Here is a 111,707-nt window from a genome sequence, read left to right as displayed (position 1 = left end):
GGCGGCCAAGGACGACGCTGTGGCCGTGCCGCTGGTCGAGGGCAACGAGATCCGGGCCGTGCTGGCGCTGGCCCTGAACCCGTGGCCCACCGGCGACGGGGGCGGGGGCGGGGGCGGGGTGGCCCGGCGGGAGCCGGCGGGGCCGGCGGCCGTTCAGCTGCGCGGCGGACTGGACATGTTGCAGGACGTCGAGATGGAGGTCTCGGCCGAGCTGGGCCGCACCCGGATGAGCGTGCGCGAGCTGCTCTCGCTCACCCCGGGCGCGATCGTCGAGCTCGACCGGGCCGCCGGCAGCCCGGCCGACCTGCTGGTCAACGGCCGGCTGATCGCCCGGGGCGAGGTCGTCGTGGTCGACGAGAACTTCGGCATCCGGATCACCGACATCGTCGCGCCCGGCGCCGAGCGGGAGTAACGGCCTTGTTCGAGCTCGTGCTGCGGGTCGGCTTCTCGCTCTTCGTCATCCTCGGCATGATGTGGGGGCTGGCCAGGCTGGTACGCCGTCCGCTGCTCGGGCGCGGACACGGGGATCTGGTCGTGCTCAACCGTCAACAGCTCTCCCGGGGCGCCGCGCTGGCCGTGGTCAAGGTGGCCGACCGGGCGATGATCCTGGGCGTCACCGATCAGCAGGTGAGCCTGCTGGGCGAGGCCGAGGTCGAGCTGTTCGAGCACCACCCGAACGAACACCGCGACCATCTGCCGGTGGACGCCGACCTGGCCGTGGAACTGGCGAACGGCTCGGGCGATCTGCCCGGGCGGCATCCGGCGGCGCCGAAGCACAGCCGGTTGGACGGGTCACTGCTGTCGCCGCGCACGTGGCGCTCGGCCATGGAGTTTCTCCGCGATCGGACCAGCCACAAATGATCAAGCGCGCGCTGTTCCTCCTGCTGGCGAGTTGCGGATTCGCACTCGCGCTGTTGCCCGGACCGGCAGCGGCCGAGCCTTCCCGTATGCCCGCGACCCCGGACCGCGCGCCGGCGACCGTCGTGGTCGCCCTTCCCGAGCGGGCCCCCGCGCCCCCGAGCCCGCCGGCCCGGCCCCGTGGGCCCAACCTCAACGTCAACATCCAGGGCACGAACCCGGACGGCAGTCGCCCGGCCACGTCGCTGATCATCATGCTCGGCCTGACCGTGCTCTCGGTCGCGCCGGCCCTGCTGTTGCTCTGCACCTGCTTCACCAAGATCTTCATGGTCCTGGGGATCACCCGCAACGCGCTCGGCCTGACCTCGATGCCGCCCAACCAGGTGCTGGCCGGCCTGGCCCTGTTCATCAGCCTGTTCATCATGGGGCCGACCGTCTCGGCCATGAACGAGCAGGGGGTCCAGCCCTATCTGAAGGGCGACAAGACCCAGTCGCAGGCGTTCGAGGACGGCGTCAAGCCGCTGCAGGACTTCATGTGGCGCACCACCCGCGACGACGAGGTGGCGCTGATGATCCGGCTCTCCGGTGAGGAGCGGCCGCAGAACCGCAACGACGTCGAGCTGACCACCCTGATCCCGGCCTTCGTGCTCTCCGAGCTGCGCGCCGCCATGATCATCGGGTTCGTCATCTTCATCCCGTTCCTGCTGATCGACATGGTGGTCTCGGCGTCCCTGATGTCGCTGGGCATGATGATGCTGCCACCGGTGACTGTTGCTTTACCCTTCAAGCTTTTACTGTTCGTGCTGGTCAACGGGTGGGGGTTGATCCTCACGGCGCTGGTGGCGTCGTACCGATGAACCTGTCCGTGCCGACCGCCGAGCTGCTCGCGCTGATGCTCGGCGCGGCCCGCACCGGGGCCTGGATGATGGTCTGCCCGCCGTTCAACTCGCGGCTCATCCCGGGCCCGGTCAAGGCGCTGCTGTCGATCGGCCTGACGTTGCCGGTCGCTCCGCAGCTGCGCGGCGCGCTGCCGTCGCTGCAGACCTCCGACATCATCTTCAGCGTCGCCCTCCAGGTGTTCGTGGGCGCGGCGCTGGGCTTCGTCACCGCCATCCTCTTCGCGGCCCTGCAGGCGGCCGGTGATCTCATCGACCTGTTCGGCGGTTTCACGCTGGCCATGGGGTACGACCCGTTGTCGCAGAACCAGAGCTCGATCTTCGGCCGGTTCTACAACCTCGTGGCCGTCACCCTGCTGTTCGCCACCGACGGCCACCAGCTGGTGCTGCGCGGCTTCCTTCAGTCGTTCAAGACCGTGCCCCTGAACTGGACGTTCTCCCCCAATACGTTCAGTGAGCTGCTGATCAAGGGGATCGGCGAGATGTTCGTGGCCGCCGTGCAGATCGCCGGCCCGCTGATCGCCGTGCTGTTCCTCACCGACGTGGCCTTCGGCCTGCTCAATCGGGTCGCCCCCGCGCTGAACGCGTTCCAGCTCGGCTTCCCAGCCAAGATCTTCATGGTCCTGCTCATCTCCGGCATCGCCATCACGGCCCTGCCCGGGATCCTCGACGTGATCGTGGAGCGCGCGGTCAACGCCGTCCTCCAGCTCAGCGGCGGATAGGGGGTGACATGTCGGGCGAGAAGACCGAACAACCGACACCCCAGAAGCTCAAGAAGGCCAAACGCGAAGGGCAGATCGGCCGCAGCCAGGACATCGGCGCCTGGTTCGGCATGCTGGCCGCGAGCGTGATGCTGCCGCGCACCCTCGAGTCCGCCATGGAACATGCGGAGAAGCTGGTGGCCCAGCTGCCCGACGTGATCGCCGACCCGCAGCCGGCCCAGGCCATGGCCCTGCTCAAGCAGGCCATGATGGGCACGATGTGGGCCGTGCTGCCGCTGGCCCTGACGATGATGGTCGTCGGCATCGCAGCCGCCGGGTCGCAGGGCGGCATCCGGGTCGCCACCAAGCTGTTCATCCCCAAGTTCAACCGGCTCAACCCGTGGCCCGGCCTCAAGCGGATGCTCGGCCCACAGGCCCTCTGGGAGGGCACCAAGGCGCTCGTCAAGACGGGTGTGCTGGCCGGTGTGCTCTATTCGACGACCAGGGACGTGTTCCCGGCGCTGATGAGTGCCGGGCAGCTGCCTCTGCCCGCGCTGCTCGGCACCGTCGTGGACGCGTCCCTCAACCTGATCCGTGCCGCCTCGGTGGCCGGCATCGCGATGGCCGCCGCCGACTACTTCGTGGTGCGCCGCCGCACCAACAAGCAACTGCGCATGACCAAGGAAGAGGTCAAGCAGGAGTACAAGAACACCGAGGGTGATCCGCTCATCAAGGCGCAGATCCGCGCCCGGCAGATGGCGATGGCGCGGAACCGGCAGATGGCCGACGTGCCGACCGCGGATGTCGTGATGGTCAACCCGACCCACGTGGCGGTGGCGCTGCGCTACGAGCCGCAGAAGGGCGCGCCCCGGGTGGTGGCCAAGGGCCAGGGCCCGCTGGCCACCAAGATCCGCGAACTCGCGGCCGAGCACCGGGTTCCCATGGTCGAGGACAAGCCCCTGGCCCGGGCCCTGTACGGCAGCGTCGAGGTGGGCCACGAGATCCCGGCCGAGTTCTTCGGCACGGTGGCCAAGGTGCTGGCGTTCGTCATGAGCCTGAAGGCGAAGGGATCGGCGGCCGGGCTGCACCGCAACCCTCATTCCGCCTCAGAAGCCGCATAACTGAAAAGTTAGGAGATTTCCTCACATCGGTACCTCGAACGAGGGAAGATCGCTCTGTGGGTCAGCATGCCCTGCTCAGTGAAGGCGACGGATCGCCGAACAGAGAAACGCCAGGATGGCGACCACCGCGCAGGGCTGGCTCCAACGTCCACGCCTGGAAGGTGCCGTGAAGAACCGCAGCATCAGCAAGCTTGCCGTGCCCGTCGGGGTCATCGGCATCATCCTCATGATGGTCGTGCCCATGCCGACCTTCCTGCTGGACACGCTGATCGCGGTCAACATCACCGGGGCCCTGCTGATCCTGCTGGTCAGCATGTTCGTCCAGAAACCGCTCGACTTCGCTGTCTTCCCGGCCCTGCTGCTGGTGGCCACCCTGTTCCGGCTGGCCCTGAACATCAGCGCGACCCGGCTGGTGCTGCGCGACGGTGACGCCGGCAAGGTCATCCACGCGTTCGGCAGCTTCGTCGTCGGTGGCAACCTGGTCATCGGTCTGGTCATCTTCCTGATCCTGGTCATCGTCCAGATGATCGTGGTCACCAAGGGCGCCGAGCGGGTCGCCGAGGTCGGCGCCCGGTTCACCCTCGACGCCATGCCCGGCAAGCAGATGGCGATCGACGCCGACCTGAACGCCGGTCTGATCGACGAGGACCAGGCCAAGGCCCGCCGGGCCGAGGTGGGCGCGGAGGCCGAGTTCTACGGCGCGATGGACGGTGGTTCCAAGTTCGTCAAGGGCGACGCCATCGCCGCCGTCATCATCACGCTGATCAACCTCGTCGGCGGCTTCGCGATCGGCGTGGCCCAGCAGGGCATGGCCGCCAGCGACGCGATGAACCACTACAGCCTGCTGAGCATCGGCGACGGCCTGGTCTCGCAGATCCCCGCGCTGCTGCTCTCGGTGGCCACCGGTCTGATCGTGACCCGCTCGGCCACCTCGGGCGACATGGGTTCGACGGTGACCGCCCAGCTCAGCCAGAACAAGCTCGCGATGCGCATCGCCGGCAGCGCCTCGCTCGCCCTGTGCGTGATCCCCGGCCTGCCCAAGGTTCCCTTCCTGATCGTCGGCGTGGCCGTGCTGGCGGCGGCCCAACGGATCAAGGACCCGGTGCCGGAGGAAGAGGCGGCCGCCGCGGCCGCAGCCTCGGAAGCGGTCGACCTGCCACCGGCCGACTCGCCCGAGCAACTGCTGGGCGAGATGCGGGTCGACCCACTGGAACTCGCTCTCTCGCCCGACCTGGTCGATCTCGTCGACGCCAGCAGCGGCGACCTGCTCGACCGGGTCCGGGCCCTGCGCCGCAAGATGGCCATGGAGCTCGGCGTGATCATGCCGCCGGTGCGTACCCGGGACGACCTCGATCTGCCCCTCTCGTCGTACGCGATCCGCATCTCCGGGGTCGACGCCGGCACCGGGGAGGCTCCGCCCGGCACGGTGCTGGCGATCGGCGACGGCCTGCAGGGGCTGCCCGGCAAGGCGGGCGTCGAGCCGGTCTTCGGCCTGCCCGGCAAGTGGGTGCCGTCCGAGCTGCACTATCAGGCCGAGCTCTCCGGGGCGACGGTCGTCGACCGGGCCAGCGTGATCATCACGCACCTGGCCGAGGTGGTGCGCACCAACGCCAGCCGCCTGCTCGGCCGCGAGGACGTGCGGGCGCTGACCGAGATGGTCAAGCGGACCCATCCCGTCGTGGTCGAGGAGCTCACCCCCGCGGTGCTCAGCCTGGGCCAGATCCAGAAGGTCCTCCAGGCGCTGCTCGACGAGGGCGTGCCGGTGCGGGACCTGGTGCGCATCTTCGAAGCTCTCTCTCTGCGAGCGAAGGTCACCATCGACCAGGACAGCCTGGTCGAGGCGGCCCGCGCGGCACTGGGCCCGGCCATCGCCGCCCAGTACACGACCGCCGGCCGGCTCACGGTGATCACGCTCGACCCCATGCTCGAGCAGCAACTGCTCGAATCTCTGCGGCCCAGCGAGACCGGGGCCTTCATGGCGATCGACGGCATCCGTGCCGAGTCCATCGTCAGTGAGGCCGCCCGGCTCGCCGAGACCGCGGAACAGCAGGGCCTGGCCCCGGTGCTGGCCTGCTCGCCACAGCTGCGGCTGCCACTGATGCGACTCCTGCGCGCTGGGTCGCGCCGGGTGCATGTGCTGTCGTACGGCGAAATCTCTGGTTCAACAGCACAGATCGAGACGATTGGGGTGGTGAACGGTGCCTACGCGGGTGCTGCTTGAGGGGCCGGCCATCGAGCCGTTGCTGGCTCAGGTACGCGATGAGTACGGCTCCCGTGTCCGGATCATCTCTGCCGACAAGGTCCGCAGTGGCGGGGTCGGTGGCTTCTTCGCGAAACAGCATTACGAGCTGTCCGTGGAGGTTCCGGACCCGAACGAGGACAGGAGTGACATGGCACAGCGCACGAAGACGGCCGACAGCGGCCAGCACAGCCTGGAACGGCTCCTGGAACGGGCCGAGTCGCAGGACCGGATCGACGATCCGGGCCGGGGGACGGCCCGTCCCTTCGGCACGTCCTCGCCGCGCTCGGTGACGCCGGCTTCGTTCGGCATCTCCCGGACGGCCGAGACGCCGGCGCCCGAGAACAACTTCGGGGCCGACGAGGGTCGCAGCGCGGCGCTCGGCGACACCGGGGCCGCGTTCGCCGAGCTGATGGCCGGTCTGGACGCGGGCAACGACCGGTTCGCCTCGCGTCCCAAGCCGGCGCCGCGGGAGGACACCCCGACGGTACGGCCGTTCCGTCCGGCCGCCGCCGCGGAAACGCCGGTCAACGCCGCTCCGCGGATCCCCACCCCGCCGACGGTGGCGCCCCAGTCACCCGCGCCGCCGCCGATGGCCGCGACCGCGCCGATGACCGCGACCGCGCCGATGGCTCCGCCGCCGATGACCGCTCCGCCGCCGATGGCCGCTGCGCCGATGGCTCCGCCGCCGATGGCTCCGCCGGCGCCGATGGCCGCCACAGCGCCAGTGGCCGCGGCAGCGCCGGTTGTCACGCCGCCGCCGGTGGCGCCGGCCGTTTCCGAGCCGGTCGCCCCGGTCTCGCCCGCGCCCAGCCTGGCCGATCGGATCGGTGGGCTGGCCGCCAGCGAGGTCGAGGTGGACCCGGCGCCGGAGCCGATCGCCGAGCCGCACGGCTTCCAGCCGGCCGCGTCCGTGTCGCCGGCCCCGGCCGTCCAGCCCGTCGCGTCACCCGAGCCTGCGGTGGCCGACAACGAGCCGGTCATCCGCAACCTCATGTCGGTGGGCATGCCGGAGTCCATGGCCCGCCAGATCACCGGCAGCGACACGTACGCCGGTGTGCTGAGCGTGCTGGCCGCCCGCCCCGCCGCGGCCGGCGTCCCGGACGGCCCGGGCGAGATCCTGGTGCTCGCCGGCGACCTCAACCTGGGCGTCACGATCGGTCGCCAGCTGCTCGACGAGATCGGGGTGCCGGAGAACCACCTTCTGCTGGCCGCCCAGTCGACGGCCGGCACCGGGCTGCACTCGTCCCGGCTGATCTCGACCCCGGACGCGGCCGAGCAGCGGGCCGAGAAGCTGCACAGCGCCGAGGAGCCGTGGGTCGTGGTGCTCGAGGCCCCGGTCGGCGGCACCGATCCGATCTGGATCAACGAGATGTGCGACGCGATCGGGGCCACCGCGGTCTGGGCGGTCGTCGACGCCACCCGCAAGACCGCCGACACGGCCCGCCACCTGCGGTCGCTGGGCGAGGTCGAATCGCTGGTGGTGCACGGCGTCGAGCTCACCGCCGACCCGGCCTCGGTGCTCGGCCTCGACCTGCCGATCCACTCGCTGGACGGCAAGCCGGCCACCCCGCACGCCTGGGCCGCCATGCTCTGCGCGCGGATCGCCACCGACGTCATGCCGGTGGCCGCGCCGCCGCGGCGGGTCACCCGCTCGGTCCGGCCGTGATCCGTCCGTCGGTCCTGCTGTTCGCGCTCCTGATGAGCGCGCCGGCGTTGTATCGCTACGTTCTCGACCAGGTCGACGTCACCGAGGTACTGATCCGGTTCGTGATCGCGGTGCCGATCGCCGCTCTGCTGCTGGCAGGGTTGCGGTTCGTCACGGCAGGTTACGGCCGGCCGGAGGGGAAGCCGGAAGGCACCCCGGTGACGCCGACTTCCATGGAAGAGGCCGAGAGGCCGGTCTGACGGGCACAAGTCGAAGAGGGGTGATCGCGAAAGCGATCACCCCTCTTGCGTTCGGAGTCTACCGGCGAATCAGGTTCAGGCGTGTGTGTCGAGACGGCTCGAGCCCGGTGCGGCCGGACGGATCGTCGGCGTGTTGGGCTCGGTGGGCGCGGCCGGGTCGGCGTCCCGGCGGCCACCACCCGGCAGGCCCCCGCCCGCGAACTGCTGACGTGCCTGCTCCTGCTGGGCGCTGCCCTGCCGCAGGTCGAGCGACGTGTTGCGGAAACCGGCCTCGTCGAGTTGTCGCCGCAGGTCGTCGAGCGCGTTGCGCAGCGCGTCGTGGCCGGCGTCGGTGCTGCCGGTCAGCTGCACGTTGATGTCGCCGTTGCGGATCTCGGCCACCACCTGCACCGGGCCGAGGTCGACCGGGTGCAGATGCACGGTCAGGCGGTGCACACCGTCGGCGTCCAGCTTGAGCGGCACGATCCGCATGGCCAGTTGGGCGGCTGGCGGCGAGAAGGGCTGCGCGGCCGGAGCCGGAGCCTGAGCGCCGGCCGCGGGTGCGGTTGGCGCGGGGGCCTGAGGTCCGGTCACACCGGCCAGGCCGGCCTGGCCGAGCGCGCTGGTGGCAGCGCCGTCGGGGGCCACGCCGGGGGCAGCCGACGGGTTGACCGGATTCGCGGTGACGGTGCCCGCCGTGGCGTCGGGCGCCGCCTGGTCGGGAAGCGGGACCGGCGGGGCCGCGGCAGCGTCGTCCGGCGGTGCCGGGGCGGCGTTCGCGTCGGCCGGGCCGGGCGCGGTCGACGCCGGAGCGGTCGCAGCATCGGCCGGTGGGGCGAGAACCGCGGGCCGGGGACCCACCAACACCGGATCGCCGGTGCCGGCCGGTGCCGTGAGTGCGGTGGCGGCCGCGGCAGCCGCAGCCGGTCCGGCGGGCGTCGCGGTGCCGGTCGGGTCGGTGCCGACGGTGTGTCCGGCCGGTGCGGCCGGGCCGGCGCCGCTCTGGGCGAGCTGGGCGGCCAGGGCCGGCGAGAGCGGCGTGGCCGGGGTGCCCGGCGGCGTCGCGCCGGCGGGGTTCGAACCTCCGGTCGGCACGCCGGGCGTGGGCGGCCCACCGGCTGGCGAGACTCCGGCGGCGGCCGGGCCGCCCGGCGGGACGGCCGGTGCCGCTGTTGTTGTCGTGGTGCTGGCCGTGTCGGCCGCGGTGGGCTGAGCGGCTGACGGCGGGACCGCCTGGGCCAGAACGGCGGCGGTGGCCGGAGTGGTGGTGGCTTCGGCTCCGGCGGGGGCGGACGTCTCGGCGTCCGTCGAATCCGAGCCGGTCGAACCGGCCGCGTCGGCATCGGTCCGGACCTCGCGGGGGCCGGTGGGCCCGTCGCTGCTGGGGGACTCGGTGTTGCCCTGGTCGGCGCGGCGGTTGTCGGCCCGGTCGGTGCGGGTTCGGTCGGTATCGGTCCGGTCGGTATCGGTCCGGGCGGTGTCCGTCCGGGCTGTGGGCTCACGGTCGTCGGTGCGGCGGTTGCCGGCCCGGTCGGTGTCGGTCCGGCGCTGCCCGGCCCGGTTGGCGGCCGCGCGGTCGGCCGCCTCCCGCTGCAGGGCGCTGCGCCCGGCGGCGTCGGCCCGGCGGTCCGCCGCGCGGTCGGCGACGCGCTGGTTCGCGGCCTGGTCGTTGGCCCGGTCGGCGGCACGCTGGTCGGCCGCGCGGTCCGCCGTACGCCGGTCGTCGGTCTTCGCCTGGCCCGGCCGGTCGAGCTCGGCCGAGAGCGCGGAGCCGAACTCCTCCGCACCCTCGCCCTTCCTGGGGGGCCGGCGGCCGGCGTCGTGCACCGACGCGCGGTCGGCCCCGCTGACGGAATTCGGCATCTTCATGCGGATCTCCTGCTCGCGTTGGGGATCGGATCCCGGTCAGCCGCCGAGCGCGGCCAGGGCCTTCTGGACCTTCGGGACGTACGCCTGGGTCTCCCGGAACGGCGGGATGCCGCCGTATCTGTGCACCGCGCCGCCGCCCGCGTTGTACGCGGCCAGCGCCAGCGGCAGAGACTTGAACTCGCGCAGGTTGCGGGCCAGCAGCTTGGCGCCGCCGTTGATCGCCTGCTCGGGGTCGAAGGAGTTCTTGACGCCCAGGCCGCGTGCGGTGGACGGCATGAGCTGCATGAGGCCCTGCGCGCCGGCCTTGCTGACCGCCTGGGGGTCGTACCCGGACTCGACCTTGGCCACCGCGGCGAGCAGCTTGGGTGAGACGCCGTAGCGGTTACCGGCCTTCACGAACAGATCGCCGTAGGGAACGCCGCTCAGCGAGCCCGTGCCCTGCAGGCTGGCCGGGCGCATTGCCGCGGCCGCGTTCGATCCGGCCACGGCGGAGAAGTCGGAGACGACACGGCGGATGTGCGTCGGCTTCTCGTACACGCTCTGGATCTTGACGTGGTCGCCCGGCTTGGGCGCCGCGATCATCTTGTTGTTGCCGAGGTAGATGGCGACGTGGTCGACGGGGGAGTCGAAGGCCAGGATGTCGCCCGGCTTGGCCTGGGCCAGGTTGGCCACCGGCTCGCCCGCCTTGGCCTGCTGGTGGGACAGCCGCGGCAGCTTGATACCCAGGTCCGAGTACGCGCGCTGGACCAGCGACGAGCAGTCGAGGCCCCGGTCGGGGTCGGTGCTGCCGAAGACGTACGGGGTGCCGAGGTACTTCTTGGCCGCGTCGGCCACATCCTGGCCGGTGGCCTGGCTGTTCAGCCGCATCGCCGTCCCGGCCCGGCCGGTGGCGCTGGCCAGCGCCGACGCGAAGGTCGAGCCGCCGGCCGCCGCGGTTCCGGTGGCGGTGGCGCCGGTCGTGCCCGGGGCCGGGTTGACCGGTGTGAGTCCGAGGTGCCCTTGAAGCTCCTGGATGCGGTTGAGCACCCCGGAAACACCCATCATTCGGCGGCTCCCCGAGCCTCGTTGCGGGCCTTGCTGGTCATCGCCAGCTCGTCCAGGTTGGCCTGGTCCTTGCGCAGGTCGTTGGCGCGCACCATCTCGGCATGCCGCTCGGCCATCATCTCGACCGCGCGGCGGCGCTTGGCCGCGTCGGCCAGCACGGCCATCCGGTCGCGCTCGACCTCCTCGGCCTCGGTGACCATCTTCTGGGCGCTCATCAGCGCGCCGGCCAGCGACTGGCGGGCGACCAGCGAGGCCACCATGGCCCGGGCCGTGGCCTCGGTCGGAGCCTCCGCGCCGACCAGGTCGAGCTGCTTGCGGCGGACGAGAGCCTGGGCCTCCCGGACGTCCGCGCGGGACTGGATCACGGCGCCCTTGGCCGCGTCCTCCTGGGCCTTGCGGGCACGAAGCACGGGCGAGAGTCGAAAAAACCGGTTCACTGTCAGCCTCCTAGCGCGGCCAGCGGGCGGCCCTCACTTGTCCGGTCGGCCCGCGCACCGTTTGGCTGAGTCCCTGCACCCGAGCTGCAACTGTGTTCGCTGTGCTTATGGCTCCGCTTCGCTTCGCGGGCGATCGCCTTTTAGCTGGTGAACGGGCACGCGATTTTCCGCCGTCCGCAAGCTGTGCTTATGGCTCCGCTTCGCTCCGCGGGGCAGCTCACTTGTGGTGGTCGCGGGGCAGCTCATTGGTGGTGGCGGGGCAGCTCATTGGTAGTGGTGGTGGTGGGTAGCTCGCTGGGGGTGAATGGGGGTTGGCTTGGTGGGGGTGGTTGGTGGCTAGGCTGCGGCTACCAGGGCGTGTAGTTGGGCCCAGGCTTCTTCGGCGGTTACGCGTTCGTCTAGGCCCTGGCGTAGGAAAGCGTTGATGTGGGACCAGACGGCGGTGGCCCGGTCGGCGTCCGGGTTGGTGCCGGCGACGTACGCGCCGATCTCGACCAGCTCGCGCACCTCGCGGTGGGCGGCCATCAGGCGGCGCAGTTCGGTGGCGTCGGAGCGCTGCTGCGGGGTGGTGATCTTGTTGGCGACCCGGGAGATCGAGTCGAGCGCCTGGATGCTCGGGAAGTGGCCGGCGGTGGCGAGCTTGCGGTCGAGCACGATGTGGCCGTCGAGGATCGAGCGGGCCGCGTCCGCGATCGGCTCGTTGTGGTCGTCGCCCTCGACCAGCACGGTGTAGAGGCCGGTGATGCTGCCCCGCGCGCCCGGCCCGGCCCGTTCGAGCAACGAGGCCAGCATCGCGAAGACCGACGGCGGGTAACCCCGGGTGGCCGGCGGCTCGCCGACCGAGAGCCCGACCTCGCGCTGGGCCATCGCCGCACGCGTCACGCTGTCCATCATCAGCAGCACGTCGGCGCCCTCGTCGCGGTAGTACTCGGCGATCCGGGTGGCGACCGCGCCCGCCCGCAGGCGCACCAGCGGCGGCGTGTCCGAGGTCGCGATCACCACCACCGAGCGCGCCAGCCCCTCCTCGCCCAGGTCGTGCTCGATGAACTCGCGCACCTCGCGGCCGCGCTCGCCGACCAGTGCGACGACGTTCAGCTCGGCCGAGGTGCCCCGGGTGATCATGGACATCAGGGTCGACTTGCCGACGCCGGAGCCGGCGAAGATGCCGATGCGCTGTCCGCGTCCGCACGGCACGAGCGTGTCCAGCACCCGGACGCCGAGCGGCATCGGCTTGTCGACCAGCTGGCGTTCCATCGCCGACGGGGGCGCGGCGTCGATGCTCACCAGGTGCCCCTGCAGCGGCGGGCCGCCGTCCATCGGCCGGCCCAGCCCGTCCAGGATGCGTCCCTGCAGGTCGGGGCCGACCGCGACCCGCAGCGGACCGCCGGTGCTGACCACCGGGGTGCCCGCGCCCAGTCCGGCGATCGGTCCCAGTGGCAAGCAGGACAGCTTGTCGCCGTCGATGGCGGCCACCTCGGCGAAGATCGCGTCCGGGCCGTCGCCCATCTGCACCAGGTCACCGACCCGGGCGTCGACCCCGCTGACCGTCACCCGCAGGCCGACCGCGCCGGTCACCTTGCCGCGGGTGAGCGGGCGGGCCGCTTCGAGCGCCGCCGACATGCGGTGGCGGAACACGTCCGTCATATTGCGCCTCTTTCGATACAGGCCGCTACAACAGCCGCAGCGCCTCCCGGGCGCGGGCCGTCGCGGCGGCGATGGTGGCGTCCACCGTCGCCATGCCGGTCTCCGCGACCGCGTCGCCGGGGCGCAGCGCACCGTCCGGGCGCAGGCGCACCCGGCGTCCCTCGTACTCGAAATCCGTCTCGCCGGCCTCGCCGACCAGGGTGTGGTAGTCGTCCGGGTGCAGGCTGACGACCAGCGAGCCCGCTTCGGGGGTGGCCGCCATCGCCCGGCGCAGCGCGGCCACCGTGCGGCCCTGCGGGTCGTCCAGGCTGCGGCCGACGATCGCCTCGGCCAGCTCGAAGGCGTGCGCCAGCAGCACCTCCTGCAGCTCGGCGAAGGTCGGCATGAGCTGGTTCTCGTGCTCGGTGACGGCCCGGCCGAGCGCGTTGACGGCCTGCGCCAGCGCGGTCGCCCGGCGCTGTTCGTGGGCCTGCTCGGACGCGGCCGCCCGGGCCTGCGCGTTCTGGGCCGCGGCGGCCGCCTCCCGCTGGCCCTGGGCCCAGCCCTCGGCGTAGCCGGCGGTACGGGCCTGCTGCCGGGCCCGGTCGAGCGAGTCGCTGTCGGTCGGCAGGCCGGTACGCAGGTCGGTCCCGAACCGGGCGGCCGCAGCGGACTCGGCGACCGTGCCTCGCAACACGGGGCTGGTGCTCTCAGGCGATGAGCTCATCGGCCTCGCCACCGCGCTGGACCTCGATCTGGCCGGAGTCCTCGAGCGAGCGGATCACCGAGACGATCTTGGCCTGGGCCTCCTCGACCATCTTGACCTTGACCGGGCCGAGCAGGTCGATTTCCTCGAGCAGGTTCTCGCGGCCGCGCTCGGAGAGGTTCTTGGTGACCTTGTCGCGGACGGTGTCGGGCACGCCCTTGAGCGCGGTGGCCAGGTCGGCCGGCTCCACCTGGCGCAGCACCAGCTGGATGGCGCGGTCCTCGAGGTTGATGATGTCCTCGAACATGAACATCCGGCGCCGGATCTCCTCGGCCAGTTCGGGGCTGCGGGCGTCCAGGGCCTCCAGGATGAGCCGCTCGGTGGTGCGGTCGGCGCGGTTGATGATCTCGACCAGCGGCTGGAGGCCGCCGACGGTCGAGAGCTCGTCCGGCTGGAGCACGGTCGAGAGCTTGCGCTGGAGCGCCTGCTCGACCTGGCGGATCACCTCGGGGGAGGTCCGGTCCATGACCGCGATGCGGTGCGCGACGTCGGTCTGCACCTCGATCGGGAGGCCGGCCAGGATCGACGAGGCGAGCGCCGAGGGGATGTGCGCCAGCACCAGGGCGATCGTCTGCGGGTGTTCGTACTGCACGTACGAGAGCAGCTGCCGGGGGTCGGCGTGGCTGAGGAAGTTGAACGGGATGTCGTTCATCGAGGCTTCGAGCCGGTCCAGGATCAGCGCCGCCCGGTCCTTGCCCAGCGAGGCCTCGAGCAGCTCGCGGGCGTAGTCCATGCCGCCCGAACCCGCGTAGCGGGTCGTGGCCATGGCGTAGAACTCGTCCATCACGTCGTCGACCTGGGTCGGCTCCAGCTTGCCGAGCCGGGCGATCTCAGCCGAGATCATCTCGACTTCCTTCTCCGACATCTGCGACATGATGTGGGCGGATTGTTCCTTGCCGAACTGGACGAGCATGATGGCGGCCTTGCGCACGCCCGTCATCGACATGGTGGTGAGCGCCGGTGTGGTCAACGCGTACTCCTCGGACCGTCAGCAGGAAATCAGCCAGCGGCGACCGGCTCCAGCCGGTCGCCGCCGAAAGGGTCAGCGCGTCGCGTCGGCGGCCAGCCAGCCGCGCAGAAGCACCGCCATCTCGTCAGGTTGATCCTTGACCATCTGCTCGATCTCCCGCTGGCGTTCCTCGCGAGCCTGCACGTTCGTGTCGTCCATGGCCATTCCGGCCTCCAGCATCTGAGCGGGAATGGCCTGATTGAGCTCGGCCAGCCGCTGAGCCTCGAGAGCGGCCTGCATGTCCTCGAGGTGCTTGCGCTCCTCGGGGCTCAGGCCCCGCCGCTTCTTGCCCTTCCGGCTGAACCGCCAGGCAAGGAACATCAACAGCAGCACGAGCGCGCCGAGCGCTCCCGTCTTGATCAGCGACATCTGCTTGGCCTGGGTGGCGGCGGCCGACGACGCGGCCAAAGCCTCCTGGGCGGCCTTGGCGGCGCTCTCGTCGAACGGCATCGCCGAGACCGCGATCGTGTCGCCGCGGGTGGCGTCGATGCCGGCCGCGGCCGAGACGAGCTGCTGCACCTGGGCCGGGTCGATGGTGCCGGCCACGTTGCTGTTCAGCAGGACGGCCACGTTGAGCTTCTTGATGCCGCCCGGGGCGTTCTTCCGGGTCTCGTTGATCTCGTTGAGCGCGTTGTTCCGTACGCTCGAACTGTTCTCGTACTGCCCGGGGCCGGCGTTCGTGCCGCCCGGGGCACAACCGGGCCCGGCGATGTTGTCGGGGCCGAGCACGCCACCGGCGCAGTTGTCCGCGGCGTTGTAGGCCTCGCGGGTGTTCTGCTCCGAGAGGGCGGGCACCGACGGGTCCGCGTTGTAGGTGCGGCTCTGCGTGGTGGCCTGGTCGAAGTCGAGCGTGGCGCTGGTCTGCACCACTGCGTTGCCGGGCCCGACGAGGCTCTCGACGATCTTCTGCAGCGACGAGTTCATGCGGTTCTGGAAGGCGACTGTCTGCGCTTCCGTCCCGCCGGTCCCGATGGCCGCGCCGCCACCGGTCGAGAGGATCTTGCCGTCGGCGCCGGCCACGGTGATCTCGGTGGGGTCGAGGCCCTCGACGCTGGAGGCAACCAGGTGCACGATGGCCTGCACCTGATCGCCACTCAGGGGCTGGGTGGAGGTCGAGGCCACCAGCACCGAGGCGGTCGGCTTGTCCTGCTCGTCGGCGAAGACGTCCTTCTTGGGGATCACGAGGTGCACGGTGGCCGCCTCGACACCCTCGATCGACTTGATGGTGTTGGAGAGCTCGCCCTCGAGCGCGCGCTGGTAGTTCGTCTGCTGCATGAAGTCGCTGGTGGTGATGCCCTGCTGGTCGAGCAGCGAGTAGCCGGTGCCGGCGTCGCCGGGCAGCCCCTCGCCGCTCAGCGACAGGCGCAAGTCGTTCACCTGGTCCTGCGGCACGAGCACAGTCTGGCCGTCGTTGGCCAGCTCGTAGCTCGTGCCGGTCTTCTTCAGCGACTCGACGATCGCGCTGGCGTCCTTGGACGACAGATTGTTGAACAGGATGGAGTAGGACGGCTTGGAGGCCCAGGTGGCGAAGAAGTAGGCGCCGATGACGAGGGCGACCACCGCCGCGATCGTGACGGCCTTCTGTCCCGGTGTGAAGGACCGGAACGTGTCCGTGACGCGGCGGACCGGAGCGGGAAGGCGGTCGGTCATCTCAGGCCTGCATCCTCATGATTTCCTGGAAAGCTTCCACGGCCTTGTTGCGCACGGCGAGGGTGAGCTGCAGGCCGAGCTGAGCTTCGTTGGCCGCCATCGTGTACTGCGCCGGGTCCTGGAGCGTGCCTTGAGCGACCTGGACAGCCAGGTCGCTGGCCTTGGCCTGCGACGCCGAGACACTCTCGAGGCCACGCGAGAGCATGCTGGCGAAGCTCTCGTGCTCGCCCTGGGCTGCGGTGACCTTCTCGGAACCGGCCAGGGCGCCGGCGCCGCCGATGCCGCTGACCGCGTCGAGGCCGGAGACCGGTGAGAAACCGCTGATGGGACTGATCGGGGAAGTCATCGCCTACCTCACTTTCCGAGGTTGATCGCGGCGGTGTAGGAGTCCTTGGCCCGGTCCACGACCGCCAGGTTGGCCTGGTAGGCGCGCTGGGCCATCATCATCTGGGACATCTGCGAGCTCAGGTCGATGTCGGCCTTGCGCACGTAACCCTGGTTGTCTGCGAGCGGGTTGTCCGGCTCGTGCACCAGGACGCCCTCGGCGCTGCCGAACGCCACTCCGCCGACCTGGGCGCCGTTGCCGTCCTGGGCCTCCTGGGCGAGGACGTACCGGGCCTGGAAGGCCTTCTCGGACGTGCGCACGGTGTTGTCCATGTTGGCGATGTTGTCGGAGACGGCGTCGAGCCATTTGCGGTAGACCGTCACACCGGTGCCGGCGACCCCGATCGCGTTGAAAGTGCTCATGCTCAGGCTCCCTTGATCGCGTCGCGCAGCATCGAGTACTTGGTGTCCATCGCCCGCAGGGTCAGCTGATAGCGCATCGTGGTGTCGATGTGGGAGAGCGTCTCCTCGTCGAGGTTGACGTTGTTGCCGTTCAGTCGCGTGGGCTCCAGCGACGAACGGGTCTGCGGTGCGACCCCGAGCGGTGACATGCCCTTGGCGACGGCACCGCGCAACGCTTCCTCGAATTCGACCTTACGGGCCCGGTAGCCGGGGGTCTCGATGTTGGCGATGTTGTTGGCGATGGCGCTCTGCCGAGCCGACAGGCCGGCCACCGCGACGCGGAGGGAGGACGATGAGACGTCGTCGAACACAGCAGCTCCTTGTGTCGTTCCAAGGTGCCGATCCGTGGCTTTCCAGTGAGCGTTCCGTCGCTCGTACCATGCAGTTCGGCGCGTTCGGGAATCCGCTGAGTGTCAGACGGTTGCCAGCCGGTTGCACGAAAAGGTCCCGGCGCCCCCGCAACGGGACTCCGGGACCTTTTCGATGCCCATTACATGGCCCGGTCGACGTACACGGGCCGTTTGACTGCTTCGCCGGTCTCGATCTTTCTCGTCATCGTCATCTGCTGACGGGTGGCGGTCATCCGCCGCGCGATCTCCTCGGCCGCCTTGAGCTGGCGGGTGAGGATCTCGTCGGCGCGCGGCTTGAGCTCCAGCGGCAGCGCGCCCAGTTCGGTCGGCGCCTTCCACAGGCTGGCCGGCGGCGTCTCGGCGTTCCGGTGCTCGTCGTCGAGCATCGCCTCGATCGTGGCCACGTCGAGTTCCAGCTCGTCGAGGGCCTCGCTCCAAGCGTTGCGCCAGTCACCGCCGCTCATGTCGCTCCTCCGCTCGTCAGTGGGCGACCGCCGAGGCGGCGGCCTCTCGCCAGGCGTCGCGAAGCGGCTCGACGAAGCCCCGGCAGACGGCCACCCGGCCGGCGTCCTTGGCGACGTTGGCCCCGATCAGCTCGGTGATCAGGTAGCCGTACAGGTTGGCCAGACCGGGCGCGCCCGACCAGGCCTCGACGTCCAGGCTGACCTGGAGCTCGATGAGAATCTCCTGAGCGTGGGAGATCTTCTCGTGCGCGTTCTCGATCTCGCCGGCGCGGATCGCCTCCTCACCCTGCACGAGGTCGAGGACGAGACGGTCGTAGAGCATGGTCAGCAGCTTGGCCGGCGAGGCGGTCTGGATCGAGTCCTGCAGGTAGCGGTTGCGGAGGTTCGGGGCGGTCACGGTCATCGGTCTCCTAGGTCAGGGCCCTGCGATGGCTGGTCGGGGCGGTGGATCAGAGGCCGGAGAGCTGGCCGGCGAGCCAGGTGGACTGGTTCTTCAGCTTGCCCAGAGAGGTCTCCAGGTCGGCGTACTGCCTTTGGAGAGCCAGCTTCCTGGCCGCCAGCCGGATGTCCCAGTTCTCGATCTGTTCGGTGACCCGGTCGATTTCGCTGTTCCGGCCTGTGATGACCGACTTGACGTTGGTCGTCATGCCGATCGCCATGTTCTCCATGTTGTCGGCGAAACCGATGCCGGCAGCCTGGATCGCGTCCGCATTCTCGGCGTAACCGTTCTGGAACTTCGTGGTGTCGAAGGTGAGCCGGCCGGTGCTGGACAAGCTGATTCCCATTTTGGACAGCGACCCGAAGTCGATCATGTCGGGCTTGGCGTCCGGGTCGTTGTCCGGCTTCACCCAGTTCGGATCCTGATAGCTCAGACCCTGGCTGATGGCGCCGAGAATGGTCTGGCTCATGTTGCGTACCGCGAAGTCACCGGTGAGCGGAGAACCCCGCTTGGTCGACGCGTCGTAGGCAGTCTGCGAACTGATCTCGGACAGCGTCGCGTTCGCAGCGTCAACGAGAGCCTGGAATTTGTCGGCGATGCCGGTCACGTCTGCGGCGGCGGTGACCGTCACGTTGTCCTCGACCTTGGAAACCGTGATCGAGACGCCCGGCATGAGGCCGGTAAAGGTGTTGTTGGTGCTGGTGACGTCGTAGCCGGCGCCGCTGGGGTCGCTGTCTCCGCCACCGATCTGAAGCAGCGCGTTGCCGGCGGTAGCCACGTCGCGCAGTTCCACAGTCGTACTCGACGTGCCGAGCCCCGACACGTCGAACTTGTTGTCGGCACCGGTCTTCACGCCGCTGAGCTGCAGGATCTTGTCCGACGTTCCGGTCGATACCAGGGCCGCCTTGACGCCAAGACCGGCGGCGTTGATGGCACTTGCTACGCCGGCGGCCGTCTTGTCCTTGCTGACGTCGATCGTGACGGTCTTGTCCTTGGGCGTCGTGCCGTCCGCCTCCATGCTGCCGTCGAGCGGCCCGACCGTGATGGTGATCGTGTCGGCGTCGACGATATCGCCGGTGCCGGGCACTCGCGCGGTGCTGATCTGGCTGGTGGCGAGATTCTTCACGTTGAACGTGGTGGTGCCGGCCGCGCCGTTCGTGCCGGTCACCGCAGTCGCGGTCACCGCGGTCGAACTGGACGTCGCCTTGATTCCGCGCCAGGTGCTCAGCTGACCCAGGTTGTCGGCGGCAGTCTTGAAGGCGGCGAGCTTCGAGTTCACCGACTGGTATGCGGCGACCGCCGTCTGCGCGGTGCTGACCTTGGACTTGAGGCGGGTCTGAGGCGCCGCCTCAACCTGCATCAGCGAAGTGATCATGGAGGAGGTACTGAGGCCGCTGACGAGGCCGTCAACCGAAGTAGACACCAGTGCCTGCCTTTCGCTGCGGAATAGAAGCGGGGTAGCCGGCGCGGTCTGCCGGCTACCCCTACCTATTCGGTCGTGCGAGCGCGTTCTTCAGTGCCAAACGGTGGCAGTTCGGTTAGCGCAGCAGCGAGAGTACGTTCTGCGCAGACTGGTTCGCCTGCGACAGCATCGAGGTGCCGGCCTGAGTCAGGATCTGCGCGCGGGTGAACGACACCATCTCCTGGGCCATGTCGGTGTCACGGATGCGGGACTCCGAGGCAGACAGATTCTCGACCGCCACGTTGAGGTTGTTGATGGTGTGCTCGAAGCGGTTCTGGACCGCACCGAGCGTGGCGCGACCGTCGGAAACCGACTGGAGCGCCTTGTCGAGGATCGTGATGGCGGCGTCCGGGTCCTTGGTCAGGTCCAGGGCCGCGGTGCCGAGCGACTCGGAGTCGACGGCGGCGACCGTGATGGCGATCTTCTGGTTGGCGTTCGAGCCGACCTGGAACCGGCCGGTGTTGCCGCCGGTGTCGTCGCGGGCAACGGTGAAGTCAAAACCGGCGCCACCGGTGTTCTCGCCGGTGGTGGGGTCGACCACGGCAGCGCCAGTGAGAACCGTGTCGCCGGTGATCGAGAAGTCGCCGGAGCCTGACATCTTGTACGTGGTGGAGTTCTGACCGTCGACCTTCGCCGACATGGTGATCTCATTGCCCTGGAAACCGTGCTGCTTGAGGGCGTCCGAGAGTCCGTCGTTGACCGCCTTGGCCAGGTCCTGCGCGGTGGCATCGGCACCGAGCTGCTTGATCGTGACCGTGATCGGCGTGCCGGTGGCCGAGATGTCGTTGCCCCTGGGATCCTTGGTCGCTCCGCCCACCTGCTCCAGTGTGAACGAATACGTTCCGGTGCCGATGGCGCCTGCGGGGATCTGGGCCGCAGCGCCGGCGGTGGTGGCGCCGACTGCCGTGCCCGTCGTCGCCTTGGTGGCGCCGAAGGAGCCGTCGAGCAGCTTCTGCTTACCGAACGAGGTGGTCTCCCCGATCCGGTTGAGCTCAGCGTTCAACTGCTCCATTTCCTTGTTGGCCGCGCCGGAGGCCGCCGTGTCGGTGGCTCCCGAGTTGGCCGCCTGCACCGAAAGATCACGCATGCGCTGCAGGATCGAGGTGACCTCGTTCAGCGCGCCTTCAGCGGTCTGCGCGACGCTGACGCCGTCCTGGGTGTTGCGCACGGCGACCTTGAGACCGCCGACCTGCGAACGCAGGCCCTCGGAGATGGACAGACCGGCCGCGTCGTCGGCCGCCCGGTTGATGCGGAAACCACTGGACAACTTCTCCAGCGACTTCGACATCTGGTTGTCGGTGACCGACAGGTTCCGGTAGGCGTTCTGCGCGGCGATGTTCTGATTGATGCGGAGACCCATGGGGTGCTTCCTCCTTGAGAGGGGTCTGGAACCGGCCCATCCATGGGGCCGTGGCGTTACGCCAGCCGATCGGCGCGGTGCCGACGGTTCACTGAGCAGTCTGCGAGATTTCCGCGCTCATTTCCGGCGAACCCGAAGAAACCCGAGCCAAACTCACATGAACCCGGAATGCACCGGATCGGGGGAAATCCCTCAGCGGAGTCGCACCCGTGCCGACGTGTCCGAATGAGCGGGTTCGTCGAGAGGGCGGACCCGACCAGAGGCGAGACGGAGGACCAGGGTGAGCCTTACCGACCTGGCCAGCGTCCTGTGGCGTTCACGTGAGCTGCTCGAGATGCTGTTGTTCAAGCTGGAGGAGGAGCAGCTGCTCCTCGCGGCCGGCCGCTCGCGCTGGCTCAGCCACGCCACCCGCGAGGTCGAGGTGGTGCTCGAGCAGATCCGGCAGACCGAGGTGATCCGCGCGGCCTACGCTCAGGACGTCGCGGTCGAGCTCGGCCTCGCGCCAGAAGCGTCGCTCGGGGAACTGGCTGACGCCGCTCCCGCGCCCTGGCAGGACCTTCTGCATCAGCACCGCAAGGCGTTCCTGCTGCTGACTTCCGAGATCAGCGCGCTCGCCGACGTCAACCGAGACCTGCTCACGGCCGGTCAACGCGCAGCCCGCGAAACCATGCTCGCGTTCGCCGAAACTGTGGAAACCTACGGACCACAGGGGCAGACCGTTTCCGGCGGCATCCGCCGCTCCAGCCTGGTGGATGAGGCGATCTGAGATGGCTAGCAGCTTCAGTGGAATCAACACGGCGCTCACCTCGCTCTACGCGCAGCGCCGCGGCCTGGACGTCACGGGCCAGAACATCGCCAACGCGAACACCGAGGGCTACACCAAGCAGCGGGTGCGGATGGCGTCGCAGACCGGCAGCCTGAATCCCGGTGTCTACGCGACGACCACGCAGGTCGGCAACGGCGTGACTGTCGCCGGCGTCGAGCGCGGCCGCAACGCGTACCTGGAGGAACGGGGTCGCACCGAGCACGCCAACTCGGCGTACCTGGCTTCGCAGGCGGCGGCGTACGACCAGATCGAAAGCGTCCTGGCCGAGCCGAGCGACACCGCGCTGCAGGCCCGTCTGCACGACATGTGGGACGGCTGGAACGACGTCGCCAACAACTGGCAGGACCCGTCGACCCGCTCCTCCCTGCTCGAGAAGAGCCGGACCGTCGCGATCACGCTGAACGACACCCGCGCCTCGCTCGCGAATCAGTTCGGCGCGAACCGCAACGAGATGAGCGCGTTCGTCGACCAGGTCAACACCATGGCCGACAACATCGCGAAGATGAACAACCAGGTCGTCGTGGCCCGGGCGGCCGGCCTCGAGACCAACGAGCTGCAGGACCAGCGGGACGTGGCCGTCATGAGGCTCTCCGAGCTGGTCGGCGCCACCACCGAAGCCAAGACCAACGGCTCCATCAATGTCTACGTGGGAACGTCGCCGCTCGTCAGCGACTTCTCCACCCGCAAGCTGGAGCTCACCGGGCCGCCCAACCTCGATTCCTGGGACGCGAACTCCCAGGTCGCGCTCAAGTGGCAGGGCACCGACACGACGGCCAACGCCGGCGGCACGATGGGCTCGATGCTCGACACCATGAACACCGTCATCCCGGGCATCGCCAAGCAGCTCGACGACGTCGCCAGGTCATTGGCCAACGGCGTCAACGATCTGACGACCACGGCGTACGACGTCAACGGCGATCCCGGCACAGCCTTCTTCTCCGGCACGACCGCGCGGGACATCAAGGTCGCGATCGACGACCCCGACATGGTGGCCTTCTCGGCCGGCAACCCGAAGGCCGTGCCACCCGACGTCGCCGCGATCGACAACGACAAGGCCGACGAGTTGGCTGCTCTCGGCGCCTCACCGGGCGGCCCGGACGCGACGTACCAGCAGATGATCGGTCAGCTCGGCGTGGCCTCGCAGGCCTCGGCCCGGCGCAGCGAGATCCAGGACGCCGTCCGCGATCAGGTCGACACCTCGCGCGAGGCCGAGTCCGGGGTCAACCTCGACGAGGAGATGGTCAACCTGCTGACCTATCAGCGGGGTTACGAGGCCGCTTCGCGCGTGCTGACGACGATCGACTCGATGCTCGATCAGCTGATCAACCGCACCGGCCTCGTCGGCCGATGACCGGGCGACGGCGTAGGGGAATCGCATGACCATTCCGAGCAGGGTCACCGACAGCAGCATGCGGCACCGCATGCTGGGCGATCTCAATCGCGCCATGGCCCGCGGCCAGAAACTGCAGGAACAGATCTCCAGCGGCAAGCAGCTGAGCCGGCCCTCCGACTCTCCGACCGGGACAGTGACGTCGCTGCAGCTGCGCGGCGAGTTGCGTTCCACCCAGCAGTTCGCTCGCAACGCGGACGACGGGCTCGGCTGGCTGGGCACCATTCAGGACAAGCTCGGCGACGCGTCGGGCCGGATCATCCGCGTACGCGATCTGACCGTGCAGGGTCTCAGCTCGGCCAACAACGCGTCGGCGCGGAATGCGATCGCGGTGGAGATCGACAACATCCGCCAGTCGATGATCGGCGAGGCGAACACCCAGTACCTGGGCCGGCCGGTTTTCGGCGGCACCACGCCGGGCGCAGTGGCGTTCGACGAAACCGGTAAGTACCTCGGCAACGACGGACAGACCACTCGGACCGTCGGACCGAACGCCAAGGTCCGGATCGACACGACCGGTGCTGAGGCGTTCGGCGCCGACGGGAGCGACACGCAGCTCTTCAAGGTGCTGAGCGACATTTCCACGGCACTTCGTGGCAATGACGACACTGCTCTGAACGCCGCACTGGGCAACCTCGATACTGCCCACGATTTACTAAAGTCCACCCTTTCGGACGTTGGCGCCCGATATAATCGGATTACGCAGATGAAGCAGTCCGCTGATGACCATTTGCTCTCCGTGACGTCGCAGCTGTCCGACATCGAGGATGTGGACCTGCCCAAGGCGATCATGGAATTGCAGATCCAGCAGACGTCTTATCAGGCCGCCCTGGCCGCCTCGGCCAAGGTGATCCAGCCCTCGCTCATCGATTTCCTGAGGTGACCATGACTACTCGCACCGCGTCCCGAACGATTGAGGACACCATGATCGACCCGTCGCTGGGCCTGCCGACCATCACGATGGCGGTGCCCATGCCCGGTTTCCCGGCCCACCGGGAATTCGTTCTGGTGCGGCTCAACGAAGACGGCCTGCTCTACGCTTTCACGTCCACCGAGGACCCCGACCTGCGCTTCCTCGTCGCGCCGCCGGAGCCGTTCTTCCCGGACTACGCGCCCGAGATCGAGGCCGACGTCTTCGCCGCGCTGAACACCAAGGACGCCGACCGGCTCCTGCTGCTGACCGTCATCACGGCCGGCACCAACGAGACCACGGCCAACCTGATGGCGCCGATCGTGGTCGACCGCGACAGCATGCGCGCCATCCAGGTTGTGCTGAGCGGATCGGGCTTCCCCGTCCGCGCGGTTCTGAACCCGGTCTACTGACGTCCAGCGGGCGCGGCCGCCGGGCGGCGACCGCGCCCGGTTCGCGATGCTGTCCGTCCACGGATGGAGGAGGGCACCGACGATGCTCGTACTGACCCGGCGCTCCGGAGAGAGTGTGATGATCGGCGACACCGTCGTCATCACCGTGCTCGAGGCGCGTGGCGACGTGATCCGGCTGGGCATCCAGGCTCCGCGTGACGTTCAGGTGCATCGCGAGGAGGTGTACCGGGAGCTGCAGGCATCCAACCGAGAGGCCGCTTCGCCCACACAGGACGAGGTGCGGGCGGTCAGCAAGATGCTGCATTCACCGACCACATCGGACTGAAAGCTGTGCCGAACGCCCCGTCGCCGGTCGACGGGGCGTTCGTCCTATCCGATTTGGCGGAAAACGCACCCCTCGCGCCGGAAGAGCTGAAAGATGTTCTTAACCGCACAGGCGGCCCAGCTCCGGCCTTTCAGGGGGATCGATGTCGCGACTGGCGCAACTCGGAATTGCCAAACGGCTCGGCCTGATCGTGCTCGTCGGCGCCCTGATGCTGGGCGCGCTGGCTGCCGTCACGTTGGTCGGTCAGAGTCGGCTCAACGAGCAGGCCGACCACGTCTCCCGGCTCCAGTCCGGCCAGGCCGCGCTCAACCACCTCGACACCCGGCAGAGCGAGCTCAAGGTGGACGCCTACCGGGCGGCCCTCGGCATGGACGTCAGTCAGGACGTGATCGACGACGTGCAGTCGGCCACCGAAGCGGCCGACGCCGTGGTCGGCGCCGGGCTGCCGGACGACATGACCGCCACGTTCCTCGAGGACCGCTCGGACTTCGTCGCCTTCGGCGCGTTCATCTCCGACTTCGTCGCCGCGGCGGGCCGGAACCCGGCGTCGGCCCGGGGCCGGCTGGACGAGATCGCCGAGCGCAACAACGTCACCGACGACAAGCTCGGCGCCCTGGTCGACCGGGTCGGCGCCGCGGTCGACATCGAGCACGCGGACATGGCCAGCACGGTCAGCCGCACCCGTACGCTGTCGATCGGCATCGCCCTGGCCGGCCTCGCCCTGCTGGTCGGCCTGGCGATCCCGCTGGCCCGCTCGATCCTGGTGCCGGTGCGCCAGCTCGGCGCTGTCATCGACGCGCTTGCCCGGGGCGACCTGACCAACCGCAGCGGCATCACGAGCCGCGACGAACTGGGCCGGATGGCGGCCGGACTCGACGGTGCGCTGGAGTCGATCCGCGGCTCCCTCACCACGATCGGCCACGATGCCGACGCGCTGGCCGGGGCGGCCGGCGAGTTGTCCTCGGTCGCGGCCCAGATCGCCGAGGCGGCCCAGCGCACCGACCGGCAGTCCGCGTCGGCGGCCACCGAGGCGGACGAGATCTCGCGCAACGTGCAGACGGTGGCAGCCGGCGCCGAGGAGATGGGCCTGGCCATCCGGGAGATCTCGCGTAACACCAGCGAGTCGGCGCAGATCGCGTCGGTGGCCGTTGCCGAGGCGGCCCGGGCGACCGAGACGGTCCGTCAGCTCGGTGACTCCTCGGCCGAGATCGGCAACGTCATCAAGCTCATCACCTCGATCGCGGAGCAGACCAACCTGCTCGCGCTGAACGCCACCATCGAGGCGGCCCGCGCCGGCGAGGCCGGCAAGGGCTTCGCCGTGGTCGCCAGCGAGGTCAAGGATCTGGCCCAGGAGACCGCGCGGGCGACCGAGGACATCGGGACCAGGGTCGCCGCGATCCAGCAGGACACCGGCGGCGCGGTCGAGGTCATCTCCCGCATCAGCGAGGTCATCGCCCAGATCAACGACTTCCAGACGACGATCGCCTCCGCCATCGAGGAGCAGACGGCGACCACCGGCGAGATGAGCCGGAGCATCGCCGAGGTGGCCGACGGCTCGGTCCGCATCGCCACCAACATCACGGATGTCAGCGCGGCCAGCGCCGAGGCTGTGCGCGGCGTCGAGCAGACCCGGACGGCGTCCGACGGGGTGGCCCGCACCGCCGACGAGCTGCGCAGCCTGGTCGGCGCGTTCCGGCTGTGAGCCGCGCGCACCCGGACTGCACCGGCCCGTAACCGGGGTTGACAACACGGCGACCCCATTCTTCTGGTCAGACGGGAGGAGCCCGTCGAGCATCAGGCTGGGAGAGACTGTGAGCGCGGAGCGGGAATCAGTCATCGGTGTGGTCAGCACCCTCGACGCACTGGATCTGTCACTGGATCTGTCCACCGATGCCCATGTGCACACCGGCTTCGCGACCGGACGCGACGCGGTCGGGGTCGTCGTGTCGGCCGCCGACCGGGCCGGGCTCACCGCGATCACGTTCGCCGACCAGGCCGGGCCGGACTCCAACTGGCTCCCCGTGTACGCCAACTCGGTGCGCCGGGCCCAGCGGCGTACGGAGATCCGCCTGCGCCTGGCGGCCGAGGTCGAGGTCGTCCGCCCGGACGGCTGGCTCGCCCTGCCGGCCGACTTGAACCACCTCGAGGCCGTCTCGGTCGCCGTCTCCAGCCTGCCGCTGCCGGCCGGCCCGGCCGCGCCGCGGGAGGTGCGGGCGATGCTCGTCGCCGGCGAGCTGACCGCCGATCAGGTGGCCGAGGCGCTGGTGACCGCGACGGTGCAGGGCATCGGCCGGGCCTCCCGGTACGCGCCGACCCAGCTCGCCCGCCCGCTGAGCCTGCTCGCCCAGGCCGGCTTGGACGACGCCGTGCTGTCCCAGGAACTGATCGGCACCCTGGCCGCGGCCTGCCGCCAGACGGGCACCGTGGTCGAGATCAGCGAGGCCTGGCGGTCACCGTCGCCCCGCGTCGTGGCGCTGCTGCGTGCGGCGGGGGTGGTCCTGGTCCCCGCGAGTGACGCACGGTACGCGACCGAGGTGGGCCAATGGCAGTACGTCCGCCGGGTCTGAGCGAAACGGAACGCTTCCCGTAGCCGTCTCCGTACTCTCGGTAATGCCGAAGTCACCACGCGTAGGCATGGGAGAGATGCGATGAGTATGGTTCAGCAGGCCATCGAGGTGAGTGCGCCGGTCCACACGGTGTACGAGCAACTCGCCGCGTTCGAGAACTACCCACAGTTCATGAGCGGCGTTCAGCAGGTCACCACGATCGGCGACGACCGCACCCACTGGATCATGGACGTCGAGGGCAAACGCCGCGAGTTCGACGCCCAGATCACCGAGTGCTCGATGGACGAGCGGGTCTCGTGGGCGACCACGGACGGGCCGCTGCTCGCCGAGACGATCACGCTGCGGCCCATGGGCGAGACCAAGACCCAGGTGGTCGCGCAGCTCGAGGCCGACATCGCCTTCCTCATGCCGAACGACCGGCATGGCCAGGCCTCCCTGAACAAGCGGCTGAAGGCCGACCTGACCGCCCTCAAGGGCCTGGTCGAGAGCGGCGCCAGCACCAAGAAGTTTGCCCGGCCGGTGCCGAGCCCGGCGGCGGTCGCCACGCGGGCCCGCACCCGCGCGCACCCCGGCGCGGGCTGGGGAACCAGCGCGGGCGAGCACAGCAACGCCAGCCGGGCCGACCTGCCCTACCACGGGATGTCCGCGTCGGCCATGGGCACCAACGTCGACATCACCAGCGCCCCCGGCATCCGCAGCACGCACGACCTCGACGACGTGCTCGCCCCCGGCCGCCGTGTCGCCCCGGCCGCCGGAGCGAGCGCCGAGATGGGTGGGCGCACCACGGCCCGGGACGCCTGGGGCGACGGCATGATCAACGAAGAGGACCGGGGCAGCGCCCACGACTTCTAGCGCTCACCAGGGCGGCCGGCTCGGGATCGGGCCGGCCGCCTCCATCGTCACGATCAGGCGCGCGCCGGTCGGGGTGGCAGGCTCGTAGCGGACGGTGCCGCCGTTGGCCTCGACCAGGTGGCGGACGATGAACAGGCCCAGGCCGGCGCCCCGCGCGAAACGGCCGAACAGCGCCGGCAGCAGCTCGTCGGGGATGCCGGGCCCGTTGTCCCGCACAACCACCTCGACATTTTCGCCGTGCCGGGTCGCGCTGACCGTCACCGGCGATTTCCCGTACGCGAGGGCATTGCCGACCAGGTTCTGCAGGATCACCTGCATATGCCCGCGATCGGCCAGCACCGACAGCTCCTCGGCGATCTCGACATCGATCTCCCCGGGCGCGACCGACTCGGCGAGTTCCTTCAGGGGTACGGGATTCCGCCGCGCGGTGACCGAGCCGGTGTCCAGCCGGAACAGCAGCTGCAGATCGTTCATCATCTTGATCAGGCGCTGCGTGTTCTTGTCGATCTTGGTTGCCAGCTCGAGCCGGAGATTCTCGGGCAGGTCAGCCCAGTCCGAGCGCAGCAGTTCGGCCAGGCTCGCGATCGAGCTGATGGGCTGCGCGACGTCGTGCGTCAGCATCGACGTGAGGTCGTTCTTGAAGGTCAGCGCCGCCTCGAGATTCGCGTGCGCCGTGCGCAGCCGCGCGGCCTCCTCGACCGAGCCGGCGCTTTCCGCGCGCAGCCGGGCCGTCTGCGCGCGGGCGGCGGCAGTTTCCGCGAGCGCGGCGGCGTTGCTTTCCCGCAGCCGGGCCGCTTCGGTGCGGGCGGCGTCCAGGTCGCCGGCGAGCCGGCGCTGCCGCAGCGCGCCCAGCGTCACCGCGAACCCGGCCGGAACAAGAGCAGCCGCCGGTACGGCAGAGCCGTCCGGCGGATCACCTCGGAGCGACCTGAGCAGGGCCGCGACGCCGACGAGGGCGATCGCGGCTCCGGCGCCCCCGGCGATCAGCCAGGGGCGTCCACCCAGATCACGCGCCGCATCCTGCAAGTAATCCCCTCAATTACTGAGGAAGCGAGCATAACGCGACGCAAGCGTGTCAAGCGGTTACTTTCCGGCCCACTCGAAACCGTCCTCGAGGACGATGCGCTCACCGACCCGGGCGATGTCCTCGCTGTGGCGGTTGGCGTGGTGGCCGCAGAACGCCAGCTCGCCGCCGCTGGTCAGCGTGACCACCAGCTTGGCGGCGGCGCTGCAGCGGTCGCAGCGCTCGGTCATCGCGGCAACGGTGGTGATCTCGGGCGACAGCAGGCTGGACATATCGCACTCCTTGCTCAGTGGCGGTGTGTAGCGGTACTCCGTGTTGATCGGCTCCACGCCACACCGCTTTAGCTGTTCTCTTCGATCTTCCAGGGTGCTCCTACGACCCCGGAGGCGTTGCAACCCAGGTGCAACCGGGCCACTCCACAACTTCCCTCAACCAGATGCGGGCATGCGTATTCCGGCGGGTGATCTGGCCCTCGGGGCACGCTCGGCCGGCCGTGATGCGCAAAGGCCGGACCGCGCAACCTCGTGCGGCTAGCGTGAGAGCGCGAAGCCGGCACGGAAAGTGACGTCAGAACCACCGGGAGGATCCATGTCGCAGGCGCCCGCACCCGAGACACGGCCCACGGTCCTGGTCGTGGACGACGAGGAGGACCTGCGCGACATCATGCGCCGGATGCTCGAGCGCCGCGGCTTCGCCACCCTGATCGCCGGCGACTCCCAGCAGGCCATCACCGCCTGCCGGGAGCATCCGGGCGACATCGACATCCTGGTCACCGACCTGGGGCTGCCCGGCGTCTCGGGCGGCGAGCTGTCCCGGTCGGCGACCGAGCTGCGGCCCGAGATGAGCGTCGTCTACATCTCGGGACTGCCCAAGGAGATCGCGGTGGCCGACGGCCTCATCGGCGAGGACGCCCTGCTGGTGAAGAAGCCGTTCAGCAGCGAGCTGCTCGTCCAGACGTTGCGGTCCGTGCTCGGCGGCTCCTGACCTGCTCCCGACCGACCACCCGCACGGCACCTGTCACCCACGAATCTGGGTGACAGACGTTACTCGCCCCCCTGAGGCCGGGTCGGTCCGCTGCGGAGGGCCGGCCCGGCTTCGACTTGCCCGGGCCCTGTTCCAGTTCCGGGCCACGGCACCGTCAGCTCGCCGAGTTTCCAGCGCGCCGGGCCGTCGAGCACTGGCCGGCCCTGCTCGCGCATCCGCCGGCAGGTGGCCAGCCACCGTTGCCGGGGCCCGAACGGGGTGGCTTCGGCCTCCCAGGCGCGACCCAGCGCCCACAGCAGTTCGTGCACCGGCTCGCCCGGCACGTTGTGGTGGATCAGAGCCTTGGGCAGTCGCTCGGCGAACGTCGCGGGATGGTCCAGATCGGACAGCCGGGCGGAAAGGGTGAGCGTGCTCGGGGCGCCGCCTTCGATCACCGCCCAGGTGGCGATCCGGCCCAGCTCGTCGCAGGTGCCCTCGACCAGCACGGCGCCGGTCGCGGTCATCGCCGCCCAGGCCGCGGCGACCTCGTGCTCGGCGTACTGGCGCAGCACGTTGAACGCGCGCACGACCGCCGGCCGCAGGCCTGCCAGTTCGAAGCCGCCACGCCGGAACTCGAGGTGCGGGAGGTCGGCGTGCGGCTGCGCGGCCGCCACCCGTACCGGATCGATCTCGAGGCCGACCACGGTGACGTCCGCCCGGACGGTCGCGGCCAGCCGGGCCCGCAACTCGACGGCCGTGACCGGGGTGGCGCCGTACCCGAGGTCGACCACCAGCGGCGCCGCGGCGGCACGCAGCAGATCACCGCACCGGTACGCGATGTAGTTGTCGACGCGGCGCAGCCGGTTGGGATTGGTCGTCCCCCGGGTGATGGCGCCGACCGGCCGCACGCCTACTTCTCCCGGTAGACCTTGTGCTGGGCGGCCTGCGCGATCGGGCGCACCACGATCCGGTCGAGGTTGACGTGGTGCGGACGGGTCGCCGCGAACGCGATGATGTCGGCGATGTCGTCGGCGACCAGGGGCTCCTTCACGCCGTCGTAGATCGCGTCGGCCTTGGCCCGGTCGCCGCCGAAACGCTTGAGCGAGAACTCGTCGGTGCGCACCATGCCCGGGTCGACCTCGACAATTCGTACGGGCTTACCCGACAGTTCCAGCCGCAGAGTGCCGACCAGGGCGGTCTGGGCGTGCTTGGCCGCCGTGTAACCGCCGCCGCCCTCATAGACCGTGAACGCCGCGGTCGAGCCGACCGTCACGATCGTTCCGTTGCCGCTCCTGATCAGCGCCGGCAGCAGCGCCTGGGTGACCCGCAGAGTGCCGAGCACGTTCACCTCGTACATCGCCTGCCAGTCGGCGGCCGAGCCGGACTCGACCGGATCGAGGCCGACCGCCCCGCCCGCGTTGTTGACCAGCAACGTCACCGGCCCGCCGAGCGCTGTCACCGCCGCCGCCAGCGCAGCGACCGATTCCTCGGATGTGACGTCGCACGCGACGGCGGTCGCGGCCGGGCCGATCTCGTCGATCAGTTCCGCCAGCCGGTCGGCCCGCCGGGCGGCTGCGACGACGTGAAAACCCTCGGCGGCGAGCCGGCGGACGGTCGCCGCCCCGATTCCGCTCGACGCACCCGTGACCACAGCGATGTTCTGCATGCCTCCATCCTTCCCGATGACATCAGTCACCCCAGGGCCGCGGGATTGTGGTTCGGAGCACCTAGCCGGGGAAGATTAACGACGACGCAACAATCCCCGTGTCATCCGTGCAGGAGGAACGATCGTGGCAGAATGGCCGACCCCCCGGCGCATCGCCACCCTCTCGGTTCACACGTCCCCGCTCGAGCAGCCGGGCACCGGCGACGCCGGCGGCATGAACGTGTACATCGTCGAGGTCAGCAAGCGACTCGCCCGCCTCGGCGTCGAGGTCGAGGTCTTCACCCGGGCCACCCGCAGCGATCTGCCCCCGGTGGTCGAGATGGCTCCCGGAGTCACCGTCCGGCACGTGACCTCGGGCCCGTTCGAGGGCCTGTCCAAGGAAGAGCTGCCGGCTCAGCTCTGCGCCTTCACTCACGGCGTGCTGCGGGCCGAGGCGGCGCACCCGCCGGGTTACTACGACCTGATCCACTCGCATTACTGGCTCTCCGGCCAGGTCGGCTGGCTGGCCCGCGAGCGCTGGGGCGTGCCGCACGTGCACACCGCGCACACGCTGGCCAAGGTGAAGAACAGGCTGATCGCGGCGGGCGACCGACCCGAACCCAAGGCCCGGGTGATCGGCGAGGAACAGGTGATCGCGGAGTCCGACCGGCTGGTCGCGAACACCCGCTTCGAGGCGCAGGACCTGGTCGCCTACTACGACGCCGACCCGGCCCGGGTCACCGTCGTGCAGCCGGGCGTCGACCTCGACCGGTTCCGCCCGGGCCCGCTTCCCTCGGCGGCCGACCGGTCGCGGTTCGGGCTGCCCGAGCGGGGCAAGGTTGTCGCCTTCGTCGGCCGCATCCAGCCGCTGAAGGCCCCCGACGTGCTGATCTCGGCGCTGGCCCGGATGCGGGAACCGGACACCACGCTGGTCATCTGCGGCGGGCCGAGCGGCACCGGGCTCGACCGGCCGACGGCGCTCATCGAACTGGCCGAGTCGCTGGGGGTCAGCGACTCGGTGGTCTTCCTGCCGCCGCAGGACGGCGCCGGGCTGGCCGCGCTCTACCGCACCGCCGATCTGGTGGCGGTGCCGTCCTACAACGAGTCGTTCGGACTGGTCGCGCTCGAAGCGCAGGCCTGCGGCACGCCGGTTGTGGCGGCCGCCGTCGGCGGGCTGGTGACCGCCGTACGGGACGGATTGAGCGGTGTTCTGGTCGACGGGCACGACGCCGGGGAATGGGCGCGGGTGCTCGACCGCCTGCTCGCTTCGCCCGGGCTGCGCGAGAAGCTGTCGGCGGGGGCGGTCGCGCACGCCGCCGACTTCTCGTGGGACCGCACTGCCGAAAACCTGGTGCGGGTCTACCGTGAGGCCGTGACCGAGCACCGCGCGTTGATCGCGAAGCGCCTGGAGGCGTACGCATGGTGACCGACCTGATCGAGAAGGCGCTCACCGACCGGGAACTCGAGTGGGAATCCACCGGCCCCGGCGCCTACGTCGTGACGCTGCCCGGCACCCACAAGCTCAAGACGGCGTGCAATCTGATCGTCGGCGAGCACGCGTTGCGCATCGAGGCGTTCGTCATGCGCCGCCCCGACGAGCGGCACGAGGAACTGTGGGCCTGGCTGCTGCGGCGCAACGCCCGTATGTACGGGGTGTCGTTCTCGATCGATGCGGCCGGCGACGTCTACCTGACCGGTCGGGTGGCGCTGACCGGCCTCGACGAGGACGAGTTGGACCGGCTGCTCGGGGTCGTGCTGACGTACGCCGACGAGTCGTTCGACACCATGCTCGAGATCGGCTTCGGTTCGTCGATCAAGCGCGAGTGGGAATGGCGCGTGAAGCGGGGCGAGTCGGTGGCCAACCTCCAGGCGTTCAAACATCTTGCCCCGTCGGAGGATTCGTCCTCCTAGGCAGTGTCGGCGCTGGAGAACCGGGTAGTGACACCGGTAATAGGAAACCGCCGATGAATGAGAGGTGAATTGGCGTGGCCGCCACCAAGACCGCTGCCGCCGGTTCCAAGAAGCGGGCCAGCCGGAACGACACCCCCAACACCCCGGATGTGAGCGAAAGCAGAATCGCCCGGATGAAGGTCGGTGAGCTGCGCCGGGAACTCGACAATCGCGGCGTCCGGGGAACGGCCGACCTCAAGAAGCCGGACCTGGTCAAGAAGCTGATCAAAGCCGAAAAGAAGTCGTCGTCCTCGAAGGCCAAGAATCCGACCAGCCGCAACGACACCCCGGACACCCCCGAGGTGAGCGAGAGCAGGATCGCCGCGATGAAGGCGTCCTCTCTGCGCACCCAGCTGACCAAGCTGGGCGTCAAGGGCACCGGTGACATGAAGAAGGCCGAGCTGGTCGAGCGGTACGTCAAGGCCCGGCTGAAGCTGGCCAAGGCCGGAACCGGCTCGAAGGCCGGCGCCGCGTCGAAGCGGGGCAGTGGTTCCAAGGCGAGCGCAGCCTCCGCCAAGAGTTCCGCATCCAAATCCAGCACGGCTTCGAAATCCAGCCCGGCTTCAAAGGCCGGCGCCGCTTCGAAATCCAGCCCGGCTTCGAAGGCCGGCGCCGCTTCGAAATCCGGCACGGCTCAGAAGGCCGGTGGTAAGCGCACCGGGAAGAAGACGTCGAAGTCGCTCGACTATTCGCAGGAGATCACGTCGACGAGCGACAAGCCGGAGCGCAACGGCCGCAGCCTCATCACGACCGACCATGAGGTGATCCGCCAGTGGGCGAAAGCCCGCCGTGCGGTGCCGTCGACGGTGGCCGGCACTCAACACGACGGCCATCTCGGTGTGCTGCGGTTCGACTTCCCCGGGTACTCGGGTGACGGGCTCGTCGAGGTCAGCTGGGCCGAGTGGTTCGAGGCGTTCGACAAGCGCCGGCTGAACTTCATCTACCAGGAGCGGCGATCGGGCGGGGAGCGCAGCAACTTCTTCCAGCTCGACAACCCCGACGAATAGCGGAGTCCGGACTGTCGCTTTTGTCCACTCCAAATGTGGGACAGGTCATCCGCCGATCGGCCAATAGTGGGTGACTGTGATGGTGCAGACAGATGGCGGACAGCCAGTTGGCTTGTCTGCCTTGACTGCCCCAACTAGCGTAATCAATGGACGTCGGACCGTTAGTTCGGGGAACTGGTTGATCGGAGACGATCACCGCGGCCGGCGTTTGGGGACGGGTGGCATATGCCGTTGGGGGACGGCGCGACCCGAGACCGGCGGTTAGTGCGGGCGACGCCTATGGGGATGGGCGTCGTCCGCCGCCGCCGGTGCCAACGGACGACCTGAGGGTCGTCCTTTTTTGTGCCGCGAGACGGAGCCCTCGGAGGCTGAGCCGCTGTGGACAAGCGCGCGCGACCATCCGGGTCATCGAGCCCAGCTGTGGACAACCGCCCGGCGTCGCCTTGACGGCAAGTAACGTCCTCCCCACGTCCCTTGGGTGGGCGGGGGAGGCGGTGGCACCCCGGAAGATCGACGCGGCCGCGCCGGATTCAGCTCACGTTCGCGATGGCGGCCGTGTCGGAGCGGATCGCCGCTACCCGGCGTTCTCGCGAGGGGCCGGCCGACAGATGCAGGACTGCGGCCACCGCCCCCAGGGCGCCGACCACGAGCCAGTGCGCGTCCCCGAGGTATTGCAGGCCGGCCCCGCCCAGCGACGGCGCCAGGAACGATGCGGCCGGGAAGGTCAGGAAGAACACCGCCTGATAGCGCCCACGCAGGGCCAGGGGCGCCAACTCGGAGTTGATCTCGGCGTTCGGGGGCGCGGCCAGCATGCTGCCCACCGTCCAGATCACCGCCGCGGTCAGATAGAGGGCCACGTGGTCGGCCAGGGCCAGCACCGCGAAGCCGGCGCCGTTGAGCAGCAGGGCCAGGGCCAGCACCCGGGCCTTGCGGCGGCCGTCGATCAGGCGCGGCACGAAGAGCTGGCCGAGCACGATCAGGGCGCCGCCGAGCGCGACCACCGAGCCGTAGGCCGACGGGCTCAATCCGTCCGCATGCATCGCCAGCGGCACGATCGTGCTGGCCTGCGTGTAGATGAGGGCCTGCAGCAGCGTCAGCCCCACGAAGACGAGGAAGATGCGATCGGTCAGCACGGTTCCGAGCCCGCCGCCCCTACGGAGCTTCTGGGCCGACGATGACACGAGCGAGGGCCAGGGCGAGGGCAGGGGCGAGGGCAGGGGGGAGCGCGACGGCGAGAGCGACGGCGGAGGCAAGGTGCGCAGTGTCTCCGGCACCTTCCAGGCGATCAGTACGCCGGTCGCCAGAGTGCAGCCGGCGTCGATCAGGAACAGGGCCTGGTAGCTCCACTGGGCGAGCAGGCCGGCCAGCAGCGAGGCTCCGGCCAGGCCCAGGTTCAGCGCCCAGAATTGCAGGTTGAACGCACGGGACCGCTTGTCGGCGGGGGTCACGTCGATGATCGCGGCGACGAACGCGGGGGCCGCCATCGACTGTGCGACCCCGAGCAGGGCGCAGAGGGCGGCGATCACCGCGAGCTGGGTGTTGAAGGCGAGCAGGCACAGCGCGGCCACGGTGGCGAAATGGGACACCAGCAGCGTGCGGCGACGGCCCCAGCGGTCGGTGAGGACGCCGCCGGCCAGCGTGCCGAGCAGGCCGCCGATGCCGTACGTGCCGACGATCAGGCCGGCCTGGGCGGTTCCCGCGCCGCGCTGCGACGTCAGGTAGAGCGACAGGAACAGCACGGCGAAGCCGCCGACCTTGTTGATCAGCAGGCCGGTCCAGAGATACCAGTACGTGGCGGACAGGCCGCCGGCCGTGTCACGAAGCCATGCCCGCACGGGCCGCACTCCCTATTGGCAACCTTCTTGGCAGAAGAGACGTTACCGCGTGGGCAGCTTGGCCGGCGGGTCGGCCACCGGCTCGGCGACCGCGGGCACGTCGGCGATCGGCTCGGGGAGAACCGGAGCGGTGACGCCGAGGGATGCGATGCGCCGCCGGCGGCTCGGCCCGGAGAGGATGTGCCCGAGAGCGACCAGCGCGCAGACGAGGAAGCACCCGATCCACAGAGCCGCGTTGCCGAGGTGCTGCTGGGTGAAGCCGCCGGCGATGGGGGCCAGGGCCGTCCCGGCCGACCACGAGAGCGAGTTCAGTCCCTGATAGCGCCCGCGCAGCGCGGCGGGGGAGAGCGCGGCCACCGTGGTCGCGTTGCTGGGTGACTGGATCATCTCGCCCAGCGTCCAGATGATCACGCTCAGCGCGAAGAACCAGGACGCGTGGGCCAGCGCGTTGAGCCCGAAGCCGACTCCGATGATCAGTGAGCCGAGCGCCAGCACGCGGGCCGGGTCACGCTTCTCGATCAGCTTGGGGACGAACAGTTGCCCGACGACGATGAGCACGCCGTTGACCGCGATCACCCAGCCGTACGTCGCCGCCGACAGCCCCTCCGCGGTCATGGCGATCGGCAGCGTCGACAGGTGCTGCATCATGACGACGATGCCGCCCACGGAGACCAGCAGGTAGGTGACGAAGACGCGGTCGCGCAGCACGGTGATCAGGCCGCCGGCCTCGCCGCGGGGCGGCCGGACCGCCGTCCGGGAGGGCTGGGTCTCCTTGATGAAGATCAGGCAGATCAGGGCCGTGGCCAGGGTGGTGCCCGCGTCGACCACGAAGAGCAGCAGATAATCGACCTTGGCGGCCAGACCGGCGCCGACCGCGGCCAGGGCGAAGCCGAGGTTGATGGCCCAGTAGTTCAGCGAGAACGCCCGGACCCGGTCGCGGTCGGGCACGACGTCGACCATCATGGCCGAGAAGGCCGGCCGCACCGCCTCGCTGAAGAAGCCGAGCAGGAACGTGACCGCCAGGATCTGGCCGTAATGGTGCGCGAAACCGAGCGCGAGCATCAGCGCCGCCGCGCCGAACTGGGCGGTCAGCATCGTGGGTTTGCGCCCCCAGCGGTCGGCCAGCACCCCGCCGACCGTGGTGCCGAGCGCGCCGCCGACGCCGTAGAGGCCGATGACCAGGCCGGCCTGGCTCTGCGAGAAGTGCCGCTCGCCGGTCAGGTAGATGGCCAGGAAGATCACCACGAACGAGCCGACGCGGTTGACCAGCGTCCCGGTCCAGAGCAGCCAGAACTGCCGTGGCAACCCGCCCACAGCCTGGTCGAACCAACCCCGCACACTCGCCCCCGTAATGAGTGATCACGCTTGCTTCCCTTACAACCTAGGAGGTGGCGCAACCGGGTTTCAACGGGGTCGGCGCTCGCTGTTCAGGTGGCTGCGGCAGGATGGAGGTCATGACAGGGACTTTGGTGCTGCTGCGGCACGGCAACAGCGAGTGGAACGCCAAGAACCTCTTCACCGGCTGGGTCGACGTCGACCTCGACGCCAAGGGTGAGGCCGAGGCCCGGCGCGGTGGCGAGCTGCTGAAAGAGAGCGGCGTGCTGCCGGACGTGGTGCACACCAGCGTCCTGCGCCGCGCCATCCGCACGAGCGAGATCGCTCTGCACATCGCCGACCGGCACTGGATCCCGGTGAAGCGGTCGTGGCGGCTCAATGAGCGCCACTACGGCGCCCTGCAGGGCAAGGACAAGAAGCAGACCCTCGAGACGTACGGCGAGGAGCAGTTCATGCTCTGGCGCAGGTCGTACGACGTCCCGCCGCCGCCGATCGAGCCCGGCTCGGAGTTCGCGCAGTTCGACGACCCGCGCTACGCCCTGCTGCCGTCCGAGGCGAAGCCCAAGGCCGAGTGCCTGAAGGACGTTCTGGTGCGGGCTCTGCCCTACTGGTACGACGAGATCGTGCCCGACCTGCGGGCCGGCAAGACCGTGCTGGTCGCCGCGCACGGCAACTCGCTGCGCGCCTTCGTGAAGCACCTCGACAGCATCTCCGACGAGGCGATCTCGAAGCTGAACATCCCGACCGGCATCCCGCTGCGCTACGACCTCGACGACGACCTGCGCCCGCTCAAGCCGGGCGGCGAATACCTCGACCCCGAGGCGGCCAAGGAGGCCGCGGCCGCGGTCGCCAACCAGGGCCGCTGAGAAACGCTGAGAACAGCAGGAGGCCGGGACGCCCCCGTGGCGTCCCGGCCTCCGCTTTCGACCAGGCGAGCGAGGCTCAGCCCTGGTCGCCCACCGGTTCTCCGGTGATCAGGTACACAAGCTGCTCGCCCACGTTGACTGCGTGGTCGGCGTACCGCTCGTAGAAGCGGCCCAGCAGCGCGCCGTCGATCGCGGTCTCCGCGCCGTACGGCCAGTCGTCGTCCAGCATGATCTTGAAGAGCTGACGCTCCAGATCGTCGATCGCGTCGTCCTCGTGCTCGAGCTTGGCCGCGAGCTCAGCGTCGGGCTTGGCCAGCAGGCCCGCGATGCTCTCGGCCATGTGGTCGGCCACCTCGGCCATGCCCTTGAAGACCGGGCGCAGCTCGGCCGGCACGGCCGGCGACGGGTGACGCCGCTTGGCCGTCTTGGCCACGTGCTCGGCCAGGTCCCCCATGCGCTCGAGGTCGGCCGAGATGTGCAGGGCCGTGATGACCATGCGTAGATCGGAGGCGACCGGCGCCTGCCGGGCGATGGTGTCGGCCACCTTGGCCTCGACCTGGCTGTAGATCTCGTCGACCTCGTTGTCGCGGTCGATCACCGACTGGGCGGCCTTCAGGTCGGCGGTGAGCAGGGCGGTGGTCGACTTGCGCATCGCCTCGCGCACGGACTCCGCCATCGTCACCAGCAGGCGGCTGACCTCGTTGAGGTCCGACTGGAACTCCTCGCGCATGTCCTCGTCCCGGGGTTTCGGTGGGGCCGTCCCGTGGAGCAGGGCACGACCGTGGTTGGTCCTCAAACTATGCGGGTCCGGCGGCGCTCGCGTGAACGGCGATGAACGACGCCGGACGCAGTGGTGAACATTATTCGACGCGTGCCCGATTTGTCCGGCTGATGCTAGTAGCCAGGTAAACAATGACCCTACGATCGCAGCGTGGACCTGGCCTACGGCATCCCTCTGATAGTGCTCGCGCTCGTCGCCGGCGCAGCCGCCGGGGCGCTGATCATGCGAGGTCGCCAGTCACCGGGGGAGCCGGCCGGTGACCAGCCGCACAAGGGGGGACGCGCCATCGACACCGAACCGCACGGCAAGCACGGGATGAAGGGGCTGGGTCGCAAGAGCCTCGATTCGCTGCGCGTCGGCGTGGTGGTCCTCGACGCGGAGGATCACCCGGTGCTGGTCAATCCGGCTGCCCGGGCGATGGGCCTGCTGCGTTCGGGCGGCGCGCCCGGCACGATCGCCGCCCACCCCATCCTGCGTACGCTGGCCGGCCAGGTCCGGCGCACCGGAGTGCGCCGCGAGGTCGAGCTCGACCTGCCCCGGGGTCGCGCCGGCGCCGCCGCCGCGCCGCTCGGCCTGCACCTGCGGGCCGTCGCGCTCAACGCGACGCACGTGGCCATCGAGGCCGCCGACGTCACCGAGTCGCACCGGCTGGCCCGGGTGCGCCGCGACTTCGTGGCCAATGTCAGCCATGAGCTCAAGACCCCGATCGGCGCGCTGCAGCTGCTGGCCGAGGCTCTGCTCGACGCGACCGAACTGCAGGCCGCCGACGCGGGCGACGACCAGTCGGAAGACCTGCTGGCCGCGCGCCGGTTCGCCGAGCGCATCCACCACGAGTCGGCCCGGATGGGCCGGCTGGTCAGCGAACTGCTCGAGCTGACCCGGCTCCAGGGCGCCGAGCCGCTGCCCACCCCCGAGCCGGTCCCGGTCGACTGGGTGATCGCCGAGGTCATCGACCGCACCCGCACCACGGCGTCGGCCAAGGGCATCGAGGTCGTGTACAGCGGGCCCAAGGGCGCCGTCGTCTACGGCAGCGACAGCCAGGTCGCCACCGCGGTGACCAACCTCGTCGAGAACGCGATCGCCTACTCGGGCGACGACACCAAGGTCGAGCTCACCCTGCGCCAGGGTGACGACTGGCTCGAGATCGACGTCGCCGACCAGGGCATCGGCATCGCCCCGCACGACGTCGACCGCATCTTCGAGCGTTTCTACCGCGCCGACCAGGCCCGCTCGCGGTCCACCGGCGGAACAGGCCTGGGTCTGGCCATCGTCAAACACATCGCGACCAATCACGGGGGCCGCGTCGACGTGACCAGCTCCCTGGGCGACGGTTCGACGTTCACTCTGCGCCTACCGGCGCGTCCCCCCGAAGCCCCCTTGCCGTTACCGACGGCAATTGAGATCGAGTCCGGTGCGGCCGGGCATTAGTCCCGGCACCCGGAAGATGGAAGGAACCACATTGGCCCGCGTGCTCGTGGTCGAGGATGAGGAGTCGTTCTCCGACGCCCTGTCGTACATGCTGCGCAAGGAGGGCTTCGAGGTGTCGGTCGCCCCGACCGGGACCTCGGCGCTGACGCAGTTCGACCGGACCGGCGCCGACATCGTGCTGCTCGACCTCATGCTGCCCGAGATGTCCGGCACCGAGGTCTGCCGCCAGCTCCGGCAGCGCTCCGCCGTTCCCATCATCATGGTCACCGCGCGCGACAGCGAGATCGACAAGGTCGTCGGGCTCGAGATCGGCGCCGACGACTACGTGACCAAGCCGTACTCGCCGCGCGAGCTGGTCGCCCGGATCCGCGCCGTGCTGCGCCGCCAGGGCACCGAGGCGGCCGAGGTCTCGACGCCCACGCTCGCGGCCGGTCCCGTCCGCATGGACGTCGAGCGCCACGTCGTCACGGTGGACGGCGCCGGCGTGCAGCTCCCGCTCAAGGAGTTCGAACTCCTCGAGCTGCTGCTGCGCAACGCCGGCCGGGTGCTCACCCGCGGTCAGCTGATCGACCGGGTCTGGGGCGCCGACTACGTGGGCGACACCAAGACCCTCGACGTGCACGTCAAGCGCCTTCGCTCCAAGGTGGAGCCCGAGCCGTCGGCGCCGCGCTACATCGTCACCGTCCGTGGCCTGGGCTACAAGTTCGAGCCCTAGGAAGCCACGGACGGCGGCTAGCTGTTGGGAGGCGCGGCGGGTTCACGTCCGCCGCGCTTCTTCGGCGCCGCGGCCTTGGCGGCCGCGACGGTCGCCGGGTGCACCGCGACCAGGCCGGATTTGATCCGCGCGTCGCACAGCTCGGCCAGCCGATCGTAGGCGCCCTTGCCGATCAGGGCGGTCAGCTCGGGCGCGTACGAGACGTACATCGGATCGGCGCCGACGTGCGCGTCGGGCGACGAGGTGCACCACCAGTCGAGGTCGTGCCCGCCCGGGCCCCAGCCCCGCCGGTCGAACTCGGTCAGCGTCGACTGGAGCAGCTTCGTGCCGTCCGGTCGCTTGATCCAGTCCTGCTCGCGGCGCACCGGCAACTGCCAGCACACGTCCGGCTTGTACTGCAGCGGGTGGACGCCGTCCCGCAGGGCCTGGGCGTGCAGGGCGCACCCGCCGCCGCCCGCGAAGCTCGCGTCGTTGAGGAAGACACAGGGCCCATCCTCGGACTGGATGGCCGTGCGACGGGCCGGCTTCGCCCCGTCGATCGTGTCCATCTCGGTGTAGTTCTTGAAGCCCTTGCGGTAGTGCTGCCAGGTCTCGGGGGTCAGCTTGGCGGCGGCCGACTTCACCCTGTTCTCGTCGTCGGCGTCGGTGAAGAACGCCCCGTGCGAGCAGCAGCCGTCCTGCGCGCGACCGGCCACGATGCCGTGGCAGGCCGAGCCGAAGACACAGGTCCACCGGGACAGCAGCCAGGTCAGGTCGGCTCGTACGAGATGCTTCTCGTCGTCGGGGTCGAGGAACTCGATCCACTCACGAGGAAAGTCGAGGTCGACCTCGGCCGCGCGGGCGGCTGCCGCGGGGTCCAGGGTGATGCGGATCTGGTCACGGCGGCTCACCTGCGACAGCGTACGCGCGCAGGGCCCTTGTTCCCGAGTCGACGCCCGGTATCATCGCATATACCCGGTCGAGGAGAAGGCGTACGCGACAAACGGGTCTACGCTTGACCTCGTGATTTCCCGCGTCCCCGTGCTTCTGTCCAGCTCGTCGGTGTTCCCCGAGCCGACGGCCGCCGCGTTCGAATTGGCCGCCACGACCGGCTACGACGGCCTCGAAGTCATGGTGTGGACCGACCGCGTCAGCCAGGATGCCGGTGCGCTGCAGGGTCTGTCCGACCATTACGACATGCCGGTGCTCTCGGTGCACGCCCCGTGCCTGCTCGTGACCCAGCGGGTCTGGAGCCCCGACCCGTGGGAGCGGCTGAACCGCGCCGCCCAGCTGGCCGAGACGCTCGGCGCCCCCACGGTCGTGGTGCACCCGCCGTTCAGCTGGCAGCGTGACTACGCCAAGAACTTCGCGGCCGGCCTGGCCAAGGTGCAGGCCCGCCACCCCGACCTGGCGTTCGCGATCGAGAACATGTTCCCGGTGAAGATGGCCGGCCGCTGGTTCGTGCCCTACACCCCGGGGTGGGATCCGACCGAGACCGGCTTCGACGCCTACACGCTCGACCTGTCGCACTGCGCGGCCTCGCGCATCAACGCGCTCGGCATGGCCGACAAGATGGGCGCCGGCCTCAAGCACGTGCACCTGGGCGACGGCACCGGCGAGGGCCGCGACGAGCACCTGGTGCCCGGCCGCGGCAACCAGCCCTGCGCCGAGCTGCTGCGGTCGCTCTCGGCGCGCGGTTTCAAGGGATCGGTGGCGCTCGAGGTCTCGACGCGCAAGGCGGCCAGCCGCGCCGTCCGCGAGGCCGACCTGCGCGAGTCCCTCGAGTTCGCCCGCAAACACCTGGCTGAGCCTGCCGGCGATCGCTCCGCTCCGCGGGCGATTGCCCTTTAGCTGGTGAGATGGCAGGCGATTTCCGCCACCCGCAAACCCCAAAACCCCGCGGGCGTCGAAAAACCGACTGCCATCTCACCAGCGGCAATCACCGGCCGAATCGGCACCCCCCCCGCTGTTACGCGGGCGTAAGGCTCTGGGCGCGCTTGCGAGCGCGGTGCGCGGCTACGTGTGAACGGGTCGCGCAGCGCTCGGAACAGAAGCGTCGGCAGTTGTTCGAGGACGTGTCGAGGTAGACGTTGCCGCAGCGCTCGTCGGCGCAGATGCCGAAGCGGGCGCTGCCGTATTCGCACAGCCACACCGAGAGGCCCCAGGCCGCGCCGGCCAGGTATTCCGAGCTGACCGACGAGCCGCGGCTGGTCACGTGCATGTGCCAGTCGGCGGCGTCGTGCCCGGAGATGCGCGGCTGCACCGGGAACACCTCGAGCAGGGCGTTGAGTTCCTTGACGGCGTCGGCGTCGCGGCCGGACGTGCCGTATTCGAACACGTCGCGCAGGCGGCGCTGGGCGCGGCGGAACACGGCGACGTCCTTGTCGACGACCTCGTCGCGCATCCAGGCCTGCTCGTCGGCGAACAGGGCCTGCAACCCGGCGAGGTCGCCCAACTGCGCGTTGACGAGGTCGACCGCGGTACGGGCGTACGCATCGAAGTTCACCCGACAAAGGTAACCGCCGGGAAGCGCCGCGGACATAAGCGTTGTGGCTGACTACGCCGGTGACACTCCCGCGATACCGGGTGTTCCGGACGATACGCTCGGGTCATGCTCCGTCACCTGCTCCTGGCCGCCGCCGGTTCGGACCGTCTGGGGCGGCTCGCCGCCTCCGCGCCCTTCAGCAAGAACGCCGCCCGCCGGTTCGTCGCCGGCGACGACGTCGAGGCGGCGCTGCGCACCGGCCGGATCCTGGCCGACGACGGTCTGGCCGTCACTTTCGAGCACCTCTCGGCCGAGACCCGCAGCGCGGAGCAGGCGGTGGCGGTCCGCGACGAATACCGCGCCCTGCTCGGCCGGCTCAAGGGCGCCGGGCTGGTGCCCGCGGCCGAGGTCAGCGTGAAGCTCTCGGCCCTGGGCCAGCGGCTCGACGAGAAGCTGGCCTACGAGCACGCCCTGGCTGTCTGTGCGGCCGCCACCGAGGCCGGCACCACGGTGACGCTCGACGCCGAGGACCACACCCTCACCGACTCGACCCTCGAGATCCTCACCGAGCTGCGCAAGGACCACCCCGGCACGGGCGCGGTGCTGCAGGCCCACTTGCGGCGCACCGAGGGCGACTGCCGCGAGCTGGCTACGGCCGGCTCCCGGGTGCGGCTCTGCAAGGGCGCGTACGCGGAACCGGAGTCGGTGGCCTTCCAGTCGTCGCTCGACATCGACAAGTCGTTCGTGCGCTGCCTCAACATTTTGATGTCGGGCGAGGGCTATCCGATGGTCGCCACCCACGACCCCCGGTTGATCGCCATCGCGGAGGATCGGGCGCGCTGGTTCGACCGCGCGTCCGACGAGTACGAGTTCCAGATGCTGCACGGCGTACGCACCGAGGAGCAGGCCCGCCTGGCCGCCGGCGGCAACGTCGTGCGCGTCTACGTGCCGTACGGCGAGCAGTGGTACGGCTATCTCGTGCGCCGGCTGGCCGAGCGGCCGGGCAACGTGGCCGCCGTCGGACGTGGCCTGGTCGGTCGGTAGCCGCCTCATCCGTAACAATTCGGGCTATAACCCACCAGAATCGGCGTGTCGGCCTTGACTTTTTCCGGCCATTTTCACGGAACGCATCGCGTTGGTCACAGACGTATCGATACCGTTCTGGTGACACGCAGTTCTCCGCCGCGTCGCTAGACCTTCCCGGTCGCCGCGGCTTGTGCCCGGAGAAAGGATCGGTGCGACGACATGACAGGTCCAGCCCAGACCGAGGAACGGCTCTCGGAGGTGCGGTTCCTGACCGTGGCCGAAGTGGCCGCGCTGATGAGGGTTTCCAAGATGACGGTCTACCGGCTGGTGCACGGGGGTGACCTCACGGCCGTACGGGTCGGGCGGTCTTTCCGTGTGCCCGAGCACGCCGTCCACGAGTACCTGCGCGGCGCCTTCTCGCAGACGGCATAGGCCCGGTTCTCCCGGACGGCGCAGTCGGGGCCGGGGCCGTTTTGGCTCGGTCCCGGGCGGGCCGGTACGCTGGTGCGGTTGGTTCCCGGTTGTGGTAGCGCCGGGGGCTGTCGATTCAGATCGGAATCGGGCCGTCGCACCCGGCGTGCCCGCTCCGAGCCACCAGGTTTCGAGAGGCTTTTCGTATGGGCTCCGTGGTCAAGAAGCGCCGCAAGCGTATGGCGAAGAAGAAGCACCGCAAGCTGCTGCGCAAGACCCGCGTCCAGCGTCGCAAACTCGGTAAGTAGCCTGCAGCCGGGTCGGGTTGAGGCCCGCCCCGGCTGGGCAGGTTCCAGCCGTACGCACCGCACCCGCAAGCATCGGAAGGTGCGCCCGACGTGACCTCTCCGCCCCGCGTCGTCGTGGTCACCGGAGTCAGCCGATACCTCGGCGCCCGGGTGGCCGCTCGTCTCGCCGCCGATTCCCGGGTCGACCGCGTGGTCGGCCTGGATCCGCACGAACCGCCCACAGCTCTGCGTGAGCTGCTGGCCGACGTCGAGCTGATCCGGGCCGACGCTCGTGCGGCCTCCGGCGCCCTGGCCGGCCTGGGCGCCGAGGCCATCGTGCACCTCGCGGTGACCAGCGCGCCCGACCCGCAACACGGCCGGGCGGCGATGAAAGAGCAGAACGTCATCGGGACGATGCAGCTGCTCGCGGCCGCCCAGGCCGCACCCCGGCTGCGCAAGCTGGTGGTGCGTTCCTCCACGGCCGCCTACGGTGCGTCCTTCCGCGATCCCGGCGTCTTCACCGAGGACACGGAACCGCGGGCGGTGCCCCGGGGCTCGTTCGCGCGCGACATCCTCGACATCGAGGGTTATGTCCGCGGCTTCCGCCGCCGCCGGCCCGAGGTGGCGGCCACCGTGCTGCGGTTCGCGCCGTTCATCAGCTCGACGGCCGACACGACCCTCACGCGCTACTTCGCCCAGCCGGTCGTGCCGACTGTGCTCGGCCGCGACGCCCGGCTCCAGTTCGTCCACGTCGACGACGCGCTCGAGATCCTGCACCGCTCGATCGTCGAGGAGCACCCGGGCACCTTCAACGTGGCCGGAACCGGCATCCTCGCGCTCTCCCAGGCCATCCGCCGGGCCGGGCGCATCTCGGTGCCGCTGCCCGAGGGCACCCTCTCCACCCTGGCCGGCTTGGCCCGTAACGTGGGCATCGGCCAGATCGGCTTCGACCAGATCGACCTGTTCGTGCACGGCCGCGTGGTCGACACGACCCGCCTGGTCGCCGAGTTCGGCTTCACGCCGCGCACCACGGCCGAGGCGTTCGACGACTTCATCAAGGGTCACGCCAACGGCTCGTCGATCACCGCCGACCGGCTCGCCGCGGCCGAGAAGGCGATCCTCGACGGCATCCGCCGGGTGCGTGCCGGGGCCGCGTCCGGGGGTGACCGGCATTGAGTCAGGATGAATTCCGGAGCATGCTGCCGGGGCAGGCCGACTTCACACTGCCCCGGCCGGCCGAGCCGGTGCGGGTCAACGGCCGACGTCCGATCCCGGAGGTGCCGTCCATGAACGGGAACGGCAACCATCCCGGCCCCGAGGCGCCGCCCGACCCGATCGATGTCTGGGATCAGCGGGTGGCTGCCGGGCTGGCCTTCCTGCGCCGCCGTTTTGCCGGCAACTACGAGGTCGATGACTTCGGCTTCGACCGCGAGCTCAACGACGCCGTCTTCCAGCCCCTGCTGCGGGTGCTCTATCACGACTGGTTCCGCACCGAGGTGTACGGCATCGAGAACGTGCCCAAGGACGGCGGCGCCCTGGTGGTAGCCAACCACTCGGGCACCGTCGCGCTCGACGCCCTGATGCTCGGGGTCGCCATCCGCGATCAGCACCCGCAGGAGCGCCACCTGCGCCTGCTCGGGGCCGACCTGGTGTTCCGCATGCCGGTGGTGAGCGAGCTGGCCCGCAAGTCGGGGGCGACCGTGGCCTGCAACCCCGACGCCGAGCGCCTGATGAGCACGGGCGAGCTGGTCGGCGTGTTCCCCGAGGGCTTCAAGGGCATCGGTAAGCGCTTCGCCGACCGCTACAAGCTGCAGCGCTTCGGCCGGGGCGGCTTTGTCTCGGCCGCGTTGCGCACGGGCACACCGATCGTCCCGGTGGCGATCGTCGGCGCCGAAGAGATCTATCCGATCCTGGCCGACCTCAAGCCGCTGGCCCGGCTGCTCGGCATGCCCTACTTCCCGATCACGCCGACCTTCCCGTGGCTGGGACCGCTGGGTCTGGTGCCGCTGCCGAGCAAGTGGCTGATCCAGTTCTGCCCGCCGATCCCGACCGAGCACCTGACCGACCTGGCCGACGACCCGATGGTCGTCTACAACCTCGCCGACCAGGTGCGCGAGACGATCCAGGCCGCGCTGCTGGAACTGCTCGAGAAGAGGCCCGACCCGTTCGGTCTGTGACGGCTTGGTGCTTTTGAGTAGCGGCTTGTGGGCCTATAGTGACAAGTGAGGGGCGGCCCCGGGGAAATCCCGGCACCGCCCCTCGCCATGTCTGCCTGTCGGCCCATGTCTGCCCGTCGGCCGAGCTGTCAGTCGTTCCCGAAGATGCCGCCGAGCAGGCCACCCAGCCCGTCGTCCTCTTCGTCGGCCGGCAGTTCCTGCTGTTGTTGCTGTTGCTGCTGGAAGGTGTCGTCGGCCGACGGGCTCGCTTGCAGCGGAGTGCCGCCGAGCGGCAGATCCGGCGTCTGCGACGGCGTCCGCTGCTGGGCCGGCCGCCGAGCGCCGGTCGAGGTCGTCGGTGCGACGGCCGGGTCGCTCGCGCGCGGCGCCTTCACGTCGTCCTGTCCGGCCGTGCGCGGCTTCTGCTTGTCGTTCTGCCCGGACGAGCGCGACGGCGGAGCCTGAGCGTCCGTCTCGTCACCGGCCGCGCAGCCCTTCAGCTTGGGCCCGAGCTTGTCGGCGCCCGCCGAGACCGCGTTGTCGCAGCCCAGACCGGTCCGCAGGCTCTCCGCGCGCTTGTTCACCGAGTCGAGCAGCCCGATCGACGTCAGCGCCCGCTCCTGGTTGGTGGCGGACAGCCGGGACAGCGACGGCGTCAGCGTCCGGCGCTGCTGCTCGGCGAACGTGTCGATGGTGGACAGCGGCTTGCTGTCCTTGCGGGCCACCGCCGACGTGGTGAGCAGCTTGACGCCCTTGCGGGTGTCGGCGTCCATGTCGTCGAGCACGCCGCCGAAGCCGGCGTCGTTGCCCGGCATGGCGACGGCCTCGGCCAGTCTGGTGCGGGCGAAGTCCAGCGACAGCTGGCCCCGCGTGACGTCCGAGCCGGCCATCGCCAGCTGGGCGCGTTCGGTCGAGCGCTTGACCCCGTAGAGGGCGTCGCCCGGTGATGCGTTCTCGCTAGCCGCGGAGATACCGGAGACCGCCAGCGCGCCGGCGGCTACCCCGATGACGATGGCGCCCCTGGCCCGGATGCGGCCACCGTGGCCGAGAAGTCCGTGCCGCAGCCGCCCGGTGCGGGCCACAGCGGCCGGCTCGGGTTCGGTGTCGGCGGCCCGCGCGGTGTGGCCGATGCCGTCCCGCTCGGCCGTGGCGACCAGCATGGCCCGTAGCCCGGTGCGGAACTCGGGTTCGACCCGGGCCCCCGGACGTGCCGCGGACAGGCTGCTACCGATGGCGACCAGCTCGGCGAGCTGCTCATCGGCCGGACCGCGGCTGTGGTGCCGCCGGCCGCCGGTGCTCTCGTCGAGAAGCTCCGCGAAGCGCTCGGCGCTCCGCCGGTCGAAGAAGTCGAAGTTCACCGCGGGCACCTCCCCTCGCTCGTGAATGTCTCGCCGGCTGCATCGCCGGCGGTCGCGACGATGCCGGTGACCGGCTGGGCCGCCCGGGGTCGCACTCGGACAAACGCGCGACACGCGTCCCCGGTTACGGGGACCAACGCCGCGCATCGGGTATTAGGCGAGAGCCCCGTCACGCTTGGAATCCATCCGGGAGGAGGCGTGCCAGCGCTCGCACTGCCCGGTACTGCAGTGCTTTGATCGCTCCTTCGTTCTTGCCCATGGTCTGCGCGGTCTCGGCCACCGAGAAGCCCTGGAGGAAGCGCAGCACGATGCACTCCTGCTGTTCCGGGTTGAGCTGCTTGACCGCGGTGAGCAGGGCGACGTTGGTGATGTGGTCGACCACCGAGGATTCCGGGCTGCCCTCGGGGCCGCGGGCCTCGCGGTCGGCGTCGAGCACGTCGCCGGTGGTGACCTCGAGGCGGTAGCGGCCGGACTTGAAGTGGTCGGCGACCAGGTTACGGGCGATGGTCACGAGCCAGGCGCCGAGGTCGCGGCCCTGCCAGGTGAAGCTGCCGATGCGCTTGAGCGCGCGCAGGAAGGTGTCCGAGGTGAGGTCCTCGGCCAGCTGGCGGTTGCCGACGCGGAAGTAGACGAACCGGAAGACGGTGTCGACGTACCGGTCGTAGATCAGGCCGAACGCCTCGGCCTCGCCGGCCTGGGCCCGTTCCACCAGCGCCCACACCTCGGCTGCGGCGTCGCCGGGGTCGGGGCGGGCCGGATACTTGGGCGGCTCGGAGTCGCGCTGGGGACCGGTGGTGCTCTGCGACGGAACGACCACGGTCTGCTCGCCCACGGCCGGGGCTTCGGGCAGGTTGCTGCGCTGGCCGGCGGTGGGCTGCGCAGGCATCGGCGGACGGCCGGGCACGGCCACCCGGCCGCCGCCGGTCATCGGCTTGGCGTTGCCGGTGGGTGGCAGCCGCTGGCCCGGCGACTCGTTGATGTGGGGGCGGTTGCGGGTCCGCTTGGGTCCGTCGCCGCGGATGGTGTTGACGATCATGTCGTCGACCGAGCGGCGCAGGCCTGTCAGCCCGTCGGCGAGGGGTCGGTGGTACGGATCCCCGGCGTAAACATGACTCACTGCGCCTCCTCAACCCGGCGGCTCTGCTCCGACTGCTGATCCGTCCCGCCAGACAGGGATTGGCAGTGTTTCCGTGCTTTTTGTGGCACAGCGGCCTCCTCGGGATGAGGGGTGGAAACTCATAGCAAAAGGGGTGAAGTGGCCCGCGATACTGCCGACCGACCTCACCCAGGGTTTTGGAGTCCGTTACTCAGACGCGAAGTATCACGGACTCCGAACACACGGAGTCGCACACCGTGTGCGCTGCGCGAAAATAGTACGAAGTGGCGCAGACAAGACACAAGGAACGTCTGACACGATGACCGGCACGGGCACCCGGACGACGGACAAGTTGTCCGCCGTCCACTTCCGTGGATGTTTGTGCCAGACTCGTGCCTCGTGGACGAAGCAGCCCGCGATGCGGTCGCCGCGGCCGCGGCCCACCGGCCCACCGGCCCCGCGCTCATCACCGGCGAAACCACTCTGACCTGGTCCGATGTCGATCGGCGGGTGACCGCGGCGGCGCATCGGATCGCCGGGCTGGTGTCACCGGGCGGCCGCGTCGCGATCGTGCTCGGCACCTCGATCGAGTTCGTGGTGACCTACTTCGGTGTGTTGCGGTCCGGGCGCGTCGCCGTGCCGCTCAATCCCGCCTACTCGGAGGGCGAGCTCGAGTTCGCGATCACCGACTCCGCCGCGGAGCTGGTCGTGGCCGAGGAGGACGGGCCGGGTCGCGTACGCCCGCAATTTGATCTTGATTCGGCCGAGCCGGCCGGTGGCTTGCCCCAGGTGAAGGCGCGCGACCTGGCCGTGTTGCTCTACACCTCGGGAACCAGCGGGCGGCCGAAGGGCGCGATGCTCACCCACGCCGCCCTGGACGCCAACCACGACCAGCTCGACGCGATCGACCCGCCGGTGGTCGGCGCCGACGACGTGGTGCTGCTCGCGGTGCCGCTCTTTCACGCGTACGGGCTCAACACCGGTCTCGGCTCCGTCGTGCACCACGCGGCGACCGGCGTGCTGATCGACCACTTCGACCCGGCGGCCTCGCTGGCGGTGATCGCCGAGCGCGGAGTGACCGTGGTGGTGGGCGTTCCAGGCATGTACTCGGCGTGGTCCCGGCAGCCCGGCGTCGAGGTGGCACTACGCAGCGTGCGGTCGGCCGTGTGCGGCGCGGCCCCGCTGGCGCCCGACGAGATGGCCCGCTTCGGCGTCGCGACCGGCAAGACCATCGTGGTCGGCTATGGGCTGACCGAGACGGCGCCCGTGCTGACCACCACCGCGGTCAGCGACCGTGGCAAGCCCGGCTCGATCGGGCGACCGCTGCCCGGGGTCTCGCTGCGGCTGCGCAGCCCGGCCGGTCAGGTGCTCTGGGAGGACGGCACCGCGTCGCCCGAGGAGGACCTGGCCGAGCTCGACCTCTCGGTCGAGGACGTGGCCGGCACCGACCCGGGGGAGATCGTGGTGCGCGGGGCCAACCTCTTCTCCGGCTACTGGCCCGACGGGCGCGGCGGCCCCGGACCCGACGGCTGGTGGGCCACCGGGGACGTCGCCTACGCGGACGCCGACGGCGACCTGCATCTGGTCGACCGGGTCGACGACCTGATTCTGGTGCACGGCTTCAACGTGTATCCGGCCGAGATCGAGCGGGTGCTGGCCTCGCACCCCGGCGTGGCGGAGTCGGCCGTGCTCGGGGTGCCCGACGACGAGTCCGGGCAGCGGCCGCACGCGTTCGTGGTGGCCGCCATCGACCCGCCGCCGACCCAGGCCGAGCTGCAGGTCTACTGCGCCGCCCAGCTGGCCCGGTTCAAGCTGCCCACGGTCGAGCTGGTGCGTGAGCTTCCCCACTCGGCCACCGGCAAGGTCCGCAAGAGAGAGTTGTTGGCATGAGCCGAGTGACTTTGATCAGCCGGGACGGCTGTCACCTGTGTGCGGAAGCCGAGGCCGTCCTCGACCGGATCATTCCTGGCCAGTGGGTGCGGGTCGACATCGCGACGTCGATCGAGCTCGAGCGTGACTACGGCGACCGGGTGCCGGTGGTGCTGCTCGACGGGGCCGAGCACGGCTACTGGCGGGTGGAAGAGTCCCGCCTGTTGCGCGATTTGGCTCGACAGCCGGGGGAGCCCCGGCTGTAGGTTCTTTCGCCGTGGCACGTACTCACCTGGTTTGGGACTGGAACGGCACCCTTCTCGACGACCTCAGTCTGGTGGTCTCGTCGACCAACGAGGCCTTCGCGGCGGTCGGCGGGCGGGCGGTCGACGCCGACGAGCATCGCCGCCGGTTCCGTCGCCCGGTGGCCGAGTTCTACGCCGAGGTGCTCGAGCGGGCGGTCGACGACGAGGAGTTCGGCCGGCTCGACCGGATCTTTCATGACGCGTACCGGCTCGGCCTGACGAACATGGCGCTGGCGGCGGACGCCTCGGCCGCGCTGAAGGAGTGGCCGGGCACGCAGTCCCTGCTCTCCATGTGGTTCCACAGCGAGCTGGTGCCGGCCGTCGAGACGTACGGCCTGGCCGGGATCTTCGCCCGGGTCGACGGGCTGCGGGCCGAGCTGGGCGGGCACCTCAAGGCGGGCCACCTGGCCGAGCACCTGGCCGGGCTGGAACTCGGCGGCGAGCAGGTCGTGCTGATCGGGGACTCTCTCGACGACGCGGCCGCGGCCGACGCGGCGGGGGGAAAGGTCGTCCTCTACACGGGCGGGTTCACCGACCCCTCGCGGCTGCGTGCCTCGGGTCGTCCGGTCGCGGACACTCTGGTCGAAGCGGTCACGATCGCCCGTACGCTGTAGCGGGGTGGTCGGCGCCGGACCGAGCCGGGCATAATCGAATCTTGCGGTCGTTAACACGCCGGATGATCTTTGTCCACCCGCACCACCAAGATCGCGATTTGTGCACACCTTCACAAGCGCCTACTCTTTGATTCCGGAGAGCCCCGGTAGCACAGCCGGTTCAACCAGGCGCCCGAGGGCTCGCAGGTTCGCCACCTCGTCGGCACGGAGTCAGATGAGCCAGCAGCGTCACGGAAGCACGCCCGGCAATGCCCCCGGCGAGCGCACCGGTGCCGTCACAGCCTTCCCGGATCTGCCGGAGGCGACGATCGCACGACTGCCCGAATATCTTCGCGCCCTGCACAACCTGGGCGGGGCCGGTGCGGACACCGTCTCCAGCGAGGGTCTGTCCGCCGCGGCCGGGGTCAACTCGGCCAAGCTTCGCAAGGATCTCTCGCACCTGGGGTCGTACGGCACGCGGGGCGTCGGTTACGACGTCACCCTGCTGATCGAGCAGATCGAGTACGTGCTCGGCCTCGACCAGCGCCGGGCGGTCTGCCTGGTCGGTCTCGGTAACCTCGGTCACGCGCTGGCCGGCTACGACGGCTTCGCCAGCCGCGGCTTCAAGATCGTCGCGCTCTTCGACGCCGACGCGTCCAAGGTCGGCGAAGAGATCCAGGGCCTGACCGTGCGTCACATCGAAGAGCTGGGCCGCGCCGCGGTGGAAGAGAACATCGCGATCGGGGTGATCGCCACCCCGGCCGGCGCCGCCCAGGCGGTCGCCGACGTGCTGGTCGACGCGGGCGTCACCAGCATCCTGAACTTCGCTCCGTGTGTGCTCTCGGTGCCGGCCAACGTCGACGTGCGCAAGGTCGACCTGGCCATCGAGCTGCAGATTCTCTCTTTCCATGAACACCGCAAGGCATCGCTGACCGCGTTGCCGGGCGGCCGGTCCGCCACGGCGGCGGGCAACCAGGAGGCGGTCGGGTCGTGAATCTCCTCAGCGTCGGTGCGTCCTACCGCACCGCCGATGTCGCCACGCTCGAACGGCTGGTGATCGCCGATCACGCGCTGCCCGGACTGCTGGACAAGCTCGTCGCCCAGCCGTTCGTCGGCGAGGCCGTCGTCCTCTCCACCTGCAACCGGATGGAGATCTACGCGGCGGTCAACACGTTCCACGGCGGCCTCGGCGACATCTGCAACGTGCTCGCCGAGTTCTCCGGCATCCCCGCCACCGAGCTGGCCGGTCACCTTTACGTGCACTACGACGAGGCGGCGGTGCTGCACTCGTTCAAGGTCTCCAGCGGCCTCGACTCGATGGTCGTGGGTGAGTCCCAGATCCTGGGCCAGCTGCGCGACGCCTATCACGCGGCGAGCGAGGCCGACACCGCCGGCCGCCTGCTCCACGAGCTGATGCAGCAGGCGCTGCGGGTCGGCAAGCGGGCGCACGCCGAGACCGGCATCGACCGGGCCGGGCAGAGCGTGGTGACCGCGGCCCTCGACGTCGCGGAGGCCACGCTGGGCGACCTGGACGGCAAGCGCCCGCTGGTGATCGGCGCGGGTGCGATGGGTGCGCTCTCGGTGGCCACCCTGACCCGGGCCGGCGTCGGTCCGCTCCGGATCACCAACCGCAGCGCCGCCCGTGCCGATCGGCTCGCCGAGGCGTACGGCGCGGTCGCGGTGCCGTACGACGATCTGGACGCTGCCCTGCGCGAGGCCGACCTCGTCGTCTCGGCCACCGCGTCGACCGAGCCGGTGCTCACCCGTGAGCGCCTCGAGGCGGCGGCGCCGCTGGTCGTGCTCGACCTGGCCGTCCCGCGCGACGTGGCCCCCGACGCGACCGGCATCCCGGGCGTGACGGTGATCGACATCGACAGCCTGGCGGCCACGCGCCGCTCGCTGCCGGCCGCGGCCGAGACCGCCGCCGTCGAGCAGATCGTCACCAGCGAGGTCGACCACTTCCTGGCCTGGCTGCGGGGCGCCGACATCGCGCCGACCGTGGCCGCGCTGCGCACCCGGGCCGAGGACGTGGTCGCCGCCGAGCTGCGCAAGCTCTACTCGCGCCGGTCGGAATTCAGCGAGGAGCAACGGGCCGACGTTTCCCGTACGCTGCATCGCGTCGTTCAGCAACTGCTGCACTCACCGACCGTACGGGTGCGCCAGCTCGCCGCCGAGCCCGGTGGCGATCAGTACGCCACCCTGCTGCGCGAGCTGTTCGACCTGGACGTGCCGCATGCCACCCCGGCCGATGCGGTTCCTGAGATCGGAGGACCGGCGTGACCAGCCCCTTGCGCCTTGGCACGCGCGGCAGCACGTTGGCGCTGGCCCAGTCGCAGCTGACGGCCGACGCGCTGACCGCGGCCACCGGCCGTCCGGTCGAGCTGGTGCGCATCGTCACCCCAGGCGACCGCTCCTCGGCCCCGGTAGCCCAGCTCGGCGTGGGTGTGTTCGTCTCGGCGCTGCGTGACGCGCTGCTCGCCCGTGAGATCGACTTCGCCGTGCACTCCTACAAAGACCTGCCCACAGCCACGCACCCGGGGCTGCACATCGCGGCCGTCCCGCCGCGTGAGGACCCGCGTGACGCGCTGATCGCCAAGGGCGGCCAGACCCTGGCCGAGCTCCCGCCCGGCTCCGTGATCGGAACCGGGGCGGTGCGCCGAATCGCGCAACTGCATGCTTTGGGCCTAGAGTTGCAGGTCACGCCGATCCGCGGGAACATCGACAGCCGGATCGCCCGGGTTCACGGACCCGAGGCCGATCTGGACGCAGTTGTTCTCGCCCGGGCCGGTGTGGTGCGAATCGGCAGGGCCGCCGACATCGCTGAAACGCTCGACCCGATGCTCATGCTGCCCGCCCCGGCTCAGGGTGCGCTGGCCGTGGAGTGCCGGGCCGACGACTCCGACCTGGTCGAATTGCTGGCCGCGCTCGACCACGCACCGTCCCGGGCCGCCGTCCTGGCGGAACGGGCGATGCTTGCCACGCTCGAGGCCGGGTGCTCCGCCCCGGTTGCGGCACACGCCGAGCTCGCCGAAGGCGAGGACGGTGACGAGATTTACCTGCGCGGTGCGGTGATCAGCCCGGATGGGGTTCGAGCCATCCGGCTGTCGCGTACCGGAACGCCCGCCGACGCGGCGGAGATCGGCAAGGCGCTCGCCGCCGATCTCCTCGACGCCGGCGCCGACACCCTGATCGGGAGCACAGAATGACCACCCGCACCGCCCGTAAGCCAGCAGGACGCATCGCGTTCGTCGGCGCCGGCCCCGGCGACCCCGAGCTGCTGACCCGCCGCGCGCACGCCGCGCTCACCGACGCCGACCAGGTGGTCTACGACCGCGGTGTGCCCGATTCCCTCCTGGCCGCCATCCGGTCCGAGGCCAAGCAGGACGCTCAGTTCAGCCCGGCCGAGGGCGCGCCCGGCGACGTCGCCAAGGTGCTGCTCTCCGCGGCCAAGTCCGGTCTCTCGGCCGTGCACCTCGTGGCCGGTGACCCCTTCGGCCACGAGTCCGTGGTCAAGGAGGTGCAGGCGATCGCCCGCACCGCGGTGCACTTCGAGGTCGTGCCCGGCCTCGGCCAGGCCGAGGGTGTCGCCACCTACGCCGGTGTGCCGCTGCCCGGCGTCCGGGTGACGGCCGACGTCGGCGACGTGGCCGCCCTCGACTTCGACGCGCTCGCCGCCGCCGCCCTCAAGGGCTCGTTCGCGGCCGCCGTCGACGCCGGTGACCTGGCCGCCGTCCGCGACGGTCTGCTCGCCTCGGGCGTCGAGCCCGGCACCGCGGTCGCGGTGACCGGCGACGGCACCGGCGAGACGCAGTACACGACGACGTCCACGGTCGACAGCTTTGTCGCCGCCGCGCTCGGTTTCACCGGCCGCGTCGTGCTGACGGTCGGCTCCGAGGTCTCCGAGCGCGACACCATGAGCTGGTGGGAGAACCGGCCCCTGTACGGCTGGAAGGTGCTGGTGCCGCGCACCAAGGAGCAGGCGGGCGCGATGAGCGCTCGGCTGCGGGCCTACGGCGCGATCCCGTGCGAGGTGCCGACCATCGCGGTCGAGCCCCCGCGCACCCCGGCCCAGATGGAGCGGGCGGTCAAGGGGCTGGTCGACGGCCGGTACGCCTGGGTCGTCTTCACCTCGGTCAACGCCGTCCGCGCGGTCTGGGAGAAGTTCGACGAGCACGGTCTCGACGCCCGCCACTTCGGCGGTGTGAAGATCGCCTGTATCGGCGAGGCCACGGCCGAGGCCGTACGCGCCTTCGGCATCCAGCCCGAGCTGCTCCCCAAGGGCGAGCAGTCGAGCGAGGGCCTGCTGGCCGAGTTCTCGCCGCACGACGAGATCCTCGACCCGGTCGGCCGGGTGCTGCTGCCCCGGGCCGACATCGCCACCGAGACGCTTGCGGCCGGGCTCATCGAGCGCGGCTGGGAGGTCGACGACGTCACCGCCTACCGGACCGTCCGCGCGGCGCCGCCGCCGGCCGAGATCCGCGACGCGATCAAGTCGGGTGGCTTCGACGCGGTGCTCTTCACCTCGTCCAGCACCGTACGCAACCTGGTCGGCATCGCCGGCAAGCCGCACGCCCGCACGGTCGTCGCGGTGATCGGCCCGAAGACCGCCGAGACGGCCACCGAGTTCGGCCTGCGCGTCGACGTCCAGCCCCAGCACGCCTCCGTGCCGGATCTGGTCGAGGCGCTGGCTTCGTACGCGGTGGAACTGCGCGAGAAGCTGGCCGCCATGCCGGCCAAGCAGCGCCGGGGCTCCAAGGTCCAGGGACCCACCGCGCTGCGTTTCCGCTAGATCGAGCTTCCGCCAAGGAGCGTCCATGTTTCCGGATGTCCGTCCGCGCCGCCTCCGCCGCAGCCCGGCCATGCGCCGCCTGGTCGAAGAGACCAGGCTGGCGCCGGCCGAGCTGATCCTGCCCCTCTTCCTGAAGGAGGGGCTGACCGAACCGCGCGAGATCAGTTCGCTTCCCGGCGTGCTGCAGCACTCGCGCGAGTCGCTGCGTAAGGCCGCCCACGAGGCGGTCACGGCCGGGGTCGGCGGGCTGATGCTGTTCGGCGTGCCGACCAGCGAGCACAAGGACGCGTCGGGCTCGGCCGGGCTCGACCCGGACGGGATCCTGAACGTCGGCATCCGGGACCTGATCTCCGAGGTCGGCGACTCCACGGTCGTCATGGGCGACCTGTGCCTGGACGAATTCACGTCGCACGGACACTGTGGGGTGCTCGCCGCCGACGGCTCGGTCGACAACGACGCCACCCTGGAGATCTACGCCGAGATGGCCGTCGCCCAGGCCGAGGCGGGCGTCCACATGGTCGGGCCGTCGGGGATGATGGACGGCCAGATCGGCGTTGTCCGGCGCGCTCTGGACAAGGCGGGCTACCAGGACGTTTCGGTGCTGGCCTACTCGGCGAAGTACGCGGGCGCGTTCTACGGCCCGTTCCGCGAGGCCGTCGAGTCGACGCTGCAGGGCGACCGCCGGCAATACCAGCAGGACCCGCCCAACCTGCGCGAGGCGCTGCGCGAGGTCGACCTGGACGTGGCCGAGGGCGCCGACATCGTCATGGTCAAGCCGGCGCTGCCCTATCTGGACGTGATCGCGGCCATCCGCGAACGGGTCACCGTGCCGGTGGCGGCCTACCAGGTCAGCGGCGAGTACGCGATGGTCGAGGCGGCCGCCCGCAACGGCTGGATCGACCGTGAGCGGGTCATGCTCGAGTCGCTCACCTCGATCAAGCGGGCCGGCGCCCAGATCACGCTGACCTACTGGGCCACCGAGGTCGCCCAGCTGCTGCGCAACCGCTACTGACTCAGTCGTCGTTGCGGATGGTGCCCGTGCCGGTGCCGTCCAGAATGCGTACGGGATAAAGCGCAGCCGCCTCGAGCGTGAGTTGCTCGTCGCGCTCGCGCAGGCGGTCGCCGCGCACCTGGATCGGGAAGTCGACCCCGGTCGCGCCGGCCGGGATCGTGCGGCAGCCCAGGTAGGGGTCGAAGTCGGCGTACGGCAGGGTCGTCGTGCCCGGGACCGTCGCCGCGCAGACCGTCAGATCCCGGGTCAGCGGCCGGCTCAGCGTCACGGGGAAAATCATGGGCGTACGGCCGGTGTGGCCCTCGATCACGCTGGCGTCACCCACCGACAGCCCGGCCCGTGCCTCGAACCGCGCCACCTGCGGGTCGTGGTCGCTCAGCCCGCGTGTGGCGCTTTCCGGATGGTCGGCGTTGACGTGGGCCGCGCGCATGTCGATCAGGTCGCCGTGCAGGCCGTCGTTGACGAAGAGCTGGTCGAGCGTCTGGGCCTGCCCGTCGAAGACGTACGAGTAGGCGGACGAAGGCGCGTCGGCGACCAGATCGTCCCAGAGGTTGTGCAGGCCGGTGGCGTAGAGCGGGCCCAGCTGGTCGCCGGGCGCGGCCGGTGTCGGGTCGTCGGGCCGGGGGAAGACGTTCAAGTCGCCGCCCAGCACCACTCGCGCGTTCGGGTGGGCCACCTCGATGGCGTCGGTGATCGCCGCCCCGTACGCCGCCTGCTCGCGCCGCTGTCCGACCCGGGTCTCCGGGCCTGACGAGAAGTGGTTGCTGATCGCCCAGAGCTGGTAGCGGTCGGCCGAGCCCGGCGCCGCGCGCACCTCGAACAGGCCGACCTGCGGAGCTCGGGTGTAGACGTTGCTGCCGTCCACCCCGGTCGTGCGGTCGACGTCGGCCGGCAGCACCGCGTTCAACGTCTTCGGGTTGGACACCTCGGCGTTGGCCGGCAGGGGAGCGCCGCGATAGACGACCTGCGGCGCCGAGCCGAGCACCGGGTCGGCCGCGGTGGCCGTGCCGAGGGAAAGCCGGTCGGTGCGGTAGAGGAACCCTGACACGATGCCGCGGGCGTCGGCGCCGCTGCGGTCGGACGCCGCGTCGTAGGCCGGTCCGCCGTTGCGGGTGATCGTCAGCGCCAGCTCCTGCAGCGTGTCCGGCTTGCCGTCGGCGTTGTCGGCCGGGCCGCAGCTCAGCGCCCTGCCGGTGATGCGGCAGACGTCCTGGTCCTCGGCCTCCTGCACCAGGATCAGGTCGGGGCTGTGCAGGTCGGCGGTCACCTGGCGGGCCAGCCGGGTCAGCCGCGTGTCGTAGGCGGCCTGGCTGCCGGGCACGTAGTCGAACGGCGGGTTGACGCCCGGGCAGCCGGCGTTGCCGGAGAAGTCGCAGCCGTCGTTCGGGTCGTCGCGGAAGTCGTACAGGTTCTCGACGTTGAACGTCGAGACGGCCAGTTCGCGCTGCCGGTCGGCGGGCTGCGGCGGGTGGTTGGCGGCCGGGTCGGCGCCGGCCCGGAAGCCGACCCCCGCGACCTGGATGCCGTACTTGTTGAAGGCGTAGTAGAGGCCGCCGACCGCGTCGCCGGTGGTCGTGTCGAAGGTGCGGGCCGGCGGCAGCGTCCCCCCGGTGACCTTGACCCCCATCGGCCCGATCATGATGCGGTTGCCGTTGCCGTCGCCCTTGGTGTCGTCCAGCGGATGAGCGTCCCGAAAGACCCTGCGCGCGTACGGGTCGGCCCGCTTGAGCAGGGGGTCGTCGCGATCGACGAGCCACACCTCGGCGTCCTGGGTGGAGGCGAACGTCTTGGTGTTCGACACGGCGCCGGCGCCGGCCCGCACCCGCAGTTGCATGCCCTCGTGCTGTTCCCAGAACAGGTCGGCGGCCGCTTTCTGTGCGGGTGGGACGGCGTCGTCGACCTGCGCCTCGGTCGCGACGTCGAGCCCGGTGGCCAGCGTGGTGACCCACTCGGCGCTGGTGAGCTGGGTGAGGTTGAAGAACTCGGCGACCCGCGCGTTGACGATGATCTCGTCGCCGGCCCTGGGGGCGTAGTCGCCGATCAGCGTGGTGAAGGCGCCGAGGAAGACGAAGACGCCGTCGGAGCTGGCCGGATCGCCGTCGGTGTTGGTCTTGCGGCTCTGCAGGAAGAAGCCGTGCTGCGCGACGCCGGCGCTGGTGTGCGACAGGGTGAGCTGAGTGACCACGCCGCGTACGGGCACCTTGGCCGCGCTCGAGCCGTTGCCCGAAGCCGGCGCCAGCGGGGAGCGGGCCGCGGTGCCCTGGACGGCGCCGACGGTCAGGGGCTCGTCGGCGGTCTTCTCGGCGGCGTGGGCTGTGCCCGGGATCAGCAGGCCGACCAACGCAACCAATGGCAACAATCGGTGACCCAACACGGCGCCTCCACCGCGACGAAGTCGCGCATAAGGACGAGGCGGCCCGGCCCGCGCTCTCCGCGGACAGAGACCACTCCCCGACTCGTGGACCGGCGTTTCGGCGTCCGGTCGCAGAGGTTGAGCTTAGTCGATGGACTCCAGGCTTTGAACCAGTTGCGCGACGTCGGCGCCGTACTCGTACCAGTCGCGGTCGGCCTGGTAGCCCAGCTCAGCGTTGACCTTGAGCATCGACTCGTTGTGCTGCGCGTTCCAGGTCTGCACCTCGCGCAGCCCGGGCTCGGCCGACCGCAGCTCGAACAGCATGCGCGCCTTGATCGCCCGGTCGATGCCGTAGCCGCGGTGGTCGCGCACGACGATCGTGTCGTACTGGTCGGCCCGCTCGGGGTGGTGGGCCGGGACCACGACCTCGGTGAGCCCGGCGACGACCTGGCTCTCGTCGTGCAGCGCGAGCACGATGTACGGCTTCAGGCCGCGCTTGTGCAGCGTGTCGAGCGAGTCGCGCAGCCGCTGCGGGTCGGAGGAGCGGGGCGCCAGGTCGAGGTCGTCATCGTCCTCGGGCGCCTCGAGTTTGGCCTGCGCATACGCCTCGAGCAGGTGGTCGGGCGGACCGCCGGGGTGGAACTCGACCCGGTAGCCGGCGCCGATGCTGTTGGACATGACGGTCAAAGCGGGCCAATCCACGCTGGACAGCGAAAGCACGCTGCGCGTCTCGACGTACTCCTTCTCGAAGCCCAGCGACTCGTAGAACGCGATGGCCGGGGTGCCGCCGATGGCCTCGACCCCGATGCTCGAGAAACCCTCGAGGTAGGCCCGGCGCACGGCGACCGCCACCAGCTGACGGCCCAGGCCGCGCCGGCGCAGGCGGGGCTGCACGATCACCTCGAGCACGCCGATGTCGCCGAGCAGCAGCATGCTGATGTGGGCGAAGATCTCACTCTCGCCCTCGGGCAGCCGGTCGTCCTCGGCCACCCAGCTGATCCGCCGCTCGCCGGGCATGGTCTCGGCCAGATAGTCACGGACCTGTCCGTCGATCCACGGCGGGTCGTCGGGGAGATCGGTGGCGAGCACCGTGTTCACCGTCTCCACGAGCGACCGGATCTCCTCCGCCGAAGCGGCCCGGGGATCCCACTCACGCACCCTCACCCGTACAGCTTGCCGGTAAGCGCACCGTCTGGGAAGTGCTCCGACCGTAAATGTGTAGGTACTGTCACTCTGCGTGCATGATTCCGCATCAGCTGCGCGACCGGCGTCCGTAGTCGTTCGCCGCGTCGAAGACCTTCTGCGCGTACGGGCGGACGGCGTTGTACGAGAGAATCGAGTCCCACCACGCCTCGGGCTTGGTGAGATCGCGTCCGCCCTGGCAGAGGTAGGTGGCGGCGGTCATTGACGCATCGTCGATGTCGTTGGGGTCGGCCACGCCGTTGTTGTCGGCGTCCACCTTGTAGGAGTTCCAGGTGGCCGGGATGAACTGCATCGGCCCGACGGCCCGGTCGTAGGTGGTGTCCTGGTCGAGTGCGCCCCGGTCGGTGTCCGGGATCAGCTGCCGCCCACCCTTGCCGTCGAGCGGAAGCCCGAAGATCGGCGGCATCGCGGTGCCATCGGTCGAGAGCACAGCCCCGTTGGCCGCCCCGTGCGAAGACTCGATCTTGCCCAGCGCCGCCAGCGTGGTCCAGCTCAACCGGCAGGCGGGTGTGGTGCGCTGAAGCACCAGCTCGGCGTAGCCGTAAGCCTGCACCGCCACAACCGGGATCCCGAGCCGCGTGCCCATCGTGCCCGCCCACCCGGCCAGCGCATCGGCCGGCCGCCCACCTGTCTGCACGGCCCCCGTCGGCGGGAGGGTCGCACCCACCGCTCCGGTCGGAGCGACCGTACCGGGCAGCCCACCCGGCACCCCGCCCGTCGGCCCACCCGGTAGCCCACCCGGTAACCCGCCCGGCAGCCCGTTCGGATCGACACCCGGCAGCCCGCTGCCCGCCACCCCGCCCGGCTGACCCACCGAGGGCAGCCCACCCGCCGCGCCGAGCGGAAACCCGGGCGAGGCGCTCGGCGAGGGCGCAGCCTGAAGAGCCTGCGGCACCAGATAGGCGCCCGCGGCGCCGGCCGCCCCGAGGAGCAAGATGGCGATGACCGCCGGCACGATGAGCCGGCCACTGGGCCGCTTGGCCCAAGCCGCGGTGCTCCGCCCGACCCGCCCCACCGCCCGAACCGGAGCAGCCCGCCGCAGCCGCCCCGGCCGCCGGACAGGCGCCACGGCGCCCCCAGCAGCAGCATCGCCGCTGGTCTTCGCCGCGCCGCTTGCCGCCGCGCCGCTTGCAGTTGCTGCGCCGCTTGCCCCTGCGCCGCTTGCAGTTCCTGCGCCGTTAGCTGCCGCTCCGCCTGCTGTCGCGCCGCTCGTCGCCGGTTTGTCTGCTGCTGTCCCGCTGGCCTCAGTCGCGCCGGCCGTGCCGCTCGTCGCCGGTTCGTCCGCTGCCGCTGCGCCGTTCGTCGCTGGCTTTTCGCTTGCTGCTGGTCCGCTTGGCGCGCCCGTCGCTGACCCGTCGGTGGCCGCAGACGCAGTGTTCGCTGGTGCCGGAGCGCTCGCCGGGTTGCTGTCAGCTGCCTTGTTGCCGGGCGCAGTCACTTGTGGGCTGCCGACGGGCGTCCTTTGTGCCGGGATGCCCGTCGGACCGGCGCCCTGGGCAGTGGCCGGTGTCGGCGCGCCGGGGGTGTTCGCAGCGTCGCTCGGATTTGCGGCGGGCGCGCCCGCACTGCTCTTACCGGCGTCGGGTGCACCCTTGGGGTCAGCGCCGGCCGCAGGCGGCGCCGGGCTGGGGCGAGGGGCTGCGCCGGAGCTCGCCAGCGGCCCAGCCTGATGCGGAGCCGCAGCTCTCAGCTCGGGCTCTGCCACCGGTTTCTCCTGCCGCTCCGCCACGCGGACGACACTACCCAACCGAGGCGCGCCGCGAGGGGCCGCGTTGAAGCCTGTGGACAACTCGCGGACGACGCACCGGCTGGCTGTTTCGCGGCGGCCGGGAGGCCCTACTCTTCTCCCATGCCGCGTTACGAGTTCCGCTGCCGCGCATGCGGCGACACGTTCGAGGTCGTCCGGCCGATGAGCGAGGCCTCTGCTCCTTCGACGTGTCCGCAGGGCCACGCCGACACGGTGAAGCTGCTGTCGGCCATCGCCGTCACCGGTCGCGGCGCGGGCGCCCCCATCGGCCCGGCGGCCCCCTCCGGCGGCGGCTGTTGCGGCGGCGCTTGCGGCTGCTGACGCACCCCGGTCAGTAGCGCCTGATCGGCCGCCCTCGACCAGGGGCTGCCGATCGGCGGTGGCGCCTGACCGGCAGCGCTCAGAGCGGATCCCCCCGGCAGACATTCGTAGTGCGCGTCGACGGCCGGAGCCACCATGCCCCGGCGACCCGACCTGGATGATCAACAGGGCAGTGATTCGGGCGGCGCCGGCGGCGTTCTGAGGCGTCGAGGACGGCTCCCATCAGGTGGGGGCGGTATCGATCGGGAATCACCCTCCCGGATGGTGAGATCGACGATCTCTTTCGGGCCGCACCGTCCACCCGGGCTGATCTTTCTTCGTTTGGCGGACCGGCAGTGCGACCTGCGGCGGAGAAGCCCGAAATATGATGATCTAGCTGAGCGAAACGGCAGGCGTCCGGCCCGGCCGGGCCGCATCGGCGGGTGCCTCTTGCGGGGCCCGCCGAACAGTCGGCCGGAACTGGCCGATTGCGGCGTGACCCGGCTCGATCCATTTCGTTACGTCACGCGTAGTGCTGTGCGAAGCCGGCGATGTCCTCCGTCCGGGGTCGGCCGTGGCGGGTGGATGGTCACTGTCCGTTTCTACGATGGCCGGTGACGCTGTGATACGTCAGCATGAGACGCGACTTCCCAAAGGGGGCGGAGGTTCCACCGTGTCGGGACGGACCGAGCTGCCGAGTGGGCTGGTGACCTTTGTGTTCACCGACATCGAGGGCTCGACGCGGTTGGCCCGGATGCTCGGCGACGACTACGGCTCGGTCCTCGGCGATCACCGCTGCGTGATGAGAGCTGCGCTGAGTGACTTCGGCGGTGTCGAGCTCTTCACGGAGGGTGACAGTTTTTTTATCGCTTTTCAGGATGCGACCGCGGCGGTTGCGGCCTGTGTGGAGGCTCAAAGGCAACTGTCCGCACATGAGTGGCCCAGTGCTGAGGTCGCGCCCAGGGTCCGCATGGGCATGCACACGGGGCCGGCCCGGCCGGTCGGGGGCGAGTACGCCAGCGCAGAGGTCCACCGGGCAGCCCGGGTCTCCGCCGCCGCGCACGGCGGCCAGATCCTCTGCTCGGGCGCGACGATGCTGGCCGTCCTGACGTCGGGGGCGCCCGTCCCTTTCGCCCTGACCGTGCCCCAGGCCGCGGAGCCGCAGCGGGCCCGGACGGGGGCCGACGTCGACCTGCTCGACCTCGGCCCGCACCGCCTGCGCGGGTTCGACGACGACGAGCGCCTGTTCCAGATCCTCGCGCCCGGCCTCGACCGGGAGTTCCCGCCCCCGCGTACGCCGGGCGCCGCCACCCACAACCTGCCGGTCCCGCTGACCGCCTTCACGGGCCGCCGGGCCGAACTGGCCGAGCTGACCGCCCTGGTCGACCGCAACCGCATGGTCACCGTGGTCGGGCCCGGTGGTTCCGGCAAGACGCGGGTTGCCCTGGCTGCGGCCGGGCAGCTGCTGGAGGCGTACCCGCAAGGGGTCTGGACGGTCGACGCCGGAAACGCCACCGACGCGCTGGTGCCCGCGCTGGCCGCGGCCCTGGGTGTGCGCACCGAGCCGGGCCGCCCGATTCTCGAGTCGCTGCTGGAGTACTGCGCCGACCGGCGGATGCTGCTGGTCCTGGAGACCGCCGACGTCGCACCCGCGGTCTGCGCCACCCTCGTACGCCGTCTGCTCGCCCGTTGCCCGCGCCTCGACGTGCTGGTCACCAGCCGGGTACCGCTCAACGTGGCCGGCGAGGTCGTCTGGAGCCTTCCGCCGCTGTCGCCCGCGGACCTGTTCGCGCTGCTCTCCGAGCGCACCGCCGAAGCCCGGGGCGGCCGTCCGGACCCGATCGAGGACCACACCGACCTGTCGCAGGTCGCCGCCCGGCTCGAGGGTTCGCCGCTGGCCGCTGAGCTGGCCGCGATCCGGCTGCGCTCGCTGTCGGCCGAGCAGCTCGCCGCCCGCCTCGACGATCCACTGGCCGCGCTCGACCCGGTCAACGCCGAGGCCGAGGACAGGCACGGCAGCCTCACCGCCAACCTGGACTGGTCGTATCGGACACTCAGCACTCCCGCCGCCGGTCTGCTGCGCCGGCTGGCGGTCTTCGCCGGCACCGTCGACCTCGGCACGGTCGAGTGGTGCGGCGTCGAGGCTCTGGGCGCGCTGTCCGAGCTGGCTGACAAGTCCCTGATCGAACTTGTGCCGGGTCCGCGCTACCGGTTGTCGGGCCAGGTCCGGGCGTACGCGTCCCGCCACCTCACCGCGGCCGGCGACGAGCGTGCCGCCCGCGATCGTCATGTCGCCTGGGCGATGCACACGCTGGACGCCGTATCGGTGGACACCGACGGCCAGCCGCGAACCACCTCCCTGACCGAGCTGGCGTCCTACGTGCCCGAATGGGAGACGGCGCTGCACTGGGCCGCCAACAAGGGCAGCGTCCGCTCCGGACTGCGTCTGGCGCTCGCTCTCGACCCGTGGTGGCGCGAGCACGGCCACGCGGCGGCGGGTCGCGACCTGCTGTACCGCCTCTACCAGCGACTGGACGGGGTGGATGTCGAGCCGGCCGTGCTCGGGTCCGCCCATCTCGTGCACGCCGGTCTGGCCGACGACCGTACCGAGCGCACCTGCTTCCTCGACCGTGCCGAGCGGATCGCCCGGGCCGAGGACAATCACGCGCTGCTGGTACGGGCTCTGGCCGGGCACCGGAGCACGCTGATCGAGGCCGGGCACTACGAACAGGCCGAGCAGCTGTGCCGCGACGTCATCGCGGAAGCCGAGCGGGGCGGCGTATCCGGGGCGGCGTTGCCGGCCGTGATCGCCCTGGCCGAGCTGCTCTGGCGGCGCGATGAGCTGACCGGGGCGGCCGAGTTGCTGGGTGCGGCCCGGCAGGCCGAGGCGAGCTGCCCCGAGCATCGCGGCAAGCGGACCGTGGACTGGCTGCTGGGCATGGTCGCGCTGCGCCGGGGCGACCTCGTGGCGGCCCACGACCACCTGGTGGTGGCGCTGCGCTCGCGGCTGCGCCACGGTTTCAGCGGTGCGGCGGCCGATGCGGTGGCCGCCATCGCGGTCCGCTGTTCGCTGGGCGGTGACCAGACGACCGCCGCGGTGCTGTTCGGCGGGGCCGAGGCGGCGCGCGGAGCCCGGCGTACGGAGATGTTCGGGCGCTTCTGGTCGGCCCAGCAGCTCGCCCTGCGTACGTCACTGGGTGATGCCGCCTTCGACGTCGCGTACGCCGACGGGGTCGGACTGGGCTTCGACCGGATCGTCGCGATGGCCCTGGCCGTCGAGCACCCGGACCTCGAGGACGGCGCCGTCCGCTTCGCCCAGACGCTGCGGGGCTGACTAACGCCGCATCAGCGTCGCCGCCCGGTCGAGGTCGGCCTCGCGCACGGACGAAACCGAACCGAACACGTTCACCGCCTGGTAGTACGTCCATGCGACGGTGTAGCAGGCGGCCCGCACGGCGATGTGGTGTCGCACGCAGACCCGCTTCATGTCGGCGTAGAACGTGTTGTCGACGCGGGCCTTGTTGGCGCGGAACTCGCCCAGGTCCTTGTAGTTGCGGTAGCCGAAGTCGTGGTGCCGGCAGGCCAGGGTGAAATTGAAGCCGAGCGGCCGCTCGGGGCTGGCCGAGCAGTCGTCGGTGGACCAGTCGAAGCCGTACTCCTTCCAGGGCTCCCGATCGAGCCGGGCCGCGTTCCAGGCGGTGTAGCTGGCCGCCGTGGGCTGGGTCCAGCCCGCCAGCACGTCCGGCTTGCCGGTGGTGGCGGCCCGGGCGATCCCGGCGGGGGCGATGAGGGCCAGCGCCAGGGTGAGCACAAGAGCGATGCGTCGGGTCATCTGAGCAGTTTTCGAACCCGGATCCCGCGCATACAACGGTGTCGATCCCGCTTTCCCGAAGCGTGCCGAACGGCGAACTTGATGTTCCTGAACGATGATTAATGTGATGTCCTGGGTAGTCGGCCCGGGCGCGATCGCTATGGTGTCTCCGTGCGGGGCATCACATGATCCATCTGCCGAGGGTCCGGAAGGGCCCTCTTCGTGCGCTGGCCATCCGGCTGGCGCTCGCGCTGTCGCTCGTGCTGGCCACGGTGACCGTCATCTACCTCGACCGGGACGGCTACCGGGACGTCAACCAGGACGGTCTGACGCTGCTCGACTGCTTCTATTACGCGGTCGTGTCGCTCTCCACCACCGGGTACGGCGACATCGCGCCCTTCACCCCGCACGCCCGGCTGGTGAACGTCCTGTTCATCACCCCGGCCCGCGTGCTCTTCCTGATCATCCTGGTCGGCACCACCCTCGAGGTGCTCACCGACCAATATCGCAACAGCCTGCTTGTCAGCCGGTGGAGGCGACAGTTGAAGGACCACATCGTCATCTGCGGTTACGGCACGAAGGGCCGGGCCGCGGTCGCCGCTCTGTTGGAGACGGGTTACACCAAGAACCGGATCGTCGTCGTCGAGAGCCGCCCCGAGGGCGTGCGCCAGGCCCAGTCCAACGGCCTGGTCACCATCGAGGGCAACGCGACCCGGTCGGCGGTGCTGCTCGAGGCCGACGTCAAGAACTGCAAGGCGGTGATCATCGCGACCGACACCGACGAGGCCTCGGTGCTGATCTCGCTGACCGTACGCCAGCTGACCGCGGGCCAGGTGCGGATCATCGCCTCGGTCCGCGAGCAGGAGAACGCCGCCCTGCTCAAGCAGAGCGGCGCCCACCACGTGATCGTCTCGTCGGCCACCGCCGGCCGGCTGCTGGGTCTCACGACCACCGCGCCGCCGCTCATCGACGTGGTGGAAGACCTGCTCACCCCCGGTCAGGGCATGGCGCTGGCGATGCGCAGCGCCGAGCGGTCCGAGGTGGGCCAGAATCCCCGTCAGCTGCGGACGCTGGTCGTCGCCCTGATCCGCCGGGGCAAGGTGCTGCCGCTCGGCGGCGAGCAGAGCGTCCCCATCGAGACCGGCGACATGATCGTCTACATCCGCGACGAGACCAGCGACGTCAACGTCGCTGTCTAGGGTTTGCGGCCGACCCCGCGAAGGGGTCTGTCGGGGTCGGGCCGCGACAGCGAAGTCCTAGAGGATCGTCCAGGTGTCGGCCTTGTTGAGCAGGCCGTCGAGCATCTGCTCGGGGGTGCCGTCGGCCTGCGACTTGGCGTCGACCAGCTGCTTGGTGATCAGCTCGTCGTAGGACGGCCGCTGCACGTTGCGGAACACCCCGATCGGCGTGGTGCCGAGGTCGGAGCCGGACAAGCGCGAAAGGGCGAACGCGTACGCCGGGTCGTCCACCGTTGCGTCGTGGACGAGCGCCTCGCCGCCCTCCTGCACCTTGAGCCCGAAGCTGCCGGCCGGGTGGGTCACCGAGAACTGCTGCTGGGCCCCGAAGGTGATCGGCTGACCCTGTTCGAGGCGGATCAGGTGATCCTCCCGGGTGGTCGAATCCTTGATCAGTTCGAACGCGCCGTCGTTGAAGATGTTGCAGTTCTGGTAGATCTCGACGAACGCCGAGCCCTCGTGCTCGGCTGCCGCGCGCAGCACCGACTGCAGGTGCTTGCGGTCCGAGTCGATCGTGCGGGCGACGAAGGTGGCCTCGGCGCCGAGCGCGAGCGAGAGCGGGTTGAACGGCGAGTCGGCCGACCCGGCCGGCGTCGACTTCGTGATCTTGCCCAGCTCGGAGGTCGGCGAGTACTGCCCCTTGGTCAGGCCGTAGATCCGGTTGTTGAACAGCAGGATCTTGAGGTTGACGTTGCGGCGCAGCGCGTGGATCAGGTGGTTGCCGCCGATCGAGAGCGCGTCGCCGTCGCCGGTGACGACCCAGACCGACAGGTCGGGACGCGACACCGAGAGCCCGGTCGCGATGGCCGGCGCCCGGCCGTGGATCGAGTGCATGCCGTACGTGTTCATGTAATACGGGAAGCGCGAGGAGCACCCGATGCCCGAGACGAAGACGATGTTCTCGCGCGGGATGCCCAGCTCGGGCATGAAGCCCTGCACGGCGGCCAGGATCGCGTAGTCGCCGCAGCCCGGGCACCAGCGCACTTCCTGGTCCGACTTGAAGTCCTTCGCCGTGAGCTTCACCGGCGTGATGGGGATGGTGCTAACCATTCTTGACCACGTCCTCGAGCATGTTCTCCAGCGTCGCGGCGGTGAAGGGCAGGCCGCTGACCTGGTTGAAGGGGACCGCGTCGACGAGGTACTTCGCGCGGATCACATGGGCCAGCTGACCCAGGTTCATCTCCGGGATGACGACCTTGTCGTACGCCGTGAGCACCTCACCGAGATTGGCCGGCAGCGGCGCCAGGTGACGCAGGTGAGCCTGCGCGATCGGCAACCCGCGCTGGCGCAGGGCCCGGCAGGCAGCGCCGATCGGACCGTACGTCGAGCCCCAGCCCAGCACCAGCACGCGCGCGCTCTCGTCGGCGTCCTCGACCTCGATGTCGGGCACCTCGATGGCCTCGATGCGCTGGGCCCGGGTGCGCACCATGAACTCGTGGTTGGCCGGGTCGTACGAGATGTCACCGGTCTTGTCGGCCTTTTCCAGACCACCGATGCGGTGTTCGAGGCCGGCCGTGCCCGGGATGGCCCAGGGGCGGGCCAGCGTCTCGGGATCGCGCAGGTAGGGCAGGAAGCGCCCGTCCTCGCCGTTGGGCTCGGTGGTGAACTCGACCGAGATGTCCGGCAGCTCGTCGGCCGACGGCAGCAGCCACGGCTCGGAGCCGTTCGCCACGTAGTTGTCCGACAGCAGGATGACCGGCGTGCGGTATTTCAGCGCGATCCGGGCGGCCTCGATCGCCGCGTGGAAGCAGTCCGACGGCGACTTGGGCGCGATCACCGCCAGCGGCGCCTCGCCGTGCCGGCCGAACAGCGCCATGTTGAGGTCGGCCTGCTCGGTCTTGGTCGGCATGCCGGTGGACGGGCCGGCACGCTGCACGTCGACGATGACCAGCGGCAGTTCGAGCGCGATGGCGAGCGAGATCGTCTCGCCCTTGAGCGCCACGCCGGGGCCGGACGTCGTGGTGACACCCAGCGCGCCGCCGTACGAGGCGCCCACGGCCGCGCCGATCGCGGCGATCTCGTCCTCGGCCTGGACCGTGGTGATGCCGAACTTCTTGTGCTTGGACAGCTCGTGCAGGATGTCCGAGGCGGGGGTGATCGGGTACGCGCCGAGGAACAGCGGCAGCTTGGACCGGACGCTCGCCGCCACCAGGCCCAGCGCGAGCGCCTGGTTGCCGGTGATGTTGCGGTAGGTGCCCGGCTTCATCCGGGCCGGCTTGACCTCGTAACGGACGGTGAAGCTCTCCGTCGTCTCGCCGAAGTTCCACCCGGCCTGGAAGGCGGCCTTGTTGGCCGCGACCAGATCGGGGCGCTTGGCGAACTTGGTCTCGAGGAAGCGCAGCGTCGACTCGAACGGCCGCGAGTACATCCAGCTCAGCAGGCCCAGCGCGAACATGTTCTTGGCGCGCTCGCCATCCTTCTTCGCCACGCCGAGCTCGGCCAGGGCGCCCACCGTCATCGAGGTGAGGGCGACCGGGTGCACCGCGAAGTCGGCCAGCGAGCCGTCCTCGAGGGGGCTCACCGCGTAGCCGACCTTGGCCAGGTTGCGCTTGGTGAACTCGTCGGTGTTGACGATGATGTCGGCGCCGGACGGCAGGTCGGCCAGGTTGGCCTTGAGCGCGGCCGGGTTCATCGCGACCAGCACGTTGGGCGCGTCGCCCGGCGTCAGGATGTCGTAATCCGCAAAATGCACCTGAAAGCTCGAGACACCGGGCAGGGTGCCGGCCGGCGCGCGGATCTCGGCCGGAAAGTTCGGCAGGGTGGAGATGTCGTTACCCAGCTGCGCGGTCTCCGACGTGAATCGGTCGCCGGTCAGCTGCATGCCGTCGCCCGAGTCACCGGCGAACCGGATGACCACCCGGTCCAGCTGTTCGACTCGCTTCGCTCCAGCGGACACTTTCGCAACCTCCCATGGGCGCCGGCCGGCGGGGAATGAGCACATCGATGGGCCGGCCCGCTGTCGTCAGTTCCAGCCTACGTCGCCGCTCCTTACGAGCCGGGACAGGCCGTTGACCACAGTAGCCAGGTGAGGCTTGCCTGAACCACAGGAGTCCACTATCCGGCTACCCTGAACGATCGTGGACGGGTATCTGGGTTCTTACGCCACGCTGGGCCTGGTCGCGGCGGCCGGCGTGCTCGTCTTCGTGGGGGCGTTCGGCGCCAACAAGCTGCTGCGCCCGGCAGCTCCGGCGCAGCCACCGGGCAAGTACGTGGCGTACGAGAGCGGCGTCGACCCGGTCGGCGGCGACTGGGCCCAGGCCCAGATCCGCTACTACGTCTATGCGTACCTCTATGTGCTCTTCGCCGTGGAGGCGGTTTTTCTCTTCCCCTGGGCCGTCGTTTTCGACCTTCCCGGCTTCGGCTGGGCCACCGTGACCGAGATGGGGGTGTTCGTGGCGGTCCTCGCCCTCGGCATCCTGTACGCGTGGCGCAAAAGGATCCTGACCTGGACCTGAGCCGCCGCGCCCGGGCGTGTCGGGGTGGCGGACTCGCCACGCGCTGTCCGACATGCCAACATTCAGCGCATGGGCCAGCTTCTCCTCTTCATCGTCGTGGCACTGGTCGTGGCCGCGATCGTGTTCGGCGTGACCGTGATGATCGGTGGCGGCGACAGCGCATTGACGCCCGTTGAGCCGGACGGGGCCGCTGTGCCTCTGCCCAGCGACCGGCCGCTCGGTGAACAGGACGTCGCCCGCACCAGGTTCGACACCGCCTGGCGCGGCTATCGCATGTCCCAGGTCGACCAGGCGCTCCAGCGGGCGGCCTACGACATCGGGTACAAGGGCGAGCTCATCGGCGTGCTCGAGGCCGAGGTGGCGGCGCTGCGCGAGGGCCGCACGGCCGATGCCGACGTGCTCCGCAAGGCCCGCGAGGCGGCGATCGCCCCCGCCGAGGCGCCCGTGCCGGCCCAGCCCGATCTCCAGATCGAGGTGAACCCCGTGCCCGTCGATGTGGTCCCGGCCGACGCCACGGCGGCCCCCGCGCCCTCGCAGCCCGAACCGGCGGCCCCGGCGGCCTCGGCAACCTCGCGGACCGAGCCGGCGGAGCCGCGGTGAGCGCGACGGAACCGGTTGACGGGCTCGGCGACGCCGCCCGGCCCGGCTCCGGTGAGGTCACCGCCACGGTGATAGTCAACGCGCCCGCCTCGAAGGTCTTCGCCGCGTTCCTGAACTGGGAGAAGCAGGGCGACTGGATCCCGCTGACCAGGGTCCGGGTCGTCGAGGGCGACGGCGGTGAGGGCAGCCTGGTCGAGGCGGTGACCGCGCTCGGCCCGGCGGCGCTGCGCGACGAGCTGCGGGTGGTCAAGGTCAATCCACCGTACGAGGTACGCGTCGTGCACTGCGGCACGGTGCTGCGGGGGCCCGGCACGATGCGCTGCACGGCCATGTCGGGCGACCGCACCCAGGTCGTGCTGCACGAGTGGTTCCACCTGCCGGCCGGCCCGGTCGGCAAGCTGGCCTGGCCGGTGCTCTGGCCGGGATCGAAGCTCGGCTTCACCGGCGCGCTGAAGAAGTTCGGCCGGCTGGTCGAGGAGGGCCGCCTGCCCTGATTTCTGTCGGACCCCGGCTCTACGGTGGTCGCCATGACAGACACCTCGGCGTTCGGGGCTCCACAGCCCGGTGTGGCCCCGGCCGACCTGCTCGAGGCCGGCCTGGTGGTCGGCGACGACGGGCGGGCCCGCTGCTTCTGGGGCGGCAGCACGCCCGACTACGCCGCCTACCACGACGACGAGTGGGGTCGTCCCGTCCACGGCGACGACAAGCTCTTCGAGCGCATGACCCTCGAGGCGTTCCAGTCCGGCCTGGCCTGGATCACGATTCTGCGCAAACGCCCGGCCTTCCGGGCCGCTTTCGCCGGCTTCTCGATCGAGAAGGTGGCCGCCTTCGGCGAGCACGAGGCGGCCCGCCTGATGACCGACGCCGGCATCGTCCGCAACCGCATGAAGATCGACGCCGCGCTGGCCAACGCCCGCGTCGCGGCCGACCTCCCCGACGGCCTGTCCGCCCTGCTCTGGTCGTACGCGCCTACCCCACGCCCGCCGCGCCCAGCCACCCGCGCCGACGTGCCGGCCAGCACGCCCGAGTCCAAGGCGATGGCCAAAGACCTCAAGAAGCGGGGCTTCCGCTTCGTCGGCCCCACCACGGCGTACGCGTTGATGCAGGCGACCGGCATGGTCGACGACCACGTGGCGGGCTGCTGGGTCCCACCGCTCGCCGCCGACCCAGCCGCGTGAGGCGCTTTCCACACGCGTGAGACGCCCTCACGGTCCCACGGCGACAGGCCTTCCTGGCCGCGTGACGAGTCCTCCGGGCCGCGTGATGAGATGGAGCGCATGGCGCACTGGGCGGTGATCATTCCGGTGGATCGGTGGGCGACCGAGCGGCTCTTCCACCACGACACGGTGACGGTGTCGGGTGGCGCGGGCCCGGTCGAGCCCGACGACGAGGTGCTGCTCGTCGTCGGCGGTGAAGTGGTGGCCCTGACCCAGGCGGTCGAAGCCGACGGCGACGACCTGGTGCTGGCCTACCTGCGGCGCGCCTTCGACGAGCCGGTGCCCGCCGCTGAACTCCGCCTCGACGAGCACGACGTCCGCATCGCGGCGGTCGACCCCGCGGTGTTCCGGCGGCTCGCGGGCGCCATCGGCGGCACGACCGCCGTCGGCGAGAAGAAGACCTGGCTGGTGAGCGTCGCGCTGCCGATCGAGGCGCAGACCCCGGCCGAGGCGGTGCGCCAATTCTGGTCGCACGTGCTCGAGCTGGGCCCGGTCGAGCTGCCGACCTACGTCTGGCCCTCCGGCGACGAACTGGCCATGCAGGCCTTCGTCCTGGGCGAGGAAGCGAATCAGGACCCGGAAGAGGAAGAAGAAGACTGAGCTGAGCTTGCTGGACTGAGCTTGCTGGACTGAGCTGGCTGGTCGCCGCTTCGCGACTCCGGGAATTTCGCCCCACGGGGCCGATGACTTGGGCACCGAAAACGGCCTCGCTTCGCTAACCGTTTTCGGCGCCCAAGTCATCGACGGGCGAAATTCGACTCTGGTCGCGGTCACTTCGACGACTGAGCTGCGGATGCGTGGTCAGAGCGTGGCCGGGCGCCGGAACTGTGGTCGTTCCGGCGCCCGGATCTGTTGGCGGTGCGGGAGCTGGTTGTCGCGATCAGGCCTGGCCGTCCGCCGGGATCGTCAGCCGCCCAGGGAGGTGGCGGCGCTGCGGATGGCGGAGGAGAAGTAGCTGACCTGGGTGTAGACGCCCGGCTTGTTCGGGCGGGCGCAGCCGTCGCCCCAGCTCACGATGCCGACCTGGATCCACGCGTTGGCGGCGTCGCGGCGGAACATCGGGCCGCCGGAGTCGCCCTGGCAGGTGTCGACGCCGCCCGAGGTGTAGCCGGCGCAGATCTCCTCGGCCGCGATCACGTCGCCGCCGTACATGGACGACGAGTTGCAGGTGCTGTCGCTGACGAACGGCACCGTGGCCTTCAGCAGGTAGCGCTGCTGCGCTCCGCCCTCGCGGGCGGCGCCCCAGCCCGAGACCGTGAACGTGCCGGAGTCGTACGCCGTGCTGGTCGCGATGGGCAGGGTAGCGAGCGTCGTCACCGGGCTGGAGAGCCGGATGAACGCCCAGTCGTCACCGTTGCCGTTGTAGCCGGGCGCCCGGTAGGCGTAGTTCGACCTACGGGTGATCCGGCTGCTCGACTGCAGGTCGACGCTGCCCATGGTGGCCGTGATCGACGTGTTGTTGCCGGTGCGGCTCACGCAGTGCGCGGCCGTCAGCACGAGGGTGGGGCTGTAGAGGGCGCCGCCGCAGCCCATCGACAGCCGCACCATGAACGGGAACTCGCCCTGCGCCGCGCGGCTGCCGCCCACCACGGACGGGCCGGCCACGCCGTCGCCCGGCGCGGCCGGTGCTGCCGCGGCGGGCGATGCGGTGGCACCCCACGCCGCCATAGTGAGCGCGGTCAGCGCCGTGCCCACGAAGATCCGCCACTTGACCATTCGGTCCTCCCCACCAACGAGCGCGCCCGGTAGGACGCGTAGGGGAGGAGCGTATGCATCGAGATCTATAGATGGGACGATCCCAAAGCGGTCATACTGCCGGGCCTCGCCTCGGGGGTGAGGTCCGCATGGGGCGAGGCCACGGAGCTATCGGCCTTGGAAGACCGGCTTCTGCTTGGCGACGAACGCCGAGACCGCGGCCTTGTGATCGGCCGTGGCGCCGCAGATGGCCTGGGCCTGTGCCTCGGCCGCGAGCGCGTCCGAGAGCGTGCCCGCGTCCCCGATCGAGAGCTCCCGCTTGATCGCCCCGTAGGCCACCGTCGGCCCGGCCGCGAGCCGCTCGGCCAGCGCCTGCGCCACCGGCAGCACCTGCTCGTCGTCGTCGGTCAACTGCGAGAGCAGGCCCATCTCGTACGCCCGCTCGGCCCGCACCGGCTCGGCCAGCAGCAGCAGTTCGATCGCCCGGGCGTGCCCGACGATCCGCGGCAGCGACCACGAGACGCCGCTGTCGCCGGCCAGCCCCACGTTGGCGAAGGCCATCAGGATGGACGTCTTGGGCCCGCCGATGCGGAAGTCGGCCAGCAGCGCGAACGACGCCCCTGCTCCGGCCGCCGCGCCGCGCACGGCCGCCACTACCGGCTTGGGCATGCTGGCCAGCCGCTGCGCGATCGGGTTGTAGTGCACCCGCACGGTGTCGAGGTCGGTGCGGCCCGATTCGAGCTGTGCCTCGTGCTCGCGCAGGTCCTGCCCGACGCAGAACGCCTTGCCCGCTCCGGCCAGCACGATCGCCCGGCACGACTTGTCGCTCTCGAGCGAGGCCAGCGTGTCGCGCAGCGCCTCTTTGAGGTCGACAGTCAGGGCGTTCATGGCCTCGGGGCGGTTGAGCGTGAGCGTGACGACCGCGCCGGTGCGGTCGACGAGCAGAGACTCAGTTTTCAGCCCGTTCGCGGCTGGCGGGTGGGGCGGTTGGATGGCGGTCATGAGCTGAGAATCCCACACGGTTGCGAGATGCCGACTGCAGGCAGCGCTCCACGTAACGGTCCGCGGCGGGGCGCAAACGCACTGCATGGCGGTCGAAGAAGCCCGCCGCGCTCGCGCCCGGCCAGCGCCGGGGCAGCAGCGACGCCGGCAACTGGGGATCGCGGAACAGGAACGAGCGCCATGCGTGGACGAGCTGGAAGCGGGCCGCATACGCCTCCTCGTCGCTGCTGCGGGCGTTCACCGCGGTGACCACCGGCCGCAGGTCGGCCACGAAGTGCTCGTACGACTGGGCCAGGTCGGGCAGGTTCCAGGCCCGTCCCACCACCTCGGCCGCGCCCGGCGACCCGGCCGCGTGGCTGGCGCTGAACCGTTCGTACCCGATTCCGGCCTCGGCGAGCACGGCGTCGGCCTCTTCGGCGGCCCGGGGCGCGACCCACGCGTGCTCGCCCAGGGCGCCGTAGCCGAGAAAGGCCAGCCGCCCCGCCTCCCGCTTGCCGAGCGAGCCCCGCACCAGGATGAGATCGAACCTTCCGTCCCAGCCGGAGCGGCCGGTCCGGTAGATCCGGGCCGCCGCCTCGTCGAGCCGGCGCGCTGCCTTGGGGGTGAGCACGTAGCCCGGTCCGGAGACCAGCCGCATAGGGTACAGCCAGCCCTGTCGCACCATGCGGGAGATCGCGGTGCGCACCGCGGGCGGCGCGATGCCGAGTGGCGCAAGCAGTCTGACCAGGGCCGCGACCGGTGCGCGTCCGCCCCTGGGGCGTAGATAGTCGCCGTACAGGTCGAAGAGTGCCGACCGCGCCTGCATGACCGCACATTGTGACAGCCCGAAAGGCGATATGCTAGACGCTGTCACATCCGCCCGGGCTGGGTTTGGGTTCGCCGGTGTTCATCAGGGAAAATGTTTGATCGGCACGGTGGGCCGGGTCGCGTCAGCACGCGCAATGGCCCCCGGCCGCCGGTCGGAAACGAGGTACGACGCCGTGTGGGGCTGAGCACACGGCGTAAGAAGTGGCTGTGGGGTAACCCACCGACACCCTGATGTGGGTCTGAGGGGAGACAAGATGGCGGCGATGAAGCCGCGGACGGGCGATGGTCCGCTGGAGGTCACCAAGGAGGGTCGGGGCATCGTCATGCGGGTCCCGCTGGAAGGTGGTGGCCGTCTCGTCGTTGAGATGACTCCGGACGAGGCCAGCGCGCTGGGTGACGCGTTGAAGTCGATCGCCGGCTGACGTTTCACGCGAGCCCGCCGGTACGGTACCGCCCGGACCGGCGGGCTTTCCACGTCTTCGAGAAAGGTCACGCTCTCGTGTATCTGATCCGGCTGACCGACCGACTCGACGACGACCGGACCCGCATCGTGCCGATCGGCGCAACGGGTCCACTGTCGCACGACGGCGGCGAACTCGATGCCGAGATCGCCGAGCTGGCCCCGGCGGGCCTGTCGGCCGGCACAGTGCAGGAATTTCCGCGCCCGTTGCGGCGCCCGGCCAAGGTGCTCCTGGCGCACGTCGGTGCGGGCGACGAGGCGGGCTGGCGAGCGGCCGGAGCAGCGGTGGCCCGGGCGCTGGCCGGTGACGAAGAGGCTCAGGTGCTCCTGGGCGAGGCGGCGTCGGCGGAGGTCGTACGCGGGCTGGCCGAAGGTCTGTGGCTGGGCGGCTACCGTTACCGGGACGCCCGGGAGGAACCCCGGACGGCCGAGGTCGACCTCGTCACCAGCGGTTCCGAGGCGTACGCCGGAAGCCTCACCCAGGCCCAGGTGACGGCCCGGGCGACCTGGCTCGCCCGCGACCTCACCAACACCCCACCCTCGATCAAGAACCCGGACTGGATCGCCGAGGAGGTCAGCGGAGCCGCCGCCAAGCGTCCCGGCGCGAGCGTCCGCGTCCTGGCCGGTGACGAGTTGGCCCGGTTCGGCGGGCTGCGCGCTGTCGGCGGCGGTTCCCGGTTCAAGCCCTGCCTGGTCGAGCTGACCTGGGCGCCCCCGGGCGCGACGACCCACGTGGTGCTGGTCGGCAAGGGCATCACGTTCGACAGCGGCGGCATCTCGATCAAGACCCGCGAGGGCATGAAGCGGATGAAGAACGACATGGCCGGCGCGGCCGCGGTCGCCGCCGCCACGCTGGGCGCGGCCGAGCTCGGCCTGCCCGTCCGCATCACCGCACTGCTGCCGCTGGCCGAGAACGCGGTCAGCGGCGCCGCCTACCGTCCGGGCGACGTGATCACCCATTACGACGGCACCACCAGCGAGTCCACCAACTCGGACGCCGAGGGCCGGCTCGTGCTGGCCGACGCGCTCGGCTACGCGGCCGGGCTCGATCCGGATGTCGTGATCGACCTGGCCACCCTCACCGGGGCGGCCCCGGTGGCCCTCGGACCGAGCATCGCCGCGCTCTACAGCGACAGCGACGAGCTCGCCACGGCTCTGCGGCAGGCCGGCGCCGAGGCCGGTGAGCGGATGTGGCGGATGCCACTCAACGCCGACTACCACGAGCTGCTGCGCAGCGACGTGGCCGACCGGCACAGCTCACCGACGCACGGCGGGGGCATGGCCGCCCTGTTCCTGCGCGATTTCACCGGTCCTTACGCCGACCGCTGGGCTCACCTCGACATCGCCGGCCCGGCCTGGACCGACACCACCGAGGGTGAGCTCACCCGCGGCGGCACCGGGTGGGGCGTGCGGACGTTGCTGCGGTACCTCTCAGCGCTTGACCGCAGCCAGTAGGCCGGCGCCCGAGGGCACCACGGCCGGGATCCACTCCTCGGACTCGCGCACCGCCCGCAGCGTCTCGCGCACGGTCAGCGTGTCGACGTCGCGGGCGGCCGGGTCGCTGATCCGCCCGTTGGCCATCGCGCCGTTGACCAGCAGCACCCCGCCCGGCCGGAGCAGACGCAGCGCGGCGTCGGCGCACGCGCCGAACTCGGTCACGTCGGCGTCGACGAAGACCAGGTCGTAGGCGCCGTCGGCCAGCCGGGGCAGCACGTCGAGGGCGCGGCCGGTGATGATCCGGGTGCGCGACGGCGCGAAGCCGGCCTCGACGAAGATGCGGCGGGCGATCCGCTGGTGCTCGTTCTCGACGTCGATCGTGGTCAGCACGCCGTCGGCACGCATGCCGCGCAGCAGCCAGACGCCGCTGACCCCGGTGCCGGTGCCGATCTCGACCACCGCCTTGGCGCTGCCGGCCGCCGCCAGCAGACGCAGCACCGACCCCGAGGCCGGGCTGACGCTGTCGAGACCGAGCTCGATCGCCAGGCTGCGGGCGGTCTGCAGGACGACGTCCTCGCTGGCGTACGCCTCGGCGAACTGCATGGCCTGGCCCGTCGACGGGCCGAACGAACGGGCTGACGGGACGATGACGAACCTCCGGGCGGTTGGCGGACGACGTGGCAGTGAGCCGCGTACATCGGGTAGAAGACTAGAACGGTGCTCGGCCGGGATGCATCGGGCCGTCTATGCATAAACAGGCCGGGGCGGGGCGTCGTCCGGGATCCGTGTCATCCTGGAGGGGGATCGGGAGGAACTGAGTGGAGGCACCGACGTGACCGACGGCTGGAACGCGCGCTCCGCTCCGCCGCCCACCCCGGGTCAGCCCGTCCCGCCAGGTTCGCCCTGGTGGTCCGACGCGCTCGCTGACCCGTGGCGCGACCCGTGGGCGCCGACGGCCGTGGTCGTCCAGCAGCCGCAGTCGACCGGTGGCCCGCCGCCCGAGCCGGTCGTCGACCCCGACGCGCCCCGTCGCTCGTACACCCCGATCCTGCTCATCTGTCTGATCACCGCCTTGCTCGCGGGCGGTCTGGGCGGAACGCTCGGCTACGTCTTCGCGGTCCGCGGCGGCGTCGCGACCGGCGGCGGCAGCCAGCTGGGGGCCACCGCGCAAGAGCCGCCGGCCGCGGCCAACCGCGCCCCGGAATCGCTGGCCGGCGTGGCCGGGAAGGTGCTCCCCAGCGTGGTCACCGTCCGCGTCACGGGCGCGATCGGCTCCGGCTTCGTGGTCTCCGCGAACGGCTACGTGATCACCAACGACCACGTGGTCGAGGGGGCCGACGACACCATGTCGGTGTCGTTCAGCGACGGCTCCACCGCCCGCGCCGAGCTGGTGGGCCGCGACCCCCAGTCCGACGTCGCTGTGATCAAGGTCGCCAAGAGCGGCCTCACCCCGGTCGCCATCGGCAACTCCGACTCGATCGCCGTCGGCGACCCGGTGCTCGCATTCGGCTCCCCGCTGGCGCTGGTCAACACGGTGACCGCCGGCATCGTCAGCGCGGTCGACCGCACGATCGAGGCCGGCGACGCGGGCACCACCCGCTACTACGCGGCCATCCAGACCGATGCCGCGGTCAACCAGGGCAACTCGGGCGGCCCGCTGGTCAACGCGGCCGGCGAGGTCGTCGGGGTCAACTCGGTGATCCGCTCGGTCGGCGGCACCGAGACCGAGGCCGGCAACATCGGCCTCGCCTTCGCCATCCCGATCAACCAGGCGAAGCGGGTGGCCGGCGACATCATCGACCACGGCAAGGCCCGGCGTACGGTGATCGGCGCCGAGGTGGCCACCGGCGGCACCAGCACGACGGGGGCCCGGCTGCGCTCGGTCGAACCGTCCGGGCCGGCCGGCGGGGCCGGTCTGAAGGCCGGCGACACGGTCACGAAGCTCGACGGGCACCTGCTCGAGGACGGCACCGACCTGATCGCCCTGGTGCGTAAGTACGCGCCGGGCACCACTGTTTCGGTGGAGTACCGTCGCGGAACGAAGACACAGACGGCCTCGGTGACGTTGGCCGCCGACTCCAACTGATCGCTTCGCGGACTGGGAACGGCCATCTCGCGTGCGTAGGCTGGGCGCGGGAACCTGGGAGGCCACATGTTCGAGAACCTGAACTGGTGGGAGATCGGCGCGCTGCTCATGCTGGCGCTGTTGATCTTCGGTGAGCGCCTGCCCAAGGTCATCAGCGACGGCCTGCGGATGCTGCGTGGCCTGCGGGCGATGGCGCAGAACGCGACCACCGACCTCAACCGTGAGCTGGGCACCGACCTTCAGCTGCAGGATCTGCACCCCAAGGCGTTCATCCGCAAGCACCTGCTGAGCGAGGAGGACGAGGCGGCCATCCGCAAGCCGCTCCAGGGCCTGCTCGACGACGTGAAGCAGGACCTCAACGGCGTACGCTCCGACCTCAGCGAGGTTGCCGAGGCCGCCGACATCAAGAACAACCGGTCGACGACCTCGAACTCCACAGCAGTGGCGCCGGCCCAGAAGTTCGACCTGGACGCTACCTGAGCTGCTGGCGTCGCTTCGCTCCGCGGGTGATCGCCAGGGTTAGCGGCGTGCGTTGACTGTCAGGCCCAGCGGCTTGCCGACCAGGGACTCGCGGCGGACGGCCAGCTTGTCGGCCACCGCGGCGAGGGCCTGAGCGGCCGGGGCGTCCGGCGCGGCCAGCACGATCGGGTCGCCGGCGTCGCCCGCCTCGCGCACCCGGGTGTCGAGCGGGATCTGCCCGAGCAGCGGCACCGAGGCGCCCACCGTGGTGGTCAGCGAGTCGGCGACCTTCTGCCCGCCGCCCTCGCCGAAGACCTCCATGCGGGAGCCGTCGGGCAGCTCGAGCCAGGACATGTTCTCGACCACACCGACCAGGCGCTGGTGGGTCTGCATGGCGATCGCGCCGGCCCGCTCGGCCACCTCGGCCGCGGCGGTCTGCGGCGTGGTGACGACCAGGATCTCGGCGTTGGGCAGCAACTGGGCCAGCGAGATGGCCACGTCGCCGGTGCCCGGGGGCAGGTCGAGCAGCAGCACGTCGAGGTCGCCCCAGTAGACGTCGGCCAGGAACTGCTGGAGAGCGCGGTGCAGCATCGGGCCGCGCCACACCACCGCGGCGTTGCCGGCGGTGAACATGCCGATCGAGATCACCTTCACGCCGTGCGACTGCGGCGGCATGATCATGTCTTCGACGCGGGTGGGGCGGCCCTCGACGCCGAGCATGCGGGGCACCGAGTGGCCGTAGATGTCGGCGTCGATGACGCCGACCGACAGGCCCCGCTTGGCCAGGGCGGCGGCCAGGTTGACGGTCACGCTGGACTTGCCGACACCGCCCTTGCCGCTGGCCACCGCGTACACCCTCGTGCGGGAGCCGGGCTGGGCGAAGGGAATGACCGGTTCCGCCGTCGCGCCACCGCCGCGCAGCGTGACCTGAAGGGCCTTGCGCTGTTCCTCGTCCATCACGCCGAAATCGACGCTCACCGACGTGATGCCGGGGATCTGGGTGACGGCGGCGGTGATGTCGTTGTTGAGCTTGTCGCGCAGCGGGCAACCGGCCACGGTGAGCAGCAGCTCGACCCGGACGGTGTTGCCGGTGACGGTGAAACCCTTGACCATGCCGAGGTCGGTGATCGGGCGGCGGATCTCGGGGTCGTCGACCGTGGCCAGCGCGGCCTGGATCGCGTCCTCGATGGTGGAGGCGGGAGCGGACATGAGGCCCATGCTACGTCGGGGCGATCAGTGGTCCTCTTCCCAGTCCTTACGTTCATCGTCCCGATCCGTGCGCGCCCGTCGCTCCCGCCGGTGGGCCGCCTCGTCCAGCTCGTCGGCGAGGCGGGACAGCTCGGAGCGCAGGAAGTCACGGGTTGCGACCTCCCCCATTGCGATCCGCAGGGAGGCGATCTCACGGGCGAGGTATTCGGTGTCCGCCTTCTGCATCGCGGCCCGCCGGCGGTCCTCCTCCATGGCCAGGCGGTCGCGGTCGGTCTGGCGGTTCTGGGCGAGCAGGATCAGCGGCGCCGCGTACGACGCCTGCAACGACAGGATCAAGGTCAGGAACGTGAACGTGTACGGGTCGAAGCGCAGGGCGGCCGGCGCCAGCGTGTTCCAGGCGAACCAGGCGGCGATGACCAGCGTCATCCAGACGATGAACTGGGCCGTGCCCATGTAGCGGGCGATGCTCTCGGACCAGCGGCCGAACGACTCGGGGTCGAAGCGGGGCAGCCGCACCCGGCCCGGCTCGACGGGCTGGTCGAGGCGGCCCAGGGGCTCGCGGCGGGGCTCGGTCACAGGACGACCTCGTCGTTTTCGCTCAGGTCGCGATCACGCCAGTCGCGCGGCAGCGAGTGGTCGAGCACGTCGTCCACGGTCACCGCGCCCACCAGGCGGTTCGTGGAGTCGACGACCGGGATGGCGACCAGGTCGTACGTGGCCATGCGCTTGGTGATCTCGGCCAGCGTGGTCTCGGGGCGCAGCGGCTCGAGGTCGGAGTCGACGAGGCCGCCCACGATCGACGAGGGCGGTTCCCGCAGCAACCGCTGGAAGTGCACCATGCCCAGGTACTTACCCGTCGGGGTGGCCGAGGGCGCGCGAGCGACAAAAACCTGGGCGGCCACCACGGGGGACAGCTCGGGCTCGCGGATGCGGGCCAGCGCCTCGGCCACCGTGGCGTCCGGCGTCATGATCACCGGCTCCGAGGTCATCACACCTCCCGCCGTACCCGGGCGGTAGTCGAGCAGTTGGCGGACCGGGTCGGCCTCGTCCGGCTCCATCAGGTCGAGCAGCACCGTCTGCTCGGCCTTGGGCAGCTCGCCGAGCAGGTCGGCGGCATCGTCCGGGTCCATCCGCTCGAGCACGTCGGCGGCCCGTTCCCGGCCGAGCCGGATCAGGATCTCGACCTGGTCGTGCTCGGGCAGCTCCTCGAGCACGTCGGCCAGCGTCCGGTCGCTCAGCGCCGCGGCGACCTCGTTCCGGCGGGCGTCCGGCAGGTCCTGCAGGGCGTTCGCCATGTCGGCCGGCTTCATCTGCTCGAGCAGCGCCAGCAGATTGGACGTGCCCTGGGTGTCGGTCGGGCCAATCAGCCCGCGCACCCGGTCGTAGTCGGCCTGGAAGACGTGCCCGCGGCGGGCCAGCCGCCCGGTCAGCCCGCGCACGGCGACCCGGGTCACCAGCCACTCGCTGTTGCGGTTGAGATCCATGCCGATGTCGACGACGGTGCTGGTCACGGCCGGTCCGTCGCCGGTCTCGGGCCGTACCGTCACCCGGCGGTCGAGCAGATCCTCCACCACCAGCAGCTCGTTGGGCCGCTTCTCGAACCGCCGCAGGTTGAGCACGCCGCTGGCCAGCACGACCGCCTCGGCGTCCATCGACGTCACCCGCCCGATGGGCAGGAAGATCCGCCGGCGCAACGCCATCTCAGCCACCAGACCGACCACCTGCGGCGGACGATTCGTCGTGCGCAGGCGCACCACGGCGTCGCGCACGCGCCCGACCCGGTCGCCGTTGGGGTCGAACACGGGCAGCCCGGCGAGCCGGGCCAGATAAACCCTCGTCCCCATGGTCACCGGTCCAGCCTAGGTTAGGGTCCGGACATGTCAGGAGTGGCGTACGAGATCGTCGACGTGTTCACCGATCGGCCGTTCGCGGGCAACCCGCTCGCGGTGGTCTACAACGCCACCGACCTGGGCGGCGACCAGATGCACACCCTGGCCCGCGAGTTCAACCTGGCTGAGACCGTTTTCGTGCTTCCGCCGACCGATCCGGCCGCCACCTATCGCGCCCGCATCTTCACACCCGAAACCGAGCTCCCGTTCGCCGGCCACCCCAGCGTCGGCGCAGCGGTGACCTCCGTGCGGCGCGGCCTGTTTCCCCCGGGAGAGGTGGTGCAGGAGTGCGGCGCGGGCCTGCTGCCGATCACGGTGACCGAAGCGGGCGCGGCGACGCTCACCGGCGGAACCCCACGCTTGGGCGACCCCCTCGACCCGGCGCCCCTGCTGCAGTTGGCCGGTCTGACCGACGACGCGTACGCCGAGGGCGCGCCCCGCTCAGCCGGTTGCGGCCTCGACTGGGTCTTTCTTCCCGTACGGCGTGAAGCCCTCGCCGATGTGCGGATCGACCTGCCGGCCGCGGAACGGGCCGGCGTGACCGACCTGTGCGTCTTCTCGTGGTCGGCAGAGACGTCGGAGGCGCACTCCCGGGTCTATGTGCCCGGCGGCGCTGTGCCCGAAGACCCGGCCACCGGCTCGGCCGCGCTCGGCCTGGGTTTGTGGCTGGTCGCATCAGGCCTGCTGCCGCCCGATGGCACCTCGTCCTATCGCGTGCATCAGGGCATCGAGATGAAGCGCCCGTCCCGGCTGGAGTGCACCGTCACCGCCGTCGGCGGGCTCGCGACGTCAGCCACCGTCGCCGGCCACGTCTGCCCGATCGCCAAGGGCGAAATCATCGTGCCGCCCTTCATCGGATAGCCGCCGGCCAGGCATTTTTCGAACCTGCCGGGCCGCCATCCCTAACCCCCACCCGCCTCGGGGAACGGCGAGGACCTTACGCCGTGTCAAGCCGGTGAATCGGGTTGTCCACAGATGCCGCGGAGTTATCCACAGGTTAGCGGCGCTTCACTCTGTGCAGGCGGAACGGGCGGCGGGTCTCGACGCGGGCCGGGGTCTCGCGGGGTTCGGCGGCGCCCGAATCGGCGGGTAGATCGGGCGCCGCGACCGGCGGCGCGTCTTCCACCGGCGTCAGGCGGACGACTGCGCAGCCCGAGGCGGCCCAGCGGTTCGCGACCTCGTCGGCTGTGCCCGAGGCGTTCAGGCGCTTGGCCGCGAGTTGCGGGGCGACCTCGGCCCACTCCTCGCTGCCGGGGGCCAGCCGGGCCACGGCGGCCTCGGTGATCACGATGAGGCCGCCGTTGTCGCCACGCAGTCGCACGGTGGCGCGGGACGCCTCGGCCAGGCCGGGCGCGAACTGCTCGCCCGGGCCGCTGAGCACGATCAGCGTGCCGTCGAGCGGCATCACCCACAGCGCCAGGGCCGGGCCGTCGCCGACGGCGATCCAGGCCAGCGCGGCCTTCTTGAGCGCCTCTTCGAGCACCGCGGAAGTCACCGCGCCATCCTCGCACGACGCGGCGTCGGTGAGGCGACTGTGGCCGCGGTGAGGAGGCGGTCAGGCGGCCGCGCGCTGGTGGGTGCCGGCGATCCGGGAGCGGTCGACCAGCCCGACCAGTTCGGTCAGTGAGCGGACCGTACGCCCGGCGAAGTTGGTGTCGGCGTCGAAGACCAGATGGTTGGCCAGGTCGGGAGCGGCCAGCCGGACCGGGGTCATGCCCACGGCGGCGGCGCCGGTCAGCTCGTGGCTGCCGCCGTCGCCCACGTAGAGGCAGTCTTCCGGAACCACGCCGAGCCGCTCGCACGCGGCGAGGTAGATGCGGGGATCGGGTTTGCAGAAGCCGAGGCGTACGGAGAAGACCGTGGTGTCGAGCAGCGGCGCGACCGGCAGGCTGGGCAGGAACGCGGGCAACTCGTGCGTGCAGTCGCTGATCAGCGCGGTGGCCAGGCCCCGGCGCTTGATTGCGTCGAGTGCGCTCACCGCGTCGTCGCGGAGCCGGGTGTCGGCCTTGAGCGCGTCGACCCGGGCCGGGACGCCCGCCCGCAACTGCTCGGTGCGGGGGCGACCACCGGCCTGTTCGATCACGAACCGTAGGGTGGCCTCGGCGGATCCGTAGCGGCCCCGGGCACGGGCGCGGAACGTGCGGTCGAGCACACCGTTGACCGCCTCGGGATCGGCGCCGAGAGATCGCGCGATTTCCGCATGCTGGGGGCCACGCTGGACAGATCGGGTCAACGTGCCGAAGAAATCGAACACGACCGCACGGTATGCGGGCACGGCGAAACGCCTCCCAGGGCATAGAGGGGGGTGAAAGGGGCGGGAAACCTCGGTGACTGTAACGACAGCATCACTTTCCGTTCAATAGGGGTTCGCAAACTGTGGCGTACCAGTCCGCAAGAAGCGACTGCCAGGGATGAATGAGCGCTCATCGGCTCGTTTGTCAACCGTCCTGGCGCTGCTGGTCGCCGTCCTCGCCGTCTCCTCGTCGGCACCGCTGATCGTCTTCGCGGCCGCTCCGGCCCTGGCCATCGCGTTCTGGCGCAACGCGCTGGCCGCCTTGGCCCTCACCCCCATCACGTACGGGCCCCGGCGCGCCGAGATCGCCGGGGCCTCCCGCCGGGCGAAGGTCTTCGGCGTGCTGGCCGGTGTGGCCCTGGCCGCCCACTTCGCCACGTGGATGCCCAGCGTCCAGCTCGGGTCGGTGGCGACGGCGGCCGCGCTGGTCGCGACCCAGCCGGTGTGGCAGGGCCTGATCGCGGCCGCCCAGGGCCGGCGTCCGTCGACTGCCGGTTGGATCGGCATCGCCTTGGCCGTGGCCGGCGCCGCCTGGGCTACCGGCGCGGACATCGGCGTCTCCCCGCAGGCCGTGTTCGCCGACGTTCTGGCCCTGCTCGGCGGCGTGTTCGCCGCGGTCTACACCGCGCTCGGCGAGCGGGCGCGGGTGGAGCTGCGCACGACCACCTACACCTGGATCTGCTACACCACCTGCGCGGTGATCCTGCTGGTGGTGTGCCTGACGGCCGGCCTCGACCTGACCGGCTACGACGACCACACGTGGGCCGCCATCCTGGCCCTGGTCGTGGGCGCCCAGCTGCTGGGCCACTCGATGTTCAGCTACGCCCTCCAGCAGACGTCGGCCACCACGATCAGCGTCCTGATCCTGCTCGAGGTGCCCGGCGCGGCCCTGCTGGCCTGGCTGTGGCTGGGTCAGGAGCCCCGGCTGGCCGCCCTGCCCGGCCTGGCTCTGCTGCTGGCCGGCGTCGTGGTCTTCATCCTCGGTGCCGCCCGGGCCGCACGTCCCGCGGTCGACCCCGCCCTGCCCGACTGAGCCCTTCCCATTTGCGCGGTTCGGGGCTTTCGGTCGTTGAGCCAGCGGGGCGCGCGCCTGGCGGCAGAAGCCGGTGCCGGGTAGAGAGGGGGAATGCGATGTACAGGTCTCGATTCCGGATCGGCTGTCTCGCCGTGCTGGCGGCGGTCCTCGTGATCGGCGGCTGCGCCGACTCGGCCGGCGAGCAGCCCGCCGACGGCCCCGGCCTGACCGGCGGCTGGAGCACCGCCGGCTGCGAGTTCCTGCGCCTGCCCGAGCAGATGGCCGTCGCCGGCGTGGCCATGCCGGTGACGCCGGCCAAGCTCCAGGCAGCCATGGACCGCATCGACACTGCCGGCCGCGCCGAGTTCGGCGCCAGCTTCGCCGGCCTCGAAGTCGATCAGGAGAACACCCGCGCGATCGTCCACCGCGTCCCGTCGGCGGCCTTCGACGAGTTCATTCGCCGGGCGGCCCAGGACACGTGCATCATCGTGCGCGACGCCCCGTACTCGGCCGTCGACCTCGCGGTCTGGCACGACCGGGTGCTGGCCGACCTCGCCTACTGGACCCACAACGGCATCCGCATCGTCTCGGTCGGCGCCCGCCACGACGGCGCCGGCGTCGAGATCGGCACGCAGGACCTGGCCAAGGCGCGCACCGAGATCCCTGCCCGCTACGGCCCCGAGGCCCCGTTGCTCTTCCTCCAGGAGGCTCCGGTCCGCCCCCTGACCAACCCGACCGCCACCCCGCGCAACGACTGATCCGCCCCGTTCCGCGACGCCGCCGGCGGGGTCGGCTCTTCGGGCGGAACCGTGAGTGAAGGCAGGAATGGCGTCCCTGGCGCTGCCCGGGTGGAAACGGACTGAGAGGATGGCCCGGGGCCTGCGCCACGCCGGCTGCGATGTCCGCCCGGTCTCGCGTACCGGGGAAGGACCGCCGCAGCGAACGTCGGCATCCGGGCCGGAGGTCGTCGGAGAGGTGGAGGGTCCAGGTGGAGGCTGCGGAGGCGCAGGAAGCGCCGGTCACGTTGCGGCTGGACGGCAAGGTTGCCCTGGTCACGGGGGCTGGCAGTCCGGACGGGATCGGTTATGCGACGGCGCGCCGTTTGCGCGACCTCGGCGCGCGGGTGGCGATCGTGTCGACCACCCGGCGCATTCACGAACGGGCGGCGGAGCTGAGCGTCACCGGTTTCGTCGCCGACCTCACCGACGAGGCCGAGGTGGGCGCCCTCGCCGACGCCATCTCCGACCAGCTCGGTGACGTCGAGGTGCTGGTCAACAACGCCGGCCTGACGAGCCGGGCCAACCCCGAGATCCTGCGGCCGGTCGCCCAGCTCACGTACGACGAGTGGAAGTCCGAGATCGACCGGAACCTGAGTACGGCGTTCCTGTGCAGCCGCGCCTTCCAGGGTGGCATGGCCGAGCAGGGGTGGGGTCGCATCGTCAACCTGTCGGCCACGGCCGGCCCGGTCAACGCCCTTCCGACCGAGGCGGCGTACGCGGCGGCCAAGGCCGGCGTCGTCGGCCTGACCCGCGCGCTGGCCATGGAGCTGGTGGCCGACGGCGTCAACGTCAACTGCGTGGCGCCCGGCACGATCTACACGGCCGCCTCCACGGTGACCGAGATCAAGCAGGGTCTGGGCACCCCGATCGGCCGCCCCGGCACCCCCGACGAGGTGGCCGCCGCGATCGCCTTCCTCTGCTCGCCCGCCGCCTCCTACATCACCGGTCAGATGCTGGTGGTCGACGGCGGCAACAGCGTCCGCGAGGCCGAGTTCCGCTGAGCCCGGCGCCGCCTACCCCGAGGGTGAGCGGTTCGGCCAGCCGGCCGAACCGCTCGGGCACTCGGCGCGTGGTTTGTCGCGCGGTCGGCCAGGTGACCGGCCGACCGGCGCCGCGTGCTGGTTACGGGCTGGTGCTGGACGCGCCGACGGCGATGACGCCGATGACCACGTACAAGGCGCAGATCAGCACGTAGATGCTGGTGAAGATGTAGCTGAGCCACAGACCGGCGGTGGCCAGGCCGTCGCCCTGCTCGTGGGTCTGCCGGATCTGCTTCTTGGCGACGTGGCCCATGACGATCCCGGCGGGCGGAAAGACGAACGCGAACACCAGGGCCAGGATCGCCATGGTGTTGGTCGTCGCGACCGGCGCGTAAGGCTGGCCGTAGCCCGGCTGCCCGTACGGCTGCTTGTACGCGTCCTGCCCGAAAGCCGGCGGCGGCTGGCCGTAAGGCTGCCCGCTGGACGGCGCACCGTAGGGCTGGCCGTAAGGCTGCCCGCTGGACGGTTGCGAACCGTACGGCTGCCCGCTGGACGGCTCGGGCGAGTACGGCGTGGTCGGGTCGTACGGCGGCGGCTGCTGTTGCCCGTACGGCTGCTGCGGCTGATATGGATCCGGCGTGCCGCCGGGTGGGTAAGTCATCAAGTCCTCCTCGTTCCCCGGGCACCGTACTAGCCGAGGCGCCGAAGAGAACACGATAGGTGGACGTGTCCGCAGGTTGCGACGGCAATGAGACAGACGCCGCCCGATCTGGCGCCGCTCTCAGGCCAGCTTCGTCAGGCTGCCCACGGCCCGCTCGACGGCCAGGCAACGGTCTTCGACGTAGTCGAGGCCGGCCTCCTCGGCGATCTGCCGTGCCTCGGCCGAGACGATGCCGCTCTGCAGCCACACCGCCGGCGCCTTGATCGCGACCGCCTGCCGCACCACCTCGATCGCGTCGTGCGCGGGCCGGAACACGTTGACCAGGTCGACCGGCTCGTCGAGGTCGGCCAGCGTCGGGACCGTCCTGACCCCGAAGACCTCGTCGACGAACGGGTTGACCGGAATGATCCGCCAGCCGTGCCGCAGCATCTGGAGCGGAACCGTGTGGGCCGGCTTGAACGGGTCGCGTGACGCGCCGACCACGGCGATGACGTTCGCCTCGGCCAGGATCTGCTGTGCATCCCTCATGCGATCGACTGTAGTCACAGCAAGGTCAGTTGCCGGTCGTCCCGCACCTCCGGACTGGTTTCGGGCACCGGATCGATCGCCCGGGCCTCGCCGGGCCCGGCGCGGTGCAGGCCGTGTCGCCGGGCCGCCATGCGCACCCGGGCGGTGACCTCACGCTGGTAGGCCTGTGGCGCGTAGGACCCGTTGCCGTACAGCTCGCGGTAGCGCGGCGCCAGCTCGGGGCGGGTGCTCGTCAGCCAGGCCGCATACCATTCCCGCGCGCCGGGGCGCAGGTGCAGCGGAAGCGGGGTCACGCTGGTGGCGCCGGCCGCCGCGATGGCCGCGACCGTCTGATCGATCGACTCGTCGGAGTCGGTGAGGCCGGGCAGGATCGGCGCCATCAGCACGCTGACCTCGAAACCGGCGTCGGTGAGCCGGCGCACCGCGTCGAGCCGGCGGCGCGGGCTGGGGGTGCCGGATTCGACCGCCCGCCAGACCTGCTCGTCGACGAAGCCGACCGAGAACGAGAGCCCGACCCGGGTGACCTCGGCCGCCTGGGTGAGCAGATCGAGGTCGCGCAGAATCAGCGTGCCCTTGGTGAGGATCGAAAACGGATTGGCGTGGTCACGCAGGGCGGCCAGGATCTCGGGCATCAACCGGTAGCGGCCCTCGGCGCGCTGGTAGACGTCGACATTGGTGCCCATGGCGATCGGCGCGCCGGACCACCGCGGGGCCGCCAGCTCACGGCGGATCAGCTCGCCCGCGTTGACCTTGACGACGATCTTGCTGTCGAAGTCGTGGCCGGTGTCGAGGTCGAGGTAGCTGTGCGTGTGGCGGGCGAAGCAGTTGTGGCTGACCACGCCGTCGGCGATGAAGTCGCCCGTGCCGGTGGAGATGTCGAACAGCGGCAGGGTGAGGCCGAGATCCTCGATGTCGACCACAGCCAGCTGCCGCCCGGCGCGCACGCCGACCCCGGAAGCGTCGAGCGGAGCCCCTACGACGCCGGTGAGGTGCCGGAAGCGTAGAGCCGCCCACAGGTCGCGATCGATCTCGACCGTGCCCGTGCCCGTGCCCCCGCTGCCGCGCACCCGCACCGGGGTGCGGCTGGGCAGGCCGAGGTGGGTGAGCGCCTCGGTCACCCGCGCCAGGAAGAGCCGGTCGGGGCCGGTGAAGCTGACCGCCAGCCGGTCGGCCCGGCCGACCGAGCCGAACGCGCCGGCCAGGAAGCCCCTGTACCAGTCGGAAGTGGGCAGCTCGGGCCAGCGCAGGGCCTCCTGGAGGGGAACGTCATGCAGGTAGCCGTCGGCGCGCGCCCAGGCGTCGCCGGTGCGGGCCGGCCCGTCGGCGGTGTCACCACGGAACGCCTCGCCGCGCATGAGGCCGGCGTCGCCCCGGACCAGCCCGCAGAGGAAGCCGGCCTGATAGTCGGGCGACTCTTTCGGCGGCTCGGCGAAGTGGCCGACCCCGAACATCAGGTCGCCCACGGCCAGCGCGGGCTGGTGGGCCTCGGCCGGGCTGACGTGCCGCCAGCCGCGGTCGGTGAGGAACCGGTGGTCGCCGCTGGACACCAGGCGCGTGCCGTCGGCCAGGGTGACGCGGAAGGCGGCCTTCGTGGTCGACCAGTGGTCGAGCACCGTGGTGGGGACGTAGCGGCGGGTGGAGCCGGCGCCCATCGTGCCCATGACCGCGTCACCCGGGCGCAGGTCGGCCAGCCGCCGGGTGGCGCCGTCGGGGAGCAGGATCGGCGTGTCACCGGAGAGGCAGTAGGCGCAGGCGTGGGAGCAGCCCCGATAGGGATTGATCGTCCACTCGAAGGGCACGCGGGACGCGCCGGGCACACGGTTGATCAGGCTCTTGGCCTGGATCTCGTAGAACGTCATGCCGGCGAAGCCGGGCGTGTCGAACGTGCGGACAGCGGCGCCGGGCAGCGCCAACGGCAGGGGTGGTGCCGCCGGCGCTGCCCTGTCGAGGAGCGAGTCGCCGTCGGTCGGGGCCGACAGGTTGGACCATCGCATGGCAGGGATTCGAACACATGTTCGAGCCGCTTGTCCAGTCAGCTTCCCGCGTGTCGCCGGTGCCGCGCCGCGGGCACGAGAAGGCCCGCGAACCGAACCGGTTCGCGGGCCTGACGAGGGATGACGGGCGCGGTCAGTGGCTGTGGGCGGCCAGCTGCTGACGGACGTCGTCCATGTCCAGCTTCTCGACCTGCTCGATCAGGTTCTCCAGGGCGGACTCGGGAAGAGCGCCCGGCTGGGAGAAGACGATCACGCCGTCGCGGATCGCCATGATCGTGGGGATCGAGCGGATGTCGAACTTCGCGGCGAGCGCCTGCTCGGCCTCGGTGTCGACCTTGCCGAAGGTGATGTCGGTGTGCTTCTCGGAAGACCGCTCGTAGGTCGGAGCGAAGCGGACGCACGGCCCGCACCAGCTCGCCCAGAAGTCGACCAGGACGATGCCGTCCTTGCCGGTGACCTCGTCGAAGTTCTCAGCGGTCAGCGCAGTCGTCGCCATGATGTCTCCGTCCACGGGAATTTGGCATTCGTGCGGTGAAACCCATCCTTCATGCCTGCCATTCCCGATGCGAGCCCGGACGACACGTGGTCTGGAGCACCAATCGGGACGGGGTGTGGGGTTTGGGCAACTCATCGTAACGATTAGTGAAGAGAGCGCTCAACGTTACGAGTCAAGTTGTGACGCCCGTTTTGCGGTTGGTGCTCCGGACATGGCGTGAATGATCGCCCGTTCACGCCGCTGACCTCGGAGATCACGATCGCCGTACGTAATAGGAAGGATTGTTAAATGTGATCCGTGTCACAAGCGAGTTTCCTTCACATCGATACGCAGGGTAAGGCAGACTCTGCCGTATCAAAGCGTGGGCGGCGGGTGCCGGGGAGGGCCCCGCCGCTCATTGCGTCTCCACCCGATTCCGCGCCCGGTGCGCCCGGTTGGGTAGCGTAACCGCCCATGATTGCCGCCGAGGACGAGTCCGCCGAGGTCGGATTGGGCCCCTGGGCGGGCGACCGGCCCGACGACCCCCGCTACGACCCTGAGCTGCTGGCCGCCGGCGATCGGCGCAATGTCGTCGACCGTTACCGCTACTGGCGCCGCGAGGCCGTCGTCGCCGATCTGGACACTCGCCGGCACGACTTCCATGTGGCCATCGAGAACTGGCAGCACGACTTCAACATCGGCACAGTGGTGCGCAACGCCAACGCCTTTCTCGCCGCCGAGGTGCACATCGTCGGGCTGCGGCGGTGGAACCGGCGCGGCGCCATGGTCACCGACCGTTACCAGCACGTCCGCCACCACCCCACCATCGAAGAGTTCGTCGCCTGGGCGGCCGAGGCGGACCTGCCGGTGATCGGCATCGACAACCTGCCGGGCTCGCGGCCGATGGAGACCGTCACCCTTCCGAGGCGCTGCGTCCTGCTCTTCGGCCAGGAGGGTCCAGGCCTGTCGGAGCCGGCCCGTGTGGCCTGTGCCGAACTGTTCTCGATCGCCCAGTACGGCTCGACCCGCTCGATCAACGCCGGGGTCGCCAGCGGCATCGCCATGCACGCCTGGATTCGCGCGCACGCGGGACCCCCGCCCGGGTGAATCTCGCTGATGGGCCCGGGTTCTGCGGATCCGCTTGACGCGGCCTGCCGTGGGCCGCACGGTAGGAGGCGTGGGTGTCACAGTGAGTTGCCCCAGATGCGGTGCACAGGTGCGCAAGCCCGACCTGATGCACACGGACTGGCGCTGCGACAACTGTGGTGAGGTCCCGCCCTTCCACGTGGCGGAGCACATCAACACCGACATCATCGACAGCATGTTGCGCCGGCAGGCCGGCTCGGCCGAGAAGACCCCGTTCTGGTGTCCATGGCCGTTGCCCCCCGGTTGGATGGTCACCGGCGTGGGCTGGGCGGGCGACGACCGTACGGGCGTGCGCGCCACCGCGCTCGCCTGCAGCGGCCCCGATCCGCTCGGCGGTGGCCCGGCCGACGTCGTGCTGATCGCCGAGCAACCGGGCGTCGGGCTGGGCACCAGATTCGGCGGTATTCCGAGCATCGACCCAGGTCACCTCATTGCCGAGGCCCTCGCCGCAGGGAACGGACACCCTGGACCACACGCCAAGATCCGAGCCGGCGGACATCCCACTCCACTGTGGTGTGTCAAGTCGCCGGAAGATCGAAGCGCGTACGTGAGTGAGGCGAAAGGAATGTGGCTCTATGCGGTAGCGTGGCCGGCAAGCGCGGGCTACTTCCTCGCGGAGCACGTCGTCCTGCACGACCTCTGTGAGGGGGTTCCGTCCGAGCTGGTGTACGGAGCGCCGTCGCCGTACCTGCAGGGCAAGGCCAGTCAAGTTGGCCCTTGACCTGCGGATATGGAATCGGCTTTTCGGCCACATTGTTCACACGGAGCTACGAAGCTGATACCGTCAGTACTGCCGCGGCGCTGACCGTCACCCGCACCCACAGGAGAAGGCCCGCCATGATCAAGAAGGTTCTGACCTGGCTTGGTATCGCGTTCTTGATCTTTTTCATCGCCTTCAACCCCAACTCGGCGGCATCGGTTTTCGAGTCCCTCGGGGGCACGATCGCCGATATTGCCCGGGGCTTCGGCACGTTCTTCACGAACCTGGTCGCTTAGCATCACCACATGGGTGGTCCAGCTGAGCCGCACGAGCCTCGAGGCGAGGGCGCCGGTCGTCCTCGGGACGACGACGAGAATTTCGGGTTCACCGACCCGGCGTTCGATGAGGACCCCGAATACGCGCGCCGCCGTGGCGGCGCCTATTCGGACGGTCCCGGCTTCTCACCCGATGCGGGCTACTCGCCCGACGCCGGCTACTCCGAAAGCGCCGGTTACGCGCGCAGCACGGCTTATCGCGACGATGACGTCGGCGACGAGTACGAAGCGCCCGTCTTCACCGAGGAGGAGCTCGAGGGTCTGGGTCCCGAGGGCGGTGGCGGCCCCCGTCGCGTGCTGCCCCTCGAGGACGAACCGACCACACTGGTCGCCCGCTATCTCTTCCCGACCGAGCGCTACCGCGGCGAGTGGAAGAGGCACTGGATCCACCTCTCCACCCCACTCGGCATCGGCGCCGGCGCCACGCTCGCCCTGGGCTACCTGGCCGGCTTCCTGACCCGCCAGAACATCAACGGCCTGGTCACGGTGGCCGTGCTGATCTGGCTCGCGGTGATCAGCTGGGTCGCCTGGAAAGTGTTCGACTGGTATTTCGACCGCTTCATCCTGACCAACAAGCGGGTCATGGTCGTCAACGGCATCATCACCCGCCGGGTGGCCATGATGCCGCTGCTCCGGGTCACCGACATGAAGTACGAACAGTCCGCGCTGGGCCGCCTGCTGAGCTACGGCACGTTCGTGCTCGAGTCCGCGGGTCAGGATCAGGCCCTCCGCGAGGTCAAGCACCTTCCCAACCCCAACGAGCTCTACCTGCGGGTGGTCGAGGAGATGTACGAGCCGCAGGCGGTCGAGGCCCGTCTGGGCAAGGACACCGACGGCGACGACGCTTGATCGCGTACGGGGGCGGGTTGCCACTCCGCGCGGGCGGGCTGTGATGAAGGGATCGTGCCGGGGATGCGGCCGCTTGCGGCGCGGGGCCGGTAGCGTTTTGCGGTGACCCGAATCGACCTGCACTGCCACTCCACGGCCAGCGACGGCACGCTCACCCCCGCCGAGCTGGTTCGTGCCGGTGCGGCGGCCGGGCTCGACGTCATGGCGATCACCGACCACGACACCACCGGCGGGTGGCAGGCGGCCGCCGAGGCTTGTCCCGAAGGGCTGCGACTGGTACGCGGGGCCGAGCTGTCCTGCCGTTGGCTGGGCGCTGAGGACTGGCCGATCGCGCTGCACATGCTGGCGTACCTGTTCGACCCGGCCGAGCCGCGCCTGGCCGCTGACCTGGCCCGGCTGCGCAACGACCGCGAGCAGCGCGCCGAAAAGATCGTCCGGAAGCTGAGCGCGGACGGGGTGCCGATCACCTGGGACGAGGTGTACGGCTATGCCGCCGGCGGGTCGGTCGGGCGGCCGCACATCGCCCAGGCGCTGATCCGGGCCGGGCTGGTGCGGACGACCAGCGAGGCGTTCGCTTCGCGGTGGCTGGGTGCTCGTTACTTCGTACCGAAATCGGACCTTGATGTCTTCGAGGCTGTGCGAGCCGTGCGGGCCGCGGGCGGGGTGACCGTTTTTGCCCACCCGAGGGCGACGGTGCGGGGGCGGGTCGTGCCCGACGAGCTGATCATCGAGCTGGCGGACGCCGGGTTGTTCGGGCTCGAAGCCGACCACGAGGACCATTCACCGGCCGAACGGGCCCACGTTCGCGCGCTCGCCGGCGATCTCGGGCTCGTGGTCACCGGCTCGTCCGACTTTCACGGCACGCACAAGACGGTGCAGCTCGGCGACTATCTGACCGATCCCGAGGCGTACGAGAAGATCGTCTCGGCCGCGACCGGCGTGCCCGTGCTGGGGTGACGCCGGCCGCATCGAACTGCGTCGAGGCGGTCCGCCACCTACCGTGGTCGGGTGAATCTGAAGCTGCTCGGCGAAGTCTTCGTGACCTTGCTGGTGATCGTCGACCCACCCGGCATGGTTCCGGTCTTCCTCGCGCTGACCGGGTCGATGGACGGGCGTGCCCGGATGAGGGCGGGCACCCAGGCGGTGCTGCTCGCGCTCGGGGTGATCGTCGGCTTCGCCGTGGCCGGGCAGACTCTGCTCGACTACCTGCACGTGGAGCTGCCGGCGTTGCAGGGCGCGGGCGGTCTGCTGCTCATTCTGGTCGCGCTGCAGCTGCTCACCGGCAAGGCGGACGAGCCGTCGGAACAGGGCGGCACCAGCAACGTCGCCCTGGTGCCGATCGGCACGCCCCTGCTGGCCGGACCGGGCGCGATCGTGGCCACCATGCTCTTCGTGCGCCGGGCCGAGGGTCTCGACGAGTATCTGGTCATCGGCATCGGGATTCTGCTGGTCATGCTCACTGTGTGGCTGGTGCTGCGCTTCTCGGGGGGCATCGTCAAGCTGCTGCGGCCGGCCGGCATCGAGGTGCTCACGCGCATCGCCGGTCTGCTGCTGGCGGCCATCGCCGTCCAGCTGATCGCGGACGCCATCGACGCCTTCGTCCAGCTTTACATCGCCAAGGGCTGACGGGAGTTCTGTCGTACCCGGCTGGCAGGATTGTGCCGTGCCCTCCACCAGACCCCGCAGCGCGGTTCCCGAGCAACTCGGCTTCGCCGGCATGCCCGAGCGGCTCTTCGTGTGCACGCCGAGCAAGCTCGGGGCGTTCGCCGACTGCGCCCGGCGCTACCGCTACTCCTACGTCGACCGGCCCACCCCGGCCAAGGGTCCGCCGTGGGCGCACAACTCGCTGGGCGCGAGCGTCCATACCGCCCTCAAGAACTGGTACGGCCTGTCCGCCGACAGCCGCGAGCCCGAGGCTCTGCCCCGGCTGCTCAAGGCCACCTGGGTACGCGAGGGTTACCGCGACGTCGACCAGGAGCGCACGGCCTACCGCGCGGCGTTGCGCTGGCTCGAGACCTATGTGAACGGCCTCGACCCGGCCGACGAGCCGCTCGGCGTCGAACGGGTGGTGGCCACCAAGACGGCCGTGCTGGCCTTCAACGGCCGGGCCGACCGCATCGACTCCCGGCGCGGCCCCGACGGTCCCGAGGCGGTGATCGTCGATTACAAGACCGGCCGCTCCGGCCTCGATGCCGATGACGCCCGCGGTTCGCAGGCGCTGGCCCTTTACGCGTACGCGGCCCAGCGTGTCTTCCGCCGGCCGAGCTACCGGGTCGAGCTGCACCACCTGCCGACGGCCACGGTCGTCACCCACGAGCACACCGAAGAGTCGCTGGCCCGCCAGGTCCGCCGGGCTGAGGACACGGCACGCGACATCATGGCCGCCGAAAAGGCCGTGGCCGCCGGGGCCGATCCCGACGCCGAGTTCCCCACCAACCCCGGCGCGCTGTGCGCCTGGTGCGACTTCCGCAAGACCTGCCCGGCCGGCCAGGAGGTCCCCGCCAAAGACCCGTGGACGGCCGTGGAACACCTGACCCCGACCGCCTGATCCGCTCGCACCCGAGCCGCAGGGCTTGGGGCTTATCTGGTGGATCACGCGGGGCTGAGGCGTGGCCCAGCCCGCGCCTGACGGCGTCCACAGAACGGCCCGATACAACACCGGTATCGGACCGCCCTGCGGCCGACGTCAGCCACGACCTGGACCTCGCCTCGCTGCCACGTGATCCACCAGATAAGCCCTAAGCGTCGGTCAGGTTGGCCCGGTCGAGGGCGGCCTGGCGCATCGGGGCGGTGCGATACCTGCTCGGCAGCGTGTTGAGCACCCCGGCCAGCAGCAGGCGCAGGCCCCGCACCGAGAGGTCGGCGCTGACATCCGTGGTCGCCCAGCCGAGCCCGCCGTAGAGCCGCCGGGCCCACGGCGGCAGCAGACCGATCGCGGTGCCGGCGATTCCCAGATAGGCCCAGCGGGCCGGGCCCAGAGTGAGGCCCAGGCGCAGAGCCCGGTTGCCGAAGAAGTCGGGCACCGGGGGCACGGTCAGGAAGGCGGCCGTCTCCGCGCCGTCCCTGGTGAGAGACAACTCGGGACGCATGGCCTCGTAGTAGGCATCGATCTCGGCGGCCGTGGCGGGCACCGTCGACGGGTCCAGGCCGACCAGTTCGGCCGCCTTCAGCTGCTCGGTGTAATACCGGTCGACCTCGTCCGGGGTCAGCTTCAGGCCGGCCCGGGTCGCTGTGGTCAGGAACGACTCGACCTCGGCCACGTGAACCCAGCGCAGCAGGTCGGGTTCGTCGATGCGGAAGGTCTCGCCCGTGCGCGGGTCGGTCGCGGTCATGCGCGAATGCAGGCGGCGCAGTCGGCCGGCGGCCCGCTCGACCTCTTCGGTGGTGCCGTAGATGACCGTGCCGACGTACTCCGAGGTGCGGTTGAGCCGGCCCCACGGGTCGGCGCGGTATCCCGAGTTCTGCGCCACGCCGGCCACCGCCCGCGGATGCAGGGCCTGCAGATACAGGGAGCGGAGGCCGCCGATCAGCAGGATGGGTTCCCGGTGCAGCTTCCAGGTGACCGACTCCGGTCCGAACAACCCGACGTCAACACTCATGCCTTCCACAGTGCCACGCCCGGCGCCCAAAGTTGAACTCGTTCAGTTTCAAATTCGGCTCGGCCTCGTCGGGTCGACTCCGCGGCGGCGCTTGCCGGCTCCGCTTCGTCAGGCTGAGTCTGTGGCTCGGCGTTTCTGGCAGGCGGGGCACAGGCCCCAGAACGTCACTTCGGCCTCGTCCAGCTCGAAGCCGTGGGCGGAAGTGGGTGTGAGGCAGGGGCGCTCGCCCACCGAGCAGTCGACGTCGGCTATCTCGCCGCAGCCCCGGCAGACGATGTGGTGGTGGTTGTCGCCCGCTCGGGCCTCGTAGCGGGCGGGGCTGCCGGCGGGCTCCAAGCGCCGGGCCAGTCCGGCGCGGGAGAGGGCGCCCAGCACGTCGTACACCGCCTGGGTCGAGACCGAGTCGAGCCGGGTGCGGGCCCGGCGGGCGATCTCGTCGACTTCCAGGTGACCGCCCTCGGCGAGGATCTCGAGCACGGCGAGGCGCGGCTTGGTGACCCGCAGGCCGTGCTCGCGCAGCAGGTTCTCGCCGGTGGACATTGCTCAATGACAACATGCTTCGCCGCAAACCCCAACCGCTCGATCATCTGAGAGCCGCGTCGAGCACTAGTTGGTCAAGATCGGCTGAACCGGTGAACCTGGACCGGCCGATGGGCGTAAGCGGAGACGAGGCAATGCTTGCGTCGTCAGATACTTCTAAGCTGGCGGCCCACCAGTTCATGAGGAGGCGTCGTGTTCGACCAGATCAACGGCCTGCCGGTGCACGTGCTCGTGCTGCACGCGGCGGTCGTCTTCGTCCCGCTGCTAGCGCTGGGGGCGGTGGTCTACGCGCTGGTTCCCCGCTGGCGGCCCCGGATGGGCTGGGCGCTCGGACTGCTGGCGATCGTCGCGCCGGCGTCGGCCCTCGTCGCGATGGCCTCGGGGACGCAGCTCTACAACCGCCTGCTCGACCAGGGGCTGAGCGGGCCCGGCAAGGAGATTCTCGACGACCACATGGGCTACGGCCAGCTGACGGCCTGGCTCACGCTCGGCTTGGGCGTGGTGAGCCTCGTGATGGTGGCCCTGACGTGGCGCCGGGGCAGCACCCGCCTCCCATTGCCGGGCGAACTCGGCGGCGCCGTCGCCCTGATCGTCCTGGCCGCGCTCTCGGGCTACTTCGTCTTCCAGACCGGCGACTCCGGAGCGACCGCCGTCTGGGGCAGCTACTAGAGCCATCGCGCCGGCGTATCCGGCTCTTCGTCCGCCCCGGGGCTCAGCCCTCCGGGGCGTTCGTCGTTCTGGCGCCAAGGTTCGTCGTTGAGATCCGAGGGGCGGGACAACGGCTGCGGGTACTGGGGTGCGGGTCAGAAGAGGAAGCGCGCGCAGAGCAGGCAGAGCAGGATCAGAGCGATGGCGCCGGCGACCAGGCCCACGCCGTAGGTGACCGTGCGAGCCGAGCCCTCGGAGTCGTCGAGGGCATCCATGTCCTGCGTGGGCATGCTGCGCGGCGGGGGTGGGCTGGCGATCGTGGGCGGGCGCCAGTTGGCGGATGGTGGCGGGGTGCGCGGCGGGCCCGGGTAGGTGGGGGCGTGCTGCGGGGTGGGCTTTTCCGGCTCCCCGGCGGGCGCGGCGGAGTTCGGGTCCGGTCGCTGCCAGTACGCGTCGTCCGGGACGCCGGTGGGGGTGGTCACGTTCACCGACGGTACAGCCGCAGGGGGAAGACTTCGGCAGCGGCGCGGGCCTAGGCTCTTGGACGTGGACATCCTGGATGAGCCCGAGCGGGACAACGACGCCGAGCGCGAGGTTGACTTCGATTCGGAAGAGGCGGTCGTGCTGCCCGACCAGACCCGCGACGACACCGAGCGCGGCTGGGGTGAGCGCTCCTACGAAAACGACGAGCGCCTCCTGGAGGATCGCCCGCCGCACTGGTGATCCGCCACGGCGCTGGTGAACCGCGGCGTCGGTAATTGCGGCGGCTTGCTGATTCGCCCTGTCTGCGCTGGGGCGGCCGGCTCGGCGTTGTGGGGCGCTGACCTGCCGTTGGGGCTGAGATTGACTCGTCGGGTCTGTGGTGGGTCAAGTTGGGCGGATCAGGACGGTGAAGCTTTGGCCGCGGGTGGCAACGGCGCGCTGGGCCTCGGTGGGGGAGAGGGCCAGCAGCAGGCCACCGGTGGTGGGGTCGTCGGGGGATGTCACCTGGAGGACCAGGGCGGACGCGGCGACCTGGGTGGTGCTGCCGTCGGCCTCGTCGAGGCGTAGCAGGTCGACCCGGTTGCCGGGCTCTACGAGCGCCAACGCGGCGGGGTCGGTAAGGCGGACGGGGACACCCATGCTGCCGGTGGGGACGGACTGCGCGCCGGGCGGGGTGGACGGTGGAGCGGAGCCCGCCGCGGGAACCGTGTAGACCGGTGGGTCGCAGGTTGGTGGGGGTGACCACGACACCAGAGCGGCGGTGCCCAGCAGGATCGCGACCGCTGCGAGGCGTAGCAGCAGGCCACGGGCCGGCGGGCGCCAGCGCACAGGATCGAGGCGTCCTTCGCCGCCGTCGCGGCTCGGCGATCCCTGCGCCTGGGGCAGGGCGGAGCCCAACCGGGATGTGCTGGATCTGCCCATCGTCTGCCCCTTCCGCTCTGGCGTCGCGGTCTGGCGGCGCCGGGGCGAACGTTAGGCCGAAGCAGAGGTGGCTCGCTCCAAGCCTGTGGACAGAGCGCAATTGTGGATAACCGCCTCGCGCGGCCTGAATGTGCTAAGCGGCCCAGCCGTCGGCGATGCGGAGTGCTCACGGCAGAAGCCGAGCGCCGTTCATGCGGCGGCCGCGGGTCGCGCTCGACAAACGGGAGCCAGGGCGTCGGCGCGAGGCGTGGGTGTCTGTGCGGCCAGTGAGCGAGGCCCGGAGGGCTCGGCGTGGCTACTGCACGACGAACCGCGCCAGGCTCGGAGGCCTGGCGCGGTCTGTGGCGTGGTGGGTCAGGACGAGGTCGCGGCCTTCGTGCTGCTGCCGGAGCTCGAGGACGACGAGGTCGAGGAGCTGGACGACGACGAGGACGAGGACGACGTGGTCGACGGCGTGGTGGACGACGACGAGGACGAATCGCTCGACGACGTGGACGGCGCGTCGGACTTCTTGGCGGCCTCGGTGCCTGCGGACTTCTCGGCGCTCACGTTGCCGGAGCGGGAGTCGTTCCGGTAGAAGCCCGAGCCCTTGAAGACGATGCCGACCGAGTTGAAGACCTTACGGAGCTTGCCGTCGCAGCTCGGGCACTCGGTCAGCGCCGGGTCGGAGAACGACTGCACGGCTTCGAGCTGATGTCCGCACTCGGTGCAGGCGTACTGGTAGGTGGGCACGGCTCCTCCGGATCTGTCGGCTGCTGGCACTCGCCAGCTCCGAGTGCCAATGTTGCGCCATCGGAGGTCATTTCGTCCACTCGGGCCGGCGTCTGAGCGCTCACACCGACCGGTTGGCCAGAACGGTCAGCCCTCCGGCTGGGGTGATTACCGCCTGAACCGGGCGGTCGTGCGGCTCCGTCGGCACCGATTCGACCAGTTCGCCGTCGTGCAGCAGCGCCACCACCAGCGGTCCGCCCGAAGCCGGCAGCCGGGACAGGGCCCGGTCGTACGAGCCACCCCCGCGCCCCATCCGCAGGCCGGCGCGATCCACGGCCAGCCCGGGAACCAGGACCAGGTCGGCGGTGGTGATTGCCGCGACCCCGAGCCGCGGTCCCACCGGTTCGAGCAGCCCTCGCGGCCCGGCCGTCAGTGTGGAGAACGCGGCCCAGTCCAGATCGCCGTCGGGGAGCAGGACGGGCAGCAACACGCGGACCTGCGCAGCGAGTGCCTCGACCAGACCCGGCCCGCCCGGCTCGGACCCGATGGGCATGTACGCCGCCACGACGGCCGCCCCCTCATGGCGTACGAGGGAAAGGGTCTGCCGTTGAACCTGTGCGGCCGCCGCGGCTAGCTCGTTGGAAGTGAGAGAGCGACGGGAAGTGAGGAGACGGTTGCGGAGCGCGATCTTGGCGGATCGAGATCCTTCCGCATCACGGGTTAAATCGGACACCCAACACCCCCTTTTGAAAAGCGGCAAACGGTGCACACTATGTCAGCATCGCTCCAAAGAGGGCCACTGCCGGGAGGACGCGTGACGCTGCGTGGGCGGCTCACCACTGCCTTCCTGGTGGTCGTTCTCGGTCCGGTTCTGCTCGGGTCCATTTTTGTCGCCATGACGGTCGCCACGGTGAGCCGGGATCGGGCGGCCGAGCGGCTCGACCATGCCGCCACCACGGTGCGCACCAGCATGGCCGCCACCTGCCGGCAGCTTCAGGCAGCGGCGGACACGGTGGCGACGGTGCCCGCGGCGAGCAGGCAGGACGTGGTGGGCCGGCTCATCGCCCGCGGCCTCGCCACCGACATCCGCATCGCCGGGACGGCCCCACGCCCGGACGCTGGGAACATCGGCGGCTGGCCGGACTGCGCGTCCCCGACCGGCGGGTCCATGGACGTGATCGCCGCCCGAGCGGTCACCGGCGATCTCACCATCACCGCAGCTCAAACCATCGACGACGGGTTCCTGGCCCGGCTCGAGGCGGCTGCCGGGACCGACGTCGCCATCACCGCGCCCGAGCAACCCGAAGGAAACGCGCCCGGGCAACCCGAAGGAAAACAGCCAAGCGGAGAACGCCGCCGACTGACCCCGCAACCCGGCCAGCCGCTCGCTTTGACGCTCACCCTGCCCCCGCACAGACCGATCTTTCTGTACGCGGTCCTTCCGGCCGTGGTTCTGGCCGCTGCCCTGGCTGCCGTGCTCGTGGCGCGCTGGCTGGCCCACTCCACCACCCGCCCGCTCGGCGAGCTGGCATGGGCCGCCGACCGCGTGGCCGACGGCGACCTCGACACCCGCGTCCCCATCCCGCACCCCGACGAGCTGGGCCGCCTGGCCGCGACCTTCAACCGGATGACCCGCGAGCTTCAGGCCTACGTGCAGGCCCTGACCGCCAGCCGCGACCAGCTGCGCGGCCACCTCGCCATCCTCGGCGAGACCCTTTCCAGTACGCATGACCTGCACCGGATCCTGCAGGTGATCCTGCGGACGGCGCTGGCCGCGACCGGCGCCCGGGCCGGACTGGTGCTGCTGATCGACCGGCCGTCGGGCCAGCTGGTCGCGCAGTGCGGGGTGGGCCTGGCCGGGCGCTGGGACGTCCCCGAGGCCGAGCTGCCCCAGCAGCGCCTGCCGATCGGCGAAGGGGTGCTGGGCGCCGTCGCCGCGAGCGGGGAACCCCGCCGTGGCCAGGGCGAACTCGCCGCGTCCGAACCGCCCTGCCTCACCTATGTGGCGGTGCCCATCTGTGCCCCGGGGGTCCCCGAGGAGCCGGGCGACCCGGCTCCCTTTCCCGAGACGCTGGGCGTGCTGGCCCTCTACGACCGGGTCGGCGGCGACACCTTCGACGACTCCGACCTGAGCACACTGCGGACGTTCGCCGGGCAGGCCGGCGTCGCGGTGCACAACGTGCGGCTGCACGAGGAGGCGCAGCGGCTCTCGCTCACCGACCCCCTGACCGGTCTCTGGAACTATCGCTACCTGCGGGAATCGTTGCGCCGGGAGGTGGAGCGGGCGAGCCGCTTCGGGCGCATGCTGGCGGTGCTGGTGCTCGACCTCGACCACTTCAAGGACGTGAACGACACGTACGGGCATGCCGCCGGCGACGCCGTGCTGGGCGAGTTCGCGCGGCGCATCCGGGTCGGCCTGCGCGAGGTCGACGTGGCGTTCCGTCAGGGCGGTGAGGAGTTCGTGGTGCTGCTGCCCGAGACCGACGCGTACGGCGGAGCGATCGTCGCCGAGCGCCTCGGCGCCGCCGTGCGCGCCCAGCCGGTGGCGATCGACGGAGTCCAGGTGCCGATCAGCGTGTCCGTCGGAGTGGCGGTCTTCCCGGAGCACGGTGAGAATTCACTCCAGGTGCTCGCGGCGGCTGACCGGGCGCTGTACGCGGCCAAAAACGCCGGGCGCGACACATATCGGTTGGCCGAGCCCGCGGATGTGACGAAGTCAGGGGTTTCGCCGGGCGATCATGATGGAGATTTTGATGCGACGACGGCTGTGCCGAGCGGGCCACGACCGCCGCAGCGCAGACGTGGCCGATAGTCTCGCGGCATACCACGGGCACGACTGAGCGAAGGTGCGGTGACCTTGATGACCTCGAACGCGCACGAGTCCGGCCGTCGGGCGGTGAAGGCCGTCATTCCGGCGGCCGGCCTGGCGACCCGGTTCCTGCCGGCCACCAAGGCCGTGCCCAAGGAGCTGCTGCCGGTCGTCGACCGGCCCGTGCTGCAGTACATCGTCGAGGAAGCGGCCGCCGCCGGCATCACCGACGTCCTACTGGTCACCGGTCGCGGCAAAACCTCGATGGTCGACCACTTCGACCGCCGGCCCGACGTGGAGGACAGGCTCGAGAAGAAGGGCGACCTCGAGCGGCTCGCCGCCGTCCGGCGCACCAGCGAGCTGGCCGACATCTACACGGTCCGCCAGGGTGAGGCGCTGGGCCTCGGCCACGCGGTCGGCACCGCCGCCTCGCATGTCGGCGACCAGCCGTTCGCGGTGCTGCTGGGCGACGAATTCGTCGAGGAGGACAAGCCGCTCCTGCCGGACATGATCGACCTCCAGGCCCGTACGGGGGGAATTGTGCTCGCCCTCGGCGAGGTGAAGCCGGAGGAGACGTCGCGCTACGGCATCGCGTCGGTCGAGGCGTCCGACCTGGGCGGCGACGACGCCGTCAAGGTCACCGGGCTGGTCGAGAAGCCGTCGCCCGAGGAGGCGCCGAGCAACCTGGCCGTCCTGGGCCGGTACATCCTGCCCGCGAGCATCTTCGAAGCCATCGCGAACACCAAGCCCGGCAGCGGCGGCGAGATCCAGCTGACCGACGCGATGGCGCAGCTGCTCGCCGACGGCGTCCCGGTGCACGCCATCGTCTACCGTGGCCACCGCTACGACACCGGCATGCCGCTGGGCTACCTGCAGACGGTCGTCATGCTGGCGTCCAAGCGGGACGACCTGGGCGAGGAGTTCCGGAGCTGGCTGGCCGAGTTCGTCGCCGGCGGTGCGAAGGGATGACGGCCACGGCCGATGCCGAGGCGGCCGCCAACGAGCTGAAGCCTCTCGCCGAATACCTGGGCAGCGTGCTGCGCAGGCTACGGGCGCTGCCTCCGCTCGACCTCGACCTGACCCAGGCCCACGGCAACGTGCTGGCCAACGACGTGCTGGCGCCACACCCCTTCCCGGCCTTCGACCAGGCCGCGATCGACGGGTACGCGGCCCGGTGGGAAGACCTCTCCGGAGCGGGACGGATGGGATCCCACCCGTCCTTCGGCCGGTTCGAGGGCGGCCGGCCGGTGCGGCTCAACGTCGTGGGCGACCTCGGCGCGGCCAGCTGGCGGCCGGTGCGGCTCAACCCCGGCACGTGTTTCTCGGTGGCCGCGGGCGCGCCGCTGCCGATCGGCGCCGACGTGGTCGTGCCCGTGCACTGGACCGACCAGGGCATGGCCGCGGTCGAGATCCTGCACGCGCCGAAGCGGGGTTCCGGCGTACGCCGTGCCGGTGACGAGATAGCGGCGGGGCAGGTGCTGGCGCCGGCCGGGGCCTACGTCACGCCGCCGATGGTGGCCACCTTCGCCGCCTCGGGCATCGGCCACGTCGTGGTGCGGCCCAGCCCGCGCGTCGTGGTCGTGGCCACCGGCGACGAACTGGTCGACGTGGGCCGGCCCAGCCAGCCCGGCCAGGTCGTCGACGCCAACTCGCACGCGCTCACCGCGGCCGCGGTCGAGGCGGGCGCCCTGGCGTACCGGATCGGCATCTGCGACGACGACCCGGAAGGCCTGCGTGGCCTGCTCGAGGACCAGACCCTCCGGGCCGACCTGATCATCACCACCGGCGGCACCGGCACCGGCCCGGGCGACATGCTGCGGCGGGTGCTCTCCCGCCGCGATCCCGGCCGGGGCGCCGTCGAGTTCACCGACGTCGCGCTCTGCCCGGGCGCCACGCTGGGCTTCGGTACGGTCGGTGGCGAAGAAGTGCCGGTCGTGTGCCTGCCCGGCGAGCCCGGTGCCGCGTTGATCGGCTTCGAGGTGCTGGCCCGCCCGGTCATCCAGCTGCTGGCCGGGGCCGAACCGGTGTTCCGGCCCAGCGTGAAGGCCCATCTGCTCGAGACCGTGTCGTCCCCCGGCGGGCTGCGCGAATTCCGCCCGGCCCACGTGGCCGAGCGGCGCGGCGGCGGACATACGGTGCAACCGCTGGCCGGTGGGCCGTACACTCTCTCCGGCCTGGCCGAGGCCAACGGACTGCTGGTGCTCGGCGAGCGGGTCACCACGGCGGCCGCCGGCTCGACCGTGGATGTGCTGCTTCTCAACCGGAGGCGATAGATGCTGGGGTCCACGCCCGGGTGGCCCGCCGTATTGGCGGACGGCCCGGTGGTGTTGCGGCCCTACAAGCGCAGCGACGGCCGGGCCTGGTCCGACGTGCGCATCGCCAACCAGAAGTGGCTCGCCCCCTGGGAATCGGCTCCGCCCGGCCCCTGGTCCGAGATGAACTCGACCCGTGCGTACGGCTACGTCTACCAGGACATGCGCCGGTCTGCCCGCCGAGGCGAGAGCATGCCGTTCGCCGTCCTTTTTCAGGACCGGCTGGTTGGCCACCTCAACCTCGGCAACATCGTGCGAAGAGCCTTCAGTTCCGCGTACGCCGGATACTGGGTCGACCATCGTGTCGCCGGCCAGGGCGTGATCCCCACCGCGCTCGCGCTCGCCGTCGACCATGCCTTCGGCCCCGGCGGCCTGCACCGCATCGAAGTCAACATCCGGCCCGAGAACAGGCCGTCCCGCCGCGTGGTCGAGAAGCTCGGTTTCCGCGAAGAGGCGTACCACCAGCGCTACATGCACATCGACGGCACCTGGCGTGATCACCTTGGATATGCCCTGACCAGCGAGGAGGTCGCCGCCGAAGGCGGCCTGATGGCCCGGTGGCGGCGCGTGCGGGCCTGACCCGCGTGTGCCTATTGATCCTTACGCCCGACACGCCCGGCGCGTCGAGCGTGTTTCCGCAGCTCGCGCCCGTAGCCTCGGGGAGATTGGGTCTTGCGGTCCGCTACCGGAGACGTGTATGGCGGACCGCCCGTAGCTGACGGGAGGGGTGAGGGTGCCGACCTCGGTGCTCCTCGCCGTCCTCGCCGCGGCCGGACTGCTCGCCCTCGCGCCGGCGCTCGTTCGCCGGTACGACGCCACCGAGCGGCTCGCCGCGGAGCGGGCGTCGTCCACGGCGAGGGTGCTACAGCGCCGGCGCCGTCACCGCACCGTGCCCGGACGCCGACCGATCAACCCCGGACGCCTGGTCACGGTTACGGTCCCGGCAGTCCCGGAAAAGCCGCAGCGCCGGTTGCGCCTGGTGACGCCGGGCCGCCGCCCGACCCGCCGCACGCCCCAACGGCGGCACACCCCGGCAGTCGTCCGCCGCCGCCGCGTCTTCGCCGCCCTGCTGCTGCTCAACGTGATCGAGCTGATCGGCGTGGCCGCGGTCGGCCCCGGCTTCTGGATCGGCTTCGCGGTCACCGGCATGCTGCTCGCCTTCGACCTGGTACACCTGCGCAACCGTGCCCTGGCCGACCGCCGGCGGCGCCGCGTCGAGGCCCGAGAGGCTGCGTGGCTGGCGGCCCAGCAGGCGATGGTCCGCCGGGAACAGGCCCGCCGGGCGCGGGACCGCCGCGAGAAGCAGAAGCAGCTGGCCGCCCAGCGGGAGGCGGCCCGGCGTACGGCCATGGGCCTCGACCGCGACGAGCCGCCGGCCGCCGCGCCGTCGGTCCACTACCGCCGGGTGGGCGGCCTGCGTGGCCGGGCCTACGAAGCCGGCGGCCGACACCACACCGCATAAGTGGGGTCGGTTCGCGGCGACGGCGCGCGACCTGTTAGCCTTGCTGCGGTTCCACGGACTGCTGTCCGAGGGCTGGTAAGGGGCTGTGGCGCAGTCTGGTAGCGCACCTCGTTCGCATCGAGGGGGTCTGGGGTTCAAATCCCCACAGCTCCACAAACTTGGTCGCCTCGTGTCCGCGGAAAGCGCGGACCGGGGCGTTTGTCATATCTGCTCCGGGGGCCGAGCCCCCGGAAACCCCGCGGTGCGGTGGTTCCGCTTGTCTGCTTCGGGGGCCGAGCCCCCGGAAACCCCGCGGTGCGGTGGTTCCGCTTGTCTGCTTCGGGGGCCGAGCCCCCGGAAACCC

Annotated in this window: 116 protein-coding genes, 1 tRNA gene and 1 pseudogene (1 of these 118 running past the window's edge); 69 read left to right on the top strand and 49 right to left on the bottom strand. The window is 70.6% G+C overall.

The features are described from left to right. The 8 genes from fliN to LXN57_RS06595 all read left to right on the top strand — a co-directional run. Positions 1-412, top strand: partial view of a flagellar motor switch protein FliN gene (fliN, locus tag LXN57_RS06630; protein ID WP_251797126.1) — the 3' portion only. The gene continues 356 nt to the left of window position 1, outside the view; only the last 412 of its 768 coding nucleotides appear in the window; the start codon falls outside the window, past its left edge; it ends in the stop codon at positions 410-412. Between the two features lie 5 nt (positions 413-417). Further along, complete coding sequence (locus tag LXN57_RS06625; protein WP_251797125.1) at positions 418-861, top strand: FliO/MopB family protein; 444 nt, start codon at positions 418-420, stop codon at positions 859-861. Then, the gene (gene fliP, locus LXN57_RS06620; protein WP_251797124.1) at positions 858-1,715 is read left to right on the top strand and encodes a flagellar type III secretion system pore protein FliP; all 858 of its coding nucleotides are present in this window, start codon (positions 858-860) and stop codon (positions 1,713-1,715) included. The genes LXN57_RS06625 and fliP overlap by 4 nt, the downstream gene beginning before the upstream one ends. After that, positions 1,712-2,476: a flagellar biosynthetic protein FliR gene (gene fliR / locus LXN57_RS06615; protein ID WP_251797123.1), complete on the top strand. Its 765-nt coding sequence runs from the start codon at positions 1,712-1,714 to the stop codon at positions 2,474-2,476. Before fliP ends, fliR begins: the two co-directional genes overlap by 4 nt. An 8-nt stretch (positions 2,477-2,484) precedes the next feature. Then, positions 2,485-3,576, top strand: a complete 1,092-nt coding sequence (locus LXN57_RS06610; protein WP_251797122.1) for an EscU/YscU/HrcU family type III secretion system export apparatus switch protein — start codon at positions 2,485-2,487, stop codon at positions 3,574-3,576. Between the two features lie 166 nt (positions 3,577-3,742). Next, entirely contained in the window at positions 3,743-5,797 is a 2,055-nt protein-coding gene (gene flhA / locus LXN57_RS06605; RefSeq protein WP_251797121.1) for a flagellar biosynthesis protein FlhA, read from the top strand. Next, positions 5,775-7,484 carry a hypothetical protein gene (locus LXN57_RS06600; RefSeq protein WP_251797120.1) on the top strand — a complete coding sequence of 570 codons (1,710 nt, stop codon included), beginning with the start codon at positions 5,775-5,777 and terminating at the stop codon, positions 7,482-7,484. The genes flhA and LXN57_RS06600 overlap by 23 nt, the downstream gene beginning before the upstream one ends. After that, positions 7,481-7,723 carry a hypothetical protein gene (locus LXN57_RS06595; protein WP_251797119.1) on the top strand — a complete coding sequence of 81 codons (243 nt, stop codon included), beginning with the start codon at positions 7,481-7,483 and terminating at the stop codon, positions 7,721-7,723. The genes LXN57_RS06600 and LXN57_RS06595 overlap by 4 nt, the downstream gene beginning before the upstream one ends. 75 nt (positions 7,724-7,798) lie before the next feature. Here LXN57_RS06595 and LXN57_RS06590 read toward each other — a convergent pair whose 3' ends face one another. The 14 genes from LXN57_RS06590 to LXN57_RS47845 form a co-directional block, all read right to left on the bottom strand. Further along, complete coding sequence (locus LXN57_RS06590; protein ID WP_251797118.1) at positions 7,799-9,571, bottom strand: flagellar hook-length control protein FliK; 1,773 nt, start codon at positions 9,569-9,571, stop codon at positions 7,799-7,801. Positions 9,572-9,607: 36 nt separating this feature from the next. Then, the gene (locus LXN57_RS06585; RefSeq protein WP_251797117.1) at positions 9,608-10,615 is read right to left on the bottom strand and encodes a transglycosylase SLT domain-containing protein; all 1,008 of its coding nucleotides are present in this window, start codon (positions 10,613-10,615) and stop codon (positions 9,608-9,610) included. Then, a complete protein-coding gene (locus LXN57_RS06580) occupies positions 10,612-11,025 on the bottom strand; it encodes a cell envelope biogenesis protein TolA (RefSeq protein WP_251797116.1) in 414 nt (137 codons plus the stop codon). Before LXN57_RS06580 ends, LXN57_RS06585 begins: the two co-directional genes overlap by 4 nt. Before the next feature lie 363 nt (positions 11,026-11,388). Continuing rightward, a complete protein-coding gene (locus LXN57_RS06575) occupies positions 11,389-12,696 on the bottom strand; it encodes a FliI/YscN family ATPase (RefSeq protein ID WP_251797115.1) in 1,308 nt (435 codons plus the stop codon). A 25-nt stretch (positions 12,697-12,721) separates the two neighbouring features. Further along, on the bottom strand, positions 12,722-13,402 hold the full coding sequence (locus LXN57_RS06570; RefSeq protein WP_251797114.1) for a FliH/SctL family protein: 681 nt from the start codon (positions 13,400-13,402) through the stop codon (positions 12,722-12,724). After that, entirely contained in the window at positions 13,386-14,411 is a 1,026-nt protein-coding gene (fliG, locus tag LXN57_RS06565; protein WP_251797113.1) for a flagellar motor switch protein FliG, read from the bottom strand. The genes LXN57_RS06570 and fliG overlap by 17 nt, the downstream gene beginning before the upstream one ends. A gap of 72 nt (positions 14,412-14,483) precedes the next feature. Further along, on the bottom strand, positions 14,484-16,100 hold the full coding sequence (gene fliF, locus LXN57_RS06560; RefSeq protein ID WP_251797112.1) for a flagellar basal-body MS-ring/collar protein FliF: 1,617 nt from the start codon (positions 16,098-16,100) through the stop codon (positions 14,484-14,486). Position 16,101: 1 nt separating this feature from the next. Further along, positions 16,102-16,446: a flagellar hook-basal body complex protein FliE gene (gene fliE / locus LXN57_RS06555; RefSeq protein WP_251797111.1), complete on the bottom strand. Its 345-nt coding sequence runs from the start codon at positions 16,444-16,446 to the stop codon at positions 16,102-16,104. An 8-nt stretch (positions 16,447-16,454) separates the two neighbouring features. Further along, complete coding sequence (locus LXN57_RS06550; protein WP_251797110.1) at positions 16,455-16,847, bottom strand: flagellar basal body rod protein FlgC; 393 nt, start codon at positions 16,845-16,847, stop codon at positions 16,455-16,457. A gap of 2 nt (positions 16,848-16,849) precedes the next feature. Further along, the gene (gene flgB / locus LXN57_RS06545) at positions 16,850-17,197 is read right to left on the bottom strand and encodes a flagellar basal body rod protein FlgB (protein WP_221378479.1); all 348 of its coding nucleotides are present in this window, start codon (positions 17,195-17,197) and stop codon (positions 16,850-16,852) included. Between the two features lie 179 nt (positions 17,198-17,376). Then, positions 17,377-17,700, bottom strand: a complete 324-nt coding sequence (locus tag LXN57_RS06540) for a hypothetical protein (protein WP_251797109.1) — start codon at positions 17,698-17,700, stop codon at positions 17,377-17,379. 16 nt (positions 17,701-17,716) lie between these two features. Continuing rightward, the gene (gene fliS / locus LXN57_RS06535; RefSeq protein ID WP_251797108.1) at positions 17,717-18,103 is read right to left on the bottom strand and encodes a flagellar export chaperone FliS; all 387 of its coding nucleotides are present in this window, start codon (positions 18,101-18,103) and stop codon (positions 17,717-17,719) included. Between the two features lie 46 nt (positions 18,104-18,149). Beyond that, the gene (gene fliD, locus LXN57_RS06530; RefSeq protein WP_285904599.1) at positions 18,150-19,562 is read right to left on the bottom strand and encodes a flagellar filament capping protein FliD; all 1,413 of its coding nucleotides are present in this window, start codon (positions 19,560-19,562) and stop codon (positions 18,150-18,152) included. A 115-nt stretch (positions 19,563-19,677) separates the two neighbouring features. Continuing rightward, the gene (locus LXN57_RS47845) at positions 19,678-20,961 is read right to left on the bottom strand and encodes a flagellin N-terminal helical domain-containing protein (protein ID WP_285904598.1); all 1,284 of its coding nucleotides are present in this window, start codon (positions 20,959-20,961) and stop codon (positions 19,678-19,680) included. A 280-nt stretch (positions 20,962-21,241) separates the two neighbouring features. On the opposite strand from LXN57_RS47845, the gene LXN57_RS06515 reads away from it, so the two are divergent. From LXN57_RS06515 to LXN57_RS06480, 8 genes are all read left to right on the top strand, one after another. Next, positions 21,242-21,727, top strand: a complete 486-nt coding sequence (locus LXN57_RS06515) for a flagellar protein FlgN (RefSeq protein WP_221378483.1) — start codon at positions 21,242-21,244, stop codon at positions 21,725-21,727. 1 nt (position 21,728) lies between these two features. Continuing rightward, complete coding sequence (flgK, locus tag LXN57_RS06510; RefSeq protein WP_251797105.1) at positions 21,729-23,138, top strand: flagellar hook-associated protein FlgK; 1,410 nt, start codon at positions 21,729-21,731, stop codon at positions 23,136-23,138. 25 nt (positions 23,139-23,163) lie between these two features. Continuing rightward, positions 23,164-24,060 carry a flagellar hook-associated protein FlgL gene (gene flgL / locus LXN57_RS06505; RefSeq protein WP_251797104.1) on the top strand — a complete coding sequence of 299 codons (897 nt, stop codon included), beginning with the start codon at positions 23,164-23,166 and terminating at the stop codon, positions 24,058-24,060. Positions 24,061-24,062: 2 nt separating this feature from the next. Next, entirely contained in the window at positions 24,063-24,500 is a 438-nt protein-coding gene (gene fliW / locus LXN57_RS06500) for a flagellar assembly protein FliW (RefSeq protein ID WP_251797103.1), read from the top strand. A 46-nt stretch (positions 24,501-24,546) separates the two neighbouring features. Continuing rightward, positions 24,547-24,825 (top strand): carbon storage regulator CsrA, encoded by a 279-nt coding sequence (gene csrA, locus LXN57_RS06495; RefSeq protein ID WP_438872839.1) that lies wholly within the window; start codon positions 24,547-24,549, stop codon positions 24,823-24,825. Positions 24,826-24,967: 142 nt separating this feature from the next. After that, a complete protein-coding gene (locus LXN57_RS06490) occupies positions 24,968-26,527 on the top strand; it encodes a methyl-accepting chemotaxis protein (protein ID WP_251797102.1) in 1,560 nt (519 codons plus the stop codon). A gap of 109 nt (positions 26,528-26,636) precedes the next feature. Beyond that, positions 26,637-27,392 (top strand): hydrolase, encoded by a 756-nt coding sequence (locus tag LXN57_RS06485; protein WP_251797101.1) that lies wholly within the window; start codon positions 26,637-26,639, stop codon positions 27,390-27,392. Between the two features lie 81 nt (positions 27,393-27,473). After that, entirely contained in the window at positions 27,474-28,244 is a 771-nt protein-coding gene (locus LXN57_RS06480) for an SRPBCC family protein (protein ID WP_251797100.1), read from the top strand. 3 nt (positions 28,245-28,247) lie between these two features. On the opposite strand, the gene LXN57_RS06475 is transcribed toward LXN57_RS06480, so the two are convergent. After that, a complete protein-coding gene (locus tag LXN57_RS06475; RefSeq protein WP_251797099.1) occupies positions 28,248-29,270 on the bottom strand; it encodes a sensor histidine kinase in 1,023 nt (340 codons plus the stop codon). A 57-nt stretch (positions 29,271-29,327) separates the two neighbouring features. Beyond that, positions 29,328-29,540: a DUF7455 domain-containing protein gene (locus LXN57_RS06470; protein ID WP_221378491.1), complete on the bottom strand. Its 213-nt coding sequence runs from the start codon at positions 29,538-29,540 to the stop codon at positions 29,328-29,330. Between the two features lie 316 nt (positions 29,541-29,856). Between LXN57_RS06470 and LXN57_RS06465 the strand changes: the two genes are divergently transcribed. After that, entirely contained in the window at positions 29,857-30,252 is a 396-nt protein-coding gene (locus LXN57_RS06465) for a response regulator (RefSeq protein WP_251797098.1), read from the top strand. Positions 30,253-30,311: 59 nt separating this feature from the next. Here the strand turns inward: LXN57_RS06465 and LXN57_RS06460 are convergent, their stop codons facing one another. Together LXN57_RS06460 and LXN57_RS06455 are read right to left on the bottom strand one after the other, a co-directional pair. Continuing rightward, positions 30,312-31,139 (bottom strand): class I SAM-dependent methyltransferase, encoded by an 828-nt coding sequence (locus LXN57_RS06460; RefSeq protein WP_251797097.1) that lies wholly within the window; start codon positions 31,137-31,139, stop codon positions 30,312-30,314. A gap of 2 nt (positions 31,140-31,141) precedes the next feature. After that, positions 31,142-31,897, bottom strand: coding sequence for an SDR family oxidoreductase (locus tag LXN57_RS06455; RefSeq protein WP_251797096.1), 756 nt, complete (start codon positions 31,895-31,897; stop codon positions 31,142-31,144). Between the two features lie 124 nt (positions 31,898-32,021). Here LXN57_RS06455 and mshA point away from each other — a divergent pair, with 124 nt between their 5' ends. The 3 genes from mshA (at position 32,022) to LXN57_RS06440 (ending at position 34,833) form a co-directional block, all read left to right on the top strand. Continuing rightward, positions 32,022-33,302 carry a D-inositol-3-phosphate glycosyltransferase gene (mshA, locus tag LXN57_RS06450; RefSeq protein WP_251797095.1) on the top strand — a complete coding sequence of 427 codons (1,281 nt, stop codon included), beginning with the start codon at positions 32,022-32,024 and terminating at the stop codon, positions 33,300-33,302. Next, positions 33,296-33,787 (top strand): type III secretion system chaperone family protein, encoded by a 492-nt coding sequence (locus tag LXN57_RS06445; RefSeq protein ID WP_221378495.1) that lies wholly within the window; start codon positions 33,296-33,298, stop codon positions 33,785-33,787. Before mshA ends, LXN57_RS06445 begins: the two co-directional genes overlap by 7 nt. A 74-nt stretch (positions 33,788-33,861) precedes the next feature. Further along, positions 33,862-34,833, top strand: a complete 972-nt coding sequence (locus LXN57_RS06440) for a hypothetical protein (RefSeq protein ID WP_251797094.1) — start codon at positions 33,862-33,864, stop codon at positions 34,831-34,833. A gap of 530 nt (positions 34,834-35,363) precedes the next feature. Here LXN57_RS06440 and LXN57_RS06435 read toward each other — a convergent pair. Further along, positions 35,364-36,677, bottom strand: coding sequence for an MFS transporter (locus LXN57_RS06435; protein ID WP_438872838.1), 1,314 nt, complete (start codon positions 36,675-36,677; stop codon positions 35,364-35,366). A 33-nt stretch (positions 36,678-36,710) separates the two neighbouring features. Then, positions 36,711-38,006, bottom strand: coding sequence for an MDR family MFS transporter (locus LXN57_RS06430; RefSeq protein ID WP_251797092.1), 1,296 nt, complete (start codon positions 38,004-38,006; stop codon positions 36,711-36,713). A gap of 116 nt (positions 38,007-38,122) precedes the next feature. On the opposite strand from LXN57_RS06430, the gene LXN57_RS06425 reads away from it, so the two are divergent. Beyond that, positions 38,123-38,869, top strand: coding sequence for a phosphoglyceromutase (locus tag LXN57_RS06425; RefSeq protein ID WP_251797091.1), 747 nt, complete (start codon positions 38,123-38,125; stop codon positions 38,867-38,869). A gap of 76 nt (positions 38,870-38,945) precedes the next feature. Here the strand turns inward: LXN57_RS06425 and phoU are convergent, their stop codons facing one another. Then, positions 38,946-39,599 (bottom strand): phosphate signaling complex protein PhoU, encoded by a 654-nt coding sequence (phoU, locus tag LXN57_RS06420; protein ID WP_251797090.1) that lies wholly within the window; start codon positions 39,597-39,599, stop codon positions 38,946-38,948. 273 nt (positions 39,600-39,872) lie between these two features. On the opposite strand from phoU, the gene LXN57_RS06415 reads away from it, so the two are divergent. Together LXN57_RS06415 and LXN57_RS06410 are read left to right on the top strand one after the other, a co-directional pair. Next, positions 39,873-41,078, top strand: coding sequence for a sensor histidine kinase (locus tag LXN57_RS06415; protein WP_251797317.1), 1,206 nt, complete (start codon positions 39,873-39,875; stop codon positions 41,076-41,078). A gap of 31 nt (positions 41,079-41,109) precedes the next feature. Further along, positions 41,110-41,793 (top strand): response regulator, encoded by a 684-nt coding sequence (locus LXN57_RS06410; RefSeq protein WP_020512993.1) that lies wholly within the window; start codon positions 41,110-41,112, stop codon positions 41,791-41,793. 17 nt (positions 41,794-41,810) lie between these two features. Here LXN57_RS06410 and LXN57_RS06405 read toward each other — a convergent pair whose 3' ends face one another. Next, positions 41,811-42,683 (bottom strand): DUF3109 family protein, encoded by an 873-nt coding sequence (locus tag LXN57_RS06405; RefSeq protein WP_251797089.1) that lies wholly within the window; start codon positions 42,681-42,683, stop codon positions 41,811-41,813. 112 nt (positions 42,684-42,795) lie between these two features. Between LXN57_RS06405 and LXN57_RS06400 the strand changes: the two genes are divergently transcribed. After that, positions 42,796-43,623, top strand: a complete 828-nt coding sequence (locus tag LXN57_RS06400) for a sugar phosphate isomerase/epimerase family protein (RefSeq protein ID WP_251797088.1) — start codon at positions 42,796-42,798, stop codon at positions 43,621-43,623. Positions 43,624-43,741: 118 nt separating this feature from the next. On the opposite strand, the gene LXN57_RS06395 is transcribed toward LXN57_RS06400, so the two are convergent. Beyond that, positions 43,742-44,278 carry a CGNR zinc finger domain-containing protein gene (locus LXN57_RS06395; RefSeq protein WP_251797087.1) on the bottom strand — a complete coding sequence of 179 codons (537 nt, stop codon included), beginning with the start codon at positions 44,276-44,278 and terminating at the stop codon, positions 43,742-43,744. 105 nt (positions 44,279-44,383) lie between these two features. Here LXN57_RS06395 and LXN57_RS06390 point away from each other — a divergent pair, with 105 nt between their 5' ends. From LXN57_RS06390 to LXN57_RS06370, 5 genes are all read left to right on the top strand, one after another. Then, positions 44,384-45,301, top strand: coding sequence for a proline dehydrogenase family protein (locus LXN57_RS06390; protein WP_251797086.1), 918 nt, complete (start codon positions 44,384-44,386; stop codon positions 45,299-45,301). A gap of 201 nt (positions 45,302-45,502) precedes the next feature. Then, on the top strand, positions 45,503-45,715 hold the full coding sequence (locus LXN57_RS06385; protein ID WP_203784881.1) for a helix-turn-helix domain-containing protein: 213 nt from the start codon (positions 45,503-45,505) through the stop codon (positions 45,713-45,715). A 185-nt stretch (positions 45,716-45,900) separates the two neighbouring features. Continuing rightward, on the top strand, positions 45,901-46,002 hold the full coding sequence (locus LXN57_RS06380) for a 30S ribosomal protein bS22 (RefSeq protein WP_020520584.1): 102 nt from the start codon (positions 45,901-45,903) through the stop codon (positions 46,000-46,002). Positions 46,003-46,092: 90 nt separating this feature from the next. Further along, positions 46,093-47,157, top strand: coding sequence for an NAD-dependent epimerase/dehydratase family protein (locus tag LXN57_RS06375; protein ID WP_251797085.1), 1,065 nt, complete (start codon positions 46,093-46,095; stop codon positions 47,155-47,157). Beyond that, complete coding sequence (locus tag LXN57_RS06370; protein WP_251797084.1) at positions 47,154-48,158, top strand: lysophospholipid acyltransferase family protein; 1,005 nt, start codon at positions 47,154-47,156, stop codon at positions 48,156-48,158. The genes LXN57_RS06375 and LXN57_RS06370 overlap by 4 nt, the downstream gene beginning before the upstream one ends. A 128-nt stretch (positions 48,159-48,286) precedes the next feature. Here LXN57_RS06370 and LXN57_RS06365 read toward each other — a convergent pair whose 3' ends face one another. Then, positions 48,287-49,495 carry a DUF5667 domain-containing protein gene (locus LXN57_RS06365; RefSeq protein WP_251797083.1) on the bottom strand — a complete coding sequence of 403 codons (1,209 nt, stop codon included), beginning with the start codon at positions 49,493-49,495 and terminating at the stop codon, positions 48,287-48,289. Between the two features lie 169 nt (positions 49,496-49,664). Beyond that, positions 49,665-50,531, bottom strand: a complete 867-nt coding sequence (locus LXN57_RS06360; RefSeq protein ID WP_251797316.1) for an ECF subfamily RNA polymerase sigma factor, BldN family — start codon at positions 50,529-50,531, stop codon at positions 49,665-49,667. Positions 50,532-50,966: 435 nt separating this feature from the next. On the opposite strand from LXN57_RS06360, the gene LXN57_RS06355 reads away from it, so the two are divergent. The 8 genes from LXN57_RS06355 to hemB all read left to right on the top strand — a co-directional run bounded on the left by LXN57_RS06355 (position 50,967) and on the right by hemB (position 59,159). Beyond that, positions 50,967-52,481, top strand: a complete 1,515-nt coding sequence (locus LXN57_RS06355) for an AMP-binding protein (RefSeq protein WP_438872837.1) — start codon at positions 50,967-50,969, stop codon at positions 52,479-52,481. Continuing rightward, positions 52,478-52,726, top strand: a complete 249-nt coding sequence (locus LXN57_RS06350; protein WP_251797081.1) for a glutaredoxin family protein — start codon at positions 52,478-52,480, stop codon at positions 52,724-52,726. The genes LXN57_RS06355 and LXN57_RS06350 overlap by 4 nt, the downstream gene beginning before the upstream one ends. Before the next feature lie 11 nt (positions 52,727-52,737). Further along, positions 52,738-53,379 carry an HAD family hydrolase gene (locus LXN57_RS06345; RefSeq protein ID WP_251797080.1) on the top strand — a complete coding sequence of 214 codons (642 nt, stop codon included), beginning with the start codon at positions 52,738-52,740 and terminating at the stop codon, positions 53,377-53,379. Between the two features lie 214 nt (positions 53,380-53,593). After that, entirely contained in the window at positions 53,594-54,352 is a 759-nt protein-coding gene (locus LXN57_RS06340; RefSeq protein WP_251797079.1) for a redox-sensing transcriptional repressor Rex, read from the top strand. Then, positions 54,349-55,638: a glutamyl-tRNA reductase gene (locus LXN57_RS06335; protein WP_251797078.1), complete on the top strand. Its 1,290-nt coding sequence runs from the start codon at positions 54,349-54,351 to the stop codon at positions 55,636-55,638. The genes LXN57_RS06340 and LXN57_RS06335 overlap by 4 nt, the downstream gene beginning before the upstream one ends. Then, complete coding sequence (hemC, locus tag LXN57_RS06330; protein ID WP_251797077.1) at positions 55,635-56,564, top strand: hydroxymethylbilane synthase; 930 nt, start codon at positions 55,635-55,637, stop codon at positions 56,562-56,564. Before LXN57_RS06335 ends, hemC begins: the two co-directional genes overlap by 4 nt. Further along, positions 56,561-58,147 carry a bifunctional uroporphyrinogen-III C-methyltransferase/uroporphyrinogen-III synthase gene (locus LXN57_RS06325; protein WP_251797076.1) on the top strand — a complete coding sequence of 529 codons (1,587 nt, stop codon included), beginning with the start codon at positions 56,561-56,563 and terminating at the stop codon, positions 58,145-58,147. The genes hemC and LXN57_RS06325 overlap by 4 nt, the downstream gene beginning before the upstream one ends. Positions 58,148-58,172: 25 nt before the next feature. After that, complete coding sequence (gene hemB / locus LXN57_RS06320) at positions 58,173-59,159, top strand: porphobilinogen synthase (RefSeq protein ID WP_251797075.1); 987 nt, start codon at positions 58,173-58,175, stop codon at positions 59,157-59,159. Between the two features lies 1 nt (position 59,160). Here the strand turns inward: hemB and LXN57_RS06315 are convergent. The 3 genes and pseudogenes from LXN57_RS06315 to LXN57_RS48565 form a co-directional block, all read right to left on the bottom strand. After that, a pseudogene (locus LXN57_RS06315) lies at positions 59,161-61,452 on the bottom strand (DUF8508 domain-containing protein); the annotation flags it as partial. 204 nt (positions 61,453-61,656) lie between these two features. After that, positions 61,657-62,676, bottom strand: coding sequence for a GNAT family N-acetyltransferase (locus LXN57_RS06310; protein WP_251797074.1), 1,020 nt, complete (start codon positions 62,674-62,676; stop codon positions 61,657-61,659). An 88-nt stretch (positions 62,677-62,764) separates the two neighbouring features. After that, positions 62,765-63,730, bottom strand: coding sequence for a lytic transglycosylase domain-containing protein (locus LXN57_RS48565; protein ID WP_438872836.1), 966 nt, complete (start codon positions 63,728-63,730; stop codon positions 62,765-62,767). 834 nt (positions 63,731-64,564) lie between these two features. On the opposite strand from LXN57_RS48565, the gene LXN57_RS06300 reads away from it, so the two are divergent. Both LXN57_RS06300 and LXN57_RS06295 read left to right on the top strand, forming a co-directional pair. After that, complete coding sequence (locus LXN57_RS06300; protein ID WP_251797073.1) at positions 64,565-64,783, top strand: FmdB family zinc ribbon protein; 219 nt, start codon at positions 64,565-64,567, stop codon at positions 64,781-64,783. 652 nt (positions 64,784-65,435) lie between these two features. Beyond that, the gene (locus tag LXN57_RS06295) at positions 65,436-68,096 is read left to right on the top strand and encodes an ATP-binding protein (protein ID WP_251797072.1); all 2,661 of its coding nucleotides are present in this window, start codon (positions 65,436-65,438) and stop codon (positions 68,094-68,096) included. Here the strand turns inward: LXN57_RS06295 and LXN57_RS06290 are convergent, their stop codons facing one another. After that, positions 68,097-68,594 (bottom strand): phospholipase, encoded by a 498-nt coding sequence (locus tag LXN57_RS06290; RefSeq protein WP_251797071.1) that lies wholly within the window; start codon positions 68,592-68,594, stop codon positions 68,097-68,099. Positions 68,595-68,758: 164 nt separating this feature from the next. Between LXN57_RS06290 and LXN57_RS06285 the strand changes: the two genes are divergently transcribed. Next, positions 68,759-69,772, top strand: coding sequence for a potassium channel family protein (locus tag LXN57_RS06285; protein ID WP_251797070.1), 1,014 nt, complete (start codon positions 68,759-68,761; stop codon positions 69,770-69,772). A 57-nt stretch (positions 69,773-69,829) separates the two neighbouring features. Here LXN57_RS06285 and LXN57_RS06280 read toward each other — a convergent pair whose 3' ends face one another. Continuing rightward, positions 69,830-70,858, bottom strand: a complete 1,029-nt coding sequence (locus tag LXN57_RS06280; protein ID WP_251797069.1) for a 2-oxoacid:ferredoxin oxidoreductase subunit beta — start codon at positions 70,856-70,858, stop codon at positions 69,830-69,832. Then, positions 70,851-72,749 (bottom strand): 2-oxoacid:acceptor oxidoreductase subunit alpha, encoded by a 1,899-nt coding sequence (locus LXN57_RS06275; RefSeq protein WP_251797068.1) that lies wholly within the window; start codon positions 72,747-72,749, stop codon positions 70,851-70,853. The genes LXN57_RS06280 and LXN57_RS06275 overlap by 8 nt, the downstream gene beginning before the upstream one ends. A 136-nt stretch (positions 72,750-72,885) precedes the next feature. Between LXN57_RS06275 and LXN57_RS06270 the strand changes: the two genes are divergently transcribed. The 5 genes from LXN57_RS06270 (at position 72,886) to LXN57_RS06250 (ending at position 75,680) form a co-directional block, all read left to right on the top strand. Beyond that, on the top strand, positions 72,886-73,263 hold the full coding sequence (locus LXN57_RS06270) for an NADH-quinone oxidoreductase subunit A (protein ID WP_251797067.1): 378 nt from the start codon (positions 72,886-72,888) through the stop codon (positions 73,261-73,263). Between the two features lie 69 nt (positions 73,264-73,332). Continuing rightward, positions 73,333-73,863, top strand: coding sequence for a DivIVA domain-containing protein (locus LXN57_RS06265; protein ID WP_251797066.1), 531 nt, complete (start codon positions 73,333-73,335; stop codon positions 73,861-73,863). Further along, positions 73,860-74,357 carry an SRPBCC family protein gene (locus LXN57_RS06260; protein ID WP_251797065.1) on the top strand — a complete coding sequence of 166 codons (498 nt, stop codon included), beginning with the start codon at positions 73,860-73,862 and terminating at the stop codon, positions 74,355-74,357. Before LXN57_RS06265 ends, LXN57_RS06260 begins: the two co-directional genes overlap by 4 nt. Before the next feature lie 105 nt (positions 74,358-74,462). Further along, on the top strand, positions 74,463-75,041 hold the full coding sequence (locus LXN57_RS06255; protein ID WP_251797315.1) for a DNA-3-methyladenine glycosylase I: 579 nt from the start codon (positions 74,463-74,465) through the stop codon (positions 75,039-75,041). Positions 75,042-75,140: 99 nt separating this feature from the next. Beyond that, positions 75,141-75,680 (top strand): hypothetical protein, encoded by a 540-nt coding sequence (locus LXN57_RS06250; protein ID WP_251797064.1) that lies wholly within the window; start codon positions 75,141-75,143, stop codon positions 75,678-75,680. Positions 75,681-75,986: 306 nt separating this feature from the next. Here LXN57_RS06250 and LXN57_RS06245 read toward each other — a convergent pair whose 3' ends face one another. From LXN57_RS06245 to LXN57_RS06235, 3 genes are all read right to left on the bottom strand, one after another. Further along, entirely contained in the window at positions 75,987-76,796 is an 810-nt protein-coding gene (locus LXN57_RS06245; RefSeq protein ID WP_251797063.1) for a S1 family peptidase, read from the bottom strand. A gap of 147 nt (positions 76,797-76,943) precedes the next feature. Then, complete coding sequence (locus LXN57_RS06240; protein WP_251797062.1) at positions 76,944-77,777, bottom strand: enoyl-CoA hydratase-related protein; 834 nt, start codon at positions 77,775-77,777, stop codon at positions 76,944-76,946. After that, entirely contained in the window at positions 77,725-78,582 is an 858-nt protein-coding gene (locus tag LXN57_RS06235; RefSeq protein ID WP_251797061.1) for a PaaX family transcriptional regulator, read from the bottom strand. The genes LXN57_RS06240 and LXN57_RS06235 overlap by 53 nt, the downstream gene beginning before the upstream one ends. Positions 78,583-78,838: 256 nt before the next feature. Between LXN57_RS06235 and LXN57_RS06230 the strand changes: the two genes are divergently transcribed. Together LXN57_RS06230 and LXN57_RS06225 are read left to right on the top strand one after the other, a co-directional pair. Further along, a complete protein-coding gene (locus LXN57_RS06230; protein ID WP_014694782.1) occupies positions 78,839-79,006 on the top strand; it encodes a DUF3117 domain-containing protein in 168 nt (55 codons plus the stop codon). A 77-nt stretch (positions 79,007-79,083) separates the two neighbouring features. Further along, on the top strand, positions 79,084-80,499 hold the full coding sequence (locus LXN57_RS06225; protein ID WP_251797060.1) for a leucyl aminopeptidase family protein: 1,416 nt from the start codon (positions 79,084-79,086) through the stop codon (positions 80,497-80,499). Here LXN57_RS06225 and LXN57_RS06220 read toward each other — a convergent pair. Then, a complete protein-coding gene (locus tag LXN57_RS06220) occupies positions 80,476-81,084 on the bottom strand; it encodes an O-methyltransferase (RefSeq protein WP_221378531.1) in 609 nt (202 codons plus the stop codon). The genes LXN57_RS06225 and LXN57_RS06220 overlap by 24 nt on opposite strands. A 229-nt stretch (positions 81,085-81,313) precedes the next feature. Here LXN57_RS06220 and LXN57_RS06215 point away from each other — a divergent pair, with 229 nt between their 5' ends. Then, positions 81,314-82,567, top strand: coding sequence for a S1C family serine protease (locus tag LXN57_RS06215; protein ID WP_251797059.1), 1,254 nt, complete (start codon positions 81,314-81,316; stop codon positions 82,565-82,567). A 66-nt stretch (positions 82,568-82,633) separates the two neighbouring features. Next, complete coding sequence (locus LXN57_RS06210) at positions 82,634-83,047, top strand: twin-arginine translocase TatA/TatE family subunit (protein WP_251797058.1); 414 nt, start codon at positions 82,634-82,636, stop codon at positions 83,045-83,047. A gap of 39 nt (positions 83,048-83,086) precedes the next feature. Here LXN57_RS06210 and LXN57_RS06205 read toward each other — a convergent pair whose 3' ends face one another. From LXN57_RS06205 to LXN57_RS06195, 3 genes are read right to left on the bottom strand one after another with little or no spacing between them, the layout of a single operon-like run. After that, a complete protein-coding gene (locus LXN57_RS06205) occupies positions 83,087-84,235 on the bottom strand; it encodes an Mrp/NBP35 family ATP-binding protein (protein WP_251797057.1) in 1,149 nt (382 codons plus the stop codon). Positions 84,236-84,259: 24 nt separating this feature from the next. After that, positions 84,260-84,811 carry a DUF1003 domain-containing protein gene (locus tag LXN57_RS06200; RefSeq protein WP_251797056.1) on the bottom strand — a complete coding sequence of 184 codons (552 nt, stop codon included), beginning with the start codon at positions 84,809-84,811 and terminating at the stop codon, positions 84,260-84,262. Then, positions 84,808-86,085 carry a magnesium transporter MgtE N-terminal domain-containing protein gene (locus LXN57_RS06195; protein WP_251797055.1) on the bottom strand — a complete coding sequence of 426 codons (1,278 nt, stop codon included), beginning with the start codon at positions 86,083-86,085 and terminating at the stop codon, positions 84,808-84,810. The genes LXN57_RS06200 and LXN57_RS06195 overlap by 4 nt, the downstream gene beginning before the upstream one ends. Before the next feature lie 27 nt (positions 86,086-86,112). Here LXN57_RS06195 and LXN57_RS06190 point away from each other — a divergent pair, with 27 nt between their 5' ends. After that, positions 86,113-86,985 (top strand): PhzF family phenazine biosynthesis protein, encoded by an 873-nt coding sequence (locus tag LXN57_RS06190; RefSeq protein ID WP_251797054.1) that lies wholly within the window; start codon positions 86,113-86,115, stop codon positions 86,983-86,985. Between the two features lie 136 nt (positions 86,986-87,121). Here LXN57_RS06190 and LXN57_RS06185 read toward each other — a convergent pair whose 3' ends face one another. Further along, positions 87,122-87,619 (bottom strand): hypothetical protein, encoded by a 498-nt coding sequence (locus LXN57_RS06185; protein ID WP_251797053.1) that lies wholly within the window; start codon positions 87,617-87,619, stop codon positions 87,122-87,124. Positions 87,620-87,679: 60 nt separating this feature from the next. Beyond that, positions 87,680-88,399: an HAD family hydrolase gene (locus LXN57_RS06180; protein ID WP_251797052.1), complete on the bottom strand. Its 720-nt coding sequence runs from the start codon at positions 88,397-88,399 to the stop codon at positions 87,680-87,682. 136 nt (positions 88,400-88,535) lie between these two features. Between LXN57_RS06180 and LXN57_RS06175 the strand changes: the two genes are divergently transcribed. From LXN57_RS06175 to LXN57_RS06165, 3 genes are all read left to right on the top strand, one after another. After that, positions 88,536-89,450 carry a DMT family transporter gene (locus LXN57_RS06175; RefSeq protein WP_251797051.1) on the top strand — a complete coding sequence of 305 codons (915 nt, stop codon included), beginning with the start codon at positions 88,536-88,538 and terminating at the stop codon, positions 89,448-89,450. A 98-nt stretch (positions 89,451-89,548) separates the two neighbouring features. Next, a complete protein-coding gene (locus LXN57_RS06170) occupies positions 89,549-90,190 on the top strand; it encodes a hypothetical protein (protein WP_251797050.1) in 642 nt (213 codons plus the stop codon). A gap of 140 nt (positions 90,191-90,330) precedes the next feature. Further along, positions 90,331-91,212, top strand: a complete 882-nt coding sequence (locus LXN57_RS06165; protein WP_438872835.1) for an SDR family NAD(P)-dependent oxidoreductase — start codon at positions 90,331-90,333, stop codon at positions 91,210-91,212. A gap of 121 nt (positions 91,213-91,333) precedes the next feature. Here the strand turns inward: LXN57_RS06165 and LXN57_RS06160 are convergent, their stop codons facing one another. From LXN57_RS06160 to trxA, 4 genes are all read right to left on the bottom strand, one after another. Next, a complete protein-coding gene (locus LXN57_RS06160) occupies positions 91,334-91,852 on the bottom strand; it encodes a DUF4190 domain-containing protein (protein ID WP_251797049.1) in 519 nt (172 codons plus the stop codon). A 120-nt stretch (positions 91,853-91,972) separates the two neighbouring features. After that, entirely contained in the window at positions 91,973-92,380 is a 408-nt protein-coding gene (locus LXN57_RS06155; protein ID WP_221378544.1) for a CoA-binding protein, read from the bottom strand. Between the two features lie 14 nt (positions 92,381-92,394). Continuing rightward, positions 92,395-94,374, bottom strand: coding sequence for an intein-containing Rv2578c family radical SAM protein (locus LXN57_RS06150; RefSeq protein ID WP_251797048.1), 1,980 nt, complete (start codon positions 94,372-94,374; stop codon positions 92,395-92,397). A gap of 133 nt (positions 94,375-94,507) precedes the next feature. Next, positions 94,508-94,870, bottom strand: a complete 363-nt coding sequence (trxA, locus tag LXN57_RS06145) for a thioredoxin (RefSeq protein ID WP_251797047.1) — start codon at positions 94,868-94,870, stop codon at positions 94,508-94,510. Positions 94,871-95,323: 453 nt separating this feature from the next. Here trxA and LXN57_RS06140 point away from each other — a divergent pair, with 453 nt between their 5' ends. The 7 genes from LXN57_RS06140 to LXN57_RS06110 all read left to right on the top strand — a co-directional run bounded on the left by LXN57_RS06140 (position 95,324) and on the right by LXN57_RS06110 (position 100,427). After that, complete coding sequence (locus LXN57_RS06140) at positions 95,324-95,956, top strand: TrmH family RNA methyltransferase (protein ID WP_251797046.1); 633 nt, start codon at positions 95,324-95,326, stop codon at positions 95,954-95,956. A gap of 49 nt (positions 95,957-96,005) precedes the next feature. Continuing rightward, positions 96,006-96,716, top strand: a complete 711-nt coding sequence (locus LXN57_RS06135) for a DUF6758 family protein (RefSeq protein ID WP_322112170.1) — start codon at positions 96,006-96,008, stop codon at positions 96,714-96,716. A 116-nt stretch (positions 96,717-96,832) separates the two neighbouring features. Beyond that, on the top strand, positions 96,833-96,991 hold the full coding sequence (locus LXN57_RS06130; protein WP_166661190.1) for a hypothetical protein: 159 nt from the start codon (positions 96,833-96,835) through the stop codon (positions 96,989-96,991). Positions 96,992-97,000: 9 nt separating this feature from the next. Beyond that, the gene (locus tag LXN57_RS06125; RefSeq protein ID WP_251797045.1) at positions 97,001-97,879 is read left to right on the top strand and encodes a PH domain-containing protein; all 879 of its coding nucleotides are present in this window, start codon (positions 97,001-97,003) and stop codon (positions 97,877-97,879) included. Positions 97,880-97,981: 102 nt separating this feature from the next. Next, entirely contained in the window at positions 97,982-98,836 is an 855-nt protein-coding gene (locus LXN57_RS06120) for a PHP domain-containing protein (protein ID WP_251797044.1), read from the top strand. A gap of 51 nt (positions 98,837-98,887) precedes the next feature. After that, a complete protein-coding gene (locus tag LXN57_RS06115) occupies positions 98,888-99,505 on the top strand; it encodes a MarC family protein (protein ID WP_251797043.1) in 618 nt (205 codons plus the stop codon). Positions 99,506-99,596: 91 nt separating this feature from the next. Then, positions 99,597-100,427, top strand: coding sequence for a RecB family exonuclease (locus LXN57_RS06110; protein WP_251797313.1), 831 nt, complete (start codon positions 99,597-99,599; stop codon positions 100,425-100,427). Positions 100,428-100,617: 190 nt separating this feature from the next. Here the strand turns inward: LXN57_RS06110 and LXN57_RS06105 are convergent, their stop codons facing one another. Continuing rightward, complete coding sequence (locus LXN57_RS06105; protein WP_251797042.1) at positions 100,618-101,478, bottom strand: oxygenase MpaB family protein; 861 nt, start codon at positions 101,476-101,478, stop codon at positions 100,618-100,620. 108 nt (positions 101,479-101,586) lie between these two features. Continuing rightward, positions 101,587-102,018, bottom strand: a complete 432-nt coding sequence (locus LXN57_RS06100) for a Fur family transcriptional regulator (RefSeq protein WP_251797041.1) — start codon at positions 102,016-102,018, stop codon at positions 101,587-101,589. 192 nt (positions 102,019-102,210) lie between these two features. Here LXN57_RS06100 and LXN57_RS06095 point away from each other — a divergent pair, with 192 nt between their 5' ends. Next, positions 102,211-102,687: a DUF2231 domain-containing protein gene (locus tag LXN57_RS06095; RefSeq protein WP_251797040.1), complete on the top strand. Its 477-nt coding sequence runs from the start codon at positions 102,211-102,213 to the stop codon at positions 102,685-102,687. 134 nt (positions 102,688-102,821) lie between these two features. On the opposite strand, the gene LXN57_RS06090 is transcribed toward LXN57_RS06095, so the two are convergent. Next, positions 102,822-103,148, bottom strand: a complete 327-nt coding sequence (locus tag LXN57_RS06090) for a translation initiation factor 2 (RefSeq protein WP_251797039.1) — start codon at positions 103,146-103,148, stop codon at positions 102,822-102,824. Between the two features lie 64 nt (positions 103,149-103,212). Between LXN57_RS06090 and LXN57_RS06085 the strand changes: the two genes are divergently transcribed. Further along, positions 103,213-103,389, top strand: coding sequence for a hypothetical protein (locus LXN57_RS06085; protein WP_251797038.1), 177 nt, complete (start codon positions 103,213-103,215; stop codon positions 103,387-103,389). Positions 103,390-103,533: 144 nt separating this feature from the next. Here LXN57_RS06085 and LXN57_RS06080 read toward each other — a convergent pair whose 3' ends face one another. After that, on the bottom strand, positions 103,534-104,070 hold the full coding sequence (locus tag LXN57_RS06080) for a hypothetical protein (protein WP_251797037.1): 537 nt from the start codon (positions 104,068-104,070) through the stop codon (positions 103,534-103,536). A gap of 346 nt (positions 104,071-104,416) precedes the next feature. Between LXN57_RS06080 and LXN57_RS06075 the strand changes: the two genes are divergently transcribed. Continuing rightward, positions 104,417-104,647 carry a hypothetical protein gene (locus LXN57_RS06075; RefSeq protein WP_251797333.1) on the top strand — a complete coding sequence of 77 codons (231 nt, stop codon included), beginning with the start codon at positions 104,417-104,419 and terminating at the stop codon, positions 104,645-104,647. 255 nt (positions 104,648-104,902) lie between these two features. Here the strand turns inward: LXN57_RS06075 and LXN57_RS06070 are convergent, their stop codons facing one another. Further along, positions 104,903-105,514 (bottom strand): 5-formyltetrahydrofolate cyclo-ligase, encoded by a 612-nt coding sequence (locus LXN57_RS06070; RefSeq protein ID WP_251797036.1) that lies wholly within the window; start codon positions 105,512-105,514, stop codon positions 104,903-104,905. An 81-nt stretch (positions 105,515-105,595) separates the two neighbouring features. On the opposite strand from LXN57_RS06070, the gene LXN57_RS06065 reads away from it, so the two are divergent. The 6 genes from LXN57_RS06065 (at position 105,596) to LXN57_RS06040 (ending at position 111,517) form a co-directional block, all read left to right on the top strand. Next, positions 105,596-107,593: a sensor domain-containing diguanylate cyclase gene (locus LXN57_RS06065; protein ID WP_251797035.1), complete on the top strand. Its 1,998-nt coding sequence runs from the start codon at positions 105,596-105,598 to the stop codon at positions 107,591-107,593. 48 nt (positions 107,594-107,641) lie between these two features. Next, entirely contained in the window at positions 107,642-108,559 is a 918-nt protein-coding gene (locus LXN57_RS06060; RefSeq protein WP_251797034.1) for a UTP--glucose-1-phosphate uridylyltransferase, read from the top strand. Beyond that, positions 108,556-109,863, top strand: coding sequence for a molybdopterin molybdotransferase MoeA (locus tag LXN57_RS06055; RefSeq protein WP_251797033.1), 1,308 nt, complete (start codon positions 108,556-108,558; stop codon positions 109,861-109,863). The genes LXN57_RS06060 and LXN57_RS06055 overlap by 4 nt, the downstream gene beginning before the upstream one ends. Next, complete coding sequence (locus LXN57_RS06050; RefSeq protein ID WP_221375486.1) at positions 109,864-110,481, top strand: GNAT family N-acetyltransferase; 618 nt, start codon at positions 109,864-109,866, stop codon at positions 110,479-110,481. 148 nt (positions 110,482-110,629) lie between these two features. Then, a complete protein-coding gene (gene sepX / locus LXN57_RS06045; RefSeq protein ID WP_251797032.1) occupies positions 110,630-111,364 on the top strand; it encodes a divisome protein SepX/GlpR in 735 nt (244 codons plus the stop codon). A 79-nt stretch (positions 111,365-111,443) separates the two neighbouring features. Continuing rightward, a tRNA-Ala gene (locus tag LXN57_RS06040) sits at positions 111,444-111,517 on the top strand. The last annotated feature ends 190 nt before the right edge of the window (positions 111,518-111,707 follow it).

Origin of the sequence: Paractinoplanes hotanensis (assembly GCF_023717965.1) — a bacterium.
GTDB lineage: Bacteria > Actinomycetota > Actinomycetes > Mycobacteriales > Micromonosporaceae > Actinoplanes > Actinoplanes polyasparticus.
This window is presented reverse-complemented; position numbering and strand designations above follow the sequence as displayed.

Bases quoted from the DNA above. Each gene is read 5' to 3' on its own strand.
- fliP (WP_251797124.1), top strand. From the start codon at position 858: ATGATCAAGCGCGCGCTGTTCCTCCTGCTGGCGAGTTGCGGATTCGCA.
- fliR (WP_251797123.1), top strand. From the start codon at position 1,712: ATGAACCTGTCCGTGCCGACCGCCGAGCTGCTCGCGCTGATGCTCGGC.
- LXN57_RS06610 (WP_251797122.1), top strand. From the start codon at position 2,485: ATGTCGGGCGAGAAGACCGAACAACCGACACCCCAGAAGCTCAAGAAG.
- LXN57_RS06590 (WP_251797118.1), bottom strand. From the start codon at position 9,571: ATGAAGATGCCGAATTCCGTCAGCGGGGCCGACCGCGCGTCGGTGCAC.
- LXN57_RS06585 (WP_251797117.1), bottom strand. From the start codon at position 10,615: ATGATGGGTGTTTCCGGGGTGCTCAACCGCATCCAGGAGCTTCAAGGG.
- LXN57_RS06575 (WP_251797115.1), bottom strand. From the start codon at position 12,696: ATGACGGACGTGTTCCGCCACCGCATGTCGGCGGCGCTCGAAGCGGCC.
- LXN57_RS06570 (WP_251797114.1), bottom strand. From the start codon at position 13,402: ATGAGCTCATCGCCTGAGAGCACCAGCCCCGTGTTGCGAGGCACGGTC.
- fliF (WP_251797112.1), bottom strand. From the start codon at position 16,100: ATGACCGACCGCCTTCCCGCTCCGGTCCGCCGCGTCACGGACACGTTC.
- fliE (WP_251797111.1), bottom strand. From the start codon at position 16,446: ATGACTTCCCCGATCAGTCCCATCAGCGGTTTCTCACCGGTCTCCGGC.
- LXN57_RS06550 (WP_251797110.1), bottom strand. From the start codon at position 16,847: ATGAGCACTTTCAACGCGATCGGGGTCGCCGGCACCGGTGTGACGGTC.
- LXN57_RS06540 (WP_251797109.1), bottom strand. From the start codon at position 17,700: ATGAGCGGCGGTGACTGGCGCAACGCTTGGAGCGAGGCCCTCGACGAG.
- fliS (WP_251797108.1), bottom strand. From the start codon at position 18,103: ATGACCGTGACCGCCCCGAACCTCCGCAACCGCTACCTGCAGGACTCG.
- LXN57_RS47845 (WP_285904598.1), bottom strand. From the start codon at position 20,961: ATGGGTCTCCGCATCAATCAGAACATCGCCGCGCAGAACGCCTACCGG.
- flgK (WP_251797105.1), top strand. From the start codon at position 21,729: ATGGCTAGCAGCTTCAGTGGAATCAACACGGCGCTCACCTCGCTCTAC.
- flgL (WP_251797104.1), top strand. From the start codon at position 23,164: ATGACCATTCCGAGCAGGGTCACCGACAGCAGCATGCGGCACCGCATG.
- fliW (WP_251797103.1), top strand. From the start codon at position 24,063: ATGACTACTCGCACCGCGTCCCGAACGATTGAGGACACCATGATCGAC.
- csrA (WP_438872839.1), top strand. From the start codon at position 24,547: ATGCTGTCCGTCCACGGATGGAGGAGGGCACCGACGATGCTCGTACTG.
- LXN57_RS06490 (WP_251797102.1), top strand. From the start codon at position 24,968: ATGTCGCGACTGGCGCAACTCGGAATTGCCAAACGGCTCGGCCTGATC.
- LXN57_RS06480 (WP_251797100.1), top strand. From the start codon at position 27,474: ATGAGTATGGTTCAGCAGGCCATCGAGGTGAGTGCGCCGGTCCACACG.
- LXN57_RS06470 (WP_221378491.1), bottom strand. From the start codon at position 29,540: ATGTCCAGCCTGCTGTCGCCCGAGATCACCACCGTTGCCGCGATGACC.
- LXN57_RS06465 (WP_251797098.1), top strand. From the start codon at position 29,857: ATGTCGCAGGCGCCCGCACCCGAGACACGGCCCACGGTCCTGGTCGTG.
- LXN57_RS06455 (WP_251797096.1), bottom strand. From the start codon at position 31,897: ATGCAGAACATCGCTGTGGTCACGGGTGCGTCGAGCGGAATCGGGGCG.
- LXN57_RS06445 (WP_221378495.1), top strand. From the start codon at position 33,296: ATGGTGACCGACCTGATCGAGAAGGCGCTCACCGACCGGGAACTCGAG.
- LXN57_RS06425 (WP_251797091.1), top strand. From the start codon at position 38,123: ATGACAGGGACTTTGGTGCTGCTGCGGCACGGCAACAGCGAGTGGAAC.
- phoU (WP_251797090.1), bottom strand. From the start codon at position 39,599: ATGCGCGAGGAGTTCCAGTCGGACCTCAACGAGGTCAGCCGCCTGCTG.
- LXN57_RS06415 (WP_251797317.1), top strand. From the start codon at position 39,873: ATGCGAGGTCGCCAGTCACCGGGGGAGCCGGCCGGTGACCAGCCGCAC.
- LXN57_RS06390 (WP_251797086.1), top strand. From the start codon at position 44,384: ATGCTCCGTCACCTGCTCCTGGCCGCCGCCGGTTCGGACCGTCTGGGG.
- LXN57_RS06385 (WP_203784881.1), top strand. From the start codon at position 45,503: ATGACAGGTCCAGCCCAGACCGAGGAACGGCTCTCGGAGGTGCGGTTC.
- LXN57_RS06380 (WP_020520584.1), top strand. From the start codon at position 45,901: ATGGGCTCCGTGGTCAAGAAGCGCCGCAAGCGTATGGCGAAGAAGAAG.
- LXN57_RS06360 (WP_251797316.1), bottom strand. From the start codon at position 50,531: ATGATCGTCAACACCATCCGCGGCGACGGACCCAAGCGGACCCGCAAC.
- LXN57_RS06355 (WP_438872837.1), top strand. From the start codon at position 50,967: ATGTTTGTGCCAGACTCGTGCCTCGTGGACGAAGCAGCCCGCGATGCG.
- LXN57_RS06350 (WP_251797081.1), top strand. From the start codon at position 52,478: ATGAGCCGAGTGACTTTGATCAGCCGGGACGGCTGTCACCTGTGTGCG.
- LXN57_RS06340 (WP_251797079.1), top strand. From the start codon at position 53,594: ATGAGCCAGCAGCGTCACGGAAGCACGCCCGGCAATGCCCCCGGCGAG.
- LXN57_RS06325 (WP_251797076.1), top strand. From the start codon at position 56,561: ATGACCACCCGCACCGCCCGTAAGCCAGCAGGACGCATCGCGTTCGTC.
- hemB (WP_251797075.1), top strand. From the start codon at position 58,173: ATGTTTCCGGATGTCCGTCCGCGCCGCCTCCGCCGCAGCCCGGCCATG.
- LXN57_RS06300 (WP_251797073.1), top strand. From the start codon at position 64,565: ATGCCGCGTTACGAGTTCCGCTGCCGCGCATGCGGCGACACGTTCGAG.
- LXN57_RS06290 (WP_251797071.1), bottom strand. From the start codon at position 68,594: ATGACCCGACGCATCGCTCTTGTGCTCACCCTGGCGCTGGCCCTCATC.
- LXN57_RS06285 (WP_251797070.1), top strand. From the start codon at position 68,759: ATGATCCATCTGCCGAGGGTCCGGAAGGGCCCTCTTCGTGCGCTGGCC.
- LXN57_RS06280 (WP_251797069.1), bottom strand. From the start codon at position 70,858: ATGGTTAGCACCATCCCCATCACGCCGGTGAAGCTCACGGCGAAGGAC.
- LXN57_RS06275 (WP_251797068.1), bottom strand. From the start codon at position 72,749: ATGTGCTCATTCCCCGCCGGCCGGCGCCCATGGGAGGTTGCGAAAGTG.
- LXN57_RS06265 (WP_251797066.1), top strand. From the start codon at position 73,333: ATGGGCCAGCTTCTCCTCTTCATCGTCGTGGCACTGGTCGTGGCCGCG.
- LXN57_RS06250 (WP_251797064.1), top strand. From the start codon at position 75,141: ATGGCGCACTGGGCGGTGATCATTCCGGTGGATCGGTGGGCGACCGAG.
- LXN57_RS06245 (WP_251797063.1), bottom strand. From the start codon at position 76,796: ATGGTCAAGTGGCGGATCTTCGTGGGCACGGCGCTGACCGCGCTCACT.
- LXN57_RS06240 (WP_251797062.1), bottom strand. From the start codon at position 77,777: ATGACCGCCATCCAACCGCCCCACCCGCCAGCCGCGAACGGGCTGAAA.
- LXN57_RS06235 (WP_251797061.1), bottom strand. From the start codon at position 78,582: ATGCAGGCGCGGTCGGCACTCTTCGACCTGTACGGCGACTATCTACGC.
- LXN57_RS06230 (WP_014694782.1), top strand. From the start codon at position 78,839: ATGGCGGCGATGAAGCCGCGGACGGGCGATGGTCCGCTGGAGGTCACC.
- LXN57_RS06220 (WP_221378531.1), bottom strand. From the start codon at position 81,084: ATGCAGTTCGCCGAGGCGTACGCCAGCGAGGACGTCGTCCTGCAGACC.
- LXN57_RS06210 (WP_251797058.1), top strand. From the start codon at position 82,634: ATGTTCGAGAACCTGAACTGGTGGGAGATCGGCGCGCTGCTCATGCTG.
- LXN57_RS06205 (WP_251797057.1), bottom strand. From the start codon at position 84,235: ATGTCCGCTCCCGCCTCCACCATCGAGGACGCGATCCAGGCCGCGCTG.
- LXN57_RS06190 (WP_251797054.1), top strand. From the start codon at position 86,113: ATGTCAGGAGTGGCGTACGAGATCGTCGACGTGTTCACCGATCGGCCG.
- LXN57_RS06175 (WP_251797051.1), top strand. From the start codon at position 88,536: ATGAATGAGCGCTCATCGGCTCGTTTGTCAACCGTCCTGGCGCTGCTG.
- LXN57_RS06170 (WP_251797050.1), top strand. From the start codon at position 89,549: ATGTACAGGTCTCGATTCCGGATCGGCTGTCTCGCCGTGCTGGCGGCG.
- LXN57_RS06165 (WP_438872835.1), top strand. From the start codon at position 90,331: ATGTCCGCCCGGTCTCGCGTACCGGGGAAGGACCGCCGCAGCGAACGT.
- LXN57_RS06160 (WP_251797049.1), bottom strand. From the start codon at position 91,852: ATGACTTACCCACCCGGCGGCACGCCGGATCCATATCAGCCGCAGCAG.
- LXN57_RS06155 (WP_221378544.1), bottom strand. From the start codon at position 92,380: ATGAGGGATGCACAGCAGATCCTGGCCGAGGCGAACGTCATCGCCGTG.
- LXN57_RS06150 (WP_251797048.1), bottom strand. From the start codon at position 94,374: ATGCGATGGTCCAACCTGTCGGCCCCGACCGACGGCGACTCGCTCCTC.
- trxA (WP_251797047.1), bottom strand. From the start codon at position 94,870: ATGGCGACGACTGCGCTGACCGCTGAGAACTTCGACGAGGTCACCGGC.
- LXN57_RS06140 (WP_251797046.1), top strand. From the start codon at position 95,324: ATGATTGCCGCCGAGGACGAGTCCGCCGAGGTCGGATTGGGCCCCTGG.
- LXN57_RS06130 (WP_166661190.1), top strand. From the start codon at position 96,833: ATGATCAAGAAGGTTCTGACCTGGCTTGGTATCGCGTTCTTGATCTTT.
- LXN57_RS06125 (WP_251797045.1), top strand. From the start codon at position 97,001: ATGGGTGGTCCAGCTGAGCCGCACGAGCCTCGAGGCGAGGGCGCCGGT.
- LXN57_RS06110 (WP_251797313.1), top strand. From the start codon at position 99,597: ATGCCCGAGCGGCTCTTCGTGTGCACGCCGAGCAAGCTCGGGGCGTTC.
- LXN57_RS06105 (WP_251797042.1), bottom strand. From the start codon at position 101,478: ATGAGTGTTGACGTCGGGTTGTTCGGACCGGAGTCGGTCACCTGGAAG.
- LXN57_RS06100 (WP_251797041.1), bottom strand. From the start codon at position 102,018: ATGTCCACCGGCGAGAACCTGCTGCGCGAGCACGGCCTGCGGGTCACC.
- LXN57_RS06080 (WP_251797037.1), bottom strand. From the start codon at position 104,070: ATGGGCAGATCCAGCACATCCCGGTTGGGCTCCGCCCTGCCCCAGGCG.
- LXN57_RS06060 (WP_251797034.1), top strand. From the start codon at position 107,642: ATGACCTCGAACGCGCACGAGTCCGGCCGTCGGGCGGTGAAGGCCGTC.
- LXN57_RS06055 (WP_251797033.1), top strand. From the start codon at position 108,556: ATGACGGCCACGGCCGATGCCGAGGCGGCCGCCAACGAGCTGAAGCCT.
- LXN57_RS06050 (WP_221375486.1), top strand. From the start codon at position 109,864: ATGCTGGGGTCCACGCCCGGGTGGCCCGCCGTATTGGCGGACGGCCCG.